This window comes from Pseudomonas sp. Tri1 (genome assembly GCF_017968885.1).
Lineage (GTDB): Bacteria > Pseudomonadota > Gammaproteobacteria > Pseudomonadales > Pseudomonadaceae > Aquipseudomonas.
In genome coordinates this window covers 1,189,476-1,304,818 of sequence record NZ_CP072913.1, presented here as the reverse complement: position 1 = coordinate 1,304,818, position 115,343 = coordinate 1,189,476, and the positions used below count along the sequence as shown (strand labels likewise).

The window sequence follows — 115,343 nt, the reverse complement described above, 5'->3', positions numbered from 1 at the left end:
CGGTTGGAACAGCTGGCCACGGTAGTCGAGCTTGAAGAACGACAGGTCGCTGCCAGGGGTGGTGGTTTCGAGCACCAGGCTCTGGGAATGACCACGTGTCGCCAGTACGCCCTTGTTCAGGGTCGACTCGGACCAACCGGCAGACGCCTTGAAGTTCAGGTAGCTGTCGCCTTCCTTGTTAACGAAGTCAAAGATCTCGTCAACGGTATACCTACCCGTGTTGATCTTGTCCTGCTGGGCGGTAAGACCGAATGTCAGGCGCGAGGTCTCGCTGATTGGATAACCAACGTTGGCGCCGACACCGAAACTGTCCACCGCATAGCTGGAGATATCAGAATCGAGCTCGTCATAGTCGGTGGTGCGATAGAAGGCGTTGTAGCCCAGGCTCACACCGTCAGCGGTCCAGTAGGGGTCCACGTAACCGAAGTTGTAGCGAGTCTGGTATTCGCTGCGAGTCAAGCCGATGCTGACCTTGTTACCGGTACCCAGGAAGTTGTTCTGGGTGATCGAGCCACCGAGGATCAAGCCGGCACTCTGGGCGAAACCGACGCTGGCGGTGATCGAGCCGGAAGCCTGCTCTTCGACGCTGTAGTTCACATCCACCTGGTCATCGACGCCCGGTACGGCCGGGGTCTCGACGTTGACTTCCTTGAAGAAGCCCAGGCGTTCCAGGCGGGTCTTGGACTGGTCGATCAGGTAGGTCGACGCCCAGCCACCTTCCATCTGGCGCATTTCACGGCGCAGCACTTCGTCCTCGGACTTGGTGTTGCCACGGAAGTTGATGCGGTTGACGTAGGCGCGCTTGCCCGGGTCCACAGCGAAAGTGATGTCGACCGTATGGTCTTCATCGTGCGGCTGCGGCACACCGTTGACGTTGGCGAAGGTGTAGCCCTCGTTACCCAGGCGACGGGTGATCAGTTCGGACGTGGTGGTCATCAGCTTGCGCGAGAACACCTGGCCCTTCTGCACCAGCAACAGCGACTTGACCTGGTCTTCAGGCACTTTCAGGTCACCGCTGAGCTTGACGTCACGAACGGTGTATTTCTCGCCTTCGTTGACGTTGACGGTGATGTAGACGTGCTTCTTGTCCGGGGTGATGGACACCTGGGTCGAAGCGATGTCCATGTTGATGTAGCCACGGTCCAGGTAGTAGGAACGCAGGCGCTCCAGGTCACCGGAGAGTTTTTCACGGGCGTACTTGTCGTCGTTCTTGAAGAACGACAGCCAGTTGGTGGTCTTGAGCTCGAAGAGGTCGATCAGGTCTTCATCAGGGAAAACCGTGTTGCCCACCACGTTGATGTGCTGGATGGCCGCAACAGTACCTTCGTTGATGTTGACCTTGAGGCCTACGCGGTTGCGTGGCTGCGGCACCACTTCGGTGTCGACGGTGGCTGAGTAGCGGCCCTGGGCAACGTACTGGCGTTGCAGTTCGTTGCGCACGCCTTCGAGGGTGGCGCGCTGGAAGATCTCGCCTTCGGCCAGGCCGGATTGCTTGAGGCCTTTCATCAGGTCTTCAGTGGAGATCGCCTTGTTGCCTTCGATCTCGATACTGGCAACCGACGGGCGCTCGACTACCGTGATGACCAGGACATTGCCGTCACGGCCCAGTTGGATATCTTGAAAGAAGCCGGTTTTGAACAGCGCACGAGTGGATTCCACCAGGCGCCGATCATCCGCCTGCTCGCCGACGTTCAACGGCAAGGCACCAAAGACGCTACCCGCGGAGACCCGCTGGAGGCCATTGACGCGAATATCAGAGATAGTGAAGGACTCGGCGTGAACTTCGGCGATCATCAATACGGTGAGAACCGCAGTTAGCAGCAGACGTTTCATGAAGTCCTTTCTTATTCCAACTGGCAATAAACAAACTGCCGCAAAATGCGGCAGATTCGCAATTCAGCGAAGCGTTACAGACGACCCAAATCGTTGACCAGGGCAAGCAACATGACCCCGACCACCAAGCTGATACCGATCTGTATCCCCCAACCTTGCACCCGATCCGACAAGGGACGACCACGCGCCCACTCGATCAGATAGAACAGCAAATGCCCCCCATCCAGTACTGGAATGGGTAGCAAATTCAGAACCCCCAGGCTAATGCTCAGATAAGCAAGGAAATTCAGGAAATCAGCAATGCCCGACTGGGCAGAAGCGCCCGCCACTTTAGCAATGGTTATCGGTCCACTCAAGTTTTTTACCGAGAGCTCGCCGAACAACATTTTCTTGAGCGAGTCGAGGGTCAGGACACTCATGGTCCAGGTACGACGCGCACCCTCGCCAATCGCCGCCACAGGGCCGAAGCTGACCTCGCGAATCATCTCTGGTGGCCAGTCGACAGCCTTGACCCCCGCCCCCAGGTATCCGGTAGGTGCCTTGCTCTCACCACGGGCCGCCAAGACCACCGGGACGTCGATTGGCGCACCGTCGCGCTCGATGCGCAGGACGATTTTGGCCTCAGGCCGCACACGGACCGAATCGACCACCTGCTGCCAGTCGCTGACCGGCTGGCCGTCGAGCGCCAGCAACCGGTCGCCGGTTTTCAGGCCCGCAGCCTGGGCTGGGCCTTTCGGATCGAGTTCGGCGAGTATCGGTGGCAACGCCGGACGCCATGGACGGATGCCCAGGGAGCGGATCGGGTCGGGCTCATCGGCGCCCTTGAGCCAGTTGTCGAGCATCAGTTCCCGGGGCGAATCCGTTGTCGAACCCTGCTCGCGCACCATCAATTGCAACGAGCCGCTCTCGCCCAGGCGCCGTACCAGTTGCAGATTGACCGCCGCCCAACCCGAAGTTGGCTCACCATCGATCGCAACGATCTCCTGCCCCGCGCCCAGCCCGGCCCGAGCGGCAACACTGCCAGCTTCCACCGCACCGATGACAGGTCGCACCTGCTCGCTGCCCAGCATGGCCAGCGCCCAGAAAAACACCATGGCCAGCAGGAAGTTGGCGATCGGCCCCGCCGCGACGATGGCGATACGCTGACGGACGGTCTTGCGATTGAAGGATTGATCGAGCTGATCGGCAGGCACTTCGCCCTCACGCTCGTCGAGCATCTTCACGTAGCCGCCCAGCGGGATGGCTGCCACGACAAACTCAGTGCCTTTCTTGTCATGCCAGCGCAGCAACGGCATGCCAAAGCCCACGGAAAAACGCAGCACCTTGACGCCACAGCGCCGCGCGACCCAGAAATGACCGAATTCGTGAAATGTGACCAGCACCCCTAACGCAACCAGGGTGCCGACAATCATATAGAGCGCGCTCATCTGTTTTCTCCGCAATCCTGTCCAGGGCAACCCTGGCTAACGTCTCGCAGCCTCAACGCTCGTGGCGCCTCAGCCATTGGCTCGCCAACTCGCGAGCCCTGGCGTCCGCCGTGAATACCGCATCGAGGTCATCGACCGAAACCACGGCCTCGAGGTTCAAGACCTCCTCGATGATACTCGCGATCTCGGGGTAACGGACACGCCCCTCGAGAAACGCTGCAACCGCCACCTCATTGGCGGCGTTAAGCATGGCCGGCGCACTGTTACCTGCCTCGGCCGCCTGTCGCGCCAACCGCAGGCAGGGGAAGCGCTGTTCATCGGGCGCCTGGAAATCCAGACGAGCGATGGCAAACAGGTCCAGCGGCGCCACACCCGAATCGATCCGCTCCGGCCAGGCCAGGGCATTGGCGATTGGCGTGCGCATATCCGGATTGCCCAACTGGGCCAACACCGAGCCATCTATATAGTCCACCAGGGAGTGAATCACGCTCTGCGGGTGAATCACCACTTCGACCTGGGACGGCTTGGCGTCGAACAGCCAGCAGGCCTCGATCAGCTCCAGCCCTTTGTTCATCATGCTGGCCGAATCCACGGAAATCTTGCGCCCCATGGACCAGTTCGGATGAGCGCAGGCCTGCTCAGGGGAAACATGCACTAATTCTTCAAGCGGTGTCTGCCGGAACGGACCACCGGATGCTGTCAGCAGAATCCGTCGGACGCCCACCGCGCCCAAGCCACGGGAAAAATCCTGCGGCATGCACTGAAAAATCGCATTGTGCTCACTGTCGATGGGCAGCAACACAGAGCCACTTTTGCGCACAGCCTGCATGAACAGCGCGCCAGACATCACCAACGCTTCTTTGTTGGCCAACAGGATCTTCTTGCCTGCCTCCACCGCCGCCAGCGTCGGACGCAAGCCCGCCGCACCGACGATCGCCGCCATCACCGCGTCGACTTCCGGGGCGGAGGCCACCTGGCACAGGCCCTCCTCCCCCACCAGTACACGCGTAGGCAGGCCAGCCGCGCGCAGATCATCCTGCAGCGCTCGCGCCACGCCAGCCTCGGGTACCACCGCAAAGCGCGGCGTATGGCGTATGCACAGCGCCAGCAGCTCACTCAGGCGCGTAAACCCACTAAGGGCAAACACCTGGTAGCGCTCTGGATGCCGAGCGATGACGTCAAGCGTACTGAGGCCGATCGAACCGGTCGCCCCCAGGACAGTGATCTGTTGAGGACGACTCACGACGCCGCCATCCACAGCAGCACGGCGAAGATCGGGATTGCCGCGGTCAGGCTATCGATGCGATCCAGCACGCCACCGTGACCCGGCAGCAGGTTACTGCTGTCCTTGATCCCGGACTGACGCTTGAACATGCTCTCGGTCAAATCGCCAACCACCGACACAAATACAATGAGGGCCGCGCCAAACAGGCCCATCAGCAGCTGCCCGGCAGTCCAGTCCCGCACCACGCCAACCACGGTGGTAATCACCAGGCTCAGGGCCAGGCCGCCGTAGACGCCTTCCCAGCTTTTGCCAGGACTGACCTTCGGCGCCAACTTGCGCTTGCCGAAGGCCTTGCCAGAGAAATAAGCCCCGACATCTGCGCCCCAGACCAGCACCATCACGGCCATGATCTGCCAGTTACCCAGCGCACCTTGCTTGATCCAGATCAGCCCTTGCCAGGCTGGCAGCAGGATCAACAGACCGATCACCAGTTTGGTCGCCGCGTTGGCCCAATGATGGGTGGTACGCGGGTAGGTCAGCACCAGGAAGGTCGCCGTCGCCCACCATAACACCGCTGCACCCAGCACCCAGGGCGCGATGCCCGGCAGCAAGTACATGACGAACAGCATGGCCGCCACAGCCGCCGCATAGGTCACGCGGGCCGACTGCGCAGGAAAACCTGCCAGCCGCGCCCATTCCCACGCCCCCAGGGTCACGACCAGCCCGATGAACAAGGCAAAACTCGCCCCCTCGAGCAAGAAGAACCCGCCCAGGGCAATGGGCAACAGGATCAGAGCAGTGATGATTCGTTGTTTGAGCATTAAACCCGGGCTCCAGCTTCGATCTGCTCGCTGGTTTTACCAAAGCGACGCTGACGGGAAGCGAAATCGGCCAGCGCGGTACGCATGGCTTCGTGTTTGAAGTCCGGCCAGAACAGGTCGGAGAAGTACAGCTCGGCGTAAGCCAGCTGCCAGAGCAGGAAATTGCTGATGCGATGCTCGCCACCGGTGCGGATGCACAAGTCTGGCAATGGCAGGTCGCCGGTCGCCAGACAGGTTTGCAACAACTCAGGCGTGATGTCTTCAGGCCGCAGGTGCCCGGCCTGGACTTCCCGCGCCAGCCGCTGGGCTGCCTGGGCAATGTCCCACTGGCCACCATAGTTGGCGGCGATCTGCAGGACAAACCGATCGGCGCCTGCGGTTGCAGCCTCGGCTTCACGCATCGCCGCCTGCAGCTCCGGGTGAAAACGCGAGCGATCACCAATGATGCGCAGGCTGATGCTGTTCTCGTTGAGACGCTTGGCCTCGCGGCGCAGGGCTTTGAGGAACAGGTCCATCAAGGCGCTGACCTCATCGGCCGGACGTTGCCAGTTTTCACTGGAGAACGCGAACAGGGTCAGCACCTCGACCCCGGCTTCGGCGCACACCTCGATAACCGCGCGAACCGCATCGACCCCCGCCTTGTGCCCGGCAACACCGGGCATGAAGCGTTTCTTGGCCCAGCGATTATTGCCGTCCATGATGATCGCCACGTGGCGCGGCACCGCAAACGGCACGGCCTGCTTGGTCTTATCCATGAAAACGAGACCCTTATACGGCCATCAGGTCTTTTTCTTTCTGCGCCAAATCCGCGTCGATCTTAGCCACGTACTTCTTGGTCAGATCATCGATTTCGCCAGTAGCGCGACGCTCTTCGTCTTCGCTGATTTCCTTTTCCTTGACCAGGTCCTTGAGCTGGCTATTGGCATCGCGACGAATGTTGCGCACGGCAACACGGGCGTCTTCAGCCACGTCACGAGCCTGCTTGGTGAAGCCCTTACGGGTCTCCTCGGTCAGGGCCGGCATGGAGATCAGCAGTAGCTCACCCAGGTTGGTCGGGTTCAGGTTCAGACCGGCACTGCCGATGGCCTTGTCGACCGCGCCCAGCATGTTGCGCTCAAAGGCGACGACTTGCAGGGTACGAGCATCTTTAACAGTGATGTTGGCCACTTGCTTGATCGGCGTGTCAGCGCCGTAGTACGGCACCATCACACCTTCCAGGATGCTCGGATGCGCCTGGCCGGTACGAATGCGACCAAAGTTGTGCGCCAGGGACTCCAGGGACTTCTGCATGCGCTGTTCAGCGTCTTTCTTGATTTCGTTGATCATTGTTGCGCTTCCTCGATCAGTGTTCCTTCGGCGCCGCCATGCACGATGTTCAGCAGGGCGCCAGGCTTGTTCATATTAAAGACACGTAGCGGCATCTTGTGGTCACGACACAGGCAGATAGCCGTCAGATCCATTACACCCAGCTTGCGATCCAGCACTTCATCGTAGGTCAGATGATCGAACTTCTCGGCATGCGGGTCTTTGAACGGGTCAGCGGTATAGACACCATCGACCTTGGTGGCCTTGAGCACGACATCGGCATCGATCTCGATCGCTCGCAGGCAGGCGGCCGAATCCGTGGTGAAAAACGGATTACCGGTACCGGCGGCAAAAATCACCACTTCCTTGGAGTTGAGGTGGCGCATGGCCTTGCGGCGGTCATAGTGATCGGTCACGCCAACCATGGAAATAGCCGACATGACGATGGCCGAGATATTGGCACGCTCCAGCGCATCGCGCATAGCCAGGGCGTTCATCACAGTGGCCAGCATGCCCATGTGGTCGCCCGTGACCCGATCCATGCCGGCCGCGCTCAGTGCCGCCCCGCGGAACAGGTTGCCGCCGCCGATGACCAGGCCGACCTGAACGCCGATCCCGACCAACTGGCCCACTTCCAGGGCCATGCGATCCAGCACCTTTGGATCGATCCCGAACTCTTCCGAGCCCATCAGGGCCTCGCCGCTAAGCTTGAGTAGAATGCGTTTATAGCGAGCCTGATAACCACTGCCCTGCTGAGCCATTGCGAATCTCTCCTGCGGCGTATTTTCGAAAATTCTTTGCAAGCTGTTTACAGCCTGCGTTCACTCTAGCTGACGCTGACACAGCGCCATCGGAACACGGCTTTGTAAGCCAGTTCCGAAAGGAAACCAATAAAAATCGGCATCCCCATCCAAAAAGAGGCTGCGCGCGTTAAGCGGGCAGCCTCTTCAGGGCGACAGTTATAAAAACTGTCTTATTGCTTGCTGGCAGCCAGCTGAGCAGCAACTTCTTCAGCGAAGTTGTCTACTGGCTTCTCGATGCCTTCGCCCACTTTGAAGTAGGTGAAGGAAACGATTTCAGCGCCGCCTTTCTTGGCCAGTTCACCGACCTTGATTTCAGGGTTCTTGACGAACGCCTGCTCAACCAGGCTGGCTTCAGCCAGGAACTTGGTGATACGACCGGCAACCATTTTTTCAACGATTTCGGCTGGCTTGCCTTTGATCTTGTCTTCGTTGAGCTGCATGAACACGGCTTTTTCGCGCTCGATGGCGTCAGCGGAAACTTCCGACGGCAGCAGGAACTCAGGGTTGCTGGCAGCGACGTGCATCGCGATGTCCTTGGCCAGTTCGACGTTGCCGCCTTTGAGGGCTACAACCACGCCGATCTTGTTGCCGTGCAGGTAAGAACCGACAACGTCACCTTCAACGCGAACCAGGCGACGGATGTTGACGTTTTCGCCTACTTTGGCAACCAGGGCTTCACGAGCCGATTCCTGAGCGGCGATCAGCGGAGCTGCGTCGGTCAGTTTGTCGGCGAATGCTTTTTCTACGCTGGCAGCAACGAAGGCCTTGAAGTCGTCTTGCAGAGCCAGGAAGTCAGTCTGCGAGTTGACTTCGATGATAACGGCAGCCTTGCCGTCTTCCTTGATGCCGATCGCGCCTTCAGCGGCAATGTTGCCGGCTTTCTTGGCAGCCTTGATGGCGCCCGAAGCACGCATGTCATCAATGGCTTTCTCGATGTCGCCGCCAGCCTTGGTCAAGGCTTTCTTGCAGTCCATCATGCCTTCGCCGGTACGCTCGCGCAGTTCTTTGACCAACGCTGCAGTAATCTCTGCCATTTCAAAATCCTCTTGGATAGGTTTTCAACCATTCCACCCGACCGAACGGGCGTTCAATTCTTCCCGAACCACCCTTGTTAGCCGCTGCACGTTACAGATGCTGTAGCTGCGCTGCCGACAAATGGTTTTCGAGGTGGCAAAAAGGGGGCCAAGCCCCCTTTTTGCTTACTGAGTCAACGCCAGGGCGTCAATTACTCAGCGGCTGCTGCCGGAGCTTCTTCAGCGAAGACTTCGGTGCCACCGTTAACATTGTTGCGACCACGGATAACAGCGTCAGCCATCGAACCCATGTACAGCTGGATGGCGCGGATGGCGTCATCGTTGCCTGGGATGATGTAGTCAACGCCTTCCGGGCTGCTGTTGGTATCGACAACGCCGATGACCGGGATGCCCAGCTTGTTGGCTTCGGTGATCGCGATGCGCTCGTGATCAACGTCGATCACGAACAGTGCGTCAGGCAGACCGCCCATGTCCTTGATACCGCCCAGGGAGCGGTCCAGCTTCTCAAGATCGCGAGTGCGCATCAGCGCTTCTTTCTTGGTCAGCTTGGCGAAAGTACCGTCTTCGGACTGGACTTCAAGGTCACGCAGACGCTTGATGGAAGCGCGAATGGTCTTGAAGTTGGTCAGCATGCCGCCCAACCAGCGGTGATCGACGTACGGCGAACCGCAACGTGCTGCTTCTTCAGCAACGATCTTGCCAGCGGAACGCTTGGTGCCGACGAACAGAATCTTGTTTTTGCCCTGGGCCAGACGCTCTACGAAGGTCAGTGCCTCGTTGAACATTGGCAGGGTTTTTTCAAGGTTGATGATGTGGATCTTGTTACGCGCGCCGAAAATGTACTTGCCCATTTTCGGGTTCCAGTAACGGGTCTGGTGACCGAAGTGCACACCGGCCTTCAGCATATCGCGCATGTTGACTTGGGACATGATAGTTCCTTGATAAGTCGGGTTTGGCCTCCACGTATCCCAATGACCAACCAGCGGCTTATATAAGCCGAGGCACCCAGGTCATCGTGTCGACACGTGTGTGGATTTAAGCTTGCGGGGTCATCCCCGGAAAGCGGCGCATTTTATACCACAGCAAGGGCGAAAACGGAACACGGATTCTGAAATCCTGGTGATGCCCCCCTCCCACAGCCCTTTGATGAGCTGCGGATGCACACCCTTATAGAGAGAAGCGATGCATGTGGACGCGGATTTGCGCTGATCGTCTGTTAGAATCGTCTCTTTCAGGGCCACGTGAATCACCCTCCGCCGCCCATTTCGCTTTGAACAGCGCCGTCGAGCGCAGAGAGAGCCTGTATGACCGTTACCCTCAAGACCCCCGAGGACATCGCCAAAATGCGTGTCGCCGGCAAACTCGCCGCCGATGTGCTGGAGATGATCGCCGACTACGTCAAACCTGGCGTGACCACCGAAGAGCTGGACCGCATCTGCCACGACTATATCGTCAACGAGCAGAAGGCCATCCCTGCGCCACTCAACTATAAAGGCTTCCCGAAGTCGATCTGCACTTCGATCAACCACGTGGTCTGCCACGGCATCCCCAACGAAAAGCCGTTGAAGGATGGCGACACCCTGAACATCGACGTCACCGTCATCAAGGACGGCTACCACGGCGATACCAGCCGCATGTTCCATGTCGGCAACGTCCCGGAGTGGGCCCAGCGCCTGTCGAAAGTCACCCAGGAATGCATGTACATGGCCATCGAACTGGTCAAACCGGGCTGCCGCCTGGGTGATATCGGCGAAGTGATCCAGAAGCACGCGCAGAAGAACGGCTTTTCGGTGGTGCGCGAGTTCTGCGGCCACGGTATCGGCAAGGTGTTCCATGAAGAGCCACAGATCCTGCACTACGGCCGTGCTGGCACCGGCATGGAGCTGCAAGCGGGCATGACCTTCACCATCGAGCCGATGATCAACCAGGGCCGCGCCGACACCAAGGTGCTGGGCGATGGCTGGACCGCCATCACCAAGGACCGCAAGCTGTCGGCCCAGTGGGAGCACACCTTGCTGGTGACCGAGACTGGTTACGAGATCTTTACCCTGCGCAGCGATGACACCATCCCTCGCGTTTCCGCCTGAGCCGAACACAGCCTATAGCTATAGATAGAAAGGAAAGCCATTCAATGCCGCAGGTGGATCCCGAACTCTTCGACCGTGGCCAGTTCCAGGCGGAACTGGCCCTGAAGGCAAGCCCCATCTCGGCATTCAAGAAGGCAATCCGCCAGGCCCACGAAGTGCTCGACCAGCGCTTTCGCAGCGGCCGGGATATTCGCCGACTGGTGGAGGACCGCGCCTGGTTCGTCGATAACATCCTGCAAAAGGCCTGGGAGCAGTTCGACTGGAGCGAAGATGCCGACATCGCCCTGGTGGCGGTAGGCGGTTATGGACGCGGCGAGTTGCACCCCTACTCCGACATCGATCTGCTGATCCTGCTGGACAGCGCCGACCATGAGGTTTTCCGCGACTCCATCGAGCGGTTCCTGACACTGCTGTGGGACATCGGCCTGGAAGTCGGCCAGAGCGTGCGCTCGGTGCAGGAATGCGCCGACGAGGCCCGCGCCGACCTGACGGTGATCACCAACCTGATGGAAAGCCGCACCATCGCTGGCCCCGAACGCCTGCGCCAGCGCATGCTCGATGTCACCAGCACAGAGCACATGTGGCCGAGCAAGGACTTTTTCCTGGCCAAGCACGCCGAGCAGAAGGCCCGTCACCACAAGTACAACGACACCGAGTACAACCTGGAGCCCAACGTCAAGGGCTCGCCCGGCGGGCTGCGGGATATCCAGACAATCCTGTGGGTTGCCCGCCGCCAGTACGGCACGCTGAACCTGCGGGCCCTGGCTGGCGAAGGTTTCCTGGTGGAAAGCGAAAACGCCTTGCTGGCCTCCTCCCAGGAATTCCTCTGGAAGGTTCGCTACGCCCTGCACATGCTGGCCGGACGCGCCGAAGACCGCCTGCTGTTCGATCACCAGCGCTCCATCGCGAGCCTGCTGGGTTTCGAAGGCCAGGACGCCAAGCAGTCCATCGAAAACTTCATGCAGCAGTACTACCGGGTGGTGATGAGCATCGCCCAGCTCAGCGAACTGATCATCCAGCACTTCGAGGAAGTCATCCTCGCCCCCGAAGACGAAGAACCGCCGCAGCCGATCAATTCACGCTTCCAGCTCCACGACGGCTACATCGAAGCGCGTCACGACTATGTGTTCCGCCGCACGCCGTTCGCCATGCTGGAAATCTTCGTGCTCATGGCCCAGCAGCCGGAAATCAAGGGGGTGCGCGCCGACACCATCCGCCTGCTGCGGGAAAACCGCCATCTGATCGATGAGGATTTCCGCCACGACATCCGCAACACAAGCCTGTTCATCGAGTTGTTCAAATGCCGGATCGGCGTGCACCGCAACCTGCGGCGCATGAATCGCTATGGGATCCTCGGACGCTATCTGCCGGAGTTCGGTTTCATCGTCGGGCAAATGCAACACGACCTGTTCCATATCTATACGGTCGATGCCCACACCCTGAACCTGATTAAGCACCTGCGTAAGTTGCAATACACGCAAGTGTCGGAGAAATTCCCACTGGCCAGCAAGCTCATGGGCAAGCTGCCCAAGCCTGAGCTGATCTACATGGCGGGGCTGTACCACGACATCGGCAAGGGTCGCCAGGGCGATCACTCCGAGATCGGCGCGGTGGATGCCGAGGCGTTCTGCCAGCGCCATCAACTGCCGGTATGGGACAGCCGGCTGATCGTCTGGCTGGTGCAGAACCATCTGGTGATGTCGACCACGGCCCAGCGCAAGGATTTGTCCGACCCGCAGGTGATCCACGACTTCGCCCAGATCGTCGGCGATGAAACGCGCCTGGATTATCTCTACGTGCTGACCGTGGCGGACATCAATGCCACCAACCCGACCCTGTGGAACTCCTGGCGCGCCAGCCTGTTGCGCCAGTTGTACACCGAGACCAAGCGGGCCTTGCGCCGTGGCCTGGAAAACCCGGTGGACCGCGAAGAGCAGATCCGTCGCACCCAAAGCGCGGCCCTGGACATCCTGGTGCGCGGTGGCACCGACCCGGACGACGTCGAGCAGCTCTGGTCACAACTGGGCGATGACTATTTCCTGCGCCATACCGCCGGCGACGTGGCCTGGCACAGCGACGCGATCCTCCAGCAACCGGCCGATGGCGGGCCTTTGGTGTTGATCAAGGAAACCACCCAGCGCGAATTCGAGGGCGGCACGCAGATCTTCATCTATGCCCCGGACCAGCACGACTTCTTCGCCGTGACCGTGGCGGCGATGGACCAGCTCAACCTCAACATTCACGACGCCCGGGTCATCACCTCCAGCAGCCAGTTCACCCTCGACACCTACATCGTGCTCGACACTGACGGCGACTCGATTGGCGACAACCCAGCGCGGGTCAAACAGATTCGCGATGGCCTGACTGAAGCCCTGCGCAACCCGGCGGATTACCCGACCATCATCCAGCGCCGGGTGCCGCGCCAGCTCAAGCACTTTACATTCGCCCCCCAGGTGACGATCCACAACGACGCCCAACGCCAGGTCACCGTGCTGGAACTCAGCGCCCCGGACCGCCCGGGCCTGCTGGCGCGGATCGGTCATATATTCCTGGAGTTCGACTTGTCACTGCAAAACGCCAAGATCGCTACCCTCGGCGAACGGGTGGAAGACGTCTTCTTCATCACCGACGCCCATGGCCAGCCGCTGTCCGATCCACAGCTGTGCAGCCGCCTGCAGGAAGCGATCGTGCGGCATTTGAGCGTCAACCAGGAACCCGATATCAACCTGACGCGTATCAATATCTGAACGAATCCCCCCTGTGGGAGCGAGCCTGCTCGCGATGACGGCGGAATATCCAGCGTCGATGTTTCCTGACGCACCGCTGTCGCGAGCAACCGCGCTCCCACATTGAACGAGGCCCCCGATGAACAACGCTCTGAACCAGTTGCAGCCCTACCCGTTCGAAAAGCTCCGCGCCTTGCTCGGCAGCGTCACGCCTAACCCGGACAAACGCCCGATCGCCCTGTCCATCGGCGAGCCCAAGCATCGTTCGCCGAGCTTCGTGGCTGAAGCCCTGGCCAGCAATCTGGAAAAAATGGCCGTATACCCGACCACCCTCGGTATCCCGGAATTGCGTGAAGCCATCACCGGCTGGTGCGAGCGCCGTTTCAACGTGCCAAACGGCTGGCTGGACCCGGCGCGCCACGTGTTGCCGGTCAACGGCACCCGCGAAGCCCTGTTCGCCTTCACCCAGACCGTGGTCAGCCGTGGCGACGATGCCCTGGTGGTCAGCCCCAACCCGTTCTATCAGATCTATGAAGGCGCGGCGTTCCTGGCCGGCGCCAAGCCGCACTACCTGCCGTGCCTGGACGAAAACGGCTTCAACCCGGATTTCGACGCGGTTTCGCCGGACATCTGGAAACGCTGCCAGATCCTGTTCCTGTGCTCCCCTGGCAACCCGACCGGCGCGCTGATTCCGGTGGATGTACTGAAGAAACTCATCGCCCTGGCCGACGAACACGACTTCGTCATCGCCGCCGACGAGTGCTACAGCGAGCTCTACTTCGACGAACAAACCCCGCCGCCAGGGCTGCTCAGCGCCTGCGTCGAACTCGGTCGCAAGGATTTCAAGCGCTGCGTGGTGTTCCACAGCCTGTCCAAACGCTCCAACCTGCCAGGCCTGCGCTCCGGTTTCGTGGCCGGCGATGCCGACATCCTCAAGGGTTTCCTGCTGTACCGCACCTACCACGGCTGCGCGATGCCGGTGCAGACCCAACTGGCGAGCATTGCCGCATGGAACGACGAAGTGCACGTACGCGCCAACCGCGCGCTGTACCGGGAGAAATTCGACGCAGTACTGGAGATCCTCAGCCCGGTACTGGACGTACAGCGTCCCGATGGCAGCTTCTACCTGTGGCCGAATGTGGCGGGCGATGACGCGGCGTTCTGCCGGGACCTGTTCGAACAGGAACACGTGACTGTCGTGCCGGGTTCGTACCTGTCCCGCGATGTGGATGGCGTCAACCCAGGCGCCGGACGCGTGCGTATGGCCCTGGTCGCGCCGCTGGCTGAATGTGTGGAAGCGGCCGAGCGGATTCGCGCGTTCATTCAGCGTCGGGGTTAATCCCGCATCAGGACTTGAGTCGACCGCTGTTGTGGCGAGGGAGCTTGCTCCCGCTGGGCTGCGTAGCAGCCCCAAAGCAGTCAACTCAATCTACCTGACATACCGCGTTGCCCTATTTCAGGGCCTCTTCGCGCCCCAGCGGGAGCAAGCTCCCTCGTCACAGGGGTTTGGTGTCGACCCATATCTGTGAACACCACAAATCTTCTGTGGGAGCGGGCTTGCTCGCGAAAGCGGTGGTTCAGCTTGCATCCATGTTGGATGGGCCTACGTCTTCGCGAGCAAGCTCGCTCCCACAGGGGCTGGTGTCGATCACAAGTTCTGTGAACAACACGCATCCACTGTGGGAGCGAGCTTGCTCGCGATGAGGCCGGCACTGTTACATCAAGTCCGAAGCTCTACCCGATCCAAAGCCTTGTTCGCCAACAACATCCCCAACTCAATCATCTGGGCCACTCCCAATGCTACATGTCGTCGCGAGCCGTCCTGATCGAAGGCAAGGTCATTGAGCATTGCATTGGCAGACGCCAGGGTTTCGCCAAGATTGGCCAGCAACACTTCGGTGTCGATACCGTCAGCCACAGTGAATAACTGTACTGAGGGTTTGGGTTCTGGCTCGCTGTCGCCAGGTTTGAGGTATTGATCCAGCACACGATCAGCGGCTTCTTGCAATTTTTCGGGTGCGTAATCGCCGTAAGGGAAAGTGGAGGCCGGCTTTGGAGGATTTGGAGTTTCTTTGATCATGTAATGCTCCTAAGGTGTTGGAGCTGCCACAAAGTCTTCTCACGGACCTAGAGAGTGGCAGCCGTACGCGGGGTGAGAATCCGGGCCAACACCACCAAACCCGGCCATGCCGAAACATGCCCGCGCACAGCCGCCATAACATGATGCATGACGAAACGCGCCTGCACTTTATATGGCCGGCGCCTATGCGCATAGTGGGTGTTCGGATTCTCACGTCCGGTCGCTGAATTGGCAGCGACACCCAGAGGCTAGAGCCCTCGCTTCCGACGGACAACCTTAAAAACTTGTCGGAAACTTCGGTGCGTCTGTCAGACAACAATCTGTCTGCTCAGACAAGAAAAGAAATAAAACGTACCGCGAACGCCAAGCCTTTGATTTCGCCCACGTAGTACCACCGACAGACCTCATTTAACGCTGTGACGAGGGTTCAAGCTGGCTTGAATTCGCTATCGCTGGTAGCCATAATCGACCCCGTCACCAGCGAGAGCTGGCAGGAGTCTGGGTCCCTCTCGAGGTTGACCCAGCGGCGCAGAAAGGGCGAAGCAAGCTCAACTGCGTGTCGATTGAAGCCGCCTTCGGGCGGCTTTGCTTTTTATGAGGATAAGGAATGCCTCTCTATTACCATCCCAAGCAAGGCGATGTTCTTCTTTGCGACTTCACGCGGGGCTTTGTTGCGCCTGAAATGCTGAAGATCCGCAAGGTGGTGGTGATCTCTCCTACTGCCACACACAGTCGCAAGCTCTGCACTGTGGTGCCGATTTCCTCCACAACGCCACAAACTCAGCAGGACTGGCACCACCTGCTCCGCACCAACCCTCTCCAGTCCGATGGCTACAAAGAGCTGTGGGTGAAGTGCGACATGATTTATACCGTGAGTTTTGAACGTCTGGACAAGCTGCATAAAAAGACTCGATCCAAGGGCCGAGAGTACTTCGTTCCTCGCCTGGGCTCTGAAGACATGCAAGGCGTGATCGCCGGTGTGAAGGCCTACCTTCCGCTCTAACCCCAACCGTTATTTCCCCAACCCCAAATTCGCCTCCGCCAGATCCAACTCCCCCAGCACCTCTCGCAGCACATCATCCCCAATCTGGTGGTGACGGCTGAGGCGATACAACTCCAGCCGCTGCGCCCGATAGGCCTTCAAGCGCAGCCGGCGTTCCAGCAGGTCCATTTCGAACGCCAGCGCCTGGGCTTCGGCGGAGTCGTTGAACACCTCCAACTGATGGCGATATTCAGACATCAACCGCGCCTTGACCTCGGTCGCCAACGCCGCCTGGGCCGCGTCTGGCGTGCTGGCTGTCTCGCTCGGTTCCTCCACCTCGAGCGCGTGGATCGCCGCTTCAGCGGTTTTGCGCCAGGCATCGCGGACTTCGGCGCGGCGCTGGTCATCGGGGCTTTTCTCGATACCTCGCAGCAGTAATGGCAGGGCGATGCAGGCGGCGATCAATGACAGCAGAATGACTCCGGCGGCAATGAAGATCAGCAAATCTCGCTCGGGAAACGGTTCGCCCGTCGCTAGCAATATCGGCACCGACAGCACGCCCGCCAGCGTCACCGCACCGCGCACCCCGCCGAAGGTCAGCAACCAGCAGGAGCGCGCGGTCGGCACGAAGGTCAGTTCACTCTCGCCACGCCCGCGACGCAACAGCCCGGACAGCCGCCAGGTGCTTTGCACCCAGACAAACCGCAGCACCAGCAACACCAGGGAAATCGCCACCACGTCCAGGCAAAGGTAGAACAACGTCGGCCACAGGGTGGCTTCGTGGCGGGTCACCGCCTTGATGATGTCCGGCAATTGCAAGCCCAGCAGCAGGAAGATCAAGCCGTTGAAGGCGAATTCCAACAGCGACCAGACACTGCGATTGAGCAACCGTGTGCCGGTCTGACGCGGCAGTAGGTCGAGCCAGCTCTGCATCATCCCCGCCGCCACCGCCGAGAGAATCCCCGAGGCGCCCAAGCGTTCAGCCAGCACATAGGCCGCGAACGGCAGCAGCAACATGAACACCACGTGGGTGGCCGGATCGTCCCAGCCGCGCGCCACCATCCAGGCCCGCAAGCGCCCCAACAACCCACTCAGGACCACGCCAACCAGCAGCCCGCCAACCGCCACCAAGACAAAGGTCAGGCTCGCATTGGCCAGGGAAAACACCCCGGTGATGGCCGCCGCCAGGGCGAACTTGAAGGTCACCAGGCCCGACGCATCGTTCATCAACGCCTCGCCCTGAAGCACGTGCATCAGCGGCGCGGGCAAACGGTCGCGGGCAATCGCCGACACCGCCACCGCGTCGGTCGGCGACAGCACGGCAGCCAGGGCGAAGGCCACCGGTAGCGGGATGCTCGGCAGCAGCCAATGAATGAAGTAACCGGCGCCCACTACCGTAAACAACACCAGCCCCACCGCCAGCGTCAGGATCGGCCCACGCAGGCGCCACAACTCGCGCTTGGGCATGCGCCAGCCGTCGGAGAACAGCAGCGGTGGCAAGAAGAGAAACAGGAACAGTTCGGGATCGAGAGCCACATGCAGGCCCAGGGACGGCCAGGCCAGCACAGCACCGGCACCGATCTGCACCAGGGGCAACGGCAGCGGGATCAGCCGTCCGATCAGGCGCGAAACGCCCACCAGCATCAACAGGATCAGGACGGTATAGGCGCTTTGCATAAACGGGTTTCCAATTACAGCGACACACACATCCGGCAACAGCTTGCCGTTGAAGTGCCATATTAACCGCTTAGCATGAGCCTGGCCGTTACACCTATGTCGCAGCCTGCCTCCTGGGAGCGAACCTGCTCCGGGCGGCGATCCGACGATAGCGGTTTAGCAGTTGACATTGATGCTGGCTGATCCGACGCCATCGCGAGCAAGTTCGCTCCCACAGGTTTTGCTGCACATCAACCTGGGCCGTCGCGAAACCGTCCGGTCATGGCATAATCCTTCACCTTTTACTTTCAGCACCTGCAAAGGGGGCAATTCCTTGACCGATTCAAGCAAAACGTTGCACCTTTTCGGCATCAAAGCCTGTGACACCATGAAAAAGGCGCGCACCTGGCTCGATGAACACGCTGTACGCTACGACTTCCACGACTACAAGACCGCCGGCATCGACCGTGAGCACCTCACCCAATGGTGCAACGAACATGGCTGGCAAGTGGTGTTGAACCGGGCCGGTACGACCTTTCGCAAACTCGACGACGAACGCAAAGCCGATCTCGACCAGACGAAAGCCATCGAACTGATGCTCGCACAACCCTCGATGATCAAGCGCCCGGTGCTCGATCTCGGTGACCGAACCCTGATTGGCTTCAAGCCAGATATTTATGCGGCAGAGATCAAGTAAGCCTGCCCAGTCCATTTTGTAGAGGTAATTTCATGTCCACTACCCTGTTCAGCCTGGCCTTCGGTGTCGGCACTCAAAACCGTCAAGGCGCCTGGCTGGAAGTGTTCTACGCACAGCCGCTGCTCAATCCGTCGGCTGACATCGTCGCAGCCATCGCACCGATTCTCGGCTACAGCGACGGCAACCAGGCCATCACCTTCACCACCGCCCAGGCTTCGCAACTGGCTGAAGCCCTCAAGGGCGTCGATGCCGGGCAAGCCGCGCTGCTGACCCGCCTGGCCGAAAGCCACAAGCCGCTGGTCGCCACCCTGCTGGCCGAAGATGCCCAACTGAGCTCCACCCCCGAGGCTTACCTCAAGCTGCACCTGCTGTCCCACCGCCTGGTCAAACCTCATGGCCTGAACCTGGCCGGCATCTTCCCGCTGCTGCCGAACGTGGCCTGGACCAGCCAGGGTGCGATCGACCTGAGCGAACTGGCCGAACACCAGCTCGAAGCCCGCCTGCGCGGCGAGTTGCTGGAAGTGTTCTCGGTGGACAAGTTCCCGAAAATGACTGACTACGTGGTTCCGGCCGGCGTGCGTATCGCCGATGCTGCGCGGATCCGCCTGGGCGCCTACGTGGGCGAAGGCACCACCGTGATGCACGAAGGTTTCGTCAACTTCAACGCCGGCACCGAAGGCCCGGGCATGATCGAAGGCCGTGTCTCGGCGGGCGTGTTCGTTGGCAAAGGCTCGGACCTGGGCGGCGGTTGCTCCACCATGGGCACCCTGTCGGGTGGCGGCAACATCGTGATCAAGGTTGGCGAAGGCTGCCTGATCGGCGCCAACGCCGGCATCGGTATCCCGCTCGGCGACCGCAACACCGTGGAGTCGGGCCTGTACGTGACCGCCGGCACCAAGGTCGCGCTGCTGGACGAGAACAACCAACTGGTCAAGGTGGTCAAGGCTCGCGATCTGGCCGGCCAGCCCGACCTGCTGTTCCGCCGCAACTCCGAGACTGGCGCAGTGGAATGCAAGACCCACAAATCGGCCATCGAGCTGAACGAAGCACTGCACGCCCACAACTAAGCCGCTTCACACCATCACCTGTGGGAGCGAGCTTGCTCCCACAGGGTCCGGCGTAACTCCAGCAGGGCCCGAAAGCATGTTGATTCCCTCCCCCTGGCGCGCCGACTTCCCGGCCATCGCCGCCCTGCAACGGCAAGGCCAGACTTACCTGGACAACGCCGCCACTACGCAAAAACCCCAAGCGCTGCTCGATGCCCTGGCGCATTACTACGCCAATGGCGCGGCCAACGTGCACCGGGCGCAGCACTTGCCGGGAGCCCACGCCACCCAGGCGTTCGAAGACAGTCGCCGCAAGGTCGCGCAATGGCTCAATGCCGAGGATTGCGGGCAGATCATCTTCACCCACGGCGCCACTTCGGCGCTGAACCTGCTCGCCTATGGCCTGGAGCATCTGTTCACCCCTGGCGATGAAATCGTTATCAGCGCCTTGGAACATCACGCCAACCTGCTGCCGTGGCAACAACTGGCCGAGCGCCGTTCGTTGACGCTGGTGGTGTTGCCGCTGGATGCCGATGGGCTGATCGATCTCAGTGCCGCCGCCGAACTGATTGGCCCGCGTACACGCTTGCTGGCGGTGAGCCAGTTATCCAATGTTCTGGGCGCCTGGCAGCCCTTGCCGGCGCTGCTGGCACTGGCCAAGGCCCAAGGCGCGTTGACGATAATCGATGGCGCCCAAGGCGTGGTCCATGGTCGCCATGACGTACAGGCCCTGGAGTGCGATTTCTACGTATTTTCCAGCCACAAGCTCTACGGCCCCGATGGGCTAGGCGTGCTGTTCGGCCGCAACGCAGCGCTTGAGCAACTGCGCCATTGGCAGTTCGGCGGCGAAATGGTGCAACAGGCCGATTACCACAGCGCCACCTTCCGCCCGGCACCGCTGGGTTTCGAAGCGGGCACGCCGCCGATTGCCAGCGTGATCGGTCTGGGGGCGACCCTGGATTACCTGTCCGCTCTCGACTCGCAAGCACTCATCGACCATGAAGCCGGCTTGCATGACTACCTGCTCCACGGCCTGCTGGCGCGCAACGGCGTGCGCCTGGTGGGCAACCCGCGCCTGGCCCTGGTCAGTTTTGTGGTCGAAGGCGTGCACAACGCCGACCTGGCCCACCTGCTGACCGAGCAAGGCATCGCCGTACGCGCCGGGCATCACTGCGCCATGCCACTGTTCAGGCATTTGCATCTGGTGGGAGCGATTCGGGTGTCGCTGGCGCTGTACAACGACTCCGCCGATATCGAACGCTTCTTCGAGGCTTTGGACCAGGCTTTGGAGCTGCTGCGATGAGCCTGTCGACCGAGGCCGCTGCGGCGCTGCAGATTTTCCAGGACGCATCGAGCTGGGAGCAACGCGCCCGGCTGTTGATGCAATGGGGCGAACGCTTGCCACCCTTGAACGATGCGGACAAGTGCGACGCCAACCTGGTCAGTGGCTGTGAAAGTCAGGTGTGGCTGGTGGGTCAGCTGCATGACGGACATTGGCAATTTGCCGCCAGCAGCGATGCGCGGTTGATCCGTGGGCTGGTGGCGTTGCTGCTGGCGCGGGTCAACGGGTTGTCCGCTGAAGAGTTGCAGCAGGTGGATTTGCCGGGGTGGTTCAATGCGTTGGGATTGTCGCGGCAGCTGTCGCCGTCGCGTAGTAATGGCTTGAATGCGGTGTTGAAGCGGATGTTTGAGTTGACTGAATAATCGCCATCGCGAGCAAGCTCGCTCCCACAGGGATTTGTGTCGTACACAAAATTTGTGTTCCATGAGATCCAGTGTGGGAGCGAGCTTGCTCGCGATGAGGCCATCTGCCCCACCCTCAAACCTGAGGCTTGGCCCTGTCCGCCGGCCGCCGCACACCCGCCACGATCTTATCCACAGCCTTGGTCGCCGCGACCATGCCGAACGTCGCCGTGACCATCATCACCGCGCCAAACCCACCGGCGCAGTCGAGCTTGACGCCGTCACCGACAAAACTCTTCTGCAAGCAAATGCTGCCGTCCGGTTTCGGGTAGCGCAGTTGTTCAGTGGAGAACACGCAGGGCACGCTGTAGTGGCGGGTCACGGTGCGGGAAAAGCCGTAGTCGCGGCGCAGGGTGGAGCGCACTTTCGACGCCAGGGGATCGTTGAACGTACGGTTCAAGTCGCAAACCTGGATCAGCGTCGGGTCGATCTGCCCACCCGCCCCGCCAGTGGTGATGATCTGGATCTTGCGGCGCTTGCACCAGGCGATCAACGCGGCCTTGGCGTTGACGCTGTCGATGCAGTCGATCACGCAATCGATGTTCGGCGTGATGTATTCGGCCATGGTCTCGCGGGTGACGAAATCCGCCACGGCGTGCACCGTGCAATCGGGATTGATCCCCCGTAGCCGCTCGGCCATCACCTCGACCTTGGGTTTGCCGACGGTGCTGTCCAGGGCGTGCAACTGGCGGTTGGCGTTGCTGACACAGACATCATCCAGGTCGTACAGCGAAATCTCGCCCACGCCACAACGGGCAATGGCTTCCGCCGCCCAGGAACCGACTCCGCCCACGCCGACAATCGCCACATGGGCCGCCCGCAGGCGCTCCAGGCCTTCGATGCCATACAAACGGGCGATACCGGCAAACCGTGGATCTTCTGTACTCATGACCATTACCCCAAAAACCGGCGCGCATTATAGGGCTTTGCTGCGGCAATTCGAGCCGGTCGCGAAATGAATCCGACCAATTTCCCTTGTGGGAGCGAGCTTGCTCGCGATAGCGGTGTGTCAGTCAATATTGATGCGGCTGATCCGACGCCATCGCGAGCAAGCTCGTTCCCACAGGTTTTGTATCCCACCTGTCCCGCACCAGGGGACCATGATGGTCGTTTTGCTATAAGATAACCGCCATTTTGTGGGTGTCAGCCTGCCCCCACACTAGCCTTGCGTTCATACTAATATTCCCGGAGTTTTCATGACGGCCCACGCCGACCTCTCGCCGACCCTGCAACTCGCCTGCGACCTGATCCGCCGTCCGTCCGTAACACCGGTGGATGCCGATTGCCAGAAACTGATGATGCAGCGCCTGGGTAACGCGGGCTTTGCGCTCGAGCCGATGCGCATCGAGGATGTGGATAACTTCTGGGCCAGCCACGGCAAGCATGACGGTCCGGTGCTGTGCTTCGCCGGGCACACCGACGTGGTGCCGACCGGCCCGGTGCAGGCCTGGCAGCTCGATCCGTTCGACGCGGTCATCGATGAGCACGGCATGCTCTGTGGCCGTGGCGCGGCGGACATGAAGGGCAGCCTGGCGGCGATGGTGGTGGCGGCCGAACGGTTCGTCGCCGACTACCCGGATCACAAGGGCTCGGTGACCTTCCTGATCACCAGCGATGAAGAAGGCCCGGCCCACCACGGCACCAAGGCCGTGGTCGAACGTCTCAAGGCTCGTCAGGAGCGCTTGGACTGGTGCATCGTCGGCGAGCCGTCGAGCACCACGCTGGTGGGCGACGTGGTCAAGAATGGCCGTCGCGGTTCCCTCGGCGCGAAACTGACCGTGCATGGCAAGCAAGGCCACGTGGCTTATCCACACCTGGCGAAGAACCCGATTCACCTGGCCGCGCCAGCACTGGCAGAATTGGCCGCCGAGCATTGGGACCACGGCAACGACTTCTTCCCGCCCACCAGTTTCCAGATCTCCAACCTCAACTCCGGCACCGGCGCGACCAACGTGATCCCCGGTGACCTGGTAGCGGTGTTCAACTTCCGCTTCTCCACCGAATCCACCGTCGAAGGCCTGCAACAGCGCGTCGCCGATATTCTCGACAAGCATCAGCTGGACTGGCACATCGACTGGGCGCTGTCCGGCCTGCCGTTCCTCACCGAACCGGGGGCGTTGCTCGACGCGGTGTCGTCGAGCATCAAGGACGTCACCGGCCGCGAGACGAAGGCGTCCACCAGCGGCGGCACGTCCGATGGTCGCTTCATCGCCACCATGGGCACGCAAGTGGTGGAATTGGGGCCGGTCAACGCGACTATCCACCAGGTCAACGAACGGGTGCTGGCGGCCGATCTCGACGTACTGACCGAGATCTACTACAAGACGCTGATCAAGTTGCTCGCCTGATGCTCGCTTGCCCGATCTGCAGTGAGCCGCTGAACGCGGTGGACAACGGTGTGGTATGCCCGGCCGGCCATCGGTTCGACCGTGCGCGGCAGGGTTACCTGAACCTGCTGCCGGTGCAGCACAAGAACAGCCGCGACCCCGGCGACAACCAGGCCATGGTCGAAGCCCGGCGCGACTTTCTCAACGCCGGACATTACGCGCCCGTCGCCCGACGCCTGGCGGAACTGGCTGCCGAACGCGCGCCCGGGCGCTGGCTGGACATCGGCTGTGGCGAGGGCTACTACACCGCGCAAATCGCAGAAGCGTTGCCCAATGCCGATGGCTATGCCCTGGACATCTCCCGCGAGGCGGTCAAGCGTGCCTGCAAACGCAACCCGCAACTGACCTGGTTGATCGCCAGCATGGCCCGGGTACCATTAGCGGACGGCTGCTGCCAGTTCCTGGCCAGCGTGTTCAGCCCGCTGGACTGGCAAGAGGCCAAGCGCCTGCTCAGCCCCGGCGGTGGTCTGATGAAAGTCGGCCCGACCGCCGGCCATCTGATGGAGTTGCGCGAGCGGCTGTACGACGAAGTGCGTGAGTACACCGATGACAAGCACCTGGCCCTGGTGCCTTCGGGCATGGTGCTGGACCACAGCGAAACCCTCGAATTCAAGCTGTCGCTCGCCAACGGCCAGGACCGCGCCAACCTGCTGGCCATGACGCCCCACGGCTGGCGCGCCAGTGCCGAACGCCGCGCCAGCGTGATCGAGCAGACCGAGGCGTTCGAGGTCACGGTGTCGATGCGCTACGATTATTTCATTGTTCAATAATTAACCTTGGGCCTCGGGCAACCGCTCGGGGCCAGTTAAATCCGCGAATGGATTTTTCAAGACCGCAGCGAGGACATCCATGCGCCAACCCGATATCGAGATTTACCTCAAGGACGCCGACGTCGACCACAAGGCCATCGCCGCCTGGCTCGGCCAGGCGCTGGGCCCGTGCAGCGATTGGGTGCAGAAAGGCCAGACCTACAAGTGCAAGGCCGGCAACGTCCCCGTGACCTGGCTGCCCAAGGCCGTCGGCAAATGGAACAGCCTCTACCTGGAAAGCGACCAGACCCCGTGGGAAGACGACATCGCCTGCGCCCGCGCCGCCTTCGCCGCACTGAATGTCGAAGTGCGCTGTGCACCTGGCTCGTGGGTGGAAGAAGAAGGTGAAGAGTCGGCGGATCGCTGGATTCGCATCAGCGCCGATGGGGAAGAAGAGATTACCTGGAAGACGGCGTAACAGTCTGGAGGCATGTCGCAACTGCCATGCCCATGACAGATCCAAAGTGAAAGAAGATCCCCTGTGGGAGCGAGCTTGCTCGCGATAGCGGTGTGACAGCCAATGAAGATATTGCCTGATACACCGCTATCGCGAGCAAGCTCGCTCCCACAATGGGTTTTGTCTCACCAGTGAATGCGGTTTACAACCCCACCACATCCTCAGCCTGCAAGCCCTTCTGCCCTTCCACCACCGCGTACTCGACCTGCTGGCCTTCGGTCAGTGAACGGTGGCCTTCACCGCGGATGGCGCGGTAATGCACGAACACATCCGCTCCACCTTGACGCTGGATGAAACCGTACCCCTTGGCGTCGTTGAACCACTTCACACTGCCGGTTTCCCGTGCTGCCATGATGCTCACTCCCATTTTTATTTTTTGAGTCGGCTTTTCGATGGAAAGCCGTACGAACGTTAGCTGCCGTCCAGCCATCTACAAGGGAGGCCGTGGCAGTCACTGGCCGAGTATATGACACACGTAAAAACTCTCAACTGACTTTACTTCGCCGCTTTTTTGCCGATTTTCGACGAATCCGGCACACTAGCGACCGCTTGATCTTATCCACTCATGCAGAAGCCGTATGACCCGCTCCCCGTTCCGCCGTCTTGTGTTTGGCACCCTGCGCCGACTGTTGTACCTCTGGGTTCGCTCCGAGACCATCAACCAGTCGTCCTTCACCCTCAACCTCGACCGCAGTCGCCCGGTGTTCTACGTCCTGCAAGATCCGTCGCTCACCGACCTGGCGGTGCTCGACACCGAGTGCACCAAGGCCGGCCTGCCCCGCCCGGTGCTGCCGGTATCGGTGGGCAACCTGTTGGAACCGGCGGCGTTTTTCTACCTGACGCCGGCGCCGGACTGGCTCGGACGCCAGGACAAACGCGGCGCGCCGCCGACCCTGACGCGGCTGGTCAACGTTCTGACCCACAACGCCGCCGAAGATGCACAGATCATCCCGGTCAGCGTGTTCTGGGGCCAGTCGCCCGACAGCGAATCCAGCCCGTGGAAGCTGTTGTTCGCCGACAGTTGGGCCGTCACCGGACGCCTGCGCCGCTTGCTGAGCATCATGATCCTGGGACGCAAGACCCGCGTGCAGTTCTCGGCGCCGATCCATCTGCGCGAGCTGATCGAGCACGATAAGGGGCACGAGCGCACTGTGCGCATGGCCCAGCGGATCCTGCGGGTGCACTTTCGCAACCTGAAAGCGGCAGTCATCGGCCCGGACATTTCCCACCGCCGCAACCTGGTCAAGGGCCTGCTGAACCAGCCGCTGGTCAAGCAGGCGATTGCCGACGAGGCCGAGCGGGAAAAAATCTCCCCGGAAAAAGCCAAGGCCCAGGCCCTGCGCTATGGCAACGAAATCGCCTCGGACTACACCTACACCGCAATCCGTTTTCTGGAAGTGGTGCTGAGCTGGTTCTGGAACAAGATCTACGACGGTATCAAGGTCAATCATATCGAAGGCGTGCAAAACGTCGCCCAGGGCCACGAAGTCATCTACGTACCGTGCCACCGCAGCCATATCGACTACCTGCTGCTGTCCTACCTGCTATTTCGCAACGGCCTGACCCCGCCGCACATTGCCGCCGGCATCAACCTCAATATGCCAGTGATCGGCAGCTTGCTGCGCCGTGGCGGGGCGTTTTTCATGCGCCGTACCTTCAAGGGCAACCCGCTCTACACCGCGGTGTTCAACGAATACCTGCACACGCTGTTCACCAAAGGCTTCCCGGTGGAGTACTTCGTCGAGGGCGGTCGCTCGCGCACCGGGCGCATGCTGCAACCCAAGACCGGCATGCTCGCCATCACTTTGCGCAGCTTCCTGCGCTCATCGCGCATGCCCATCGTCTTCGTGCCGGTCTACATCGGCTATGAGCGGGTACTGGAAGGCCGCACTTACCTAGGCGAGCTGCGCGGCGCCAGCAAGAAGAAGGAATCGATCTTCGACATATTCAAAGTCATCGGTGCCCTCAAGCAACGCTTTGGCCAGGTGGCGGTGAACTTCGGCGAACCGATCAAACTGGCGGAGTTCCTCGACAGCGAGCAACCCGACTGGCGCCAACAGGAGCTGGGGCCGCAATTCAAGCCGGCCTGGCTCAACGCGACCACCAACCGCCTCGGCGAGCGCGTGGCCCGGCACCTGAACGAAGCCGCAGCCATAAACCCGGTCAACCTCGTCGCCCTGGCGCTGCTCTCCACCAGTCGCCTGGCCCTGGACGACCGTGCCATGGCCCGGGTGCTGGACCTGTACCTGGCGCTGCTGCGCAAAGTGCCGTACTCGCCCCACACTACCCTGCCCGAAGGCGATGGCCGGGCGCTGATCGAGCACGTGAAGGGCATGGACCTGCTGTCGGAACAGAGCGATGCCCTGGGCAAGATTCTGTACCTGGATGAACAGAACGCGGTGTTGATGACCTACTACCGCAACAACGTCCTGCACATCTTCGCCTTGCCGGCGCTGCTGGCGAGTTTCTTCCAGAGCAGCTCGCGCATGAGCCGCGAGCAGATCCTGCGCTACACCCGAGCCTTGTACCCGTACCTGCAATCGGAGTTGTTCATTCGCTGGTCGCTGGAAGAACTCGACGCCGTGGTCGACCAGTGGCTCGAAGCGTTCGTCGAACAAGGCCTGCTGCGCTTCGAAAACGACCTGTACCTGCGCCCGGCGCCGAGTTCGCGGCACTTCGTGCTGCTGACCCTGCTGTCCAAAAGCATCGCCCAGACCTTGCAGCGCTTCTACATGACCGTCTCGCTGCTGCTCAACAGCGGCCAGAACAGCATCAGCGCCGAAGAACTGGAAGACCTCTGCACCGTCATGGCCCAGCGCCTGTCGATCCTGCACGGCCTGAATGCGCCGGAGTTCTTCGACAAGAGTCTGTTCCGCCACTTCATCCAGACGATGCTGGACCTCGATGTGTTGCGCCGCGACGAAGCCGGCAAACTCAGCTACCACGAGCTGCTGGGCGAGCTGGCCGAAGGCGCGGCCAAACGGGTGCTGCCGGCGGAAATCCGCCTGTCGATCCGCCAGGTGGCGCTGCATCGCAGTGAAGATGCGGCGGAGGTCGCCGTCAGTCCTGGCATGTGAAACCTTCGGACCACTCACCCAGAACCATGGAGCGGTTCCGGTGAGCCGATGGAGAAATCAGCGAACTTACTCCGACGCTGCGCAGCGGCTAAAGCGACGTCAAACGAAGAAAAGACCTACAGAGAACTTTGGAACAGGCTTCTAGGATGAGCCCACGTCAATGTCGACGTACTGAAAAGGAATTCAGCATGAATATCATCACGTTAACCATACAACTGCCCGAAGGCCAGCAACTCCCCGAAGACGGTCGCACCGAAGTCAGTGTCCAGAATGCGGCCGGTGCGCAGATCAGCGCCAGCGGTGGCCAGGGCTCCAACGTAGCGCCCAAGGAACCAGTGGCGCAGCAGCCTTGGCAATATCGCTTTCTTGTCGACCCCAAGACAACACGCCTAGGAGAAGAGCTCCTGGTCAAGGCACGCGTGTACCGAGCCGACACCGCTCTTTTTCTTGAGGCCGAACAGGCCTTCACCTGGGATGGCAGCAATCAACACGTTGACATCCCCCTGAGCCTGGCGCCAGCATCGCTGGCTGAAACTGTTCAAGCGCCCGCGTTCGGTTCCTGAGCCGCGACGTCAAGAATGGGGGCTTGGACGCCAATCCGCTAAATGCCCATTGACGCCGGTGTGCTGCTGGCGTCAATGGGCAAGGTACTTCCAATGAAAAAATCAGCTCTGTTTGCATCCATGGCGCTACTGGCCGCTTGCCAATCGGCAACGCCCCCCACCACAACCGCTGCATCCCTCGATGGCGAAGTGTTCTACCTGCAACGCATCGCCCTGCCGCCCAACGCTACCTTGAGCGTGAGCCTGCAAGATGTGTCCCTGGCCGACGCCCCCGCCGTGGTGCTCGATGAACAGCGCGGTCCGATCAAAGGCCAGGTCCCGCTGCCGTTCCACCTCAGTTATGATCCCACCCAGGTCAAGCCCGGCCATCGTTATGCCGTGAACGCCCGCATCGAAGTGGACGGCCAGTTGATGTTCATCACCACCGAACAACACACCGTGCACCTCGATGGCAAAGATCCGCAGCCGTTGAAGATCCGCGTCAACGCCGCACGCTGATTCCTTTTTCAAAATCTCTTCAAGGAAGCTGTCATGCTCCGTCCTACCCTCCGTTTCACCGGCCTGTGCGCAGGCCTGCTGATCTGCGCCAACGCCATGGCCCTGTCCCTGAGCGACCTGTCGCAGAATGATGCCACTGGCGGTCTCAAGGACGCATTGACCCAAGGCGCCCAAGTGGCGGTCAAGCAACTGGGCACGCCCGGCGGTTTCAGCAACAACCCGGACGTGAAAATCGAGCTACCAGGCAAGCTCGGCAAAGTCGCCAGCAAGATGAAGGCCTTTGGCATGGGCGACCAGGTCGACCAACTGGAAACCAGCATGAACCAGGCCGCTGAAGCCGCCGTGGTCCAGGCCCAGCCGATCCTGGTCAATGCCGTGAAGAACATGAGCGTGAGCGATGCCAAGGGTATCCTCAGCGGTGGCCAAGACTCCGCCACGCAATACCTGAACAAGAGCAGTCGCGAGCAGATCCGCGCCAAGTTCCTGCCCATCGTCAAGCAAGCCACCGACAAGGTCGGCCTGGCGCAAAAATACAATGCCTTCGCCGGCCAGGCCGCGACCTTCGGCGTGTTGGACGCCAAGAGCGCCAATATCGAAAACTACGTGACCGAGCAAGCGCTGGACGGGTTGTTCGAGATGATCGGCAAGCAGGAAGCCACCATCCGCAAGAACCCGGCGGCTGCGGCGACCAGTTTGGCGAAGAAGGTTTTCGGTACGCTCTAAGCCCCAACCCAAAACACCTGTGGGAGCGAGCTTGCTCGCGATGGCGGTGTAACAGCCAACAGAGATGTTGAAGCTGATATCGCTATCGCGAGCAAGCTCGCTCCCACATTGGTTTACGGGGTCAGAGGATCAAGGTCAGGTTTTCTTGACCCTGAACCACGCCGCATACAACGCCGGCAAGAACAACAACGTCAACGCCGTCGCCACGATCAACCCGCCCATGATCGCCACCGCCATCGGCCCGAAGAACAGGCTGCGCGACAGCGGGATCATCGCCAGCACCGCCGCCAGTGCGGTGAGCACAATCGGACGGAAGCGTCGCACCGTCGCTTCGATGATCGCCTGCCAGGGCGTCAGCCCTGCCTTGATGTCCTGTTCGATCTGGTCCACCAGGATCACCGAGTTGCGCATGATCATGCCCGACAGCGCGATAGTACCGAGCATGGCGACGAAACCGAACGGTTGGCGGAACACCAGCAGAAACAACGTGACACCGATCAACCCCAGGGGCGCGGTGAGAAACACCATGGCCGTGCGTGAGAAGCTGCGCAGCTGCAGCATCAGCAACGTCAGCACCACCACGATGAACAGCGGCACACCGGCATTCACCGATTTCTGGCCACGGGCCGAATCCTCCACCGTACCGCCCACTTCCAACAGATAACCGTCCGGCAACTCTGCGCGAATCGGCTCCAGGGTCGGGAATATCTGCTGCACCAGGGTCGCCGGTTGCTCCTTGCCGTAAATATCGGCCCGCACGGTCACGCTCGGCAGACGGTTGCGGTGCCAGATCACGCCCTCTTCGAAACCGTATTCCAAGGTCGCGATCTGCGACAACGCAACACTTTTACCATTGTCGGTAGGCACCGCTAGGCTTGGCAGCAACGACAGTTCGGTGCGCTCATGCAGCGTGCCGCGCAGCATGATCTCGATCAGCTCATTGTCCTCCCGGTATTGGCTGACGCTGGCCCCGGTGAGGGAACGTTGCAGGAAGCTCGACAGATTGGCCGTGCTCACGCCCAAGGCCCGGGCACGGTCCTGATCAACATTCAGGTACACCACTTTGCTCGGTTCTTCCCAATCCAGATGCACGTTGGCCACGTAGGGATTTTCTCGAACCTTGGTCGCCACTTTCCGCGCCAGGGCCCGGACTTCCTCAATGTGCTCGCCGGTTACCCGGAACTGCACCGGGTACCCCACGGGTGGGCCGTTTTCCAGGCGCGTGACCCGCGAGCGCAGGGTCGGGAATTGTTCGTTCAAGGTGCTGATCAGCCAACTGCGTAACGGCTCGCGATCTTCGATGGTCTTGGCCAGCACCACGAACTGGGCAAAGCTCGACGCCGGCAGCTGTTGATCCAGTGGCAGGTAGAAACGCGGTGAACCGGTGCCAACGTAAGCCACATAGTTATCGATGCCCGGGTGGCCCTTGAGCAATGCTTCAAGGCGCTTGACCTGTTCGGCGGTGCTACTCAGGGAAGCGCCTTCCTCCAGCTTCAGGTCGACCATGAGTTCCAGCCGCCCCGAGGCCGGGAAGAACTGCTGCGGCACAAAACGGAACAGCACCACCGAGCCGACAAACAACAACACGGTCAGGGTGATGACGGTTTTGCGTCGACGCACGCACCACTCCACCAACCGGCGGACCCGCTGATAGAACGGTGTGCCATAAGGATCGGGCTGGCCGTCAGCAGTGCCGTGTTTAGCCGCGTGAATTTTCGCCAGGTCTGGCAGGAGCTTTTCTCCCAGGTACGGCACGAACACCACGGCGGCCACCCAGGACGCCAGCAATGCGAGGGTCACGACCTGGAAAATCGAACGGGTATATTCGCCCGTGCCCGATTGCGCGGTGGCGATCGGCAGGAACCCCGCCGCCGTGATCAGCGTACCGGTGAGCATCGGGAATGCCGTACTGGTCCAGGCGTAGCTGGCGGCCTTGATCCGGTCGAAGCCCTGCTCCATCTTGATCGCCATCATCTCCACCGCGATGATCGCGTCATCCACCAGCAGCCCCAGTGCCAATACCAGCGCACCGAGGGAGATCTTGTGCAGGCCGATTCCCAGGTAATACATGGCGGCGAAGGTCATCGCCAACACCAACGGAATCGCCAGGGCCACCACCATCCCGGTCCTCAGCCCCAGGGAGAAGAAGCTCACCAGCAACACGATGGTCAGCGCCTCCACCAACACCTGGACGAATTCGCCGACGCCAGTCTTCACCGCCGCCGGTTGGTCCGAAACCTTGCGCAGTTGCATGCCGGCCGGGAGGTTGTTCTGCAGACGGGCAAACTCGCTTTCCAGGGCCTTGCCCAAGATCAGGATATCGCCGCCCTGCTTCATCGCCACGGCCAGGCCGATGGCATCTTCGCCCATGAAACGCATGCGCGGTGCCGGCGGATCGTTGAAACCGCGACGCACCTCGGCCACATCGCCGATACGGAAGGTGCGATCGGCGACACGGATCGGAAAGTTGCGGATCTCTTCTACCGTCTGAAAATTCCCCGAAACCCGTAGCTGTAGTCGCTCGCTAGCGGTTTCGAAGAAGCCTGCAGTCGACACCGCGTTCTGTTCTTCAAGGGCTTGCTGAACGGCTGCCAAAGGCAAGCCAAGGGTCGCCAGCTTGACGTTCGACAGCTCGATCCAGATTTTTTCGTCCTGCAAACCGAGCAGCTCGACCTTGCCCACGTCCTTGACTCGTTGCAGTTGGATCTGGATGCGGTCGGCGTAGTCCTTGAGCACCGCATAGTCGAAGCCGTCACCGGTCAACGCGTAGATATTGCCGAAGGTGGTGCCGAATTCATCATTGAAGAACGGCCCCTGGATGCCCGGCGGCAAGGTGTGGCGGATGTCACTGATCTTCTTGCGGATCTGGTACCAGAGCTCGGGAATCTGCGCCGAATGCATCGAATCGCGAGCCATGAAGGTCACCTGGGACTCGCCCGGGCGGGAAAACGAGACGATCCTTTCGTAATCGCCGGTTTCCATCAGCTTCTTTTCGATGCGCTCGGTGACCTGCCGCGAGACCTCCTCGGCCGTGGCGCCCGGCCAGACGGTGCGAATCACCATGGCCTTGAAGGTGAACGGCGGATCTTCGCTCTGGCCGAGCTTGGTGTAGGAAAGTGCACCGACAATGGCCAACAACAGCATCAGGAACAATACGATCTGGCGATTACGCAGCGCCCATTCGGAAAGATTGAAACCCATCGGGGATTACTCCTTGGCCGCCAGGTTGACCACGCGGTTGGAGCGATCCACCGGCCGTACCTGCTGGCCGTCGAGGAGCACATGCACACCGGCCGCCACGACCCAATCATCGGGGCCGAGGCCTTCGAGTACGGGAACGGTTTTTTCGCCGAAGGCGCCGACGCGCACCGGGACTTTTTTCAGGGTGTTATTGGCATTGACCACCCAGACATATGTCGCGCCGTTCTCGGCAGTCAGGGCAGACAAGGGTACCGACAGCGTCACCTTGTCGGCAGCCTGGATAAACACCCGGGCGCTCTGGCCCAGTTCCGCAGGAACGCTGCCGGCGGTGAAGGCGACACGGGCGGCAAACGTACGGGATTTCGGATCGGCAGACGGTGACAGCTCGCGGATATGCCCGCTGAAACGCTGGTCGGGCTGACTCCACAGCTCGACCGAAACCGGCTGGCCGATCTTGAACCGACCGAAACTTTGTTCCGGCAGGCTGATCAGCACCTCACGCTCGCCATCGGTGGCGAGGGTAAACACCGTTTGACCGGCCGATACCACCTGCCCCACTTCCACCGAACGCCGGGCCACTACGCCATCCTGGGGAGCACGCAGTACCGAGTAACTGGCCTGGTTATTGGCGACGTCGAACTCGGCCTTGATCTGCTTGAGCCGCGCGGCGCCGGAGCGATAAAGATTTTCAGCATTGTCGTATTGCGAGCGGCTGACCATCTGCCGCTCCATCAACGTCTTGTAGCGGTCACGCTCGGAGCGCACCAGGTTCAGGTTGGCCTCGGCGGCAGCGACCTGGGCGCGGGTCGCTTCCAGTTGCAGGCGCACATCCTCGGGATCGAGTTCGGCCAGCGGTTGATTGGCCTTGACCCGCTGGCCCTCTTCGACCAGTCGTCGGCTCACCTTGCCGCCAATGCGAAAGGCCAGGTCGGGTTCGAAACGCGCCCGCACTTCGCCGGGGTAACTGTCCATCGCCTGGGCCGAAGGCTGTGGTTTCACCACCATGGCCGGGCGCACGGCGACGGGCACCGGCTCGTCATGACCACACGCGGCCAACAATAAAGCCAGGCTGACTGGCACGACGAGGGGCAGGGCATAGCGGAACATGACAAGTGACCTTTCGCTAATGGTGCTTGGAATAATTATACTGGCGAGTATGTTATTAATAGCAAACTCACCAGTCCAGTATTAAAGCGAAGAAATGTCGAACAATCTTTCACCCCCCAGCGGCCCCGGTCGCCCGAAGGATCTGGCCAAGCGCCAGGCCATTCTCGACGCCGCGAAACGCCTGTTCGTGAGCATGGGTTACGCCAGCACCAGCATGGACGCCGTCGCCACCGAGGCGGGCGTGTCGAAGCTGACCGTCTATAGCCACTTCACCGACAAGGAAACGTTGTTTTCCGCCGCCGTGATGGCCAAGTGTGAAGAACAGCTGCCGACGCTTTTTTTCGAATGGCCGGACGGCGTTCCGATCGAAAAGGTGTTGTTGAACATCGCCCGCGGGTTCAACCAACTGATCAACAGCGACGAATCGCTGAACCTGCATCGGTTGATCATGGCCCTGGGCAGCCAGGACCCCAAGCTCTCGACGATTTTCTACGAAGCGGGCCCGCAGCGGATGCTCTCAGGCATGGAACGGCTGCTGACCAAGGTCCACCAGAGCGGCGCCCTGTGCATCGATAAACCGCGCAATGCCGCCGAGCATTTCTTTTGCCTGATCAAGGGCGCGGCGAATTTCCGCTTGCTGTCCGGCTGCGGCGCACGCCAGGAACCGGAAGCGGCCGAGGCCCATGTGCAGGAAGTGGTGGGGTTGTTTGTGCGGGCTTATCGGCCGTAGGTCAGCCGTCGGGTATTCGCTGGCTGACAGGCCCTCTTCGCGAGCAAGCTCGCTCCCACAGTTTGATCGAGGGTGCCCACAAAACCTGCATTCACTGCTGATCCCTGCGGGAGCGAGCTTGCTCGCGATGCAGGCGACGCGGTCTCAGGGCTTGAGTGCTTTCTTGGGATAGATGTCGTACCGACTGGATTTTCCATCCAGCCCATGGCTCGGCTTCGGCCCTTCGATGCACGGAGCCTTGCGCGGGCGTTTGACCACCACTCGGTGAGTCGCCAGGGCCAGAGCTGCGGCGAGCAGTGCCGGGGCATCCGGGTCATCGCCGACCAAGGGCCGAAACAGGCGCATTTCCTTCTTCACCAGGGCGGTTTTCTCACGATGAGGAAACATCGGGTCCAGGTAGATCACTTGGGGCGGCTCACCTTCCCAGTTGCGCATCACCTCGATGGAATTGCCCTGGAGCAAGCGCATGCGGGCCACGATGGGCGCCACCTCGAAATCTTCCGCCCCGCGAGCCAGGCCATCTTCCAGCAATGCACCGATCAGCGGCTGGCGCTCGATCAGGCTCATTTCGCAACCCAGGCTGGCCAGCACGAACGCGTCCTTGCCCAACCCTGCCGTGGCATCCAGCACCCGCGGGCGTACGCCCTGGGCGATCCCGACCGCCTTGGCGATCATCTGACCACTGCCGCCACCGTACAACCGACGATGGGCCGCCCCGCCCTCGACGAAGTCCACCCGCACCGGGCCCGGCGCATCCGCGCCCAGTTGCTGCAGTTGCAGGCCCTGTTCGCCGACCTGCAAGGCAAACTCGCCAGCGTCCACCTGCAAAGGCAGGCCAAGCCGCAGGGCCCAGTGCTCGGCCTGCGACTGGAAGGCCGGGGCCAGGGCCTCGACGCGGATGCGACAAGGCGCAGGTTGCTCACTCATGGAAAACACGCTCAAAAAATTAATGATCGGCAAAAATGGCCGATAACAAGGGTGAACGGCATTTTGCCAGAGCTGAGCGTCGACCGAGAAAAATGTCAGACATTCAATCCACATCGATAGGCGTTATCTCCCCTTACGGCGATTACAGCCTGCGTAACACCCAAGCCCTGAGCGGCGTCAGTCACCTGTGGCAGGATTTTTTTGCCCGGGCGCTGGCCGATCAACTGGGGGATAACGCACCGGCGCCTGGCAGCTACCAGCCCGTCGCTCTCGATGAGGCGGTTGAACCGACCCTCGGCGCCGAACTGCTGGAGCACATCGTCAGCCAGCGCACCTGCGAAGTGACCGAAACCCCGGTCAAACCGCCTGAGCCGCTGTTCCTGCCCATCGCCGAATTCGAACTGGACCTGCTGGACAAGCCTTTCCCACCCTTCCCACCGGAAGAAATCGCCGCCCAGCAAAAACAGCAGACCTTCGAGAGCAACTGGGTTCGCCCACTCGTGCTCACCGCCGGTCAACCGCTGCCGGAGCCCGGCCCGGCGCCGCAACCGCGTCCACTGCACCTGCCGATTGCCGAGTTCGAGCTCGACCTGCTGGACAAGCCCTTCCCGCCCTTCCCGGAAGAGGAATTGGTGGCGCAACAGAAACAACTGGACTTCGACACCCGCTGGGCACGCCCGATCGTGCTGCAGAACCTGCGTATCGCCGCCTGACCCGTTCAGGACGCTAGCGACAGATCCACCATGGCCCGACATCCAGATGAAAATGGTTGCGGTGCGCCGCGTTGTAATCCGGACTCAACACCACACTGAACATATCGCAAGCGCCGTCGCGGGCCTGGCGTAGAAACCGTGCATCGGCATTGTCCTTCGGCCAGTCCTTGAGCACGTTGATCGTACGGCCATCGGCCAGACGAAACCCGGCGATGTCCAACGCACTGGCCGTAGCGTGCTGGCTGCGCGCGCCACTTTCACGACCGTACATGTTGCGGCAGGCGAAACTGCCAAGGTGATCGACCCGCGTGATTTTCTGCCCATAGACTGCCGTTGCTGCTGGCTGCAACGCATGACGCTCGAACAGCGCGAACGCCACCGCCAACGGGCAACTGGCGAGAAAACTGCTGCTCAGCGCCACCTCACCGCCCTGCACCCTCAGCACATTGGTCAGCGGGCACGTCGAGTTGGCGCCGCTGTCGGCCTGGCGGGCGGTGTGCAGTCCCGAGGTAGCGAGGGCCTGGTCACACAGCTGCGGGTCGTTGCGCAGGGCCATGAGCTTGTAGCGGGTCAACAGGTTGGGGGGAACGTTGACGTCCAGGGGCGCCCAGGGATTCCATTGCGGCGGCAGCGACAGCCAGCCGCGCCATACCGCCAGCGCTGCGCAGGCAACGACCAGCGCCAATACCGCAAAGCCTTTCAAAAACCGCACGACAACGCCTCGGGCATCAACCCTTGAATAATTGGTTTGCCTGCTTGAACGGCATCGAGCGGCGAGTGAAGGTGAACGTGCCCTGCTGCTGGATTTCTTCAGCGGCGCGGAAGAACTCGCCATACGCGGCCAAGGCCAGGGCCGAGCCGACGCTGATGCGCTTGACCCCCAGCTCACTCAACTGCGCCACCGTCAGGTCCAGCGCCCCGGACATCAACACGTTTACCGGTTTTGGCGCCACGGCCTGCACCACCGCGAGCACTTGCTTGGCGGTGCTCAAGCCCGGGGCGTAGAGCACGTCGGCACCGGCGTCGGCGAAGGCCTTGAGGCGACGAATCGTGTCATCCAGGTCTGGATTGCCATGCAGGAAGTTTTCCGCCCGGGCGGTCAGCAGGAACGGGTACGGCAAACTGCGCACGGCGTCGGCGGCGGCCTTGACCCGCGCCACCGCATGTTCGAAGCAATAGATCGGGCTGTCTTCACGCCCCGTGGCATCTTCGATGGAGCCGCCCACCGCGCCGGCCTCTGCGGCACGCAGCAAGTTGCGGGCGCACGCGTCGGGAGCATCGGCAAACCCGTTCTCCAGATCGACCGCTACCGGCAGGTCAGTGGCAGCGACAATCGCCCTGACGTTGGCCAAGGTGTCTTCCAGGCCCAACGCACCATCTGGCCGCCCCAGGGAGAAAGCGTGACCGGCGCTGGTCGTCGCCAAGGCCTCGAAGCCAAGACTGGCCAGCATCTTGGCGGAACCGGCATCCCATGGATTGGGAATGACAAAAGCCTCCTCGCGTTCGTGCAAGGCCTTGAATGCCTGGGCTCGACGGGTTTGCGCATCCATGTAGTTCGCTCCTGGGCAGAGAGAGTTTGGCCTCAGAGCAAACCCAGTTGCTCGGCGGCGGGCTCTCTATATAGCTCAGGCAGGGCCGGCAAGCCAGGCAAACGACTCATCAAGCGAGTGTGGAAGTGTTGCGCAAGTTTCGCCGCCAGCAGGTTGTCGGCGGTGTGCAGGAAGATATAGGGCGTGCGTCCCTCTTCGATCCAGCCAGCGATTTTCTCCACCCAGGGTGTCAGGAACGGCTCGTTGGCCTCCAACACCGGATGACCGATGAAGCGCACCTGCGGGCATTGGGTGAACGCCGTTGGCCGGGGCGGTACGCGAGGCTTTTTCGATTGCGCGTGGAGCACGGCAGGATCGGTCGAGGTACAACTGAACAAGGCCCGGGGATCGAGGCAGATGCGTTCGACGCCACGCTCGAGCAACAGGCGATTGAGGCGCCGTTCGGCATCGCCCTTGGCGAAGAATTCATCGTGCCGGACTTCCACGGCCAAGGGCCGCTCGAAGGCGTCGATGAACCCAGCCAACTCTGGCAATCGATTTGGGGTAAAGGCTTTGGATAACTGCAACCAGAATGGCGACACCCGCTCGCCCAAGGGGCTGAGCAGTTGCAGGAAGGTTTCGCAGGCCGTCAGGCGCTCGCGCAAATCGCCATTGTGGCTGATGTCACCGGGAAACTTGGCGGTGAAGCGAAAGTGCTCGGGCATGGTCTCGGCCCAACGTTGCACGACGGCCGCGGACGGGCTGGCGTAGAACGTCGTATTGCCTTCCACGGCATTGAACACTTGGGAGTAGAGATTCAGGAAGTCGGAGCTTTTCGCGCCCTGGGGATACAGGTAATCACGCCAGGCGTTTTCGCTCCAGGATGGGCAGCCCAGGTAGTAAGGCAACCGCATCAGATGTAGAGGTCGAGTCCCAGCACTTCCATATCCCAATCGACGAAACCGGCGGTGCTCAGGTAGCTGGCCAGGGCCGTGGCCACGCTGCGGCTCATGGAACGGTGATACAGCATGTCTTGCTGACGGGCGGGAAGATTGCTCAGGCGTTGTGCGGAAGCTTTGGCGGCGCGGGCGGCCAGTTGCTCTTCGGACGGGAACTCCAGTTCGCCATCGACATCATCGAAGGACTCAGGCTCAGCGGCTTTGCCTGCACGAGGCTTGCGCTTGAGGGGATAGGACTGGGATGAAACGCCGTCTATACGCATAACAGAATGCTCGGTATCAATGATGGCAATTTAGCGGCACTTTCGCGACCGCGCAAATGCGCAAGTGATAACTAGAACACATAAAGCCAAAAAGGTTTAAAAACCGGCGGAAAAAGTGACGACTGGCGATATTGGGTGTGACTTTTGGCGCAGGAAATGACTTTTGGCTGGGGACGTCGGATAGCGGGGCTGTGAAAGATCGTTCCTCACGCTCTGCGTGGGAACGATCGAATGGGGTGAGGTTATTTACCGTTCGGACTTGGGTGTTGCAACCTTGTCCCGCAGGTACACCGGCTGGGCATCGTCAGCCGGGATGGCTTCGCCGCGGGCCCAGGCAAAGCGGGCCAGGGCCAGCAGGTCTTCGGCGTGCGGCAGCATCGAGGCGTCCTGGCCGCTGAGGTTGACGGTAATTCGCTCGCCGTAGCCCCAACCGGTACCCGCGCCGAACCAGTCACCGTCGGCCCCGCTCGGCAAAGCCGCGGCTTCGGGTGGCAATACCGCCTCAGCACCGACCAGGCGCATCTCACCGTCGGTTTCGCGATAGCAACCCCAGTACACCTCATCCATGCGCGCATCGATGGCCGCCGCGACTTGGCGCGCGCCCTGTTCGCGCAAGGCTCGCTGGGCCAGCACCGCCAGGTTCGACACCGGCAACACCGGTCGCTCCAGGGCGAACGCCAGCCCCTGCACCACGCCGATGGCGATGCGCACGCCGGTAAAAGCCCCCGGCCCACGGCCAAAGGCAATCGCATCCACCGCCTGCAAGGTGGTCCCGGCATCGCTGAGCAATTGCTGGATCATCGGCAACAGCTTTTGCGCATGCAGGCGCGGGATCACCTCGTAATGGCTCGTGACCTTGCCGTCGTGCAGCAAGGCGACGGAGCAAGCTTCAGTCGCGGTGTCCAGGGCCAGCAAGGTGCTCATCGATGTGTCCGTAAATCAGGTGGGAAAAAAGTGCGCCAGTATAAACAACTACGACCCGCAAGCGGGCCGTAGTTAGTGCAACTGATCAGACTTTTCAGCTCAGCGCTTCAAGCACCTTGCCGGTGATCGCATCGACCGAACCAACGCCCGGGATATGGCTGTATTTCGGCTTGCCGTGAGTCTTGGCCGACAGCTCCTGGTAGAACGCTACCAGCGGCTTGGTCTGGGAATGGTAGACCGACAGGCGATGACGCACGGTTTCTTCGGTGTCGTCCTTGCGCTGCACCAGGTCTTCACCGGTGACGTCGTCCTTGCCGGCAATTTTCGGCGGGTTATAGACGGTGTGATAGACACGACCGGACGGTTCGTGGACGCGACGACCGGCAATGCGCTGGACGATCTCTTCGTCATCGACCGCGATCTCGACCACGTGATCGAGCTCCACGCCGGCCGTCACCAGGGCTTCGGCCTGGGGAATGGTGCGCGGGAAACCGTCGAACAGAAAACCGTTGGCGCAATCGGCTTGAGCGATACGATCCTTGACCAGGGCAATGATCAGGTCATCCGACACCAGGCCACCGGCATCCATGATGCTCTTGGCCTTGACGCCCAGCTCGGTGCCAGCCTTGACTGCGGCACGCAGCATGTCGCCAGTGGAAATTTGCGGGATACCGAATTTTTCGGTGATGAACTTTGCCTGAGTACCTTTACCGGCCCCGGGAGCTCCCAGCAGAATGACGCGCATCGATGTGCTCCTCAATTTTTTTATGTAAAACGCTCGGATTCGCCTCGTGGGGCCAATCGCGGAAAAACAGGATCGTGACCGCCCAAACGGCCAAAGGCTGATCAAGATACACAGCAGGCCCGACCCACACAAGCCGCCGAAAGTCGGAGGAACCCGCGCCCGATGCGACCTTCGGAGGAGGTAGCGAGAGGCGCAACCGGGCCTCGAACTGTCGCCTCGCCGCCCCGCTGGCGCCCCTCCCGTACCACGCCCGGGAACACCGGGCGAGCCGTTTCGGCGCGCTGGCTAACCTTAGCCGGTATTGCGCAAACCGGCGGCAATCCCCGCCACAGACACCAGCAACGCCTGTTCCACGGGGCTGCCCTGGGCAACCTCCTGCTGGCGCGAGCGTGCCAGCAGTTCGGCCTGCAACAGGTGCAGCGGATCGAGGTAGGTGTTGCGCAAGCGAATGAATTCCAGCGTGGCAGGGCTATGTGCCAGTAGTTGCGACTGACCGGTCAACCCCAAAACCACCGAGCACGCCTGCGACAATAGGTCGCGTAAATGCGCACCCAAAGGTCGCAGCCCAGGCTCCACCAAACGCTCATCGTAGGAGCGCGCAATGTCGGCGTCAGCCTTGGCCAGCACCATCTCCAGCATATCGATGCGGGTACGGAAGAACGGCCACTGTTCGCGCATCTGCCCCAGCAGCTCGCCTTCGCCGCGCTCCAGGGCCTTGCTCAGGGCGGTTTCCCAGCCGAGCCAGGCTGGCAGCATCAGGCGGGTCTGGGTCCAGCCGAAGATCCACGGGATCGCCCGCAGGCTTTCGATGCCGCCAGCGCGACGCTTGGCCGGGCGACTGCCCAGGGGCAGGCGTCCGAGTTCCTGTTCCGGCGTGGATTGACGGAAGTACTCGACGAATTGCGGATTCTCCCGCACTACGGCGCGGTAGGCGCTGACGCCGTCGGCGGCCAGTTCGTCCATCAGATGCCGCCACTGGGGCGTGGGTGGCGGCGGCGGCAGCAAGGTCGCCTCAAGCACAGCGGCGAGGTACAGGTTGAGGTTCTGTTCGGCGATGTCCGGCAGGCCGAATTTGAAACGAATCATTTCACCCTGTTCAGTGGTACGGAAACGCCCGGCCACCGAGCCCGGCGGCTGGGACAGGATCGCCGCATGGGCCGGGCCGCCGCCACGGCCCACGGTGCCACCGCGACCGTGGAACAACAGCAGTTCGACTTGCTGTTCGCGGCAGATGTCCACCAGCCGTTCCTGGGCACGATATTGCGCCCAGGCCGCCGCCGTGGTCCCAGCGTCCTTGGCCGAGTCGGAATAGCCGATCATCACTTCCTGGGGCCCTTGCAGCCGTGAGCGATAGCCAGGCAACAGCAGCAAGCGCTCGATCACCGGCCCAGCGTTGTCCAGGTCGGCCAGGGTTTCGAACAGCGGCACCACCCGCATCGGCCGCAACACGCCGGATTCTTTCAACAGCAGTTGCACCGCCAGTACATCGGAGGCCGCGCCGGCCATGGAGATTACGTACGAGCCCAGGGACGCCGCCGGTGCCGCCGCCACTTCCCGGCATGTAGCCAGGACTTCCGCCGTATCGGCCGACGGTTTGAAATGGGCGGGCAGCAGCGGGCGTCGGTTGTTCAGCTCGTCCAGCAAGAAGCTGATGCGCTGCTCCTCGCTCCAATCCTCATAGCGACCCAAGCCCAGGTAATCGGTGATTTCGGTCATGGCGGCGGTGTGGCGAGTCGAGTCCTGGCGCACATCGAGGCGCACCAGGAACAGCCCGAAGGTCACCGCCCGACGCAAGCAATCGAGCAGTGGTCCGTCGGCGATCACGCCCATGCCGCATTCGTGCAGGGAGTGGTAGCACAGCTCCAAGGGATCGAGCAGTTCGCGGTTGAACTGCAACACTTCGGCGCTGGCTGGCGTGGGCGCCTTCAAGGAGGCTTGGGCCCAGTTGCGGGTAGCACGCAGGCGCTCGCGCAATTGCTTGAGCACCGCACGATAGGGTTCGGCGCTGTCGCCCGCCTGGGCACGCAAGGCCTCGCTGGCGTGCTGCATGGACAGCTCGGCGGCCAGGTGATCGACGTCGCGCAGGTACAGGTCCGCCGCCATCCAGCGCGCCAGCAACAGCACCTCGCGGGTCACGGCGGCGGTGACATTCGGGTTGCCGTCACGGTCGCCGCCCATCCACGAAGCAAAGCGGATCGGCGCGGCCTCCAATGGCAGGCGCAGCCCGGTGGCGGTGTGCAACGCCTGGTCGGCCTTGCGCAGGTAATTGGGGATGGCTTGCCATAGCGAATGCTCGATCACCGCAAAGCCCCATTTGGCCTCGTCCACTGGGGTCGGGCGGGTACGGCGGATCTCTTCGGTGTGCCAGGCTTCGGCGATCAGTCGTTGCAGGCGTTCATGGATCTGCGCGCGCTCGGCACTGGTCAGGTCGCGATGATCCTGGGCCGCCAGTTGCGCGGCGATGGCGTCGTATTTCTGGATCAGCGTGCGACGGGCCACTTCCGTCGGGTGAGCCGTGAGGACCAGCTCGATCTCCAGCCGGCCCAATTGCCGCGCCAGGGACTCGGCACCATGGCCCTCGGCCCGCAACCGGGCGAGCAGCTCGGGCAACACCCGCGCCTCGAAGGGTTCGGGCTGCGACTCTTCGCGGCGATGGATAAGTTGGTATTGCTCCGCAATGTTGGCCAGGTTGAGGAACTGGTTGAACGCCCGCGCCACCGGCAGCAGTTCGTCTTCGCTCAATTGGTTGAGGCTGGCGCTGAGTTCGGCGTCCACGGAACCACGTCGGTCAGCCTTGGCACCCTTGCGGATCTGCTCGATCTTGTCGAGAAACGTGTCCCCGTACTGTTCGCGGATGGTGTTGCCCAGCAGCTCGCCGAGCAGGTGAACATCCTCGCGCAAGCGGGCATCGATATCGGTCATCAGCAGGTCTCCAGCAAAAAGGTCCGGACAGCGATCGGGTTAGACGCATGAGATAGATGCATTTGAGGCAGATGCACTTGAGACAGATGCACTTGAGACAGAGAGTGCCGATGCCAACCGTGTATGACAAGCGACGAAGGGACTTTAAACCTTGCAGGACAAAGCTAGTCTCATGAATAAGCCACACAACGGCTTGCCACTCACCGCGCCTGCCACGAGCAGGCTTATTGAGGCCATCATGAAAATCCGTGAGCTCGCCCAGCATTGGGAAGAAAACGCCAAGGGTCGCCTGACCCAGACTGGCTATACAATTCACCTGGACGTAGAGGCCGCCGCACGCCTGGCCGCGATCTGCGACATGTACCCCAAGCGCCACCCCGAAGAACTGCTGGGTGAGTTGATCGGCGCGGCGTTGGAGGAGCTGGAAGCGAGCTTTCCCTACATCAAGGGTTCGCAGGTGGTGGCCACCGATGAAGAAGGTGACCCGCTGTACGAAGACGTGGGCCCGACCCCGCGATTCCTCGCCTTGTCTCGCCGGCATCTGCACGAACTGTCCTCGCAGGACGACAAGCCCAAACACTGATTCTTCCACCCCAGAAAGCGACATCCCGGCGCTGCTCCTTGCTCCTGCAGCGCCGGGAATACCGCTGCGCGCCTGGAAAGTTCAGCTTTTCGCGCGCTGACCGTTCAGTCAGCAATTCTTTTGGCGATTGGCCATCTTCTCTGAACTTTTGAAAAACGCCTCGGGTCACACCGAGTAACCATACTGGAACGGGCGTTTAAATAAACGTGCCCTGGCGCCAGCGCCAAAAACAGACGTCACGGCTTCGGTACCAGCATGGATCAGTTGTTTTTCAGGAGTTTTCCAATGGAGTTGAAGCCTATGAATACCTGCACTGCCAAACCCTCATCCACTGGCCTGCGTGGCCTGAAGTTGGCTGCCCTGGCTATCGGTAGCAGCTTCATCCTCGCCGGTTGCGCCGGCAATCCACCTTCGGAGCAGTACGCGGTGACCCAATCGGCGGTCAACAGCGCCGTCAGCGCCGGCGGTACCGAATTCGCCGCGGTGGAAATGAAGTCGGCCCAGGACAAGCTCAAGCAGGCCGAGATCGCCATGCACGACAAGAAGTATGACGAAGCCAAGCGTCTGGCCGAACAGGCCGAGTGGGACGCCCGTGTCGCCGAGCGCAAGGCTCAGGCCGCCAAGGCCGAACAAGCCCTCAAGGACTCTCAGAAAGGGGTTCAGGAACTGCGTCAGGAAGGCATGAACAAGGTTCAGTAAACCGTTCACGCCACGACGTACTTCTCATTGATAAAAGGACGACAGATTATGATGCACAAACACTTGATGATGCCCGCCCTGCTCGCTGCCTGCGTAGCCCTGGCCGCTTGCTCCCACGACCCGAACGCGAACCTGGAACAGGCTCGCACCAACTACAACGGTCTGCAGGCTGACCCGGCGGCGACGAAAGTAGCTGCACTGGAAACCAAGGACGCCGCCGACTTCCTGGCCAAGGCTGACAAGGCCTATATGGACAAGGAAGACGAAGCCAAGGTCGACCAGTTGGCCTACCTGACCAACCAACGCGTCGAAGTGGCCAAGCAGACCATTGCCCTGCGCAACGCCGAAGCCGAGCTGAAAAACGCCGGTGACGAACGTGCCCGCGCCTTGCTCGACGCGCGTAATGCGCAGATCAAGCAATTGCAGGACAGCCTGAACGCCAAGCAGACCGAACGCGGCACCCTGGTGACCTTCGGCGACGTGCTGTTCGCCACCAACAAATCCGACCTGCGCGCCAGCGGTATGACGAACGTGAGCAAACTGGCGCAGTTCCTCCAGGAAAACCCGGACCGCAAGGTGATCATCGAAGGCTACACCGACAGCACCGGTTCGGATTCCTACAACCAGTCGCTGTCCGAGCGTCGTGCCGGCTCCGTGCAACTCGCGCTGATGAAAATGGGCGTCGATCCGGCGCGCATCGTGACCCAGGGTTACGGCAAGGAATTTCCGGTGGCCGACAACACTAGCGTCTCGGGCCGTGCCATGAACCGTCGGGTGGAAGTGACCATCTCCAACGACAACCAGCCAGTGGCCCCGCGTTCGACCATGAGCGCCAACTGACTCGCTGACTGCAACTGAAAAGCCCCGCCTGAGTTAATCGGGCGGGGCTTTTTCATGCCTGCACAAGGTGGGCTGTACACATGCCCTGTGGGAGCGAGCTTGCTCGCGATAGCGGCAGGTCACTCGACATCGGCGCTGACTGATCCACCGCTATCGCGAGCAAGCTCGCTTGTATGTTTAGACTTGAAGGGGTGGGCGGGACTAAAAGCTCGATTCCGACTCTAGCCAGTACGGACCGTGGGAGACTTCTCGTTCCGCCCTTTCTACCTAAAGCGCCGATAAGGAATTCATCGGTAAAACCGACGATAGAGGCAAGCCAGCGCAAAGGTAGACCCCGACAAGCACCTAAACCCTAGCTCCGAGGATTCGTCATGACAATCCTTAACTCACCAACGGTTATTGGTATCGATGTAGCGAAGGCCGAAATCGTCGTTTACCGCGAAGACCTGAAAATCACTCAAGCCATCGCCAACAATCGAGAAGCTCTTGGCCGGTGGCTCAAAACGCTACCAGCCCAAAGCTCGATTGCGCTGGAAGCCACCAGTTTTTATCACCTGGACACAGCTGAGCTGGCCCATGGAATGGGGTTTCATGTTTACGTTGTGGATCCTTATCGGGTGGCCCATTACCGTGAAAGTATTGGGCTGCGGGCTAAAACTGATCCTTGTGATGCGCGTTTGCTGGCTCGTTATCTAACGAACGAGCAAGCAAGGCTGCGTATCTGGAGCCCACCTCCAGAAGCCTACAAAGTGTTAAAAAACCTGCTTAGAAAACGTGCGGCACTCATCAAGGCCCGCGTCAGTATCGTGCTGAGTTTTTCGAACGAACCGTGCCTAAAGGACATCTTGGCCCGGCAGTTGGAGGTCTTCAAAGAGTCCGATCAGGCCATTCAGAAGCTAATGCGTGAGGCCAGCCAAGCGGTAGGGATCACTGAAAACATCAACCGCTGCAAAGCCATTGAAGGGATTGGTGAACTGACGGCCATTGGCTTGGCGACCGCATTCATGCGCGGTCACTTTGTCAGTGGCGATGCATTCATTGCTTTCTTGGGGATGGATTTGCGTCCAAAAGACTCAGGGAAGAAGCACAGTCCTCGTCACTTGAGCAAAAAAGGGGACGGGGAGCTACGACGCCTGGCGCACAACGCCGCGATGGCGGCCTGTCGGTCTCCTGCCTGGAAACCTTACTATGAGGCCTTCTTGGCACGAGGCCTGGCCAGAACTCAGGCCTTGGTTATCCTCGCCCGCAAGTTGTGTCGGGTAGCATTCGCCCTGATGAAAAATCAGAGCGAATACCAACCAAATTCACGGTTGCAGGGTTCCCCTGCAACATAGAATCTCCCACAAGGGAATGGTGGCGTCCTTGGGATTTGGTTACGGCTGGAGCTTCTGTGGCGTTTCCTGGCCCATGCAACGCACCGCGCGCTTCTTCTCGTTGATCAGCACGCCGGTCAGGCCTTTCTGTTCGGTATCGAACAGCACCAGTACACCGTCGATGCACTGGGCCACCTGGGGCGCCGGTTCCAGGGCGACTTTGTAGTCTTCGCCCGGCACGGTCTTGAGCATGGTGAATTGGTTGAGCAGCAAGGCGTCCTCGGGTTTAGCGAAGTGCAGGTAACCGTAGTACCAGAGCACCCCGACGGTGCCGAGGATGCTGCAGATACCGGTGATGATCAGGGGGATGGCGTTACGTTCTTCGCTCATTGCGGGCTCTCTGGAGATTCAACAGGTGATTTCGGATAATTCGGCACTTCACCCAGGCGGCGCAGGCCGTCGAAGTGCTGGGGGTCGTCGAGGTAGCGCAGCATCACCGTGCGCCAGACCGGGTCGGCGAACGTTTGCACATGCCCGCCGCGGGTCAGTTGCAGGACCCGCGGCGGCGGCGCAGCTTGATACAGACGGATGCCATTGGAAAGAGGCACGATGGGGTCATCCAGGCTGTGGTAGATCAGCTTCGGTACGCCGGTCAGTTGCGCCACGGAAGCGATCGCGCTGTCACCGTCGGGCACCAGCCAGGACAGCGGCACCTGGAACGCCCAGGTCAACCACGAAGTGCTCAGGGCGAAACGCCCGACGTCGCGATAGCTGGCCGGCACGCCATCCAGTACCAGGGCCTTGAGTTGCTGTTGGCGTTGCGGATGCTCGACCAGATAGTGCACCGCCAACGCGCCGCCCAGGCTCTGGCCGAGCAGTACCAGCGGCTTGCCTTGGACTTCGGGCGACTGGTCGAGCCATTTGAACGCCGCGTCGATGTCCTGGTAAATCGCCGGCAGGCTCGGTTCGCCTTCGGACAAGCCATAACCGCGGTAGTCAATCATCAAGACCTGATAACCCTGCTCCGGCAACCACCAGCTCCCACCCAGGTGCCAGGCCAGGTTGCCGCCGTTGCCGTGCAAGTGCAGCACCGTGCCCTTGACCGCCACGCCTTGTTTGACCGGCAACCACCAGCCGTGGAGCTTGAGACCGTCGGCGGTGGTCAGGGTCACGTCGCGGTACTCGAGCTTGGCCCGCTGCGGGGTGAACGGCAGGCCGTGCTCGGGGTAGAACAGCAGGGAGCTGCAACCGCTCAGGGCCAGCAGCAGGCATAAGATGCCGAGGGTTCGCATCCGGTGAAACCTCGCAAGTCAGAAGTTAAACGCAGCCCCCCTGTGGGAGCGAGCTTGCTCGCGATAGCAGTAGGTCAGTCACAGCTATATTGACTGAACTGGCGCTATCGCGAGCAAGCTCGCTCCCACAGGGGGTTGGTGTTGTGATTAAAGGATATTGGAATAATCCGCCTCGATCCGGTCCAGGCTCAGATGGTTCAGGAAGTTGGAGAAACACATCCAGGCCGACAGCGCGTTCATGTCGCGGAACTGCTCGGGCAGGTATTTGGGCGGCACGACCAGGCCTTCATCCACCAGTTGCCGCAGGGTACGCATGTCCTCGAGGGTGGTCTTGCCGCAGAACAACAGCGGTACCTGTTCCAGCTTGCCCTTGCGCACGGCCAACTGAATGTAGTTGTAAACCATGATGAAGCCCTTGAGGTAGGACAAGTCTTTGGTGAATGGCAGACCGGTCGGCACCGAGCCACGGAAAACCCGACTGGCATTGCCGTAGCTTTCGGCCATTTCAAAACCCTGCTCGCGGAAGAACTCGAATATCTGCAGGAAATCGGCCCCCTCCTCCACCATATGAATGGCCCGGGTACGGTTGGTGAGTTTGCGCAGGCGACTCGGATAGGAAGCGAAGGTGATGATTTCCATCAGGATCGCCAGGCCTTCCTGGGTCACGGTGGACGACGGTGGCCCCTTGGACAGGAAGGTGCAGATCGGCTGGTTCAGGCCGTTGAGGGTGGTGCCGACGTGCACCAGCCCTTCGTGGACCTCCAGGGCCCGCACGTCACGCTCGTTGAACATCGCATCGGTGCGGATCTTGATGTAGTCGGCGCCCGCCGCGGCATCGGCCACGATCCCGTCGGACTCAAACACCCGGATGGTTTCCTCGGCTTCGCCGAATACCCGGTTGAGGCGATGTTGCAGCAGGCTGACGGCGTCCTTGGCGGTGAGGATCTTCGGTTCGTCCTTCAAATCGCCACGGCCATCGATGTTGTTCAGATAGTCGGACAACATCAGGCCCAAGTCGGCCAAAGTCGGGTCGCCGGCGTGAAAAGCGTCAGAGGCAGCGCCGTACAGCTCCTGGGAGATCAGCCCGAAATCCTCGGTGCCGCGTGCTTCGAGCATGCGCACCACCATGCGGTATTCCTTGCACATGCGGCGCATGATCTGGCCAACCGGGTTGAACTGCCCGAGTTGGCGGGTGATGTCGCGCTCGATGTTCTGGAACTCCAGCTTCACCTTGCTGGAGTCGAAGGACAGCGGCCGGTTGAGATAATAATCGCGGTCCACGGCGGGCATTTCCTTGCCCTTGGCCTTGAGAAATCCCTTGCGGATGCTGTCATCCCATTTCACCGCGTCGAGAATGCGAATCGGCGTTTGCGCCAGCACAATGCGATCGGACAAGGTGCGTATCGTCTGCTGGTAATCGTCCACCCGGAACTCCTGTGAAAAAACGTCCGCTTGTTGCAATTATTGGGATTTGTCCAGCCGCTGGTAGCGCACGGCCTCCGAGAACACATCGGAATTGGCCGGGTCATCGAGGTAACTGAAGACTTTGCTCATGTCGCTGTCCACCAGTACGCCATCACCCTCCTCGCTCTGGTTCGGCTGGCCGCTGAGGATCTTCTGGCCGATGGCCTGGTTGACCTGTTCCAGGTCCAGGTTGTAGACCACCAGCTCTTGCTTGTCGGTCAACTCGAAACCGGCGATCACATAATGCCCGCCAAACCGGGCCGGCACCTTGGCCGACAGGTACCAGCGGCTGCCATGGCGGGAAACGGTCAGCGGGATAGCTTCGCGCTCCTGGGGCCTGGCCCTGAAATAACTGATGGCCTGGTAGCGGTGCTTGCCGATTTCGGTCAGTTCCAGGTTCAACGGCTCGCCCCAGGCGTTGGTACTGGTCCAGTGCCCGAGCAGGCCCTTCGGTGCGGCATCGCTATCGGGCAATGGTGCCTTGAACGATACCAGACAGCCACTGAGCAGCAGCAACGACACGGCCATTACAACGGCACGCCAGGCTTTCATTTGAACTCCCTATGGTAGGCGGCGCCTTGTCCTTGATCGTTCCCACGCTCTGCGTGGGAATGCAGCCATGGACGCTCCGCGTCCACTGTGACGCAGAGCGTCACGGGATTCATTCCCGCGCATAGCGTGGGAACGATCAGTTCGGGGTTACACCGACGCCAGTACCAGGTGCATGTAGCGGGTCAGGATGCCGAGCATTTCTTCTGCCGCTACCGGCTCGGCGCCATTGAGCAAGCCCTGATATTCCATCCGTCCGATAATCGCCGTCAACACTTTGGCATCCTGTTGCGGTTCGCGCGAGCCCAATACCTGGAAAAACTGACAGGTACCGTGCAACAGGATCTGCTGGTGGGAACGCACCAACTCCGCCAGGCGCGGGTTGAGCAGCGCCTCTTGGCGGAACGCCTGTTCGGCCATCAGGTACTCGCGACGACTGTCCAGTTGATGCTGCACGTAATCGGCGGTCAGCCGGGCAATGTCGTCGGCCAGTTGCGAACGGGATTCGGCGCTGCCGTCCCCGTAGGCAACCATTTCCCGCAGCAGGCCTTCATTGTTGGTCCACAGTTTGGCCATGAACGCCGCGCTGCGTTCCACGTACTGGGCGAAGGTATCGGTGAGCAGGTCATCGATGTCCTTGAAGTAGTAGGTGGTAGCCGACAGCGGCACACCCGCCTCGGCGGCCACGGCGCGGTGGCGCACTGCCCGCACGCCATCGCGCACGACAATGCGCATGGCCGCATCGAGAATCTCCTGGCGGCGCTGTTCACTGCCCTGTCGGCTGGCCTTGCGACCCTGGTACTGAACACTTTCAGCGACAGCAGTGGCGACGCCCGCTGCACCTTCTGGAGCCATTGCACGATTCACGACAGGTCTTTCCTCGCTATTTCGAAAGTAACCAATTGATACGTTTGTACCAGACAGGCAATAAAAAGCCGCCCTTCCAGGCGGCTTTTTATTTGAAACACTTACGCTTGAGGCCGCATGTGCGGGAAGAGGATCACATCCCGGATCGACGGTGAGTTGGTCAGCAACATCACCAGGCGATCGATGCCGATACCTTCGCCAGCGGTCGGCGGCATGCCGTATTCAAGGGCACGCACGAAGTCGGCATCGTAGTGCATGGCTTCATCATCACCAGCGTCCTTGTCGGCTACCTGGGCCATGAAACGCTCGGCCTGATCTTCGGCATCGTTGAGCTCGGAGTAGGCGTTGGCGATCTCGCGGCCACCGATGAACAGCTCAAAACGGTCGGTAACGCTTGGGTTCTCGTCATTACGACGGGCCAGCGGCGAGACTTCGAACGGGTACTGGGTGATGAAGTGCGGTTGTTCCAGCTTGTGCTCCACCAGCTCTTCGAAAATCATCACTTGCAGCTTGCCCAGGCCTTCGAAGCCGAGCACCTTGGCACCGGCTTTCTTGGCGATGGCACGGGCCTTGTCGATGTCGTTCAGATCATCGGCGGTCAGTTCAGGGTTGTACTTGAGGATCGAATCGAACACCGACAGGCGCACGAACGGCTCGCCAAAGTGGAACACCTTGTCGCCGTACGGCACGTCGGTGCTGCCCAGGATCAACTGCGCCAGCTCGCGGAACAGTTCCTCGGTCAGGTCCATGTTGTCTTCGTAGTCGGCGTAGGCCTGGTAGAACTCGAGCATGGTGAACTCGGGGTTGTGCCGGGTCGAAACACCTTCGTTACGGAAGTTGCGGTTGATCTCGAAGACCTTCTCGAACCCACCGACAACAAGCCGCTTGAGGTACAGCTCCGGGGCGATACGCAGGAACATTTCCATGTCCAGGGCGTTGTGGTGGGTCTCGAACGGCTTGGCCGCCGCACCGCCGGGAATGGTCTGCAGCATCGGCGTCTCGACTTCCAGGAAGTCACGCTTCATCAGGAAGCTGCGGATGTGGGCGATGACTTGCGAGCGCACGCGGAACGTCTGGCGCACGTCTTCGTTGACGATCAGGTCGACGTAGCGCTGGCGATAGCGCTGCTCGGTGTCGGTCAGGCCGTGGTGCTTGTCCGGCAGCGGGCGCAGGGACTTGGTCAGCAGGCGCACGCTGGTCATTTCGACGTACAGGTCGCCCTTGCCGGAACGGGCCAGGGTGCCTTCGGCGGCGATGATGTCACCCAGGTCCCAGGTCTTGACGGCGGCCAGGGTTTCTTCCGGCAGGGTCTTGCGGTTGACGTAGACCTGGATGCGCCCGGTCATGTCCTGGATCACCATGAACGAACCACGGTCGAGCATGATGCGACCAGCTACCTTGACGGGAATCGCCGCCTCGGCCAGCTCTTCCTTGGTCTTGTCCGCGTACTTCTTCTGCAAGACGTCGCAGTACGCGTCGCGGCGGAAGTCGTTGGGGAAGGCCTGGCCCTTGGCGCGCTCGGCAGCAAGCTTTTCCTTGCGCAGGGCGATCAGGGAGTTTTCTTCCTGTTGCAGGGCTTGCGGGTCGAGTTCTAGGTCGCTCATGTCTTTAATGATTCCATCACAGGTTCGTTGCCCCCGGCCCCGGGGCCGGAGTTTGCGCACAAACCGCGCGCCTTAGAGCAAGCGTGCTTGTGCGCCGCATGGGTGTCGCGTTACAGCCCTTGTTTGAGGCTCGCCACCAGGTATTCGTCGATGTCACCGTCGAGCACCTTGTCGCAGTCGCTGCGTTCGATGCTGGTGCGCAGGTCTTTGATCCGCGAGGCGTCGAGTACGTACGAACGAATCTGGTGACCCCAACCGATATCGGATTTGGTGTCTTCCAACGCCTGGGACGCTGCGTTGCGCTTCTGCACTTCCTGCTCATACAAGCGGGCCCGCAACATTTTCATCGCGGTGTCTTTGTTGGCGTGCTGGGAGCGCTCGTTCTGGCAGCTGACCACGGTGTTGGTCGGTACGTGGGTAATCCGTACGGCCGAGTCGGTGGTGTTAACGTGCTGACCACCGGCCCCGGAGGAACGGTAGGTGTCGATGCGCAAGTCCGCCGGATTGATGTCGATTTCGATGTTGTCATCGATTTCCGGCGAAACGAACACCGCCGAGAACGACGTGTGGCGACGGTTGCCGGAATCGAACGGGCTCTTGCGCACCAGACGGTGCACGCCAATCTCGGTACGCAGCCAGCCAAAGGCGTATTCGCCCTTGATGTGCACGGTGGCGCCCTTGATCCCGGCGACCTCACCGGCCGACAGTTCCATGATGGTCGCGTCGAAACCGCGTTTGTCGGCCCAGCGCAGGTACATGCGCAGCAGGATGTTGGCCCAGTCCTGGGCCTCGGTGCCACCGGAACCGGCCTGGATGTCCAGGTAGGCGTTGTTCATGTCCATCTCGCCGCTGAACATGCGGCGGAATTCGAGTTTGGCCAAAGCCTCCTCGAGACGTGTCAGCTCGGCGACCACATCGCCGACCGCGCCTTCATCGTTTTCTTCGACGGCCATGTCCAACAGGTCGCGGCAGTCGGCCAGACCGCTGGACATTTCGTCCAGGGTCTCGACGATCTGCGCCAGCGCAGCGCGCTCGCGGCCCAGTTCCTGGGCATAGGACGGGTTGTTCCAGACATTCGGATCTTCAAGCTCGCGATTGACTTCGGTCAGACGCTCATGCTTTTGATCGTAGTCAAAGATACCCCCGAATAGTTTCGGAGCGCTCGGACAGGTCCTTGATGGTGTTAAGGATCGGGTTGATTTCCATGGCGGGCAGCACTCGTTGGCGAACTTTTGAAAGCCGGCGAGTATAACGTAATCAAACGCCAGCGGCAGCCCGCCTGGCGGCTTTAGGGGCAATGAGGTTCAAGACCGAGCCAAATACACAACCCTGTGGCGAGGGGACTTATCCCGCGGGGCTGCGAAGCAGCCCTCAAACCCGACAACCCGGTGTATCAGGCCAATTGAGTTGACTGCATTGGGGCTGCTGCACAGCCCCGCGGGGATAAATCCCCTCGCCACAGATACATTCCTTTGCCACAAATAGCTCTTCGCCCGGCAGGAGGTCTATTCGAAGCCCACCCGATTACGCCCATTGTGCTTGGCCATGTACAACCCCTTGTCCGCCGCCGAAATCAGCTGCCGGCAATCGCTACCCTGCTGGGGGGTGAGGGTCGAGACGCCGACGCTGACGGTCAGGTTTGCATCGTCATCGGGAGTGGTATGCGGGATTTTCAGGGCGACGACGCTCTGGCGCAGCTTTTCGGCCATCAGCCGGGCGCCGCCAGGCGAGGTGCTGGGCAAGACCAGAGCGAACTCCTCACCACCGTAGCGGGCCGGCAGGTCGGACGGACGACTGCAGGCATCACGAATCGCGGTGGCAACCTTGCGCAGGGCCTCGTCGCCCTCCAGGTGACCGAAATTGTCGTTGTAGGCCTTGAAGTAATCCACGTCGATCATCAACAGCGACAGTTGGGTCTGGTCGCGCATCGCCCTGCGCCACTCCAGCTCCAGGTACTCATCGAAATGCCGGCGATTCGACAGCCCGGTCAGCCCGTCGGAATTCATCAGCCGTTGCAGCACCAGGTTGGTATCGAGCAACTGCTGCTGGCTGACTCGCAGCGCGCGGTAGGCCGCGTCGCGCTGCAACAGCATCATGTAGGAGCGCGAGTGATAACGGATGCGCGCCACCAATTCGATGTTGTCCGGCAATTTGACCAGGTAGTCATTGGCGCCAGCGGCAAACGCGGCGCTCTTGATCAGCGGGTCTTCCTTGGTGGACAGGACAATGATCGGAATGTCGCGGGTGGCCGGATTGTTGCGATATTCGCGCACCAGGTTCAGGCCGTCGAGGCCGGGCATCACCAGATCCTGGAGAATCACCGTTGGCTTGATGCGAACGGCGTGAGCGATGGCCTGGTGAGGATCGGAGCAGAAGTGGAAGTCGATGTTGTCTTCATTCGACAGCCCGCGCCGCACCGCCTCGCCAATCATCGCCTGGTCGTCGACGAGCAGGACCATGGCGGCATTCTCATCACTCTTGAAATCGTCGAGCTGTAAATCATTCATGACGGCTTACCTGAGTAAGGCTTGGGGCAAAAGCGCGAGGGTTCATCATTGGCTAAAAATCTCCACCAGCCGTGGTGCAATTTTGTCCAGCGCAAGAATCTGCGCGGCCGCATCGATGGCCGCCGCCGCTTTGGGCATGCCATACACGGCGCTACTGCGCTGGTCCTGGGCGATCGTCACATAGCCCTGCTGACGCATGAGTTTAAGCCCTTGTGCACCGTCGCGGCCCATTCCGGTGAGCAAAACGCCCACCGCATCACCGCTCCAGAACTGGGCGACACTCTCGAAAAACACATCGATGGAGGGCCGATATATCTCGTTGACCGGCTCCGCGGTGTAGGCCAGGGTGCCGTCCTTCAATAAACGTAGATGGTGGTTGGTCCCGGCCAACAACACCGTGCCGCTTTGCGGCGTCTCGCCGTGCAGCGCCAGGCGGACCTTGTGCCCCGATGCACTGCTCAGCCACTCGGCCATGCCGGCGGCAAAGACTTCGTCTACATGCTGGACCAGCACGATGGCCGGGGCAAAGTCCCGGGGCAGCGCCTTGAGCAACAACTCCAGCGCCGCTGGCCCGCCAGCCGACGAGCCGATGGCCACCAGGCTTTTGCGCGATACCGAGGAACGCTGGGCCGCCGGGGCGGAGCGCTCACGATTGCCGCGTTCGCCGATCAGCCAACCGATATTGGTGATCTTGCGCAACAACGGCGCCGCCGCGTCCGCGGGATTACCCACGCCCAGGGCCGGCGTATCGACCACATCCAGCGCACCATGCCCCATCGCTTCGAACACCCGGTGGACGTTCTGCTGGCTGTCACCGGTGACGATCACAATGGCGCATGGGGTTTGGGCCATGATGCGGCGGGTGGCCTCCACGCCATCCATGATCGGCATGAACAAGTCCATCAGGATCAGGTCCGGGGTGTATTCGGCGCAGCGCTGCACCGCCTCGGCCCCGTTGGCGGCCACCCAGACCAGTTGATGCGCCGGCTCGAACGCCAGTGCGCGGCGCAAGGCTTCGACCGCCAGGGGCATGTCATTGACGATGGCGATCTTCAAGCGCGGGCTCCTCCGATCAATTCGACCACGGCATCGAGCAAGGCGTCATCGTGGAAACTCGCCTTGGCCAAATAATAGTCGGCTCCTGCGTCCAAACCACGGCGGCGGTCTTCTTCGCGGTCCTTGTAGGACACCACCATCACCGGCAGCGATTGCAACCGATTGTCCCGCCGCAACAGCGACACCAGTTCGATGCCGTCCATGCGCGGCATGTCGATGTCAGTAATCAGCAGGTCGAAGTCTTCCGAACGCAAGGCGTTCCAGCCGTCCATCCCGTCCACCGCTACCGCCACATCGTAGCCGCGATTGAGCAACAGCTTGCGTTGCAACTCGCGCACGGTCAGGGAGTCGTCCACCACCAGGACCCGCTTGCGCGCGACCTGGGCCTGGTTCTGCCGGGCAATGCGCTCCAGGCGTCCGGTGTCGAGCAGCTTGTCCACCGAGCGCAGCAAGTCTTCGACATCGACGATCAACACCACCGAGCCGTCGTCCAGCAAAGCCCCGGCGGAAATGTCCTGGACCTTGCCCAGGCGTTCGTCCAGGGGCAGCACTACCAGGGTCCGCTCGCCAATGAAGCGCTCCACCGCCACGCCATAGAACGCCTCGCGTTCGCGAATCACCACCACCTTGAGGGTCTGGCCGCTGTTCTGCGCGGCCGGGCGATTGAGCAACTGGCTGGCGGCAACCAGCCCCACATGCCGGCCTTCATGCCAGAAATGCTGACGGCCTTCGACCTGCACGATGTCCTCCGGCGCCAGGTCGCACATGCGTTCAATGTGGGCCAGGGGAAAGGCATAGGCTTCATCGCCAACTTCCACCACCAGGCTGCGCACCACCGAGAGCGTCAACGGCACCTCGAGGTGAAAACGACTGCCCTCGCCCGCCGTCTGCTCCAGCACCACCGCGCCACGCAACTGCCGGACCATGTGCTGGACGGCGTCCAGGCCAACCCCGCGCCCGGACACTTCAGTGACTGTGTCGCGCAGGCTGAAACCGGGCAGGAACAGGAACGTCAGCAACTCTTCTTCGCTCAAACTGGCGGCGGTCTGCTCCAGGGAAAGCCCGCGCGCGACGATGCTGCGGCGCACCCGCTCCAGGTCCACGCCGGCGCCGTCGTCCGCCAGCTCCAGCACCAGCAGGCCAGCCTGATGGGACGCCCGCAAGCGGATCAGGCCTTCGGCGGGCTTACCGGCCAGCACCCGTTGCTCCGGGGTTTCGATACCATGGTCCACGGCGTTACGCAGCAGATGGGTCAGCGGCGCTTCGAGCTTTTCCAGTACGTCGCGGTCGACCTGGGTTTTCTCGCCTTCAATCTCCAGGCGCACCTGTTTGCCCAGGCTGCGGCCCAAGTCCCGCACCATCCGCGCCTGGCCCGAGAGCACATCGGCAAACGGGCGCATACGACAGGCCAGCGCCGTGTCGTACAACACCTGCGCCCGTTGGCTGGCCTGCCAGGCGAACTCGTCCAGTTCGGCGTGCTTTTGCGCCAGCAATTGCTGGGTTTCAGCCAGCAGGCGCCGGGCATCGCCCAAGGCCTCCTGGGCCTGCAAGCTCAGGGCGTGGTCCTTGAGGTGCAGATTTAACGCTTCCAGGGCGCGCAGGCCGTTGCTCTGCTGGCGCTTGAGCCGCTGCATCGTCGCCAGCCAGGGCTTGAGGCGCTGGGTTTCCACCAGGGATTTGCTCGACAGGTCCAACAGGCTGTTGAGGCGTTCGGCCGTGACCCGCAGGACCCGCTCGCCGCCTTCGGTGACCCGCTTGGTTTTGGGGGCCGGCTCCGTTGCTGCGGTCGGTTCGGGTTCGGGCAACTCGACACGGGCGGGCTCGACAGGTCGTTCGATTGCTGGCGCCACTGCCGCCGGGGCCTGCGCGGCATTGGGGTCGAGCAAACGTCCCATCAGCGCCACGTAGACGTCAACGTCCGAGGCGCCGACGTCGTTGCCTGGCGTAGCGATACGCGTCAGCAGGTCAGTGCCTTGCAGCAAGGCGTCGATGTGTTCGGCGCTCAGAACCAAGCGGCGCTCCTGGGCGCTGACCAGGCAATCTTCCATCACATGGGCCACGCTGACCCCAGCGTCGACCCCGACAATCCGCGCCGCGCCCTTGAGGGAATGGGCCGCACGCATGCACGACTCCAGATGATCGGCCTGGGTCGGATCGCGCTCCAGGGCCAGCAGGCCTGCGCTCAGTACTTGGGTCTGGGCTTCGGCTTCCAGGCTGAACAGCTCCAGCAACGAGGCGTCGCGCATCTGATCGGGGGTCATGACAGGCTCCGGGTCACGGCGGACAGTAGCTGTTCTTCGTCCAGCCAGCGCAGGCTGCGGCCCTTGTACTGCAATACGCCACGGGTGAACTTGCCGGCCGATTGCGACGCACTCGCCAGAATGCGTTCGTCAATGGCATGAATGCCGTCCACCTCATCCACCGGCACCACCACTGGCCCGCCTGGGGCCGCGACTATCAACATGCGCGGCATGATTCGTCCGCCGGCAACCGCTGTCCCGCCGGGCTCCAGGTCCAACAGTTCCACCAGCGACAGACACGCCACCAGCGCGCCGCGCACGTTCGCCACGCCCAACAAGGCCCGCGAACGCTGGTGCGGCAACGAGTGGATCGCTTGCAACGGCGCCACTTCCACCAGGCTGCGAGTGGTCAGGGCCAGCCATTCTTCGCCCAGGCGGAACAGCAACAGCGAGCGCGTGACGACATCGCTGTCTACCGGCACAAGGACCAGGTCCCGGTCGTCGCGGGGCAAGGCATAGCGGTCGAGCAAGCGGGTGGCGGCCGCCGAATACACCGGGCAATTGCGGCAGTGAATATGCTCGGGCAACAGCGCACAGGATTTGTCGCCATGTACCCCGATGCGATTCCAGCAGTCGTCGATGGCCTGGGCATCGTCATGGGTGACGCTGTAGAAAACCGAACCGCTCATTGTTTACGCTCACTGTCCGCCGCGCGCCCGCTGCGGGCGGCGCGTTCCTGCAATCGACGGGCTCCGGCCTCGTCTCCCTGGGAAGCCAGCAGCGCCGCCAGATGCACCAGGGCCTCGGCGTGTTGCGGTTCAAGATAAAGCGCCTTGCGATAATAACCCAGGGCCTCAAGGGCGCTGCCAGCCATGTCGCTGAGCAAACCCAGCCAATAGAACACCTGGGCCGCAGGGGCGTGGCTGCGCAGGTACTGCTCACAGGCTACGCGGGCTTCGGCGCTTTTGCCGCTGTTGGCCAGGGCAGCAATATGGGCCAGCAATGTCGCGGCGTCGCTGCTCTTCGGTTCGGCAATCGGCGTCACGCTGGTGGCAAACGGCCGAGGTCGGGGGGCCGGAGGGACAACCCGATGCGGCTGACGCACCGGCAATGGGGTCGGCAGCAAGACCGGCAACGGTTGTGGCTCGGGCGCGCCTTGGCGGCTGAAAGCGAACGACTGGGCAATACCGATCGAGCGCATGCCCAGGCGCCCGAGCAAACTGCCCTCGGCGGGGCCGATAAACAGCACGCCGTCCTGATGGGTCAGGCGCTTGAGCACCTCGAATACCTGCTGCTGGGTCGGTTGGTCGAAATAGATCAGCAAGTTGCGGCAGAACACAAAATCATAAGGTGCTTCGTTCACCAGCAAGGCCGGATCCAGCAGGTTGCCCACTTGCAAGCGCACCTGTTCGCGCACCCGTTCAGTGAGGCGATAGCCTTCACTGTCGGCGATAAAATGCCGCTCGCGAAAAGCCAGGTCGGCGCCACGAAAGGAGTTTTTGCCGTAGCAAGCGGCCCTGGCCCGCTCCACCGACAGCGGGCTGACGTCCAGCCCATCGACCTTGAATTGATGCGGACCAAGCCCGGCGTCCAGCAGGGCCATGGCAATGGAATAGGGCTCTTCGCCGGTGGAGCACGGCAAGCTGAGGATACGCAGCGCCCGCAGGTGGCGGATCTCGGCCAGACGCTTGACGGCCAGCTTGGCCAGGGTCGCAAAGGATTCGGGATAGCGAAAGAACCACGTCTCGGGGACGATCACCGCCTCGATCAGCGCTTGTTGCTCCTGGGCCGATTGCTGCAGGCATTGCCAATACTCATCGGCGGTTCGCCCCGGTTGGGCGCTGGTACGCTGGCGCAGGGCGCGCTCGATGATGGCGGTGCCGACGGAGGTGACATCCAGGCCGATGCGTTCCTTGAGGAAATCGAAAAAGCGCTGGTCGTTGTTCATGACAGGGCCTCGAGATCATCGAGGTTCAGCGGCGGCGTCGGGAACAAAACGCCGCGGACCGACTCATCAAGCAGGTCATTGACGCGTACCCATTGCAGCAGCCCCTGGGCATCTTCGCGCACCGGGCCGAGGTACGGCGCCTGTCGATTATCCAAGCCATAGGGTCGAAAATCCGCCGGATCGCAGCGCAAGGTGTCCGTAGCCTGCTCCAGGATCAATCCCAGCACCTGCATCGACGACGATATTTCGTGCCGGTAGTGCACCAGTACCAGTCGTGTGCTGGTACGGGCCTCGGCGCTGTGGCCGAAGGTCAGGCTGCATAGGTCGATCACCGGCACCACCGCGCCGCGCCAGGCGAACACCCCCGCCACCCAGGCCGGCGCCCGGGCAATCGGCTTGAGCGGCAGGCGCGGCAGCACTTCCACCACATCGATGGCCTGCAGGGCGTAGCGCTCGTCACCGATGCGAAACACCAGGAACAGCATTTTCCGGGCCGCCGACGCGGCGCCATGTCTGGCCTCGAATTCGCTCATCAGACTTTGAAACGCGAGACGCCACTGCGCAGCCCGACGGCCACCTGGCTCAGTTCGTCGATGGCGGAACTGGCCTGGCGCAGGGACTCCACGGTCTGGCTGCTGGCATCGCCCAGTTGCACCAGGGCGTGGTTGATCTGCTCGGCACCGGTGGCCTGGGCCTGCATACCCTCGTTGACCATCAATACCCGCGGTGCCAGCGCCTGGACCTGATGAATGATCTGCGACAGCTGCTCGCCGATCTGTTGCACCTCGGCCATGCCACGGCGCACTTCTTCGGAGAACTTGTCCATGCCCATCACCCCTGCCGACACCGCAGACTGGATCTCACGCACCATCTGTTCGATGTCATACGTGGCCACGGCCGTCTGGTCGGCCAGGCGCCGCACTTCGGTGGCGACCACGGCGAAACCACGACCGTACTCGCCGGCTTTCTCGGCCTCGATGGCGGCGTTGAGGGACAGCAGGTTGGTCTGGTCGGCCACTTTGACGATGGTGACCACCACTTGGTTGATGTTGCCGGCCTTCTCGTTGAGGATCGCCAACTTGGCGTTCACAAGGTCTGCAGCGCCCATCACCGAATGCATGGTTTCTTCCATGCGCGCCAGGCCTTGCTGCCCAGATCCGGCGGCCACCGAAGCCTGGTCGGCAGCAGTAGAGACTTCAGTCATGGTGCGCACCAGGTCACGGGACGTGGCGGCAATCTCTCGCGACGTCGCACCGATTTCGGTGGTGGTGGCGGCGGTTTCGGTCGCCGTGGCCTGCTGCTGGCGGGAAGTCGCAGCGATCTCGGTCACCGAGGTGGTGACCTGCACCGAAGAGCGCTGGGCCTGGGCGACCAACGATGTCAGCTCGGCCATCATGTCGTTGAAACCGGTTTCCACCGCGCCGAACTCATCCTTGCGCGCCAGGTTCAAGCGTCCACTCAGGTCGCCGCTGCGCATGATCTCGAGGATTTCCACGATGCGGTTCATCGGCGCCATGATCGCGCGCATCAGCAACAGCCCACAGAGTAAGGCGACAATCAATGCGACGAGAAACGACAGCCCCATGGCCACTTTGGCCGCCGTCACAGCATCGCCAATGGTCCCAGTGGCTTGTTCCGCCAGCTCGCGATTGCGCTCGATGATGTGATTCAAGTGCCCCCGACCGTCGAGCCATGCCGGCGTCAGCTCTTTCTCCAGGGCCAGCCGTGCGCCTTCGTAATCCTTGCGCTGATACAGGTCCAGGACCTTTGCCAATGCCTGGTTGAACGCCTGGTGATTGGCTTCGAACTCGTCGAAAGAGGCTTGGTCGGCAGGATTCTGGATCAGCTTTTGATAGTTCTGGATTTCCTCGCGCAGATGTTGCTCGAAGCCCTGGTAGCGGGCCTTGTCCTCGGCCGTGACTTCTCGATGCCCCGAAAGGCCGACGATCTGCTGGGTCAGGACGTAGCTGTCGACCCAGCCGCCGCGAATCATGGAGCTGTAATACACCCCCGGCACCGCATCGGCACGCACCCGCTCTTCACTGTCCTGGATTTTCAACAACCGTGAATACGAGACGATCACCATCAGCAGCATGATGGCGATGATCACCGCAAAACTCGCCAGGATACGTTGGCGCAACGTCCAGTTCTTCACAGTAAAACCTCGGGCACTTGAAAATGCTGGGGAGTATAGCCGAGGGCAGCGTTGCGTCTGTATGGCGCTGTGGGGTGATTTTGGCGAGGCCGAAGTTCACCGTTTTCTCAAAATGAGCAATGCCCCCTTGTGGGAGCGAGCCTGCTCGCGATAGCGGTGCATCAGCCAACGATGCTGTGACTGACCGGGCGCCATCGCGAGCAAGCTCGCTCCCACAGGAAAATGCGTTGGATACAGGACTGTCAAACGACACAAAACCATTGCGGGAGCGAGCCTGCTCGCGATAGCGGTGCATCAGCCAACGATGCTGTGACTGACCGGGCGCCATCGCGAGCAAGCTCGCTCCCACGGGAAAATGCGTTGGATACAGGACTGTCAAACGACACAAAACCATTGCGGGAGCGAGCTTGCTCGCGATAGCGGTGCATCAGCCAACGATGCTGTGACTGACCGGGCGCCATCGCGAGCAAGCTCGCTCCCACGGGAAAATGCGTTGGATACAGGACTGTCAAACGACACAAAACCATTGCGGGAGCGAGCTTGCTCGCGATAGCGGTGCATCAGCCAACGATGCTGTGACTGACCGGACGCCATCGCGAGCAGGCTCGCTCCCACGGGAAAATGCGTTGGATACAGGACTGTCAAACGACACAAAACCATTGTGGGAGCGAGCTTGCTCGCGATAGCGGTGCATCAGCCAACGACGCTGTGACTGATCGGGCGCCATCGCGAGCAAGCTCGCTCCCACGGGAAAATGCGTTGGATACAGGACTGTCAAACGACACAAAACCATTGCGGGAGCGAGCTTGCTCGCGATAGCGGTGCATCAGCCAACGATGCTGTGACTGACCGGGCGCCATCGCGAGCAGGCTCGCTCCCACGGGAAAATGCGTTGGATACAGGACTGTCAAACGACACAAAACCATTGTGGGAGCGAGCCTGCTCGCGATAGCGGTGTATCAGCCAACGATGCTGTGACTGACCGGGCGCCATCGCGAGCAGGCTCGCTCCCACAAGGACTGATGTTGGGATTGTTTTATAGAGCTGCCTGCCGAACCTGCTTCTCCAGCTCCACCTTCAACCCCGGTTCCAGCTTGAGTTGGCGTGCCAGTTCATCGAGGTAGGATTTCTCCATGAAGTTTTCCTCGTCCACCAACATGACGCTGGCGATGTACATCTCCGCGGCCATTTCCGGGGTGCTGGCAGCGCGGGCGACGTCGGTGGGGTCCAAGGGTTTGTTGAGTTCAGCGTGCAGCCAGTGTTGCAGTTCCTGGTCATTATCGAGCTTGGTGAATTCGCCTTCGATCAACTGGCGCTCACGCTCGTCCACGTGGCCATCGGCCTTGGCCGCTGCCACCAGCGCCTTGAGGATCGCCTGGCTGTGCTGCTCGACCTGTGCCGGGGGAACGCGATCCAGGGTCTGCGGTTCGGTTTTCGGTGCGTTGCCCTGCTGGGCCTGCCAGTTGCCATAGGCTTTGTAGGCGATCACGCCCAAGGCGGCCAGGCCACCATAGGCCAGGGCCTTGCCGCCGAAGTTGCGGGCTTTCTTGTTGCCCAGTAGCAGGCCCATGGCCCCGGCGGCCAACGCCCCGCCACCCGCGCCGGAAAGCATCCCGCCCAGCCCTCCGGAGCCGCCGAGCAAGCCGCCCAAACCGCCTGACGACTTGCCCTGGGCACCGCCAGCCTTGTTCTGCAACATTTCCTGACCGGACTTGAGTAGCTGATCGAGCAATCCACGGGTGTTCATTTAAGACCTCCACACATTCGGGTTAACCGGATCATTAAGGCCCCCAGCCTAGAACGAAAGTGCCCGGTCTCCTCAGCGAGATTGCTTCGAGATGTTGCCTGAAGCGCTCACTGAGCCTCAAAAAAAACGATATACACTCAGATCATTCGATAAAACCGCCTACCGGATATTCGTCCATGATGACCCTGCGCCAGATCCGTCATTTCATCGCCGTAGCCGAAACCGGTTCGATCTCCGCCGCCGCGCAAACCGCATTCATTTCCCAGTCCACCTTGACCCTGGCCATCCAGCAACTGGAACAGGAAATCGGTGTCAGCCTGTTCAATCGCCACGCCAAGGGCATGACCCTGACTCACCAGGGGCATCAATTCCTGCGCCAGGCCCACTTGATCCTGGCCACCGTCGACAACGCCAAACGCAGCCTGCAACAAAGCACCGACCAGGTGGCCGGCCAAGTCACCATCGGCGTCACCAGCCTGGTGGCCGGTTATTACCTGGCGGATCTGCTGACCCGCTTCCAGCGCGCCTACCCCAATGTGGCGATCCGCGTGATGGAAGACGAACGGCCGTACATCGAGCATCTGCTGGTCAGTGGCGAAATTGACGTCGGGGTACTGATCCTCTCCAACCTCGAAGACCGTCACGCCTTGCAAACCGAAGTATTGACCCATTCGCCCCACCGCTTGTGGCTGCCGGCCCAGCATCCGCTGCTGGAACATGACAGCATCAACCTGGCCGATGTCGCCCGCGAGCCGCTGATCCAACTCAATGTCGATGAGATGGACCGCAACGCCCAGCGCCTGTGGCGCGGTGCCGGCCTGCAACCGAAGATCACCCTGCGCACCGCCTCGACCGAAGCGGTGCGCAGCCTGGTGGCGGCCGGATTGGGGGTGTCGATACAGCCAGACATGACCTACCGCCCGTGGTCGCTGGAGGGCGACATCATCGAGGCGCGCCCGATTGCCGACCTCAGCCAGACCCTCGATGTGGGCCTGGCCTGGCGCCGGGGCACCGCGCGACCGGCGTTGGTCGATCCGTTTTTGACTGTCGCCCGGGAACAACCCCATGGTGGACGCAAGCCATCTATTTAATCGAATGCAGCCTTGAGTATTTAGAATTTGTCGGGTTTAAGGCTGAGCACTAGTCTTGCTGCATCACTGACAGCAGTAGCCCCCCCTTTTATAGAGAACGCGAACATGGCTGGCACGCAAACTCCGTTGTGTACCGCGTTGCTGATCGACGGGGAATTGGTCCCCGGTGACGGGTTTGTCGAGCCGATCCTCAACCCGGCCACAGGCGAAGTCCTGACACACATCGCCGAGGCCGGCACCGAGCAGGTTGAGGCCGCCATCCTGGCCGCCCACCGTGCCTTCGCCGGATGGTCGCGTACCACGCCGCAACAGCGCTCGAACCTGCTGCTGGAGATTGCCAGTGCCATCGAGAAAAACGCCGACTACCTGGCCCGCCTCGAATCCCTGAACTGCGGCAAGCCGCTGCACCTGGCACGCCAGGATGACCTGAACGCCACAGTGGACGTGTTCCGTTTCTTTGCTGGCGCCGTACGCTGCCAGACCGGCCAGCTCAGTGGCGAATACCTGCCCGGCTACACCAGCATGGTGCGCCGCGACCCGATTGGCGTGGTGGCGTCCATCGCGCCGTGGAATTACCCGATCATGATGGCCGCGTGGAAGATCGCCCCGGCCCTGGCCGCCGGCAATACGCTGGTGTTCAAACCGTCGGAACACACGCCGCTGTCAGTCCTGGCCTTGGCGCCAACACTGGCCGAGATCCTGCCACGAGGTGTGATCAACATCATCTGCGGGGGTGGCGAAGGGGTCGGCAGCCATCTGGTCAGCCATCCCAAAGTGCGCATGGTTTCGCTGACCGGCGATATCGTCACCGGGCAGAAGATCCTCCAGGCGGCGGCGAAAACCCTCAAGCGCACGCACCTGGAGCTGGGCGGCAAGGCGCCGGTGATCGTGTGCAACGACGCCGACCTCCAGGCGGTGGTCGAAGGCGTGCGCACCTACGGTTATTACAACGCCGGGCAGGATTGCACCGCAGCGTGCCGGATCTACGCCCAAGGCGCGATTCATGACCGCCTGGTGGCCGAGCTCGGCGCGGCGGTCAGCAGCCTGCGCTTTGCCGGCAAGCGCGATGCCGACAATGAAATCGGCCCGCTCATCAGCACCCGCCAGCGCGACCGGGTCGCCAGTTTCGTTGAGCGCGCCCTCGGCCAACCGCACATCGAGCGAATCACTGGGGCGGCCGTGCATTCTGGCGCCGGTTTCTATTACCAACCCACGCTGCTGGCCGGCTGCAAGCAAAACGATGAAATCGTCCAGCGCGAAGTGTTCGGCCCAGTGGTCACCGTGACCCGCTTCGACGAACTCAGCCAGGCAGTGGACTGGGCCAACGACTCCGAGTACGGCCTGGCGTCCTCGGTGTGGACCCAGAACCTGGACAAGGCGATGCAGGTGGCGGCGCGACTGCAATACGGCTGCACTTGGATCAACAGCCACTTCATGCTGGTCAGCGAAATGCCCCACGGCGGCCTGAAACGTTCGGGTTATGGGAAAGATCTGTCCAGCGATTCGCTCCAGGACTACAGCGTGGTGCGCCACATCATGGCCCGCCACGGCCAGCATCTGTAGATAACAGCACTACTCTAATAACAGGCCTTCAATGGCGCTTCACCCCGTTGAAACACTGCCCCGACCATAATTAAAGCAAGAGGGATTTCCATGTACGCGCACAAGACCGTATTGCTCAGCGCAATTACCACCGCGCTGTTGACCAGTGTCAGCCTCCAGGCCGCCGAACCGCTCAAGGCCGTTGGCGCCGGCGAAGGCCAACTGGATATCGTCGCCTGGCCGGGTTACATCGAACGCGGTGAAAGCGACAAAGCCTACGACTGGGTGACCGGTTTCGAGAAGGAAACCGGCTGCAAGGTCAATGTGAAAACCGCCGCGACGTCCGACGAAATGGTCAGCCTGATGTCCAAGGGCGGCTACGACCTGGTCACTGCCTCGGGTGACGCCTCGCTGCGACTGATTGCCGGCAAGCGGGTGCAGCCGATCAACACGGCATTGATCGCCAACTGGAAGAACCTCGACCCACGCCTCAAGGATGCACCGTGGTATGTGGTCAACCAGCAGACCTACGGCACCCCGTATCAGTGGGGCCCGAACGTACTGATGTACAACACCGAGGTATTCAAGCAGGCACCGACCAGTTGGGGCGTGCTATTCAACGCCCAGAACCTGCCCGACGGCAAGCCGAACAAAGGTCGTGTGCAAGCCTACGATGGCCCGATCTACATCGCCGACGCGGCGCTGTACCTCAAGACCGCCAAGCCAGAACTGGGGATCAAGGACCCGTACCAACTCGACGAAGCGCAGTACAAGGCCGTGCTGGAATTACTGCGGGCCCAGCAACCGTTGATCCACCGCTACTGGCACGACACCACCGTGCAGATGAGCGACTTCAAGAACGAAGGTGTGGTGGCGTCCGGCGCCTGGCCGTATCAGGTCAACGGCCTGATGAACGAAAAACAACCGATCGCCTCGACCATTCCGAAAGAAGGCGCCACCGGTTGGGCCGACACCACGATGCTGCACGCCGAGGCCAAGCACCCTAATTGCGCCTACAAGTGGATGGACTGGTCGCTGCAACCCAAAGTCCAGGGTGACGTGGCCGCCTGGTTTGGCTCGTTGCCAGCGGTGCCGGCGGCGTGCAAGGGCAGCGAGCTGCTCGGTGCCGAAGGCTGCAAGACCAACGGCTTCGACCAGTTCGACAAGATCGCCTTCTGGAAAACCCCGCAGGCCGAGGGCGGCAAGTTCGTGCCGTACAGCCGCTGGACCCAGGACTACATTGCGATCATGGGTGGGCGGTAAGCCTCTGTCGGCTTAGGAAACCCAGCTGAACACCGCTCTTGTGTGGGAACAAGGCTTGCCCGCGATGAAGATGACGCGGTCTCTCGGGGAACCGAGGCGCCTGTATCGCGAGCAAGCATTGCTCCCACAGATCCGATGTCCGGCCCCCACCAACAATCCAATAGAAGTCGCGCTTTCTGGAGCCCCGCACCATGACGCTTGCAGTCCAATTCACCCAGGTATCCCGTCAGTTTGGCGAAGTGAAGGCCGTTGACCGGGTTTCCATCGACATTCAGGACGGCGAGTTCTTTTCCATGCTGGGCCCTTCCGGCTCAGGCAAGACCACCTGCCTGCGCTTGATCGCCGGGTTCGAACAACCCAGTGCCGGCTCGATCTGCATCCATGGCGAAGAAGCCGCCGGGCTGCCGCCCTATCAGCGGGACGTCAACACGGTGTTCCAGGATTACGCGCTCTTCCCGCATATGAATGTGCGCGACAACGTGGCCTACGGTTTGAAAGTCAAAGGCGTCGCCAAGGCCGAGCGCATCAAGCGCGCCGACGAAGCACTGGAGATGGTGGCCCTGGGTGGCTATGGCGAGCGCAAGCCGGTGCAACTCTCAGGCGGCCAGCGTCAACGCGTGGCCCTGGCCCGTGCCCTGGTCAACCGCCCGCGGGTGTTGCTGCTGGACGAACCGCTGGGCGCCCTCGACCTGAAGCTGCGCGAACAGATGCAGGGCGAGTTGAAGAAACTGCAGCGCCAGTTGGGCATCACCTTCATTTTCGTCACCCACGACCAGACCGAAGCCTTGTCGATGTCCGACCGCGTGGCGGTGTTCAACAAGGGCCGCATCGAACAGGTCGATACACCGCGCAACCTGTACATGAAACCGGCAACCACTTTCGTCGCTGAATTCGTCGGTACTTCCAATGTGATTCGCGGTGAACTGGCCCGAGAACTGAGCGGTTCCCCACAGCCGTTCTCGATCCGTCCGGAACACGTGCGCTTCGCCGAGGGCCCATTGGCCGCTCATGAAATAGAAGTCCACGGTCTGCTTCACGACATCCAATACCAGGGCAGCGCCACGCGCTACGAGTTGAAGCTTGCCAACGGCCAGACCCTGAACCTCAGCCAGGCCAATACCCAGTGGCTCGACAACACCGCCCAGCACCAGACCGGCCAGCACCTGAGCGTACGCTGGGCGCGGGAGGCGATGGTCGCACTGCATGATACTGTCGGCAGTGAGGTGTGAGATGAACACCCTGGCCATCAACCAAACGCCTGCATCCGGTTCGCCGTTGCGGCGTTTTTCCAACCTGCTGTACCGCCGCCCCAACCTCTACCTGTCGATGTTGCTGGTGCCGCCGTTGATCTGGTTCGGTGCGATCTACCTGGGCTCGCTGCTGACCTTGCTCTGGCAGGGCTTCTACACTTTCGATGACTTCACCATGGCGGTCACCCCCGACCTGACCCTGGCGAACTTCACGGCACTGTTCCAACCGTCGAACTTCGACATCATCCTGCGCACCTTGAGCATGGCCATCGTCGTGTCCATCGCCAGCGCCATCGTCGCGTTCCCGATTGCCTACTACATGGCGCGCTACACCAGCGGCAAGACCAAGGCGTTTTTCTACATCGCGGTGATGCTGCCGATGTGGGCCAGCTACATCGTCAAGGCCTATGCCTGGACGCTGCTGCTGGCCAAGGGCGGCGTGGCGCAATGGTTCGTCCAGCACCTGGGGCTGGAACCACTGTTGCAGTTCGTTCTGGGGATTCCCGGCGTGGGCGGCAGCACCTTGTCCACCTCACACCTGGGACGTTTCCTGGTGTTCGTCTACATCTGGCTGCCGTTCATGATCCTGCCGATCCAGGCGTCCCTGGAACGCTTGCCACCGTCGCTGCTGCAAGCCTCGGCAGACTTGGGCGCCAGACCGCGCCAGACGTTCATGCAGGTGATCTTGCCGCTGTCGATCCCGGGCATTGCCGCCGGCTCGATCTTCACCTTCTCGCTGACGTTGGGGGATTTCATCGTGCCGCAATTGGTGGGCCCGCCGGGTTATTTCGTCGGCAGCATGGTCTACGCCCAGCAAGGCGCCATCGGCAACATGCCCATGGCCGCGGCGTTCACGCTGGTGCCCATTGTGCTGATTGCCATCTACCTGTCTATCGTCAAGCGCCTGGGGGCTTTCGATGCACTCTGAAAAATCATCCTGGGGCCTGAAGATCGCTGCGTGGGGCGGGCTGGTGTTCCTGCATTTCCCGATCCTGATCATCTTCCTCTACGCCTTCAACACCGAAGACGCCGCGTTCAGCTTTCCGCCCAAGGGCCTGACCCTGAAGTGGTTCAGCGTCGCCTTCGCGCGCCCGGATGTACTGGAGGCGATCAAGCTGTCGCTACAGATCGCGGCCATCGCCACGCTGATCGCCATGGTGCTCGGTACGCTGGCCTCGGCCGCACTGTACCGTCGCGACTTCTTCGGCAAGCAGGGCATTTCGCTGATGCTGATCCTGCCAATTGCCCTGCCAGGCATCATCACCGGCATTGCCCTGCTGGCGACCTTCAAGACCCTGGGGATCGAGCCTGGCATGTTCACCATCATCGTCGGTCACGCGACCTTCTGTGTGGTGATCGTCTACAACAACGTCATCGCCCGCCTGCGCCGCACGTCCCACAGCCTGATCGAGGCCTCGATGGACCTGGGTGCCGACGGCTGGCAGACCTTTCGCTACATCATCCTGCCCAATCTCGGCTCGGCGCTACTGGCTGGCGGGATGCTGGCGTTTGCGCTGTCGTTCGACGAAATCATCGTCACCACCTTCACCGCCGGCCACGAACGCACCCTGCCGCTGTGGTTGCTCAACCAGCTCAGCCGCCCCCGCGACGTGCCGGTGACCAATGTGGTGGCGATGCTGGTGATGATAGTAACGATGCTGCCGATACTGGGCGCTTATTACCTGACCCGGGGCGGTGAGAGCGTGGCGGGGAGTGGCGGGAAATGATCAACGGTGATCGCTCACTGTGGGACCGCAATCCTGTGGGAGCGAGCTTGCTCGCGAAGGCGTCGTGTCAATCGCTGTAAAGGGTGAATGATCCACCGCTATCGCGAGCAAGCTCGCTCCCCACAGGGGACTTGGAAACCTTCAAGAGGACATGAACATGCAAACCAAACTGCTGATCAACGGTCACCTGGTAAACGGCGAAGGCCCCGGCCAGGCTGTGTTCAACCCCGCGCTGGGTCGGGTGCTGGTGGAAATCAATGAGGCCAGCGAAGCCCAGGTCGATGCCGCTGTGCGTGCGGCCGACAGTGCCTTTGAAAGCTGGTCCCAGGTCCCGCCCAAGGACCGTTCCCTGCTGTTACTCAAACTGGCCGATGCCATCGAAGCCCACGGCGAAGAACTGGCAAAACTGGAATCGGACAATTGCGGCAAACCCCTGAGCGCCGCGCTGAACGACGAGATCCCGGCGATCGCCGATGTGTTCCGCTTCTTTGCCGGCGCCAGCCGCTGCATGAGCGGCTCGGCGGGCGGCGAATACCTGCCGGGGCACACCTCGATGATCCGCCGCGACCCGGTGGGCGTGGTCGCCTCCATCGCACCGTGGAACTACCCGCTGATGATGGTCGCCTGGAAAATCGCCCCGGCCCTGGCCGCCGGTAATACCGTGGTGCTCAAGCCGTCGGAACAGACCCCGCTGACCGCGTTACGCCTGGCGGAACTGGCATCGGAAATTTTCCCGGCAGGTGTGCTCAACGTGGTGTTCGGTCGTGGGCAGACCGTCGGCCAGCCGCTGGTGACCCATCCAAAAGTGCGCATGGTGTCACTGACCGGCTCCATCGCCACCGGCGCAAACATCATTTCCAGCACTGCCGACAGCGTCAAGCGCACGCACATGGAGCTGGGCGGCAAGGCCCCGGTGATCATTTTCGACGACGCCGACATCGACGCGGCGGTGGAAGGCATCCGCACCTTCGGTTTCTACAATGCTGGCCAGGACTGCACCGCCGCGTGCCGCATCTATGCCCAGCAAGGCATCTACGAGCAGTTTGTCGAAAAGCTCGGCGCCGCAGTGAGCAGCATCATGTATGGCCTGCAAACGGCGCCGGACACCGAAATGGGGCCGCTGATCACCGCCCAGCACCGTGACCGCGTGGCAGGGTTCGTCGAACGGGCCATCGCCCAGCCGCATATCCGCCTGATCACCGGTGGCAAGGCGGTGGAGGGCAACGGGTTCTTCTTCGAACCAACGGTATTGGCCGACGCCCAGCAGGACGACGAAATCGTCCGTCGGGAAGTTTTCGGCCCGGTGGTATCCGTCACCCCCTTCGTCGACGAAGCGCAGGTACTGGCCTGGGCCAACGATTCGGACTATGGCCTGGCCTCATCGGTGTGGACCGCCGACATCGGCCGCGCCCATCGCCTGTCGGCACGCCTGCAATACGGCTGCACCTGGGTCAACACTCACTTCATGCTCGTCAGCGAAATGCCCCATGGCGGTCAGAAACGTTCCGGCTATGGCAAGGACATGTCCATGTATGGGCTGGAGGACTACACGGTGGTGCGGCATGTGATGTTCAAGCATTGAAGCCAAGACAACGTTAGCAACACACGCTCGCGCTCGCCCTGCCTGCGCGCTGCCAAGGTTTTCGTCGACTGGTGCACGCTCGCCGGTTGACGGAAATCCTGGCAGGACCTAGCGCGTCGACAACGTATACACCTTGGAGATTAGCCATGGCCTCGCCCGTTTTGTCCTTTCGTGTGGAAGAAGGCCTGGCCATCATCACCGTGCTTGATCAGAATCTGGAAACACTGCGCATCGCATCCACCAGGTAGCGCATAGCGATCCGGTCGTTTTCCGACAGTTCCCGATAGCGCTCCACCAGCCTTAACTCTTCCAGGCTGAGCCGGCGCGTCCTGCGCGGGTTGATCAGGCCTGGAAAGATCCCCAGCATTTCGGTAATGCCCTGTATTTTTGTCATGAACGTTGTCCTTCTGTACGTCGAATGGCCTGATAGCGCCGTCTGCATCGCGGATCGAACCGTCTATCAAGCTAAAGAATAGGGAGGATTCATAGCGTGAAAAGGGAGTTTTAGAGTAATTAGTCAAAAAAAGCCGAAATCCTGATAAAAAAAGAAATATCTGTAAGAAAATTTAACTAAGCCGCGCTTTCCTTTCTCTATATGCCCGCATATCCCCTATGATTTTGCCCCTTGGTGAACCGATCCAGCTCTCAGGTATCTGTTCTAACGTCTGTTGCGTTTGGCCAAAGGCATGTTCGAACTCCTTCATCAATCTTCGCGGCCAGGAACGGCTCGGGATTTTTTCGAGAAAGGTTGTATCTATGCACCGCAGGAACCTGCTCAAGGCCTCCATGGCCTTCGCCGCCTACACCGGACTTTCGGCCTCCGGCCTCATGGCCGCACGCGCCTGGGCTGCCGATCAGACCGCCGATGGCGAAGCCCGTCCTTTCGATTTCAATGCCCTGAAAGACCAGGCCCGGCAACTGGCCGCGAGCCGCTACGTCGACACTAAGCAAGTCCTGCCGCAAACCCTGGCCCTGATGTCGCCCCTGCAGTTCAACGCGATCCAGTACGACGCCAACCACTCCTTGTGGAACCAGCTGGACGGTCAGTTGGACGTGCAATTTTTCCATGTCGGCATGGGCTTCAAGCAGCCAGTGCGCATGTACAGCGTCGATCCCAAGACCCGCCAGGCCCGTGAAGTGCACTTCCGCCCGGAGCTGTTCAACTATGAGAAGACCACGGTCAACACCTCGCAGCTGACCGGTGACCTGGGCTTTTCCGGGTTTCGGGTGTTCAAGGCACCGGAGCTGGATCGTCACGACATCCTTTCGTTTCTGGGGGCCAGTTATTTCCGCGCCGTGGACGCCAGTGGCCAATACGGGCTGTCCGCCCGCGGATTGGCCATCGACACCTACGCCAAGAAACGTGAGGAGTTCCCGGACTTCACCAAGTTCTGGTTCGAAACCCCGGACAAGAACAGCACCCGTTTCGTGGTCTACGCCCTGCTCGACTCCCCCAGCGCCACCGGGGCCTATCGGTTTGACATCGATTGCCAGCCGACCCGCGTGGTGATGGAGGTCGATGCGCACATCAACGCCCGTACCGCCATCGAACAACTGGGTATCGCCCCCATGACCAGCATGTTCAGTTGCGGCACCGTCGAGCGGCGCATGTGCGACACCATTCACCCGCAAATCCACGACTCCGACCGCCTGGCCATGTGGCGCGGCAACGGCGAATGGGTGTGCCGCCCGTTGAACAACCCCGCCAACCTGCAATTCAATGCCTATGCCGACAAGGACCCGAAAGGCTTCGGCCTGGTGCAGACCGACCACGACTTTGCCAGCTACCAGGACACCGTGGACTGGTACAGCAAGCGCCCGAGCCTGTGGGTCGAGCCTACGACAGCCTGGGGCGAAGGCTCTGTCGATCTGCTGGAAATCCCTACCACCGGCGAAACCCTGGATAACATCGTTGCGTTCTGGACACCGAAAAAACCGGTGGCTGCCGGTGATTCACTGAATTATGGCTACAAGCTCTACTGGAGCGCCTTGCCACCGGTGAGTACGGACCTGGCGCATGTCGACGCGACCCGTTCAGGCATGGGCGGCTTCATCGAAGGCTGGGCACCGGGCGAGCATTACCCGACCGTCTGGGCACGGCGCTTTGCCGTGGACTTCAGCGGTGGCGGCCTCGACCAATTGCCCCCGGGCACTGGCATCGAACCGGTGGTGACCTGCTCCCATGGCGAGGTGAAGGACTTCAACGTACTGCTGCTGGATTCGGTCAAGGGCTACCGGATCACCTTCGACTGGTACCCGACCGACGATCGCGTGGACCCGGTGCAGATGCGCCTGTTCATTCGCACCAAAGACCGGACCTTGAGTGAGACTTGGCTGTACCAGTACTTCCCACCGGCGCCGGATAAGCGCAAGTATCCCTGAGATTGATTCGGCGTCTGGACTGGCTCGCGATGAGGCCGGTACAGCCACCGAATACTCCTGTCCGATAAACAAAAGCCCCGGCCAAATCGACCGGGGCTTTTTGCGTTACCAAACACTCAATCGCGCAAATCCGACTCATGAATCGGCTGGTCCCGATGCGTGGCCCGCTGGTACTGCGCCGGCCACGTGGCCTTGCGTCCGCCCAGGTCATCATCGGCGTGCAGGGCCCAGTACGGATCACGTAACAATTCCCGGGCGAGGAAAATGATGTCGGCCTGGCAGGTACGCAGGATGTGCTCGGCCTGAGCCGGTTCGGTAATCATGCCGACGGTGCCGGTGGCAATTTCCGACTCCTTGCGCACCCGCTCCGCGAACCGCGTCTGGTAACCCGGGCCGGTGGGGATCTCCGCATTCGCGGCAGTGCCGCCCGATGACACATCGATCAAGTCCACTCCCACGGCCCTGAGTCGTCGTGCCAGCTCCACGGTTTCATCCGGGTTCCAACCGTCCTCGACCCAGTCGGTGGCAGAGACGCGCACGAACACTGGCAACTCTTCAGGCCAGACGGCCCGCACCGCTTCGGTCACTTGCAACACCAGGCGGATACGGTTCTCGAACGAGCCGCCATATTGATCACGCCGCTGATTGCTCAAGGGCGACAGGAATTGGTGCAACAGATAGCCATGGGCCGCGTGGACCTCGACCACTTTGAAGCCCGCCGTGAGGGCACGTTTGGCCGAATCGACGAATGCCTGGACAACACCGGCGATCTGCCCTTCGTCCAGTTGGGCCGGCGGAGTGTGTTGCGGGTCGAAGGCAATCGGGGACGGACCCACCGGCACCCAGCCGCCGTCTTCCGGTTTTACACTGCCGTGCTTGCCCAGCCACGGGCGCCAGGTGCTGGCCTTGCGCCCGGCGTGGGCCAGCTGAATACCCGGCACGGCGCCCTGAGCGGTGATGAAACGGGTGATGCGTTGCAGAGGCTCGATCTGTTCGTCGTTCCACAGCCCCAGGTCCTGGGCAGTGATGCGGCCATCTGCGGTGACCGCGGTGGCCTCGGTGAACACCAGGCCAGCACCGCCCACAGCACGGCTACCGAGATGCACCAGGTGCCAGTCGTTGGCCAAGCCATCGGCGCTTGAATACTGGCACATCGGCGACACCGCGATGCGATTGGGCAGGGTCAATTGGCGAACGGTATAGGGTTCCAGCAGCAGACTCATGGGGCACCTCTCGAATCAGTGGGCAGGCTCCAGGGTTCTGTTTGAAAAGTCGACGAGTGACAAAAGGTGCAACACCCGCCCCCGCGGGCAACGAAAAATCGACAAGACGTCACAACGGCTATCAAGCAGTGCTTAGAGCCTAGTCGACAACCCGGGATCAGGGTGGGTTCAGAATTAAAAACCGACAGTGTGGCGCAATGCTGTTCACGCAAGGCTTGCCTGAATTCCTGTGGCAAGAGAGCAAGCTCCCTCGCTACAGGGCCCGGGGACGATAGACGGGGGTATGCCTACCGCGGCTCGATGTGGGCAATCATCAACTGCACCGTTTCCTGGCCGCGGAACTCGTTGAGGTCGAGTTTGTAGGCCAGTTCGACCCAGCGCACGGTGGGGTTTGGCCAAACCTCACGGTCGATACCAAAGGCGATGCCATCGAGTTTCACCGAACCACACTCGCTCTTGAGCACCACCTTCAGATGCCGTTCGCCCACCACCCGCTGCTCCACCAATTGAAACAGGCCGTGGAACATCGGCTCCGGGAAATGCTGGCCCCAGGGGCCGGCGTGACGCAGCGCCCGGGCCAGTTCCAAGTGGAATTCCTCCACCGCCAGGGTGCCATCCGACAGCAGGCGTCCGGTCAGGTCTTCTTCGCGCAATTGCCGACGCACTTCAGCGTCGAATGCCTCGGCGAACAAAGGGAAATTCGCTTCCGGCAAGGTCAGGCCCGCCGCCATCGCGTGACCGCCGTACTTGCTGATCAGGGTCGGATGCTGCGCCGCCACGACACTCAGCGCATCGCGAATATGAAACCCTGGCACTGAGCGACCCGAGCCCTTGAGCAAACCGTCGCCGGCATCGGCAAAGGCGATGGTCGGACGGAAATAGCGCTCTTTCATACGCGAGGCGAGGATGCCGATAACCCCTTGGTGCCACTGCGGATCGAACAGGCACAAACCAAACGGCATCGACTCCACCGGCAGGTCCTTGAGCTGGGCCAGGGCTTCGCGCTGCATGCCTTGCTCGATGGATTTGCGATCCTGGTTCATGCCGTCCAGCTGCGCCGCCATCTCCCGCGCCAAGGCCGCATCGTCGGTGAGCAGGCACTCGATACCCAGGCTCATGTCGTCCAGGCGCCCCGCCGCATTCAGACGCGGACCGAGGATAAACCCGAGGTCCGTGGAGGTGATGCGCGAATGATCACGCTTGGCCACTTCGAGGAGGGCCTTGATACCGGGACGAGCACGCCCAGCGCGAATCCGCTCCAGCCCCTGGTGCACCAGAATGCGATTATTGGCGTCCAGGGGCACCACGTCGGCCACGCTGCCCAAGGCCACCAGGTCCAACAGTTCGCCAATGTTCGGCTGGGGTTTGCTGGCATACCAACCCAGGCCGCGCAGACGAGCCCGCAGCGCCATCAGCACATAAAAGATTACCCCGACACCCGCCAGCGCCTTGCTCGGGAACTCACAGCCCGGCTGGTTCGGGTTGACGATAGCATCGGCCATCGGCAGTTCGAGGCCCGGCAAGTGGTGGTCGGTGACCAGCACATTGAGCCCCGCCGCTTTCGCCGCCGCCACGCCTTCCACACTGGAAATGCCATTGTCCACGGTGATCAGCAACTGCGGCTCACGAGCCAGGGCGACTTCGACGATTTCCGGAGTCAGCCCGTAGCCATACTCGAAGCGATTGGGCACCAGATAGTCGACATGGGCCGCGCCGAGCAAGCGTAGCCCGAGCATGCCCACGGTGCTGGCGGTCGCACCGTCGGCATCGAAATCGCCGACGATCAGGATCCGCTGGCGTTGCTCCAGCGCCACCACCAACAGATCCACCGCCGCGTCGATGCCCTTGAGTTGCTGATAAGGAATCAAACGCGCCAGGCTCTTGTCCAGTTCAGCCTCGGACTGCACGCCACGGGCCGCATACAGGCGGGTCAACAGCGGCGGCAGGTCACCGAGAAATGGCAGGGTGTCGGGTAGCTGGCGGGGTTCTATGCGCATGGGGTGACGGATATTTCTCTATGGATCGTAGGGATTGTGTCTATTGCACTGTCCAGCATTGCGGGATCAGCCGCGCTCACCCAGCAACCATTGCAACTGCACTTCATGCTGGCCACGGTCGTCGGTCACGAAAATCGTTCCTTCGCTGATCATTACATCCCACTTGATTACGCGAGGCATGTCCTGGGCCAGGGTTTCGAGCACTTCTTGAGGCACAGCGGCGATGTTGACGTTCTTCAGATTCTTGACGGCCGGGATCACCTTGCCCTCCCAGACCCGTAGGCTGCCGTAGGCCAGCAGGCTGGTGCGCTCGGTGCGACGCGAGCACCAGGTCAGGCGGTCGGCGTCGGGCTGGCCGACTTCGATCCAGTGCAACACACGGTCATCCAGGCTTTTTTCCCACAAGGCGGGTTCATCGACGTCTGACAGACCACGTCCGAATGCCAGCAATTCGTTGTACCAGAAAGCGTAAGCCAGCAGACGCACGGTCATGCGCTCCTCGGTTTCCGAGGGATGGCGGGCAATGGTCTGCTTCACGTTCTCGTACACATTGCGGTCGAGGTCAGTGAGGTTCAGTTCAAACTTATAGGTCGTGGACGGCTGGGCCATGAACGGGCTTCTTGATACGAGGAAAGGCGGCAAGTCTAACCGATGACACGGGCAATCCACGAATTGCCGACCATCAACCTGCGGCGACTGACACTGGCCTATGATAAAACGCTCTATTCGTTCTGCTTTTGTCCTACAGGATTTCTCATGTCGCTAACTGCCAAACCCCTTGCCGGCGTCAAAGTCATCGAACTGGGTACCTTGATCGCCGGGCCTTTTGCCTCGCGCATCTGCGGTGAGTTCGGTGCCGAGGTGATCAAGGTCGAATCGCCTGACGGCGGCGACCCGCTGCGCAAGTGGCGCAAGCTGTATGAAGGGACATCGTTGTGGTGGTTCGTCCAGGCGCGCAACAAAAAATCCCTGACCCTGAACCTCAAGCACCCTGAAGGCCTGACGATTCTGAAAAAATTGATCGGCGAAGCCGACATCCTGATCGAGAATTTTCGCCCCGGCGTGCTGGAAAAGCTCGGACTGGGCTGGGATGTGTTGCACGCACTGAATCCGAAACTGGTAATGGTCCGGCTTTCAGGCTTCGGCCAGACCGGACCGATGAAAGACCAGCCCGGGTTCGGCGCGGTGGGTGAGTCCATGGGTGGACTGCGCTACATCACTGGGTTCGAGGACCGCCCGCCGGTGCGCACCGGAATCTCCATCGGCGACTCGATCGCGGCGCTCTGGGGCGTGATTGGCGCACTGATGGCCCTGCGTCACCGCGAGATCAATGGCGGGGCCGGACAAGTGGTCGATGTGGCGTTGTATGAAGCGATCTTCGCCATGATGGAAAGCATGGTGCCGGAATTCGACGTGTTCGGTTTCATCCGCGAGCGCACCGGCAATATCATGCCCGGCATCACCCCCTCATCCATCCACACCAGCGCCGACGGCAAGCATGTGCAGATTGGCGCCAATGGCGACGCGATCTTCAAGCGCTTCATGCAGATCATCGGCCGTGACGACCTGGCCAATGACCCGCAACTGGCCAGCAATGATGGCCGTGACAGCCGCCGCGACGAGTTGTACGGGGTCATCGATCGTTGGGTCAACTCACTGCCGCTCGATGCCGTTATCGAGCAACTGAACCAGGCCGGGGTCCCGGCCAGCCGGATCTTCAGCGCCGAGGATATGTTCAGCGACCCGCAGTTCCTCGCCCGGGAAATGTTCCTACAGGCCAAGCTGCCAGACGGCAAGGCGTTCAAGATGCCGGGCATCGTACCGAAACTCTCTGACACACCGGGCACCTGCGAATGGGTCGGACCGGCATTGGGGGAGCACAATGCGCAGGTACTCGGGGAGCTTGGCTATGATGCACAGCAGATCGCCAAATTGCGCGCCGACGGAGCCATTTAACGCACCATATGGGATCTGCCGTGAACGAAAAGCTGTGTTCACTGAAGATCAACTGTGGAAGCGAGTCTGCTCGCGATAGCATCGGTTCAGTCGACTTGATGTTGACTGGCACACCGCTATCGCGAGCAAGCCCGCTCCCACACGGGTTCAGCGCTGCTCAGTTGGCTGAGCGAGCTGTAATCTTAAATGCCGGACAAAAAGAAACCCCGAGAAGTGGGGAGACGACTCGGGGTTAAACGTGACCATTCGAGGTCAGTACAACAAGCGACAAGCACCGGAGCACAATGCTCGCTCTTGTTGGTAAAAGATCTGACTCTCCAGAACGTAAGAAGGTTCCCACAAAATCTCGGTCAATTCGGGACAGTCATGACCTTGTCGCGCGCCAGATTGCGCAGCGCCGCGATCACGCAGGGCTCCAGGCGACCCTCGGCAATCAGTACATCGCGGTGCAGACCATCGACCACGTCCGTCAGTTGGCGCTTGTCGGTCAATTGAGCCTGGTTGAACACCCGCTCAACCATGATGCTCCCAGCGGTATTCGTCAGCGTCACCCGGCATTCGCCCTTGGCGCCGGAGGGAGTCAGCGTAACCTGATACGGGCTTAAAGCCTCACCTAGCAATAGGTTGATACTTTCCATTCGCTCACCCTTCAATAGTCCGAAAACAACTGCATGTACCCAGTAAGTGACCGTGGGCTGCAGCAGAAAGTTCGTCAGCGTACCGAGCCGGCACCCCAAACCTGTTCAACCGAGCATGCGCGTCCAATATGACAGGCAAACAACAACCTTCTAGGTAAGCCATTTATGTGGCGACCGGCCTCGCTCAAGCGAGGAATTTGTCGGAGCGGCTCCACCGCCGCCCGACATCCACCCAGCCGCCTAAAATGCCGCGCAGCTGCCCATCGGCCCCGTAGAAGGGCACCGACCAATGGTAAATCTCCCGCAGCCCGCTGTTGAACAGCAACTGCCGATCGACAAATCGAGACTGGCCGGTGCGCAGTTGCTCCATCACTTCCCCATGCAGCAACTGCGCCGTGGCCGGGGGAAACGCTGCTGAGTCGGTCCAGCGCGTACCCCGCAGTTTTTCGAAGCGAGTCGCAAACTGCTCTTCGTAGCTTTTGTTGCACATGACTAGGCGCCCTTCCAGATCACGGATGAATATCGGATCGGGAATGGCATCCATCAAGGCTCTCTGGAGCATCAACTGGTCCTTGAGGACGGCCTCGGCCTTGAGGCGTTGATCGATCTGTGTCTGCAGGCGACGGTTCCACAACAGGGACAGGAAGCCGAACAAGACGACCACGGTCACGCACCAGTAGCCCCAACGAGACATACGCAACCAGATCGATGGTGCCTGGGCTGGGGTAATGCCCGCCATCCATTTGGCGCGCAGGGCGCGCATGTCCTCGGCCGGGAAGATTTCCAGCGCTTTATTCAAGATACTCAGTAACGGAGCCAGGTCTTGGCGCACCGCCAGATAGTCCGGTTCCCACTTGCCCTCAAGGCCACTTCCTACCTGCAGCTGTCCGGCCGGATACAAATGCACCCCGGTTTCATTTTCGATGGTGGCATAGGCCTCCCGGCTCTCCACCAGCGCCCGTGCCTCCCCATACGTCTTGGTCGTGCGCAATTCGATGGCCGGGTAGTCGCGCCTGATTTCCGCCTCCAAGGCATGCCGTGCCGGCAACGCCAGGACCTTGCCCTCAAGCTGCTTCAGCGAATGGAGTACCGACTCCCCGTCGCGGCCGACGAACACCCAGCCGGAACCGCCAAATGCATGGCTGAAACTGAGGAAATCCCGACGCTCATCGTTCATTGCCAGGAGAGTCGTCATGTCAGCCTCGCCATTCTCCAGCATCGTCAGCAACTGACCGGGGGAAAACGATTCCCGATGTACGAACTCCAGCCCTGTCATTTGTGCAATACGCTGGAGAATTTCATGGTTCAGCCCGTCCCACTGCCCCAGTTCATTCTTGAACAGGTACAGCGGAAACTGCATAGAGGCCACGATGACGCGGGGGTTCTCCTTGATCCACTTCAACTCCTGCACGTCCAGAACCACCCGCTCGCCGGGCTCGAACGGTGGCGTTTCGAAGGCCGCCAACTGTGCCGCACCACCCTTCGCCCCCCAGCACATCAAGGCCAGGCCCATCACCCAGCCCAGTGCTGGTTTGCCTTTGATAAAAAACAACATCTGCATTTCCTTCGAGATTACCCGCCCATCCCTCCAAGGGCGAAAACCCGGCCAGTTTGGCATGCAGAAACAAGAAAGCCCGTCAGGAGACGGGCTTCAAAATGTGACAGGTTTCAGCGGTTAGAGCGGCTTGCCGCGGTTGCCATGCTGACTGACAAAGGCCTGCACGGCTTTCAGATCGTTAGGCAACACGGTGCAACGCTCATCTCGCTCAAACAAATCAGAAAGATGAGCAGGCAGCTCAAGTGCTTTTCCTACGCCTGCTTTCTCCACAGCTTCCGGAAACTTGACCGGGTGCGCAGTACCCAGGATCACCATCGGGATATCCAGGCTACGACGGCACTCACGGGCGGCTCTCACGCCGATAGCAGTGTGCGGATCGAGCAATTCACCGCTCTGCTCGAACACCTCGGCAATGGTTTCGCAAGTTTGCGCATCGTCCACCGCCAGGGAATCGAACAGCTTGCGCGCTTCGGTCCAGCGTTCAGGCTCGACACTGAAACCACCGCCCTGGCGGAAACTGTCCATCAGGCCGGCAATCGCCGCGCCATTGCGCCCGTGCAGGTCGAACAGCAAGCGCTCGAAGTTCGACGAGACCATGATGTCCATCGAAGGCGACAACGTGGCGTGCAGGGTTTCCTTGACGTACTGGTTACCGCTCATGAAGCGATGCAGGATGTCGTTGCGATTGGTGGCGACGATCAATTGATTGATCGGCAGCCCCATGTTGCGCGCCAGGTAACCGGCGAAGATATCGCCGAAGTTGCCGGTAGGCACCGAGAACGACACCGAACGGGCCGGGCCACCCAGTTGCAGGGCCGCATGGAAGTAATAAACGATCTGGGCCATGATCCGCGCCCAGTTGATCGAGTTCACTGCCACCAGCCGCGTACCCTTGAGGAAGCTCTGGTCGGCGAAACTGGCCTTGACCATTTCCTGGCAGTCATCGAAGTTACCCTCGATGGCGATGTTGTGGATGTTATCGCCGAAAATCGTCGTCATCTGCCGACGCTGCACTTCCGAGACGCGGTTGTGCGGATGCAGGATGAAAATATCGACGTTTTCGCAATGCTTGCAGCCTTCGATGGCCGCCGAACCGGTATCGCCGGAGGTTGCACCGACAATGACTACCCGCTCGCCACGCTTTTGCAGCACGTAGTCAAGCAAGCGACCGAGCAGTTGCAGGGCGAAGTCCTTGAAGGCCAGGGTCGGGCCGTGGAACAGCTCCAGCACCCATTCGTTACCATTGAGCTGACGCAACGGTGCGATGGCGTTGTGGGAAAAGACACCATAGGTCTCTTCCAGAATCTTCTTGAAATCGGCGTCCGGAATGCTGCCGGCGACGAACGGACGCATCACCCGGAAGGCCAGCTCGTGATACGGCAGGCCGGCCCAGGAGGCAATTTCTTCCTGGGTGAAACGCGGCAGGTTTTCCGGCACATAGAGGCCGCCGTCGGTAGCCAGGCCAGCCAACAGGACATCTTCGAAATTCAGGGCCGGTGCCTGGCCGCGGGTGCTGATATAGCGCATGGGGCAAACCTTCGGTTTGGGCTTCAAGCTTCAGGCGACAAGCGGCAAGTGAGAAGCGGCTCGGCTTCTACTTGCAGCTTGCGGCTTGGCGCTTGCCGCTAAATTAATTCAAATGTTCAACGCGGATACGGACCACCGGGCCATCGACGCCCTGGAGCGCCTCCAGCGCCTTGATGGCATCGTTGATGCGCTGCTCGACCACACGGTGGGTCAGCAGGATCATCGGCACCAGGCCGTCGTGCTCCTCGACTTCCTTCTGCATGATCGACTCGATGTTGATGCCGCGCTCCGAAAGGATACTCGCCACTTGGGCCAGGACACCCGGATGGTCCTTGGCCTGGATACGCAGGTAGTAGGCACTTTCGCATGCTTCGATCGGAAGAATCGGATGATCCGACAACGAATCCGGCTGGAACGCCAGGTGCGGCACCCGGTTCTCCGGATCGGAGGTCATTGCGCGAACCACATCCACCAAGTCGGCCACCACCGAGGACGCCGTCGGTTCCATACCGGCACCGGCACCGTAGAACAGGGTCGAGCCGGCGGCATCACCATTGACCATCACCGCGTTCATCACGCCATTGACGTTGGCGATCAGGCGGTCAGCCGGGATCAGCGTCGGATGCACGCGCAGCTCGATGCCACTGGCGGTGCTGCGGGCCACGCCCAGGTGCTTGATGCGGTAGCCCAAGGCTTCGGCGTAGTTCACGTCAGCGGTGGTCAGCTGGGTGATGCCTTCGGTGTAGGCCTTGTCGAACTGCAATGGGATACCGAAGGCGATGGACGCCAGGATCGTCAGCTTGTGCGCTGCGTCGATACCTTCCACGTCGAAGGTCGGATCGGCCTCGGCATAACCCAGGGCCTGAGCTTCGGCGAGCACGTCCTCGAAGGTGCGACCTTTCTCACGCATCTCGGTGAGGATGAAGTTGCCAGTACCGTTGATGATCCCGGCCACCCAGTTGATGCGGTTGGCCGACAGGCCCTCGCGGATCGCCTTGATCACTGGAATACCACCGGCCACGGCGGCTTCGAACGCAACGATCACGCCCTTCTCGCGAGCCTTGGCGAAAATCTCATTACCGTGAACGGCGATAAGCGCCTTGTTCGCGGTGACCACATGCTTGCCATTCTCGATGGCCTTGAGTACCAGCTCGCGGGCAACGGTATAGCCGCCCATCAGCTCTATGACGATGTCGATCTCAGGGTTCGTGGCCACTTCGAAAACATCGTTGGTAATCGCAATACCGGTCGTTTGGAACTGAGGCTTTGGCGTGCGCATGGCAATTTGTGCCACTTCGATTCCACGCCCGGCACGCCGAGAAATTTCCTCGGCGTTACGCTGAAGTACGTTGAAGGTGCCGCCACCGACGGTACCTAACCCACAGATGCCTACTTTGACCGGATTCACTCTTGACTCCCCATGAAACGGCCGACGCAAGGTCGGCCGTGAAATACAGCCGCGCAGTAACGCGACTCAGTGTTTAACGGCCCGACGAAGGTTTCGCCGAGCCGATATCTTCAGAAACGGACCACTCATGATCATTTCGCGCCAAGGGCCAGTTTGGCGACTTGTGGCGCCGGCTGGTAGCCCGGAATTACCTGACCATCGGCCAAAACAATCGCTGGCGTACCGTTCACACCTATTGACTGGCCAAGGGCAAACTGCTTGGAAACCGGGTTCTCGCACTTGGCGGCCTTGATTTCCTTGCCGTCGACCATCTTGTCCATCGCCGCTTTCTTGTCCTTGGAACACCACACCGCCTGCAACTGTTCGTCACCCGGCGAGCCCAGGCCCTGGCGCGGGAACGCAACGTAGCGCACTTCGATGCCGCGCTTGTTCAGCTCCGGCACTTCGGCGTGCAGCTTGTGGCAATACGGGCAGGTGGTATCAGTGAACACCGTGATGTGGGACTTGGTTTCACCGACCGCAGGGTAAACCACAGTTTCGGCAACCGGAATGCCGTTGATCAGTTTGGAAATGCCCTGGCGCTCGGTGATCTCGGTGAGATTGACCGGCTTGCCGTCCTTGAGCTCGAACAGGTTGCCCTGGACGATGTACTGCCCGTCGGCGCTGGCGTACAACACCCGGCTGCCCTTGAGCTTGACTTCATACAGGCCGGCCATGGGGCTGGCAGAGATGGCTTCGATCGGCACTTCGAGCTGAAGGTTTTCCAGGCTCTTGCGGATAGCCTTGTCGGCTGCGTCGTCGGCAATGGCAAAGGTACTGGCCAACGCAATGGCGGCGGCGGTGAATAGCTGGATCAAACGCATGGGAACTCCTGAGGCGAACAAATGGGACGGGGAAACGCCGACCCGCAGATTCGGGTTCCAGCCGCCCACTGTGCAAACCGGCAAAGCCTACCACATAAGGCCCGCATGGCCGAATGCCGGTGATACAAGGCATAGGTAGATGCTTTTTCTGTGGGAGCGGCCTGCTCGCGAAAAGGCCAGTACCTGCAGCATCAATGTCGGCTGACCCACCGCTATCGCGAGCAAGCTCGCTCCCACAAGGGATCTGTGGTGAATACTGGATCGGCGAACATTGCTCAACCCCGTGGGAGCGAGCTTGCCCGCGATGGCGGCGGCCCCGACAACAAGCTCGCGCTCATAATAAGTCGCCCTGGGGTTTACCCGCGCGGGTGATGCTTGGCGTGCAGGTCCTGCAACCGCGCCCGGGCCACGTGCGTATAGATCTGGGTAGTGGACAGGTCGCTGTGCCCCAGCAGCATCTGCACCACGCGCAAGTCGGCACCGTGGTTGAGCAGGTGCGTGGCGAAGGCATGGCGCAAGGTGTGGGGCGAGAGGGACTTGCTGATCCCGGCCACCTTGGCCTGGTGCTTGATGCGGTGCCAGAAGGTCTGGCGGGTCATCTGCTCGCCGCGCTGGCTTGGGAACAATACGTCACTGGGGCGCCCACCCAGCAGCTCATGGCGCGCATCGCGCATGTAGCGCTCGACCCAGACGATGGCCTCTTCACCCATCGGCACCAGGCGCTCCTTGCTGCCCTTGCCCATCACCCGCAGCACGCCCTGACGCAAGTTGACCTGCTCCAGCGTCAGGCTGATCAACTCGGTGACCCGCAGGCCACAGGCGTACAAGACCTCCAGCATCGCCCGGTCGCGCTGACCGATGGCCTCGCTGAGGTCCGGCGCCGCCAGCAATGCCTCGACATCGGCTTCCGACAAGGACTTGGGCAGGGGCCGCCCCAACTGCGGCATTTCCACTCGCAGGGTCGGATCTACCGCGATCAGTTTTTCTCGCAGCAAATAGCGATAAAACCCACGCAGGCCAGAGAGAAACCGTGCCGTTGAGCGCGGTTTGTAGTTCTGCTCAAGACGCCAGGCCAGGTGATCGAGGATCAACTCCCGCCCGGCATTGGCCAGTTCCAGGCCTTTTTCCTGCAACCAACCATTGAACAGTGCCAGATCGCTGCGATAGGCATCACGGGTGTTATCCGACAGGCCCTTCTCCAACCACAGGGTGTCGAGAAACTGATCTATCAGCGGGTGATCGATGGCTGGCATAAAAACTCATGAAGGATGCGAGCACAGGCTGCATCGAAATGGAAAATGAAGACAGGCAGAGTGCGCAAAGAGCAAATCGCAGGCAACAAAAAAGCAGCCCGCAGGCTGCTTTTTTTGCATCGGAAGCTGGACTTAAGCCAGTTTTTCCTTGATGCGAGCTGCTTTACCGGACAGGTCACGCAGGTAGTACAGCTTGGCTTTACGCACGTCACCGCGACGTTTCACAGCCATGCTGTCGATTTGCGGGCTGTAGGTCTGGAAAGTACGCTCTACGCCAACACCGTTGGAGATTTTACGAACAGTGAAAGCACTGTTCACACCACGGTTACGCTTGGCGATAACGACACCTTCGAACGCTTGCAGACGCGAACGGTCGCCTTCCTTCACTTTCACCTGAACGACAATGGTGTCGCCCGGGGCAAAGGTAGGGATTTCTTTGGTCATCTGCTCTGCTTCGAGTGCAAGGATGATTTTGTTAGTCATGCTGTGCTCCTAAGGCAAGTCATCGGACTTACCATCGATACGTTGTTAACTATCGTCCCGCTCGCGGATGTATTCCTCGAGCAGCTTCTTCTCTTCTCCAGAAAGCGAGCGGCTTTCCAGAAGATCGGCGCGTCGTTCATAGGTCCGACCAAGGGACTGCTGTAAACGCCAACGCCGGATGTGCGCGTGATTGCCACTTAGCAACACGTCGGGAACACGCTGATCCGCATACACCTCCGGTCGGGTGTAGTGCGGGCAATCCAGCAGACCATCCGTAAAGGAATCTTCCTCAGCGGAATCTGCATGCCCTAAAGCTCCAGGCAGCAGTCGTGTAACCGCATCGATCAGGACCATCGCCGGCAGCTCGCCGCCAGACAGTACATAGTCGCCAATCGACCACTCTTCATCGACATGAGCTTCAATGAAACGCTCGTCAATGCCTTCATAACGGCCGGCAATCAGGATCAATGCATCCGAATTCGCCAGCTCGCGTACCGCCGACTGAGTCAGCTGGCGGCCTTGGGGCGACAGGTAAATCACCTTCGCACCCTCCCCGGCTGCGGTTCTGGCCTGAACCAGAGCGTCTTCCAGGGGCTTGATCTTCATCACCATGCCCGGACCACCGCCAAACGGGCGATCGTCCACAGTGTGATGTCGATCCGTGGTGTAGTCCCGCGGATTCCAACAGGTGAGCTGCAACAGCTCCTGTTTCACCGCGCGGCTGGTTATGCCGTACTCGCTGATGGCGGAAAACATCTCGGGAAACAATGTGATGACTTCAACGCGCAAATTAGCCACGTTTAGAAATCCGCATCCCATTCCACCTTCATCTCGCCTGCCGCAAGGTCGACGGCCAACACGCATTGCTCGGTATAGGGCAACAGGCGTTCGCGATCATCCAGGCTGCCGACGCAAGGCTTGACCACCATGACATCGTTCGAACCGGTCTCGAGCAGGTGATCGATTTTCCCGAGCAATTGCCCAAGGTGGTCGATGACCTTCAGACCCACCAGCTGGTACCAGTAGTACTCGCCGTCGGTCAGTTCAGGGAACAGGTTGCGTGGCACGCAGATCTCGTAACCGGCCAGAAGACGCGCTTCTTCACGATCATCGAGACCCTTGAGCTTCGCGACCAGGAACTTGTCGTTCCCGCGTCCGCTGACCAGCTCAACCTGTTTCACGCTACCTTCGCGCTTGAGCGTCCAGGTTTTGTAGTCCAACAGGTTTTTGATCGGATCAGTAAAGGAATACACCTTCACTTCGCCGCGAACGCCATGAACAGAATAGATCTTGCCGACAACGATCAAATCATCAGCATCTTTTGGCGTCGCGTTCATATTGCTCAGGCCGCAGCCTTAGCCGATTCCTTCAACAACTGAGCAACGCGCTCAGAAGGTTGTGCACCAACGCTCAGCCAGTAGGCTACGCGCTCTTGGTTCACGGACAGACGAACTTCCTGACCACGGGCAACAGGGTTGAAGAAACCAACCTGTTCCTTGTGGGAACCGTCACGCGGGTTGCGGCTGTCGGTTACGGTCAGGTGGTAAAACGGGCGCTTTTTGGAGCCGCCAAGGGCAAGACGGATTGTTAGCATGTGAACATCGTTCCTGTAGTCGGTGCTGCAAATCTAAATGCACAGCGGGCATAGGTGCCCGAAAGGCCGCATATTCTAAGGAATATCCGGACTTTTGCAAATGTCTTTTTCCGGCGCCTATCGGCATGCCTTTCAGATCTGCCATGAAGCCGTCGTTGAAAACGGCCGGTCAGCGCCCGCCGATGGCGGGTTGGCTGGAGATCCCACGTCCCCGTGGGCAGCACCGGCATGACTGCCGGCGCCTGGATTCTTTACATCTTGGGCATGCCGCCGCCGGGCAACATACCGCCCATGCCGCGCATCATCTTGGCCATCCCGCCTTTGGCGGAGAATTTCTTCATCATCTTCTGCATCTGCTTGTGTTGCTTGATCAAGCGACCGATGTCCTGCACCTGGGTGCCGGAACCCATGGCGATACGGCGCTTGCGCGAGCCGCTGATCAGTTCAGGGTCGCGGCGCTCGGCCGGGGTCATGGAGTTGATGATGGCTTCCATCTGCTTGAACTGCTTTTCAGCCGCGCCCTGGGCGTTGCCCATCTGCGCCAGGTTCACGCCACCGATGTTCGGCAGTTTGTCCATGAGCCCGCCGAGGCCGCCCATGTTCTTCATTTGTTGCAGCTGGTCGCGGAAGTCTTCGAGGTCGAAGCCCTTGCCCTTCTTCAGCTTCTTGGCCAGTTTGTCGGCCTTGTCCTTGTCGAGGGTCTGTTCGGCCTGCTCGATCAGGCTGAGCACGTCGCCCATGCCGAGGATGCGCGAAGCGATACGCTCAGGGTGGAACGGCTCGAGCGCTTCGCTCTTCTCGCCCATACCGATGAACTTGATCGGCTTGCCGGTGATGGCACGCACCGACAGCGCGGCACCGCCACGGGCATCACCGTCGACCTTGGTCAGGATCACACCAGTCAGCGGCAGGGCATCACCAAATGCCTTGGCGGTGTTGGCCGCATCCTGGCCGGTCATGGCGTCGACCACGAACAGGGTTTCCACCGGGTTGATCGCGGCATGCAGCGCCTTGATCTCGCCCATCATCTCTTCGTCGATGTGCAGGCGACCGGCGGTATCGACGATGACCACGTCGATGAATTTCAGCTTTGCTTCTTTAATAGCCGCCTGGGCGATGTCCACCGGCTTCTGGCTAAGGTCGGACGGGAAGAACGTCACGCCAATGTCGTTGGCCAGGGTTTCCAGCTGCTTGATGGCTGCCGGACGATAGATGTCCGCGGACACCACCATCACCGACTTTTTCTTGCGTTCTTTAAGGAAGCGCGCCAGCTTGCCGGCCGTCGTGGTCTTGCCCGCGCCTTGCAGGCCGGCCATCAGCACCACGGCAGGCGGCACAGCGCTCAGGTTGAGGTCTTCGTTGGCCGCACCCATCAGGCTTTCGAGTTCGGCCTGGACGATCTTCACGAACGCCTGGCCCGGCGTCAGGCTGCGCGACACCTCGGTGCCAACGGCACGTTCCTTGACCGAATTGACGAAGTCCTTGACCACCGGCAGGGCGACGTCGGCTTCGAGCAACGCCATGCGCACTTCGCGCAGGGTGTCTTTGATGTTGTCCTCGGTCAGTTTCGCCTTGCCGGTGACATGGCGCAGCGTCTGCGAGAGACGGTCGGTTAGGTTTTCAAACATGCGCGATCCTTTCAGGCCCAGATAAGACCGGGATAATGGCGGCCCAGACCGTGAAAAATGTGCTCGGCGAGCCTGCGGCGTGGGCAGGTCGCGGATTATAGCGAAGAAGCGTGCGACGTACACCTCGCTGTCGGTTGTGGTGGTCTTTCGTGCGGTGGGGGTTTATGCCAAACTCAGCGCCTTTCGGGCCTGCCTAACAGGATTTATGCTCCCCTTGTCACCCAGCTTGCTTGCCACTCTCGCCGCCGCTTGCCTTTATGCCGCTGCGACTTTCTATCAAGGCACCCGCCTGGCCACTGGAGCCAAGGCGAACAAACGCCTGCTGGTCACGCTTGGCGTGCTGGCGGTGCTCGGCCACGCGGCCAGCCTTTATACCCATTTGATGACGCCAATCGGCCTGGGCCTGGATTTTTTCAACGCCGCCAGCCTGATCGCCGTGGCCGTGATCGCCCTGACGCTGGTGGCCTGCTCGCGCATCCCGGTGGAAAACCTGCTGGTGCTGCTTTTCCCGCTGGGGCTGACCACGGTGCTGTTGGCGCAGTTCGCGCCTTCGGGCACGGTGCAGATCATCGACGAAGAGCCCGGCATCCTGGCCCACATCCTGCTGTCGATCCTTGCCTACGGCCTGTTCACCATCGCGGTATTCCAGGCCTTGCTGCTGCTGGTGCAGGACCACCAGCTCAAGCACAAGCACCCGTCCGGGCTGATCCGCAATTTCCCGCCGCTGCAAACCATGGAAAGCCTGCTGTTCGGCTTCCTCTGGGCTGGCTGGACCCTGCTGTCGCTGTCGCTGATCTCCGGCTGGCTGTTCGTCGAGAACCTGTTCGCCCAACACCTGGTGCACAAGACCCTGTTGGCCTGCCTGGCGTGGGTGGTGTTCAGCGTGTTGCTATGGGGCCGCAACCGGCTCGGCTGGCGTGGCCATAAAGCGATTCGCTGGACCCTGGCCGGTTTCTGCCTGCTGATGCTGGCTTACTTCGGCAGCAAGCTGGTCCGTGAATATATCCTGCATATCTGACGGACGGCCCTGATGGAAACGTTACCCGCGGGGCCGCTGCTTGCTGTGTTGGTCGTGCTGATCCTCTGGTCGGCCCTGTTCACCGCAATCGAAACCGCCCAACTGCACCTGCTGGCCCAACGAAAGGCCTCGCGCGCCAGCGACAAACCGCTGGTGACGTTGAGTTTCCCCCGGGACAGCCTGATTCTGTGCAATACCCTCTGCCGCACCCTGGCCGTGGTGATCGGCACATTGCTGGGGATTTTTACCTGGCTGGAAAACGGCCCCTGGGCGGCTTGGCTCGGCACCAGCGCGGCCCTGCTGATCTTCGCCGATTATTTGCCACGGACTCTGGCCATCCGCCAGCCCGATGCGGTGCTGGCACTGGGCAATGCCCTGCTCGGCGTCCCCTTGAAGATTCTTTATCCGTTTGCCTGGCTATTGAACGGCATCAGTCAGTTGCTGCTGCGCCCATTTGCCCGCAGGCGCAGCGAAGTACAGCAAAGCGACGACGAAATGCCCGCGCCACCGCGCAACGAGCATGAACCGGAGCACCACGGCAGCCGGTTGCACACGATGTCCGGCATCCATGCCCTGGACAACATTACCGTCAACGACATCCTCCTGCCCCGCAGCGAGGTCGATGGCATCAACCTCGACGACCCCATTGGCGACATCATTGAACAGTTGCGCCTGAACCGTCGCACGCGCCTGCCGGTGTTCCACAGCGACATCAACCAGGTCGAAGCGGTGCTCAACACCCGCCAGATCCGCCATCTGCTGGCGGACGCGAGCCTGACCAAGGAAGCGCTGCTCGCTGCCTGCCACGAGCCTTACTTCGTGCCCGAAAGCACGCCATTGCAGCTGCAATTGTTGAATTTCCACAAGCAGCAACGGCGCCTGGGCATGGTGGTGGACGAATATGGCGAAGTACTGGGTATCGTTACCCTGGAAGACATCCTCGAAGAAATCGTCGGCGAATTCGAAAGCGAGCACAGCCTCGCCAACCCCCACGTCCATCCCCAGCCCGATGGGCGCTTGATCATCGATGGCGCGGCATCGATCCGCGAACTGAACAGAACGCTGGGCTGGCATCTGCCTTGCGACGGCCCCAAGACCCTCAACGGGCTGGTGACCGAAGCCCTGGAAACCATCCCGGAAAGCCCGGTATGCCTGAAGATCGGTCGTTATCGACTGGAAATCATCGAAACTGTAGACAACCGCGTCAGCCAGGTGCTGGTGTGGCATAACAGTTCGGTGCCTGCCGCTTCCTGATTCCCAACAGGCTCAAGGTGAAACACCGTTGTGGCGAGCGGATTTATCCCCGCAGGGCTGCGAAACAGTCCCACAAAGACAATGCGCTGAGCCTGATGCAGCTGGGCTAGCAGGTTGGGGCCCGCTGCGCGCCCCAACGGGAATAAATCCCCTCGCCATAAAAGCTCGTTTCGCCATCAATACATATTGTCGATTCGTTAGCCCCCTTCCTATACTCAAGCCGCTTACCCAGCCCCGTCCGAACCCTGTGCTTACCCAGCACTCAGCCGGTTCCGGCCAACGCATCGGCAAAATCCGCGTCAGCCTTGCGACTGTTCCTACCTGAAACAGCGACAGGACACCCGCCCACATCCTTGGGTGTTCGACCATAATAATTCGCTCCAACGGAGCACATGACTGTCAGGGATAACTGCATGACGACCACCACCTGCAACGAGGCTGTGTCGGCCCAGCCGACGAACTCTGCCACCCGCGTGGCGACCGCGAGTTTTATCGGCACCGCCATCGAGTTCTACGATTTCTATGTCTACGCCACCGCCGCCGCCCTGGTGATCGGACCGGTGTTCTTCCCACAAACCTCAGGTACGGCACAAATGCTGTCGTCCTTCCTGACCTTTGGCATCGCCTTCCTCGCCCGCCCACTGGGCTCGGCGCTGTTCGGCCACTTCGGCGACCGGATCGGGCGCAAGTCCACGCTGGTGGCGTCCCTGTTGCTGATGGGCGTGTGCACCACCCTCATCGGCGTGCTGCCCGGTTACGCCAGCATTGGCGCCTGGGCACCGATCCTGCTGTGCCTGCTGCGTTTCGGCCAGGGCCTGGGGCTGGGCGGTGAATGGGGCGGCGCGGCGTTGCTCGCCACCGAGAACGCGCCCAAAGGCAAACGCGCCTGGTTCGGCATGTTTCCCCAACTGGGGCCATCCATTGGCTTCCTGGCAGCCAACGGGCTGTTCCTAACCCTGGCCATGACCCTGGACGACGAGCAGTTCCGCTCCTGGGGCTGGCGGATTCCGTTCCTGCTCAGTGCCGTGCTGGTGATGGTTGGCCTCTATGTACGGCTCAAGCTCCATGAAACCCCGGTATTTGCCAACGCCATGGCCCGCCAGGAGCGAGTGAAGATCCCGTTGCTCGAGCTGTTCAGCCAGTACTGGGCGCCGACATTGCTGGGCGCGGCGGCAATGGTGGTGTGCTACGCACTGTTCTACATCTCGACGGTGTTTTCCCTGAGCTACGGTGTGTCGACCCTCGGCTACAGCCGCGAAACCTTCCTGGGCCTGCTATGTTTTGCCGTGCTGTTCATGGCCGCCGCTACGCCACTGTCCGCCTGGGCCAGCGACCGCTACGGCCGCAAACCGATATTGATCATCGGTGGCGTGCTGGCGATTGCCTCGGGTTTCCTCATGGAACCCTTGCTGACCCACGGCTCGACCGGCGGCGTCGCACTGTTCCTGTGCATCGAGCTGTTTCTGATGGGCGTGACCTTCGCCCCCATGGGCGCCTTGTTGCCGGAGTTGTTTCCGACCCACGTGCGCTATACCGGCGCGTCGGCGGCCTACAACCTGGGCGGCATCGTCGGCGCCTCGGCGGCGCCATTCTTCGCCCAGAAACTAGTGGCGATGGGCGGCTTGAGCTATGTGGGTGGCTATGTGTCGGGAGCTGCGGTGCTCAGCGTGATCGCGGTGCTGTGCCTGAAAGAAACACGCCATAACGATTTGAACAGGGTCGCCTGAACGAAAGACTGACGCGAACCCGCAGGAGTTACCGCTGGCTGCGATCTTTTGACCCTTCGCTGAGACTCAAGCGTCAGGGGAAAGACCGCAGCCTCGCTTCGCTCGGCAGCTCCTACAGGGCAGAATCGGCCAATGAAATAACAGCTAACAAACGCCCACCATTGAAACCACCCCCCACCTGCCCCATCTAAGACCCATACTCCATTGCGCAGGTGCCCCATGAGCGACCAGCACTCTACTGAAGCCGCGAACGAATACGCTGACTCCGAACACATCGAACACACCGCTTCCGGCACCGGCCTGGCGCTGCCCGGCCAGAACCTGCCGGACAAGGTCTACATCATTCCGATCCACAATCGTCCGTTCTTCCCGGCCCAAGTGTTGCCGGTCATCGTCAATGAAGAACCGTGGGCCGAAACCCTGGAACTGGTGGCCAAGTCCGACCATCACTCCCTGGCGCTGTTTTTCATGGATTCGCCCCAGGAAGACCCACGCCATTTCGACACCTCGGCGTTGCCGCTGTATGGCACGCTGGTCAAGGTGCATCACGCCAGTCGCGAGGCGGGCAAGCTGCAGTTCGTTGCCCAGGGCCTGACCCGCGTGCGCATCCGTACCTGGCTCAAGCACCATCGGCCACCCTACCTGGTGGAAGTCGAATACCCGCACCAGCCGAGCGAACCGACCGACGAGGTCAAGGCCTACGGCATGGCGCTGATCAATGCGATCAAGGAACTGCTGCCGCTCAATCCGCTGTACAGCGAAGAGCTGAAGAACTACCTCAACCGCTTCAGCCCCAACGACCCTTCACCGCTGACCGACTTCGCCGCGGCACTCACCTCCGCTACCGGCAGTGAATTGCAGGAAGTGCTCGACTGCGTGCCCATGCTCAAGCGCATGGAAAAAGTGCTGCCGATGCTGCGCAAGGAAGTCGAGGTGGCGCGGCTGCAGAAAGAGATTTCCGCCGAGGTCAACAACAAGATCGGCGAACATCAGCGCGAGTTCTTCCTCAAGGAGCAGCTCAAGGTCATCCAGCAGGAGCTGGGGCTGACCAAGGACGACCGCAGCGCCGATATCGAACAGTTCGAGCAACGGCTGGAAGGCAAGGTGCTGTCGGCCCAGGCGCAGAAGCGTATCGAAGAGGAGATGAACAAACTCTCCATCCTGGAAACCGGCTCGCCGGAATACGCCGTTACCCGCAATTACCTGGATTGGGCGACCTCGCTGCCGTGGGGCGTGTATGGCCAGGACAAACTTGATCTCAAGCATGCGCGCAAGGTGCTCGACCAGCACCACGCCGGCCTGGACGACATCAAGGACCGTATCCTGGAATTCCTCGCCGTCGGCGCCTATAAAGGCGAGATCAGCGGCTCCATCGTGCTGCTGGTGGGCCCGCCGGGTGTGGGCAAGACCAGCGTCGGCAAGTCCATCGCCGAATCCCTGGGACGGCCGTTCTACCGTTTCAGCGTTGGCGGGATGCGCGACGAAGCCGAAATCAAGGGCCATCGGCGCACCTACATCGGTGCCCAGCCGGGCAAGCTGGTGCAGGCGCTAAAAGATGTCGAAGTGATGAACCCGGTGATCATGCTCGATGAGATCGACAAGATGGGCCAGAGCTACCAGGGCGACCCGGCGTCGGCCTTGCTGGAGACACTCGACCCGGAACAGAACGTCGAGTTTCTCGATCACTACCTGGACCTGCGCCTGGATCTGTCGAAAGTGCTCTTCATCTGCACCGCCAACACCCTGGACTCGATCCCCGGCCCATTGCTGGACCGGATGGAAGTGATCCGCCTGTCGGGCTATATCACCGAAGAAAAAGTCGCCATCGCCAAGCGCCACCTGTGGCCCAAGCAACTGGCCAAGGCTGGCGTGTCCAAGGCCAGCCTGAGCATCAACGACAGCGCCCTCAAGGCCCTGATCGACGGCTACGCCCGTGAAGCCGGGGTGCGGCAGTTGGAGAAACAACTGGGCAAACTGGTACGCAAAGCCGTGATGAAGCTGATCGACGACCCGCAAGCGGTGATCAAGCTCGGGCCGAAAGACCTGGAGGCCTCCCTGGGCAAACCGGTGTTCCGTAACGAGCAGGTGCTGTCCGGCGTCGGGGTGATTACCGGCCTGGCCTGGACCAGCATGGGCGGCGCGACCTTACCCATCGAAGCCACGCGCATCCACACCCTCAATCGCGGCTTCAAACTGACCGGGCAATTGGGGGACGTGATGAAAGAGTCGGCGGAAATCGCCCATAGCTACGTCAGTTCGCACCTGAAGCAATTCGGCGGCGATCCGAAATTCTTCGACGAGGCCTTCGTTCACCTGCACGTACCGGAAGGCGCCACACCCAAGGATGGCCCAAGTGCCGGGGTCACCATCGCCAGCGCCCTGCTGTCCCTGGCCCGTAACCAGCCACCGAAAAAAGGCGTGGCCATGACCGGTGAACTGACCCTTACCGGACATGTACTGCCCATTGGCGGTGTGCGCGAGAAAGTGATTGCGGCGCGGCGGCAGAAAATCAACGAGCTGATCCTGCCGGAAGCCAACCGGGGCAACTTCGAAGAGCTGCCGGACTACCTCAAGGAAGGCGTCACGGTGCACTTTGCCAAGCGGTTTGCGGATGTGGCCAAGGTGTTGTTCTGATAGTCCTGTAGCGCCTGTGCGAGCCTCATCGCGAGCAGGCTCGCTCCCACAGTGGATTTGTGTCGTTCACAACATTTGTGATCCACGCCAAACCCTGTGGGAGCGAGCCTGCTCGCGATGAGGCCATGAGACCCAACACCTTCCCACCTGACACACCTAGTAGCATCTTCGGTTATGCTCGCCGTTCGTCGTGAATGCCGGAGCCATCACCCTTATGTCCATCACCCGCCTGCTCATCCCCTTGAGCCTCGCCCTGCTGAGCGCCTGCACCACGCAAAGCGGACGCAACGTGACCGTGGAAAAACTGAGCCAGTGCCCGGTGCGGCTCAATAACGGGCAGAACCTGATTTTGAGCTTGCCGAGCAACCCCACCACCGGTTATCGCTGGGCGATCCAGGATTCGGCCGGCGGCGTGCTCAAAGGCCTGGGCCCCGAGGTTTATCGCAACCCGGAAGACGCCGGCATCGTCGGCGCCGCCGGGGTCTCGACCTGGCGCTTCCAGGCGTTCAACGCCGGCACTGGGCGTCTGCGCCTGACTTATCAACAGCCCTGGGCTCCGGAAGTACCACCCGTGGAAACCTTCGACTGCGCCATTGCGGTGAATTGACCGTGGGTTGGCTGATCCTTGCACTGATGGGCGCAGCCACTTACCTGTACGGCCTGGCCATGCACGCCACGCTGCTGTGTCTGCTGGTCAAGCCTATGCCGGTGCTGGCCCTGCTCGGTTGGCTGCACGATGCGCCGCCAGGCGAGTATCGGCGCTGGATCAGCCTCGGGCTGATTTTTTCGCTGGTGGGCGATGTGCTGCTGGCCTGGCCGGGGGATCTGTTCGTGTTCGGCCTTGGCGCGTTTCTGCTGGCGCACCTGGCTTACCTGAAAGCTTACCTGAGCGACTGTCACCGCCCGGCGCTGTTGCCATTGGCCCTGGCGTTGGGCATCGGCGCGGTGCTGCTGGGGATCCTGGCCTCGAACGGTCTTGGGCCGTTGCTGGTGCCGGTGATTGTCTACGGCCTGGCCATCAGCGCCATGCTCTGGCGAGCGTTGGCGCGGCTGGGCACCGATGTGCCCAAGCGTTCGGCCTGGCTGGCCGCCATCGGGGCGCTGGCGTTCGTTTTCTCCGACAGTCTGATCGGCATCAACCGCTTCGTGGCGCCCTTCCACGCCGCGCCTTACCTGATCATCGTCAGCTATTGGCTGGGGCAATGGGGGATTACAGCGTCGGCGTTCACCCGAAAGCCGCACTGAGCCAAATAATGTGGGAGCGAGCTTGCTCGCGATAATGGTCTGTCAGTCAACATTATGGCTGGCTGAACCATCGCTATCGCGAGCAAGCTCGCTCCCACCGGTTTTTTGGTTAAAATGCCGGCCTTTTCACCACCCATGCCGCTGGAACCGCCGTGAGCAAAGAACCCGATCGCCTATTCGCCCAACCGCTGGCCCAAGTGCCGGACTTCGCCTTCAACGAGGACGTGGTGCGGGTGTTTCCGGACATGATCAAGCGCTCGGTGCCGGGTTACCCGACCATTGTCGAAAACCTCGGTGTGCTCGCCGCCCAATTCGCCCAGCCGGGCAGCGTGCTCTACGACCTGGGTTCGTCCCTGGGTGCGGTGACCCAGGCACTACGCCGCCATGTGCGCACCGACGGTTGCCGTGTCATCGCTGTGGATAACTCGGCGGCCATGGTCGAGCGCTGCCGCGAATACCTCAACGGCCAGGACTCGATGTTCCAGGAGCTGCTGCCCGTTGAAGTGATCGAAGGCGACATCCTCGCCCTGACGTTCCAGCCGGCCTCGGTGGTGGCACTGAATTTCACCCTGCAATTCATCGCGCCGGACCAGCGCACCGCATTGTTGAGCCGCATCCGCCAGTCGCTGCTGCCCGGCGGCGCCCTGATCCTGTCGGAAAAACTGCGCTTCAACGATGCCCAGGAGCATGCGCTGCTCACCGACCTGCATGTGGCATTCAAACGCGCCAACGGCTACAGCGAGCTGGAAATTGCCCAGAAACGCAGCGCCATCGAAAACGTCATGAAGCCCGACAGCCTTGAGGAACACCGCGAACGCCTGTTGGCGGCCGGGTTCTCGAAAGTCGTGCCGTGGTTCCAGTGTCTTAACTTCGCCTCGTTGATTGCCCTGCCATGATTGATCTATCCCCCTCGCCCGCCATCTGGCCGGCACGCCCCTGGCCGATTGGGCCACGACGCTGCAGACGCAACTCGACAGCAAAATGGAAAAGGGCCACGGCGACCTGGAGCGCTGGCAGAGCGCCCTCGATGCCTTGCCGGTGCTGCAACCCAGCGAAATCGACCTGCTGAACGGCCTGACCCTCGACACCGATTGCTCAGACGAAACCCGTGCCCAGATGCGTACCGCACTGATGGGCCTGTCGCCATGGCGCAAAGGGCCGTTCGACCTGTTTGGCGTGCACGTGGACACCGAATGGCGCTCGGACTGGAAGTGGTCGCGGGTGGCGCCGCACCTGGATCTCAAGGGCAAGCGCATCCTCGACGTGGGCTGCGGCAATGGTTACTACATGTGGCGCATGCTGGGTGCCGGGGCCGACACGGTGATCGGCGTCGACCCCAACTGGCTGTTCTTCTGCCAGTTCCAGGCCGTGCAGCGTTACCTCGCGCGGCCCAACGCCTGGCACCTGCCGTTTCCGTTCGAGGCCTTGCCGCCGGAGCTGGAAGGCTTCGACACGGTGTTTTCCATGGGCGTGTTCTACCATCGCCGCTCGCCGATCGAGCATCTGCTGGCCCTCAAGGACTGCCTGGTCAAAGGCGGCGAACTGGTGCTGGAAACCCTGGTGATCGAGGGCGATGAACATCAGGTGCTGGTTCCCGAGGACCGCTACGCGCAGATGCGCAACGTGTGGTTCCTGCCCTCGGTACCGGCCCTGGAACGCTGGCTGCGCCGCGCCGGATTCAGCGACGTGCGTTGTGTGGACGTAAGCCTGACCACCGTGCAGGAGCAGCGCAGCACCGAGTGGATGAAGTATCAGTCGCTGAGTGACTTCCTCGACCCCGCCGACCATAGCAAAACCATCGAAGGGCTGCCGGCGCCGATGCGGGCGGTGATAGTGGCGCGGAAATAGCCCCAGCCTTCCAGGCACTGAAAATCATTGTGGGAGCGAGCTTGCTCGCGATAGCGGTCTGTCAGGCAACATCTTTCTTGGATGTCAGGCCGTCATCGCGAGCAAGCTCGTTCCCACAACAGGTTCAGTCTGTAGGCTTGGCTCTGCGGGCCTTGAAGAACTCACTCAACACCGCACTGCACTCGTCAGCCAACACCCCGCCCTCGAACATCACCCGATGGTTCAGGAAACCCTGGCTGAAAAACTGCCCCTGGCTCTGGACGATACCGGCCTTGGGTTCCAAAGCCCCGTAGACGACCCGGGCGATGCGTGAGTGGACGATGAGGCCGGCGCACATGCTGCACGGCTCCAGCGTCACGTAGAGGGTACTGCCGGGCAGGCGATAGTTGCTCACGGCCTGGGCAGCGGCGCGAATGGCGACCATTTCCGCATGGGCGCTGGGGTCGTGGCCGCTGATCGGGCAGTTGAAGCCGCGCCCAATGATCTCGCCGTCCTGCACCAGCACCGCGCCCACCGGTACTTCGCCCAGGGCCGCGCCCTGGGCGGCGAGGGCCAGGGCTTCGCGCATGAAGTCCTGGTCACGGCTGCGGTCGATGATTCTGGCGGGACGAATCTGGCGCATCACGCCACCTCGATGGCGGCCATCAGGCCGGTTTCCATGTGGTCGATCACATGGCAATGGAACATCCACACCCCTGGGTTATCCGCTACCAGCGCCACCTGCGCCCGCTCGTTCTTGCCCAGCAGGTAGGTGTCGGTGAAATACGGGATGACCTTGTGCCGGTTGGACGCAATCACCTTGAAGCTCATGCCATGCAGGTGGATCGGATGCTGGTACTGAGTCATGTTCTTCAATTCGAAAATGTAGCTCTGGCCTTTTTTCAGCGTGGCGATCGGCCGGTCGGCGCAGGTCTTGTCGGTAATGTCCCAGGCCTTGCCGTTGATCTGCCACAGGCTCGGCGGCTTGCCGTTGTCGACATTGACCGATACTGAACCGACCCATTCGAAATTGAAGTTGAGTTTCTCGGCATTGGCCAGGTCCGGCTCGGACACCGGGTTGGCGGGCAGCGCCGGCGGCCACTGGCCCGGCGCATCGGTGTTGGTCACCGAACGCAGCGTTCCCAGGCGCACCGGGCCATTGCGCAACGACAGCTCTTCCCCGGCTGGCGGCGCCTTGATCGCCAGGCAAATGCGCATGCCCGGGCCAAGCCAGTATTCCTTGCCCAACGGGCGCGGTTCGATGGGGTTGCCGTCCAGCGCATAGATCTGCGCTTCGACGCCCGGAATATTGATCCGGTAGGTCAGGGTGTTGTCCAGATTGAGCAAACGCACCCGGGTGATCTGCCCGGCCGGCAGGTCAATCACCGCTTCTGGTACGCCGTTGATGGTCGCCAAGCGCCCGGCCGTCCCGCCACGGGCCGCTTCACGAGGAATGCTGAAGGCCACGAACTGGCCCTGCTCATCCACGTGCCAACTCTTGAGGCTCAGAGTCTGCTCGTATTTGAAGCCGGTGGGCTCACGCTCCTCGATGATCAGCGGCCCCACCAACCCACGCCCGAGCTCTTCGCTGCTGTTGACGTGGGGGTGATACCAATAGCTGCCGGCGTCCGGCACGCGGAATTTGTAATCGAAGTACTCACCCGGCAGCACCGGCAGTTGCGAGACATACGGCACGCCGTCCATCTCCAGCGGCAAACGGATCCCGTGCCAGTGAATGGTGGTGGCGACCGGCAGGTGATTGATGAAGCGCACCCGCAACCATTCGCCCTGGCGCACCCGCAATTCGGTACCCGGTGCCGACGGACCGAAGGCCCAGGCCTGGGTCTTGTGCCCGGCCACCAGTTCGACGTCCAGGGGTGCCGCGATCAATTCATAGTCGTGACCGGCCTCGGCATCGGCACGCTTGCCCAACCAGTAGCGCGACGCGCCTCCCGCACCCACGCCAACGACAACAAGACCGGTCAGGCCACCGAGTATTTGGCGACGGGTAAAGGACATGAACGCAAGCACCTCTTGAATCCGCGACGGACCGGTGGGCCCGCAAAAGGCGAATACGATACACCCGCAGATGAGAAACAGTAAGGGCTGCAAAAATGAAAAAAACCTTAGGGAACATATCCACAGGGCTATCTCCCTCCGCATCCATCGGCAACGACAAGTAGGCGCTCAATTGATTGATAAAGATCAACGCCATGCCCCTCAGTTAATGGGCAACATCCAAAGGAACAGGCTGACTTGGTTATTCACAGGACGCCTTTGATGGAAGCGCGCGGTCCGATTTCCTTCTCGCCGTTCGACAGGTACATGTTCACAGCCCAATAAACGCTTGACGTGCTCACTCCGCGCCCAAGGATCTGATCGTGACGACCACCCCGAGTAACGATGCAAAACCTTCTTGGCGGCGTGTTGCCGCAAAGGTCCTTCTCGTTCTTGTCATAGTCCTGGCAGGCGGTGCTGGCGGCGCTTGGTATTGGTGGAAGGGCCAGCAGGGCAAGCTGCCAGAGGGGCTGGTATCAGGGAATGGGCGCATCGAATCCGACCAAGTCGACATTGCCGCGAAGTCGGTCGGGCGCATTCAGGAGGTGCTCGTCCGGGAAGGTGACCTGGTCATGGCGGGACAAGTGCTGGCGCGCATCGATACCACGGAACTGCAGGCCCAACGCGCCAAATACGCTGCCGATGTGGCATCAGAGCAGGCCTCGATGCTCGAGGCGAAGGCGACTGTCACTCAACGGCAGGCAGAACTGGCGCTCAAGAAAGCCAAGCTTGGCCGGGCGCTCAAGCTCGTCGAAACCGGCGCGATCAGTCAGGACGACCGCGATCAGGCACAAAGTGAAAACGACTCCGCGCGCGCAGTCCTTGATGCCGCGCAGAGGGCCGTGACAGCCCGCGAACGGTCGGTCGCTGCCGCGCAAGCGCTGGTCGATCAGGTCGACGCCCAGATCGCCGATACCCTCCTGCGCGCACCGGTGCGGGGCCGCGTTCTTTATCGCCTGGCCAACCCCGGAGAAGTCCTTTCAGCGGGAGGCAAGGTCCTGACGCTGATCGATCTGTCGCAGATCTACATGGAAATATATCTTCCCTCCGAGCAGGCCATGCGCGTGCCAATCGGGTCGCAAGGGCGAATTCAGTTCGACGGTGCCGATTTCGCCGTCCCGGCCAAAGTGAGCTTCGTATCGCCAGAGGCTCAGTTCACGCCCAAACAAGTCGAAACCCGCAGTGAACGCGACAAGCTGATGTTCCGGGTCAAATTGCGCATACCGACAAGCCTCATCGAGCGTCACATCGAACAGGTGAAAACGGGGGCTCGTGGCGTCGGCTATGTACGCCTCGATCCGAACCCACCCGATTGGCCGGCCTACCTGCAAAAGCGCATTCAGGATGATCCGGTCGATGCGGGGCCTTGACGATGCCAGCCCGCATACCCTTGATCGCCGATATCCGCGACGTAACCCATAGCTACGGCAAGGTTCGCGCGCTCGATAATGTGTCGCTTCAAGTGCCAGGCGGTCGGATGGCGGGGGGCATCGGCCCTGATGGCGCCGGTAAATCCACACTTCTGGGGCTGATCGCCGGGGCGCGAAAGCTGCAGGCCGGAACGGTCACCGTGCTCGACGGCAGCATGGGAAATGCACGACATCGGCGTTCCGTCTGCACGCGTATTGCCTATATGCCGCAAGGTCTGGGCAGGAATCTCTATCAGGAAATCAGCGTCCGCGAGAACCTGGCCTTCTTTGGTGCGCTTTTCGGTCTGGGCGCGGCGGAATGTGAGGCGCGTACTCGGCGCTTGGCGACCGCGACCGGCCTGCTGCCCTTTCTTGATCGACCGGCGGCAAAACTGTCGGGCGGCATGAAGCAGAAGCTCGGCCTGTGCTGCGCGCTTATTCACGATCCCGATCTTCTTATTCTCGACGAGCCGACGACCGGGGTCGACCCGCTGTCGCGCCGGCAGTTCTGGAATCTCATCGCAGACCTGCGGCGCGAGCGGCCGACAATGAGTGTCATCGTCTCCACCGCCTATATGGATGAAGCGAGCTACTGCGATTGGCTCATCGCGATGGACCACGCAAAAGTGCTCGCCTGCGGCACGGCCGATGAGTTGCGTGAGAAGACCGGTGAACAAGACCTCGAGTCCGTCTTTATCGCCCTGCAACCGGGGCGAAAGTCCACCTCTGGGCGCCTCGTCATTTCGCCGCGCAAACCGAGCACCGAGCCCCCGGTCATTGTCGCGACCAACCTGACTTGCCGTTTTGGCAGTTTCACGGCTGTCGATCACGTCAGCTTCTCCATCGAGCGCGGAGAAATCTTCGGGTTCCTCGGTTCGAACGGCTGCGGCAAGACCACGACCATGAAAATGCTGACCGGATTGCTGGCGCCGAGCGAAGGGCAGGCCCAGGTCTGTGGAAAGCCGGTCGACGCCAACGACCTGTCGATCCGCCAGCGCGTCGGCTTCATGTCGCAAGCGTTCTCACTCTATGGCGAACTCACCGTACAGCAGAACCTCCTTCTTCATGCCCGCCTTTTTCATCTGCCGGCCGAGCGCGCCAAGGAGCGTATCGCCAAACTCCTGATCGACGTCGGTCTTGTCGACTATGCCGACGCTGGAGCCCATTCGCTGCCGCTGGGGATGCGGCAACGTCTTTCCCTGGCCGTGGCGATCGTGCACGATCCCGAGTTGCTGATCCTCGATGAACCCACTTCGGGTGTCGACCCGCAGGCACGTGACGAGTTCTGGAGGCTGCTGGGCGATCTGTCGCGAAACCGCAATGTCACCATCTTCGTCTCCACGCATTTCATGAGCGAGGCGACGCGTTGCGACCGCATCTCATTGATGCACGCGGGGCGGGTCCTGGTCTGCGACACGCCGCAGAACGTCATCGCCCAAAAAAGCGGCGCCGATCTGGAGGAGGCGTTCATCGCCTATATCGAGGACGCCGAGAGCGCCTCCCACGCGCCCGAAACAGCGCCGGCCCAAGGGCAGATCCTCAAGACCGTCGCGACTTCGTCCCCCAGACGCTCGAACTTCATGCCACTGCGACGCCTCCTCGCCTATGCCAAATGCGAGACACTGTCGCTGATGCGCGACCCGGTGCGGCTCGTCTTCGCGTTCCTGGGCTCCTTCATCATGCTGTTGATCTTCGGCTTCGGCGTCTCCAGCGACGTGACCAACCTCACCTACGCGGCGTTTGACCACGACAACACGCCGCAAAGCCGGGCCTATCTGGCGAACTTCTCAAGCTCGCCGTACTTCACCGAAAAGACGCCCATCCACAGCGCCGATGAGATGCAACAGCGCCTGAAATCAAACGACATAACCCTGGCCATCGAGATCGCACCGGACTTCGGGCGCCTGGTAAAACGCGGCTCGGACTGGCAGGTCGCAGCCTGGATCGATGGCGCCAACACCTCCCGCGCCGGCACCATCGAGGGTTATGTCGAGCAGGCACACAACCTGTTCACCCAACAGCGAGACCGAGAGTCCAACGCCCCACAGAGCGCAAGCCCGACCACCAGCATCGAGGTCCGCTACCGTTACAACCCGACCGCCGAGAGCATCTATTCAATCGGGCCGGCAGTGCCGGCTATGCTGCTCATGATGTTTCTCGCCATCCTGATGGCTGTCAGCGTCGCCCGCGAAAAGGAGATCGGCACGATTACGAACTTTTACGCCACGCCTACGACGCGACTGGAATTTCTCATCGGCAAGCAGTTGCCCTACATCGGCGTCGGCATGATCAACTTTTTCATCATGACGGCGACCGTGTTATTGCTCTTCAAAGTTCCGATCAAGGGTGACGCGCTCACCCTGGCCCTGGGCGCGTTTCTCTATGTAGCGGCGGCCACCGGCTACGGGCTGTTCATCTCGACCTTCACCTCGAGCCAGGTCGCCGCAGTATTCGCCGGCGCAATACTGTCGTTGCTGCCGACCATGCAGTTCTCCGGGATGATGCAGCCTGTCTCGACGCTGGAAGGCGGTGCACGCCTGATGGGGTCGCTGTGGCCCACCAGCTACTACATGCATATGAGCGTCGGCGCATTCACCAAGGGGCTTGGTTTCAGCGACATGACAACCGACCTGCTGACACTGACCCTGTTTTGTCCGGTCTTCCTGTTGCTATCCGCGCTGTTCTTGCGCAAACAGGAGAACTAACGTGCGTAGCCTCTCCAACCTATTCTGGCTCGGCACCAAGGAGCTGCGCATTCTCTCGAAGGACATGATGATGATCCTGTTCATCATCTGGTCCTTCGGCTTCAGCATCTATATGCAGTCGACCGGTGGCGGCGAGACCGTCAACAACGCCGCCGTCGCGGTCGTTGACGAAGACCATTCCAGCCTCTCGCGATCGATCGCCGGGCTGTTCTATCCGCCTTATTTCCAGGCGCCCAAGACGATAGGCACCGCCGATATCGACCGCGCAATGGACAAAGGTCTCTACACTTTTGTCGTGGTCATTGCTCCACGTTTTGAAGCGGACGTACGCAAGGGACGCGATGTCGAAGTTCAAGTTAACGTGGACGCCACCGCGGTCCAGCAGGCATCCCTGGGTGCCGGCTACATTCAGAGCATGGTGACCAACGAGGTCAACCGCTATCGGCAGGAAATCAAACATACCGGGGGGCTCTCCTCCGATCTGGTCATCCGCCGCGCCTTCAATCCAAACGGCACGCAATCCTGGTTCCGCGCGGTCGTCAGCCTTGCCGATCAACTGTCGATGCTGATCATTATCCTGACCGGCGCTGCACTCTTGCGCGAGCGCGAGCACGGCACGATCGAACACTTGCTGGTGATGCCGCTCACGGCCTTCGAAATTGCGCTCGCCAAGGTCTGGGCGAACGGATTGGTGATCGTCATCGCCTTCATTTGCTCGCTTTTATTCGTGATCGAGGATCTGCTCGATGTGCCGATAGCTGGCTCACGCAGCCTGCTGGTGCTTGGAACGGTCATCTACGTCTTCGCCACGGCGGCGATCGGCATCTTCCTGGGCACGCTGGCCCGCACCATGGCGCAGTTCGCCCTTTTGATGATCATGACGGTGATGCCGATGATGATGCTGTCGGGGGGGATGTCGCCGATCGAGAGCCAGCCGCAGTGGGTCCAGTACGTGACGTGGTTTTTCCCTTCGCGGCACTATGTAGGTTTCACCCAGGCGATCGTTTTTCGAGGGGCGAATCTGGATATCGTCTGGAAAGAGTTCCTGACGGTCATGGTGATGGGGGTGACCTTTCTCACGATGAGCCTGATGCTGTTCCGTCGATCCGTCGCCACCTTGCACTAGGCGGGTCGGATCCGGAATGGAACACCATCACCCCGCTCGATGAGGCTAGCGTGCCTTGTCAGCGCGTGGCGTAAAAAACGCCAGCACCGCCGCGACGATGAACAGCGCCGGCACGTCGCCGAGTAAGTGCCCCATATGGCGGGTCCCATCCATCTCGACGTCGAAGGACTGCACGGCCATGATCGCGCCATGCACGATACTCGACCATACCGTGAACCAGATCAGGCTCAGGTGTTTCATCGGATCGCGCGACGCCATCAGCAGGAACACGCCGAGGGTCGCGTAGATTCCGACAATCATCAGCGGATAGTGGGAATGGCCGCTGTGCCACGCCCAGCCAGACGGCCACAGGTTCATCAGCGGCCAGATCGCGAATACGGCGATCAGGCCGACAACGATCAAAACCATGCGCAAGGCGGCGAGTCGTTGGGTGTCATTCATGGCAGGCTCCTTATTGCGGCGGGTCTGTTGCCGTAACTGGATGCCCGTGAGTATAGGACGCCCCTCGGGCTTGCCCCCCGTCAACCGGTACCGCCAGTCGCCTTGACGGTGACCGTGAAATCCACCCAGTGCAGAGCGTTCTATGACTCGCTGACTCGATCCAGCCAGGCCTTATGCTCGGGACTTGTATCAGCGGGTAATTCCCGAATATAGGCGTGTAACTCTGCTTGCATACCGAACACCTTCCATACCAGCGGCGCCAAGCGCAATGCCGGGCTGCGCGCCTGCTCCAACTCGCGCAGCATTTGCAGGCTGCGCTCTTTGTATTCGGCGAGTACGTCCGATTGGTAGTCGAGGGCTTTGCCCAATCCGCAGATGTACATCAACTTTGCCACTTCGAGCGTGGGCCAATGGAGCGCCATGTTAAGCGGCCAGTCGAGCATGGCACGCTCCCCCCACATCGAGGATTTGGGCACATGCCCGTTCGCCAGCAGCGTCAACATGAAGGATTGACCCAGCTCAGTCAGGTACACCGGCAGGACTTCGGCCGTGGGACGCAGGTAGAACGAATCCAGCGGCGCCTCGCGCCCCAGTCCAACGCCGGCCAGCAAGCGCGTCTCAAGATCGAGTACCAGCGCGCCGAGGTCTGCCTTCACCGCGCTGCCGCTTTCGGTGGCCGATTTCGTGCGGGTCGCGCAGTCCCAGAGACTCAGGGCAATCTGCCACTGGACTTGGTCATCCTCCCCCGAACAGCCGATTTCGCCGGTGACGAAGTACTTCATCATCGGCGGCACGATATCGAAGAGCGCCTGGCCGTCGGCTTCGGCCCCAGACAACACTGGTCCGCCACCTTCCACGATTTGGATATAGCAAGTGCCTACATGGTCGCTCCAGTAGTGCACGGCTTCGGCCAGGTAAAGAGGAATGGCGCGCGAGAGGCGCCCCAGTTCATCCTCGCGTTGCGATTCGGCGTGTTCTGCCCCGTCTGTGCTTTTGGAAAACGCGAAGAAACCGACCTGCGATGCGCCTTCCGGTTTCTGCGCGAAGAACCAATCGGCGTTGCGCAGACCGTAGTGCCAGATCGGCTGGTTTAACGCCAACGTCGTGAACTTCAGGCTTTCTGGATCGATCGGTACGCCCTGTACATCTTGCTTGCGCATTTGCTCGAAGACTTGCGCAAACTGATCGAGCTGGCTTTTGATCGGCATGAAGCCGAGCGCATACAGGCGGGCGAGCAGCGCCTGGCCTTCATCCGCGTTGCCGAGTTCCTGATAGGCGCGCAACAGGTTGATACCCGCCATCGCGTCGTGCTTGTGCTCGTCGTAGACAGGCCCGATCAGTTCAATGATCAGTGGAATCTGGCCGTTATTGCCCAAGTCGCCCGATATCATCATCAGCGCGCCGCCATCGAACCGCCCCCCGGCCAGAACCTCGGCATAGAGGGCTCGCGCCGGTTCGACGTCGTTGTGCTCCAGATAATGCCGCGCCCGCCACAACTGCGCCCGCCAGCTGCCCGGTAACGCAGCCACAGTACGCAGTGCTTGCAGATAGCCCTCCTCACCTGCTCGCTCCCGCTGAATGGCCGCCCACCAGAGCATGCCATTCTCTAGATTCGGTTCGGTTTGTACCGCGCGCCAAAGCGTCTCATCGGCAAGCGCCTGCTCACCTCGTTCGGTGAATACTTTGGCCAGGTTGGTCAGCAGGGTGCCCGTTGCCCCGACTTTCGCCATCCCCGCACGCAGCGTGGTTTCGGCGGCATCGAGCTGGCCGTTCTCCAGCAGCACGATGCCCTGGATCACGTGGCTGCGCTCGGGATTGCTGTCGATTGCGACAAGTTGCGCAGCGGCCGGAATCAAATCGGCCACGAAACCGTCGTTCAATCCCGAGATAATCAGGCTGTAGAGCTCATCGGCATCGCTCCACTTCTGTTGCAGATTGGGCAGCAAGACGTTGTCGCGCCACTCGTTGCGGGTGATCTTCATCTCACGACCGTAGCTGTCGTAGACCGTGATCAGCTCACTCTCGTCCGACGGGGGCGACGCGTCAGCGTGCACAGAAGAAACAGGTGTCGACGTACGGGATTTCTTGCCGCTCAGCGCGGACAGGATGCGTTTGAACATAATGGCAGTGACACCGTTTCTGAGTATGTCGGCACGGTGTTCTTGGAATGGGAGTTTGCAGTCTTCTAGCGAGCGGCCGACAGCATTGCGCATTCACTTGCAGAGAGCGACGGACAAACGTGGACAAGCCAAGAGCAACGATGGGGAAGCCGGCATTTAAGCACAATTTCAAACACGACTTTACGCAGCTGCTGAGCACAGACACCTTGGCCAGGGCGGCCGGAAGGAGTGAATACGCAGGATGTCACGCGCTTGCCCGGCGCATTTGCCATGGGCGCGGGCGGCCTCGACCGTACGGGCGATCAGGTCCCAAGACGCTCACCCAACTAAAGCTCCCAACTCTTTGAAAGCCACTCCAGGTAAACGTCGGCCTTCTTTCGCAACGTTGACCTGCATCCATGGCCCAGCCATCGTCAGCAAGCTGATATTTCAAGGTAAAGGTAAATTCCATTGTTCTATTCCCCAGCATCGCCATCAGCCCTCCAACGCTGTCACGGCATGTCATTGCAGTTGGAGGCTTGATGAAACTTGGAATGGGCCTGCAGAAATGAAAAAAGCCCTGTGGAAGTTATCCACAGGGCTTTTGATCAAGGCAGGTGCCGAAACCAATACAGGTACCTTCAGCGGTACCGGTATTTACGCCTGACTCATTCCCACTCAATCGTCGCCGGCGGCTTGCTCGACACGTCATACGTCACGCGAGAGATGCCTTCAATCTCATTGATGATCCGCCCGGAAACGGTCTCCAGCAGCTCGTACGGCAGGTGCGCCCAGCGCGCAGTCATGAAGTCGATGGTTTCCACGGCACGCAGGGCCACGACCCAGGCGTAACGACGGCCATCGCCAACCACACCAACGGATTTCACTGGTTGGAACACCACGAAGGCCTGGCTGACCTTGTGGTACCAGTCGGCCTTGCGCAGTTCTTCGATGAAGATGTGGTCGGCACGACGCAGCAGGTCGGCGTATTCCTTCTTCACTTCACCGAGGATCCGCACGCCCAGGCCTGGGCCTGGGAATGGGTGGCGGTAGACCATGTCGTAAGGCAGGCCCAGCTCCAGGCCGAGGCGACGCACCTCGTCCTTGAACAGTTCGCGCAGCGGTTCGACCAGCTTGAGGTTCATCTCTTCCGGCAGGCCACCAACGTTGTGGTGGGACTTGATCACGTGGGCCTTGCCGCTCTTGGCGCCGGCGGACTCGATCACGTCGGGGTAGATGGTGCCCTGGGCCAGGTACTTGATGTTGTCCAGCTTGCAGGATTCGGCATCGAACACGTCGATGAAGGTGCGGCCGATGATCTTGCGCTTCTTCTCCGGGTCGGACTCGCCGGCCAGGTTGTTCAGGAACTGCTCTTCGGCGTTGGCGCGGATCACCTTGACGCCCATGTTCTCGGCGAACATGGCCATCACTTGCTCGCCTTCGTGCAGGCGCAGCAGACCGTTGTCGACGAAGACGCAGGTCAGTTGGTCGCCAATGGCCTTGTGCAGCAATGCGGCAACCACCGAGGAGTCCACACCGCCGGACAGGCCCAGCAGCACGTTGTCGGTGCCGACTTGAGCACGGACCTGGGCGATGGCGTCTTCCGCGATTTTCGACGGGGTCCACAGGGCTTCGCACTCGCAGATGTCGAGGATGAAGCGCGACAGGATACGGCCACCTTGCTTGGTGTGGGTCACTTCCGGGTGGAACTGCACACCGTAGTAACGGCGGTCATCGTTGAACATGCCGGCAATCGGGCAGCTCGGGGTGCTGGCCAGGATGTGGAAGTCTTCCGGCATCTTGGTGACCTTGTCACCGTGGCTCATCCACACGTCGAGGCCGAACAGGCCGTCGGCGTCGATATGGTCCTCGATGCCGTCCAGCAGGCGGCTCTTGCCGACCACGTCAACGCGGGCGTAACCGAACTCACGCAGGTCGGAGCCTTCTACCTTGCCGCCCAGTTGTTCAGCCATGGTCTGCATGCCGTAGCAGATACCGAAGACCGGCACGCCCAGGTCGAACACCGCTTGCGGGCAGCGCGGGCTGTTGGCTTCGTGCACGGACTCGGGGCCGCCGGCGAGGATGACGCCTTTAGGCGCGAATTCGCGAATCGCTTCATCATCCATGTCGAACGGATGCAATTCGCAGTACACGCCGATTTCACGCACGCGGCGGGCGATCAGTTGGGTGTACTGGGAACCGAAGTCGAGGATCAGGATGCGGTGAGCGTGAATGTCGAGGGCCATGACTCATTCTCATGTAGTGAATCAGAAACAACTCGGGGCTGAATGAACAGCCCCGGTGATTAACGTTTTACTGGAGGCCTTAACCTACTCGGTAGTTCGGCGCTTCCTTGGTGATCTGTACGTCGTGGACATGGGACTCGGCCATGCCGGCACCGGTGATACGCACGAATTCCGGCTTGGTGCGCATCTCTTCGATGTTGGCGCTGCCGGTGTAGCCCATGGAAGAACGCAGGCCACCCATCAGTTGATGGATGATGGCGCTCAGGGTGCCTTTGTACGGCACGCGCCCTTCGATACCTTCCGGCACCAGCTTCTCGGCACCCGCGGAGGAGTCCTGGAAGTAACGGTCGGAAGAGCCCTGGGCCTGGGACATGGCGCCCAGCGAACCCATGCCGCGGTAGGCCTTGTAGCTACGGCCCTGGAACAGTTCGATCTCGCCCGGTGCTTCTTCGGTACCGGCGAACATCGAACCCATCATCACACAGGAGGCACCGGCGACGATGGCCTTGGACAGGTCACCGGAGAACCGGATGCCGCCGTCGGCGATCAACGGTACGCCAGTGCCTTCAAGGGCAGCGGCGACGTTGGCGATGGCGCTGATCTGCGGCACGCCGACACCGGCAACGATACGGGTGGTGCAGATCGAGCCAGGGCCGATACCGACCTTGACTGCGTCGGCACCAGCTTCGGCCAGGGCCTTGGCGGCAGCGCCGGTGGCGATGTTGCCGCCGATCACCTGCACTTCCGGGAAGTTCTGCTTGACCCAACGAACGCGGTCGATCACGCCTTTGGAATGGCCGTGAGCGGTGTCGACCACCACCACATCGACGCCAGCCGTCACCAGGGCCGCGACACGATCACCGGTGTCCTTGCCGGTGCCGACCGCTGCGCCTACACGCAGACGCCCCTGGTCGTCCTTGCTGGCCAGCGGGTAAGCCTTGGCTTTTTCGATGTCGTTGACGGTCATCATGCCCTTGAGGGCGAATTTGTCGTCGACGATCAGCACGCGCTCGATGCGGTGCTTGTGCAGCAATTCGCGGACTTCGTCCTTGCTGGTGCCTTCCTTGACCGTGACCAGGCGCTCTTTAGGCGTCATCACTTGACGGACGGTGGCATCCAGGCGGTTCTCGAAGCGCACGTCGCGGGAGGTGACGATGCCGACCAGGTCGCCATCGTGCAGCACCGGAACGCCGGAGATGTTGTGCATGCGGGTCAGTTCGAACAGATCGCGAACCGTGGCGTCAGCCTCGATGGTGATCGGGTCCTTGACCACGCCAGCCTCGAACCGCTTGACCTTGCGCACTTCGGCGGCCTGCTGTTCGATGGTCATGTTCTTGTGGATGATACCGATACCGCCTTCCTGGGCCATGGCAATGGCCAGACGGGCTTCAGTCACGGTGTCCATGGCGGCGGAAACCAACGGTATATTCAGTTCGATGCCACGGGTGAGACGGGTTTTGAGACTGACTTCGTTAGGCAGTACTTCGGAATAACCGGGCACTAGGAGAATGTCGTCGAAGGTCAGAGCTTCTTGGCTGATACGCAGCATCGCGGGGGCTCCCGAGCGGGAAAATGGAAGCGCGCCATTATACTCATGGACCCTGTCTGGCTCAATGTAAAACTCTGTCTATTATTGCCGGGGTGATCGATGGGCTAAATCAATGCCTGACTGCCAACACATTTCCCTGTGGGAGCGAGCTTGCTCGCGATGGCGGGGGTGTCATTC

At 61.0% G+C, this 115,343-nt stretch carries 101 protein-coding genes (1 of these 101 only partly in view); 42 read left to right on the top strand and 59 right to left on the bottom strand.

Features of this window, described 5'->3' with window-relative positions; genetic code table 11:
• The 9 genes from bamA to rpsB form a co-directional block, all read right to left on the bottom strand.
• A protein-coding gene (gene bamA / locus J9870_RS05690) for an outer membrane protein assembly factor BamA (protein WP_210643054.1) crosses the window boundary here: on the bottom strand, positions 1–1,833 show its 5' portion. Its footprint begins 543 nt before the window's first position; only the first 1,833 of its 2,376 coding nucleotides appear in the window; its start codon is at positions 1,831–1,833; the stop codon falls past the left edge of the window.
• Positions 1,834–1,907: 74 nt separating this feature from the next.
• The gene (rseP, locus tag J9870_RS05685) at positions 1,908–3,260 is read right to left on the bottom strand and encodes a sigma E protease regulator RseP (protein WP_210643053.1); all 1,353 of its coding nucleotides are present in this window, start codon (positions 3,258–3,260) and stop codon (positions 1,908–1,910) included.
• A gap of 52 nt (positions 3,261–3,312) precedes the next feature.
• On the bottom strand, positions 3,313–4,503 hold the full coding sequence (gene ispC / locus J9870_RS05680; protein WP_210643052.1) for a 1-deoxy-D-xylulose-5-phosphate reductoisomerase: 1,191 nt from the start codon (positions 4,501–4,503) through the stop codon (positions 3,313–3,315).
• Complete coding sequence (locus J9870_RS05675) at positions 4,500–5,306, bottom strand: phosphatidate cytidylyltransferase (protein ID WP_210643051.1); 807 nt, start codon at positions 5,304–5,306, stop codon at positions 4,500–4,502. Before J9870_RS05675 ends, ispC begins: the two co-directional genes overlap by 4 nt.
• On the bottom strand, positions 5,306–6,061 hold the full coding sequence (uppS, locus tag J9870_RS05670; RefSeq protein WP_025212115.1) for a polyprenyl diphosphate synthase: 756 nt from the start codon (positions 6,059–6,061) through the stop codon (positions 5,306–5,308). The genes J9870_RS05675 and uppS overlap by 1 nt, the downstream gene beginning before the upstream one ends.
• A 13-nt stretch (positions 6,062–6,074) precedes the next feature.
• Positions 6,075–6,632, bottom strand: coding sequence for a ribosome recycling factor (frr, locus tag J9870_RS05665; protein ID WP_123342546.1), 558 nt, complete (start codon positions 6,630–6,632; stop codon positions 6,075–6,077).
• Complete coding sequence (gene pyrH / locus J9870_RS05660; protein WP_186705496.1) at positions 6,629–7,372, bottom strand: UMP kinase; 744 nt, start codon at positions 7,370–7,372, stop codon at positions 6,629–6,631. The genes frr and pyrH overlap by 4 nt, the downstream gene beginning before the upstream one ends.
• 212 nt (positions 7,373–7,584) lie before the next feature.
• Positions 7,585–8,448 (bottom strand): translation elongation factor Ts, encoded by an 864-nt coding sequence (gene tsf / locus J9870_RS05655; protein ID WP_123342547.1) that lies wholly within the window; start codon positions 8,446–8,448, stop codon positions 7,585–7,587.
• A 191-nt stretch (positions 8,449–8,639) separates the two neighbouring features.
• A complete protein-coding gene (gene rpsB, locus J9870_RS05650) occupies positions 8,640–9,377 on the bottom strand; it encodes a 30S ribosomal protein S2 (RefSeq protein WP_003198231.1) in 738 nt (245 codons plus the stop codon).
• A 375-nt stretch (positions 9,378–9,752) separates the two neighbouring features.
• Between rpsB and map the strand changes: the two genes are divergently transcribed.
• From map to dapC, 3 genes are all read left to right on the top strand, one after another.
• A complete protein-coding gene (gene map / locus J9870_RS05645; RefSeq protein WP_210643050.1) occupies positions 9,753–10,535 on the top strand; it encodes a type I methionyl aminopeptidase in 783 nt (260 codons plus the stop codon).
• Between the two features lie 44 nt (positions 10,536–10,579).
• On the top strand, positions 10,580–13,282 hold the full coding sequence (locus J9870_RS05640) for a [protein-PII] uridylyltransferase (RefSeq protein WP_210643049.1): 2,703 nt from the start codon (positions 10,580–10,582) through the stop codon (positions 13,280–13,282).
• A 118-nt stretch (positions 13,283–13,400) separates the two neighbouring features.
• Positions 13,401–14,600, top strand: a complete 1,200-nt coding sequence (gene dapC, locus J9870_RS05635) for a succinyldiaminopimelate transaminase (protein WP_210643048.1) — start codon at positions 13,401–13,403, stop codon at positions 14,598–14,600.
• Between the two features lie 381 nt (positions 14,601–14,981).
• Here dapC and J9870_RS05630 read toward each other — a convergent pair whose 3' ends face one another.
• The gene (locus tag J9870_RS05630; RefSeq protein ID WP_210643047.1) at positions 14,982–15,341 is read right to left on the bottom strand and encodes a DUF6124 family protein; all 360 of its coding nucleotides are present in this window, start codon (positions 15,339–15,341) and stop codon (positions 14,982–14,984) included.
• Between the two features lie 607 nt (positions 15,342–15,948).
• On the opposite strand from J9870_RS05630, the gene J9870_RS05625 reads away from it, so the two are divergent.
• The gene (locus tag J9870_RS05625) at positions 15,949–16,344 is read left to right on the top strand and encodes a type II toxin-antitoxin system PemK/MazF family toxin (protein WP_210643046.1); all 396 of its coding nucleotides are present in this window, start codon (positions 15,949–15,951) and stop codon (positions 16,342–16,344) included.
• A 9-nt stretch (positions 16,345–16,353) separates the two neighbouring features.
• Here the strand turns inward: J9870_RS05625 and J9870_RS05620 are convergent, their stop codons facing one another.
• Positions 16,354–18,000, bottom strand: a complete 1,647-nt coding sequence (locus tag J9870_RS05620) for a Na+/H+ antiporter (RefSeq protein ID WP_210643045.1) — start codon at positions 17,998–18,000, stop codon at positions 16,354–16,356.
• A 367-nt stretch (positions 18,001–18,367) separates the two neighbouring features.
• Between J9870_RS05620 and J9870_RS05615 the strand changes: the two genes are divergently transcribed.
• The 4 genes from J9870_RS05615 (at position 18,368) to J9870_RS05600 (ending at position 21,426) form a co-directional block, all read left to right on the top strand.
• The gene (locus tag J9870_RS05615) at positions 18,368–18,676 is read left to right on the top strand and encodes an arsenate reductase (protein WP_246883136.1); all 309 of its coding nucleotides are present in this window, start codon (positions 18,368–18,370) and stop codon (positions 18,674–18,676) included.
• Positions 18,677–18,708: 32 nt separating this feature from the next.
• On the top strand, positions 18,709–19,743 hold the full coding sequence (gene dapD / locus J9870_RS05610) for a 2,3,4,5-tetrahydropyridine-2,6-dicarboxylate N-succinyltransferase (RefSeq protein ID WP_135843911.1): 1,035 nt from the start codon (positions 18,709–18,711) through the stop codon (positions 19,741–19,743).
• Between the two features lie 76 nt (positions 19,744–19,819).
• On the top strand, positions 19,820–21,025 hold the full coding sequence (locus J9870_RS05605; RefSeq protein ID WP_210643044.1) for a cysteine desulfurase: 1,206 nt from the start codon (positions 19,820–19,822) through the stop codon (positions 21,023–21,025).
• Positions 21,022–21,426, top strand: coding sequence for a SufE family protein (locus tag J9870_RS05600; protein WP_210643043.1), 405 nt, complete (start codon positions 21,022–21,024; stop codon positions 21,424–21,426). Before J9870_RS05605 ends, J9870_RS05600 begins: the two co-directional genes overlap by 4 nt.
• A gap of 115 nt (positions 21,427–21,541) precedes the next feature.
• Here J9870_RS05600 and tcdA read toward each other — a convergent pair whose 3' ends face one another.
• Entirely contained in the window at positions 21,542–22,360 is an 819-nt protein-coding gene (gene tcdA / locus J9870_RS05595) for a tRNA cyclic N6-threonylcarbamoyladenosine(37) synthase TcdA (protein WP_210643042.1), read from the bottom strand.
• 301 nt (positions 22,361–22,661) lie between these two features.
• Between tcdA and dapE the strand changes: the two genes are divergently transcribed.
• The 3 genes from dapE (at position 22,662) to J9870_RS05580 (ending at position 25,079) form a co-directional block, all read left to right on the top strand.
• Positions 22,662–23,813: a succinyl-diaminopimelate desuccinylase gene (gene dapE / locus J9870_RS05590; RefSeq protein ID WP_210643041.1), complete on the top strand. Its 1,152-nt coding sequence runs from the start codon at positions 22,662–22,664 to the stop codon at positions 23,811–23,813.
• On the top strand, positions 23,813–24,622 hold the full coding sequence (locus J9870_RS05585; protein WP_210643040.1) for a putative RNA methyltransferase: 810 nt from the start codon (positions 23,813–23,815) through the stop codon (positions 24,620–24,622). The genes dapE and J9870_RS05585 overlap by 1 nt, the downstream gene beginning before the upstream one ends.
• Before the next feature lie 79 nt (positions 24,623–24,701).
• Positions 24,702–25,079 carry a hypothetical protein gene (locus tag J9870_RS05580; protein WP_135843905.1) on the top strand — a complete coding sequence of 126 codons (378 nt, stop codon included), beginning with the start codon at positions 24,702–24,704 and terminating at the stop codon, positions 25,077–25,079.
• A 181-nt stretch (positions 25,080–25,260) separates the two neighbouring features.
• Here J9870_RS05580 and J9870_RS05575 read toward each other — a convergent pair whose 3' ends face one another.
• Positions 25,261–25,470: a cold shock domain-containing protein gene (locus J9870_RS05575; protein ID WP_210643039.1), complete on the bottom strand. Its 210-nt coding sequence runs from the start codon at positions 25,468–25,470 to the stop codon at positions 25,261–25,263.
• Between the two features lie 226 nt (positions 25,471–25,696).
• On the opposite strand from J9870_RS05575, the gene plsB reads away from it, so the two are divergent.
• The 4 genes from plsB to J9870_RS05555 all read left to right on the top strand — a co-directional run bounded on the left by plsB (position 25,697) and on the right by J9870_RS05555 (position 29,979).
• Positions 25,697–28,195 (top strand): glycerol-3-phosphate 1-O-acyltransferase PlsB, encoded by a 2,499-nt coding sequence (plsB, locus tag J9870_RS05570; protein WP_210643038.1) that lies wholly within the window; start codon positions 25,697–25,699, stop codon positions 28,193–28,195.
• Positions 28,196–28,383: 188 nt separating this feature from the next.
• Positions 28,384–28,758 carry a hypothetical protein gene (locus tag J9870_RS05565; RefSeq protein ID WP_210643037.1) on the top strand — a complete coding sequence of 125 codons (375 nt, stop codon included), beginning with the start codon at positions 28,384–28,386 and terminating at the stop codon, positions 28,756–28,758.
• A gap of 93 nt (positions 28,759–28,851) precedes the next feature.
• Positions 28,852–29,256: a YbaY family lipoprotein gene (locus J9870_RS05560; RefSeq protein ID WP_210643036.1), complete on the top strand. Its 405-nt coding sequence runs from the start codon at positions 28,852–28,854 to the stop codon at positions 29,254–29,256.
• 33 nt (positions 29,257–29,289) lie between these two features.
• The gene (locus J9870_RS05555) at positions 29,290–29,979 is read left to right on the top strand and encodes a DUF4197 domain-containing protein (RefSeq protein WP_210643035.1); all 690 of its coding nucleotides are present in this window, start codon (positions 29,290–29,292) and stop codon (positions 29,977–29,979) included.
• A gap of 135 nt (positions 29,980–30,114) precedes the next feature.
• Here J9870_RS05555 and J9870_RS05550 read toward each other — a convergent pair whose 3' ends face one another.
• Positions 30,115–33,180: an efflux RND transporter permease subunit gene (locus tag J9870_RS05550; RefSeq protein ID WP_210643034.1), complete on the bottom strand. Its 3,066-nt coding sequence runs from the start codon at positions 33,178–33,180 to the stop codon at positions 30,115–30,117.
• Between the two features lie 6 nt (positions 33,181–33,186).
• Positions 33,187–34,287, bottom strand: coding sequence for an efflux RND transporter periplasmic adaptor subunit (locus J9870_RS05545; RefSeq protein WP_210643033.1), 1,101 nt, complete (start codon positions 34,285–34,287; stop codon positions 33,187–33,189).
• A 94-nt stretch (positions 34,288–34,381) separates the two neighbouring features.
• Between J9870_RS05545 and J9870_RS05540 the strand changes: the two genes are divergently transcribed.
• Positions 34,382–35,017 carry a TetR/AcrR family transcriptional regulator gene (locus tag J9870_RS05540; RefSeq protein ID WP_210643032.1) on the top strand — a complete coding sequence of 212 codons (636 nt, stop codon included), beginning with the start codon at positions 34,382–34,384 and terminating at the stop codon, positions 35,015–35,017.
• 144 nt (positions 35,018–35,161) lie between these two features.
• On the opposite strand, the gene J9870_RS05535 is transcribed toward J9870_RS05540, so the two are convergent.
• Entirely contained in the window at positions 35,162–35,944 is a 783-nt protein-coding gene (locus J9870_RS05535) for a class I SAM-dependent methyltransferase (RefSeq protein ID WP_210643031.1), read from the bottom strand.
• A 92-nt stretch (positions 35,945–36,036) separates the two neighbouring features.
• Between J9870_RS05535 and J9870_RS05530 the strand changes: the two genes are divergently transcribed.
• A complete protein-coding gene (locus tag J9870_RS05530; protein ID WP_210643030.1) occupies positions 36,037–36,657 on the top strand; it encodes an energy transducer TonB in 621 nt (206 codons plus the stop codon).
• 13 nt (positions 36,658–36,670) lie between these two features.
• On the opposite strand, the gene J9870_RS05525 is transcribed toward J9870_RS05530, so the two are convergent.
• The 7 genes from J9870_RS05525 to ppc form a co-directional block, all read right to left on the bottom strand.
• Complete coding sequence (locus tag J9870_RS05525) at positions 36,671–37,369, bottom strand: extensin family protein (RefSeq protein WP_210643029.1); 699 nt, start codon at positions 37,367–37,369, stop codon at positions 36,671–36,673.
• Between the two features lie 16 nt (positions 37,370–37,385).
• A complete protein-coding gene (locus tag J9870_RS05520; RefSeq protein WP_210643028.1) occupies positions 37,386–38,207 on the bottom strand; it encodes an isocitrate lyase/phosphoenolpyruvate mutase family protein in 822 nt (273 codons plus the stop codon).
• A gap of 32 nt (positions 38,208–38,239) precedes the next feature.
• Entirely contained in the window at positions 38,240–39,100 is an 861-nt protein-coding gene (locus J9870_RS05515) for a DUF72 domain-containing protein (protein WP_210643027.1), read from the bottom strand.
• A complete protein-coding gene (locus J9870_RS05510) occupies positions 39,100–39,408 on the bottom strand; it encodes a hypothetical protein (protein WP_210643026.1) in 309 nt (102 codons plus the stop codon). Before J9870_RS05510 ends, J9870_RS05515 begins: the two co-directional genes overlap by 1 nt.
• 246 nt (positions 39,409–39,654) lie before the next feature.
• Positions 39,655–40,332, bottom strand: coding sequence for a tRNA (adenosine(37)-N6)-threonylcarbamoyltransferase complex dimerization subunit type 1 TsaB (tsaB, locus tag J9870_RS05505; RefSeq protein WP_210643025.1), 678 nt, complete (start codon positions 40,330–40,332; stop codon positions 39,655–39,657).
• Between the two features lie 94 nt (positions 40,333–40,426).
• The gene (gene adk, locus J9870_RS05500) at positions 40,427–41,077 is read right to left on the bottom strand and encodes an adenylate kinase (protein ID WP_210643024.1); all 651 of its coding nucleotides are present in this window, start codon (positions 41,075–41,077) and stop codon (positions 40,427–40,429) included.
• Positions 41,078–41,368: 291 nt separating this feature from the next.
• The gene (ppc, locus tag J9870_RS05495; protein ID WP_210643023.1) at positions 41,369–43,999 is read right to left on the bottom strand and encodes a phosphoenolpyruvate carboxylase; all 2,631 of its coding nucleotides are present in this window, start codon (positions 43,997–43,999) and stop codon (positions 41,369–41,371) included.
• A gap of 238 nt (positions 44,000–44,237) precedes the next feature.
• Here ppc and J9870_RS05490 point away from each other — a divergent pair, with 238 nt between their 5' ends.
• The 4 genes from J9870_RS05490 to J9870_RS05475 all read left to right on the top strand — a co-directional run bounded on the left by J9870_RS05490 (position 44,238) and on the right by J9870_RS05475 (position 47,455).
• Entirely contained in the window at positions 44,238–44,582 is a 345-nt protein-coding gene (locus J9870_RS05490; RefSeq protein WP_210643022.1) for a pilin assembly protein, read from the top strand.
• 285 nt (positions 44,583–44,867) lie between these two features.
• Positions 44,868–45,281, top strand: a complete 414-nt coding sequence (locus tag J9870_RS05485; RefSeq protein ID WP_003198164.1) for a DUF4398 domain-containing protein — start codon at positions 44,868–44,870, stop codon at positions 45,279–45,281.
• Positions 45,282–45,332: 51 nt separating this feature from the next.
• Positions 45,333–46,121, top strand: a complete 789-nt coding sequence (locus tag J9870_RS05480; protein WP_210645113.1) for an OmpA family protein — start codon at positions 45,333–45,335, stop codon at positions 46,119–46,121.
• A gap of 371 nt (positions 46,122–46,492) precedes the next feature.
• Positions 46,493–47,455: a transposase gene (locus J9870_RS05475; RefSeq protein ID WP_210639263.1), complete on the top strand. Its 963-nt coding sequence runs from the start codon at positions 46,493–46,495 to the stop codon at positions 47,453–47,455.
• A gap of 39 nt (positions 47,456–47,494) precedes the next feature.
• Here the strand turns inward: J9870_RS05475 and J9870_RS05470 are convergent, their stop codons facing one another.
• The 15 genes from J9870_RS05470 to J9870_RS05400 all read right to left on the bottom strand — a co-directional run bounded on the left by J9870_RS05470 (position 47,495) and on the right by J9870_RS05400 (position 64,863).
• Positions 47,495–47,824: a hypothetical protein gene (locus tag J9870_RS05470; protein ID WP_135843889.1), complete on the bottom strand. Its 330-nt coding sequence runs from the start codon at positions 47,822–47,824 to the stop codon at positions 47,495–47,497.
• Positions 47,821–48,726, bottom strand: coding sequence for an alpha/beta hydrolase (locus J9870_RS05465; protein ID WP_210643021.1), 906 nt, complete (start codon positions 48,724–48,726; stop codon positions 47,821–47,823). Before J9870_RS05465 ends, J9870_RS05470 begins: the two co-directional genes overlap by 4 nt.
• A 147-nt stretch (positions 48,727–48,873) precedes the next feature.
• On the bottom strand, positions 48,874–50,151 hold the full coding sequence (locus tag J9870_RS05460; protein WP_109753678.1) for a flavohemoglobin expression-modulating QEGLA motif protein: 1,278 nt from the start codon (positions 50,149–50,151) through the stop codon (positions 48,874–48,876).
• Positions 50,152–50,187: 36 nt separating this feature from the next.
• Positions 50,188–50,742: a hypothetical protein gene (locus J9870_RS05455; RefSeq protein ID WP_210643020.1), complete on the bottom strand. Its 555-nt coding sequence runs from the start codon at positions 50,740–50,742 to the stop codon at positions 50,188–50,190.
• A 147-nt stretch (positions 50,743–50,889) separates the two neighbouring features.
• Positions 50,890–51,606: a TetR family transcriptional regulator gene (locus tag J9870_RS05450; RefSeq protein WP_210643019.1), complete on the bottom strand. Its 717-nt coding sequence runs from the start codon at positions 51,604–51,606 to the stop codon at positions 50,890–50,892.
• Positions 51,607–51,707: 101 nt separating this feature from the next.
• Positions 51,708–53,210 carry a lysine--tRNA ligase gene (gene lysS / locus J9870_RS05445; RefSeq protein WP_210643018.1) on the bottom strand — a complete coding sequence of 501 codons (1,503 nt, stop codon included), beginning with the start codon at positions 53,208–53,210 and terminating at the stop codon, positions 51,708–51,710.
• Positions 53,211–53,320: 110 nt separating this feature from the next.
• Positions 53,321–54,416 (bottom strand): peptide chain release factor 2 gene (prfB, locus tag J9870_RS05440; RefSeq protein ID WP_210643017.1). Its coding sequence is split into 2 segments (ribosomal slippage): positions 53,321–54,343 and positions 54,345–54,416, totalling 1,095 coding nucleotides; the frame shifts between segments, so codons are not numbered across the junction.
• Between the two features lie 299 nt (positions 54,417–54,715).
• On the bottom strand, positions 54,716–55,717 hold the full coding sequence (locus tag J9870_RS05435; protein WP_210643016.1) for a diguanylate cyclase: 1,002 nt from the start codon (positions 55,715–55,717) through the stop codon (positions 54,716–54,718).
• A gap of 45 nt (positions 55,718–55,762) precedes the next feature.
• A complete protein-coding gene (locus tag J9870_RS05430; RefSeq protein ID WP_210643015.1) occupies positions 55,763–56,773 on the bottom strand; it encodes a chemotaxis response regulator protein-glutamate methylesterase in 1,011 nt (336 codons plus the stop codon).
• A complete protein-coding gene (locus J9870_RS05425; RefSeq protein WP_210643014.1) occupies positions 56,770–59,034 on the bottom strand; it encodes a hybrid sensor histidine kinase/response regulator in 2,265 nt (754 codons plus the stop codon). Before J9870_RS05425 ends, J9870_RS05430 begins: the two co-directional genes overlap by 4 nt.
• Entirely contained in the window at positions 59,031–59,702 is a 672-nt protein-coding gene (locus tag J9870_RS05420) for a chemotaxis protein CheW (RefSeq protein ID WP_210643013.1), read from the bottom strand. Before J9870_RS05420 ends, J9870_RS05425 begins: the two co-directional genes overlap by 4 nt.
• Positions 59,699–60,961: a protein-glutamate O-methyltransferase CheR gene (locus J9870_RS05415; protein ID WP_210643012.1), complete on the bottom strand. Its 1,263-nt coding sequence runs from the start codon at positions 60,959–60,961 to the stop codon at positions 59,699–59,701. Before J9870_RS05415 ends, J9870_RS05420 begins: the two co-directional genes overlap by 4 nt.
• Positions 60,958–61,494, bottom strand: a complete 537-nt coding sequence (locus J9870_RS05410; RefSeq protein ID WP_210643011.1) for a chemotaxis protein CheW — start codon at positions 61,492–61,494, stop codon at positions 60,958–60,960. The genes J9870_RS05415 and J9870_RS05410 overlap by 4 nt, the downstream gene beginning before the upstream one ends.
• Positions 61,494–63,116, bottom strand: coding sequence for a methyl-accepting chemotaxis protein (locus J9870_RS05405; protein WP_210643010.1), 1,623 nt, complete (start codon positions 63,114–63,116; stop codon positions 61,494–61,496). Before J9870_RS05405 ends, J9870_RS05410 begins: the two co-directional genes overlap by 1 nt.
• A gap of 1,036 nt (positions 63,117–64,152) precedes the next feature.
• Positions 64,153–64,863: a tellurite resistance TerB family protein gene (locus tag J9870_RS05400; protein ID WP_210643009.1), complete on the bottom strand. Its 711-nt coding sequence runs from the start codon at positions 64,861–64,863 to the stop codon at positions 64,153–64,155.
• Between the two features lie 176 nt (positions 64,864–65,039).
• Here J9870_RS05400 and J9870_RS05395 point away from each other — a divergent pair, with 176 nt between their 5' ends.
• The 7 genes from J9870_RS05395 to J9870_RS05365 all read left to right on the top strand — a co-directional run bounded on the left by J9870_RS05395 (position 65,040) and on the right by J9870_RS05365 (position 73,318).
• Positions 65,040–65,954, top strand: coding sequence for a LysR family transcriptional regulator (locus J9870_RS05395; protein ID WP_210643008.1), 915 nt, complete (start codon positions 65,040–65,042; stop codon positions 65,952–65,954).
• Positions 65,955–66,059: 105 nt separating this feature from the next.
• Entirely contained in the window at positions 66,060–67,517 is a 1,458-nt protein-coding gene (locus J9870_RS05390; RefSeq protein WP_210643007.1) for a gamma-aminobutyraldehyde dehydrogenase, read from the top strand.
• A 90-nt stretch (positions 67,518–67,607) separates the two neighbouring features.
• Positions 67,608–68,759, top strand: coding sequence for a putative ABC transporter substrate-binding protein YdcS (ydcS, locus tag J9870_RS05385; RefSeq protein ID WP_210643006.1), 1,152 nt, complete (start codon positions 67,608–67,610; stop codon positions 68,757–68,759).
• Positions 68,760–68,950: 191 nt separating this feature from the next.
• The gene (locus J9870_RS05380) at positions 68,951–69,988 is read left to right on the top strand and encodes an ABC transporter ATP-binding protein (protein ID WP_210643005.1); all 1,038 of its coding nucleotides are present in this window, start codon (positions 68,951–68,953) and stop codon (positions 69,986–69,988) included.
• Position 69,989: 1 nt separating this feature from the next.
• Entirely contained in the window at positions 69,990–70,937 is a 948-nt protein-coding gene (locus J9870_RS05375; RefSeq protein ID WP_210643004.1) for an ABC transporter permease, read from the top strand.
• Positions 70,927–71,736 carry an ABC transporter permease gene (locus J9870_RS05370; protein ID WP_116831540.1) on the top strand — a complete coding sequence of 270 codons (810 nt, stop codon included), beginning with the start codon at positions 70,927–70,929 and terminating at the stop codon, positions 71,734–71,736. The genes J9870_RS05375 and J9870_RS05370 overlap by 11 nt, the downstream gene beginning before the upstream one ends.
• Positions 71,737–71,893: 157 nt before the next feature.
• On the top strand, positions 71,894–73,318 hold the full coding sequence (locus J9870_RS05365) for a gamma-aminobutyraldehyde dehydrogenase (protein WP_210643003.1): 1,425 nt from the start codon (positions 71,894–71,896) through the stop codon (positions 73,316–73,318).
• A 208-nt stretch (positions 73,319–73,526) separates the two neighbouring features.
• Here J9870_RS05365 and J9870_RS05360 read toward each other — a convergent pair whose 3' ends face one another.
• Positions 73,527–73,712 carry a hypothetical protein gene (locus J9870_RS05360; RefSeq protein ID WP_135843868.1) on the bottom strand — a complete coding sequence of 62 codons (186 nt, stop codon included), beginning with the start codon at positions 73,710–73,712 and terminating at the stop codon, positions 73,527–73,529.
• Between the two features lie 362 nt (positions 73,713–74,074).
• Here J9870_RS05360 and J9870_RS05355 point away from each other — a divergent pair, with 362 nt between their 5' ends.
• Positions 74,075–75,700, top strand: coding sequence for a glucan biosynthesis protein D (locus J9870_RS05355; RefSeq protein ID WP_210643002.1), 1,626 nt, complete (start codon positions 74,075–74,077; stop codon positions 75,698–75,700).
• A gap of 116 nt (positions 75,701–75,816) precedes the next feature.
• Here the strand turns inward: J9870_RS05355 and J9870_RS05350 are convergent, their stop codons facing one another.
• The 3 genes from J9870_RS05350 to J9870_RS05340 form a co-directional block, all read right to left on the bottom strand.
• Positions 75,817–76,923, bottom strand: a complete 1,107-nt coding sequence (locus J9870_RS05350; protein ID WP_210643001.1) for an NADH:flavin oxidoreductase/NADH oxidase — start codon at positions 76,921–76,923, stop codon at positions 75,817–75,819.
• A gap of 287 nt (positions 76,924–77,210) precedes the next feature.
• Positions 77,211–78,920 (bottom strand): single-stranded-DNA-specific exonuclease RecJ, encoded by a 1,710-nt coding sequence (recJ, locus tag J9870_RS05345; protein ID WP_210643000.1) that lies wholly within the window; start codon positions 78,918–78,920, stop codon positions 77,211–77,213.
• Between the two features lie 66 nt (positions 78,921–78,986).
• The gene (locus J9870_RS05340) at positions 78,987–79,529 is read right to left on the bottom strand and encodes a YaeQ family protein (protein WP_003198109.1); all 543 of its coding nucleotides are present in this window, start codon (positions 79,527–79,529) and stop codon (positions 78,987–78,989) included.
• Between the two features lie 147 nt (positions 79,530–79,676).
• Between J9870_RS05340 and J9870_RS05335 the strand changes: the two genes are divergently transcribed.
• Positions 79,677–80,876 carry a CaiB/BaiF CoA-transferase family protein gene (locus J9870_RS05335; RefSeq protein WP_210642999.1) on the top strand — a complete coding sequence of 400 codons (1,200 nt, stop codon included), beginning with the start codon at positions 79,677–79,679 and terminating at the stop codon, positions 80,874–80,876.
• 350 nt (positions 80,877–81,226) lie between these two features.
• On the opposite strand, the gene J9870_RS05330 is transcribed toward J9870_RS05335, so the two are convergent.
• The 11 genes from J9870_RS05330 to ffh form a co-directional block, all read right to left on the bottom strand.
• Positions 81,227–81,514, bottom strand: a complete 288-nt coding sequence (locus J9870_RS05330; RefSeq protein WP_210642998.1) for a DUF3509 domain-containing protein — start codon at positions 81,512–81,514, stop codon at positions 81,227–81,229.
• 184 nt (positions 81,515–81,698) lie between these two features.
• Positions 81,699–83,069, bottom strand: a complete 1,371-nt coding sequence (locus tag J9870_RS05325; RefSeq protein ID WP_210642997.1) for a transporter substrate-binding domain-containing protein — start codon at positions 83,067–83,069, stop codon at positions 81,699–81,701.
• A gap of 120 nt (positions 83,070–83,189) precedes the next feature.
• On the bottom strand, positions 83,190–84,599 hold the full coding sequence (thrC, locus tag J9870_RS05320) for a threonine synthase (protein ID WP_210642996.1): 1,410 nt from the start codon (positions 84,597–84,599) through the stop codon (positions 83,190–83,192).
• A 103-nt stretch (positions 84,600–84,702) separates the two neighbouring features.
• Positions 84,703–86,007 (bottom strand): homoserine dehydrogenase, encoded by a 1,305-nt coding sequence (locus J9870_RS05315; RefSeq protein WP_210642995.1) that lies wholly within the window; start codon positions 86,005–86,007, stop codon positions 84,703–84,705.
• A 131-nt stretch (positions 86,008–86,138) separates the two neighbouring features.
• Positions 86,139–86,870, bottom strand: a complete 732-nt coding sequence (locus J9870_RS05310) for a DsbC family protein (protein ID WP_210642994.1) — start codon at positions 86,868–86,870, stop codon at positions 86,139–86,141.
• A gap of 356 nt (positions 86,871–87,226) precedes the next feature.
• Positions 87,227–88,123 (bottom strand): site-specific tyrosine recombinase XerD, encoded by an 897-nt coding sequence (xerD, locus tag J9870_RS05305; RefSeq protein WP_210642993.1) that lies wholly within the window; start codon positions 88,121–88,123, stop codon positions 87,227–87,229.
• A gap of 132 nt (positions 88,124–88,255) precedes the next feature.
• Positions 88,256–88,606, bottom strand: a complete 351-nt coding sequence (rplS, locus tag J9870_RS05300; protein WP_003175895.1) for a 50S ribosomal protein L19 — start codon at positions 88,604–88,606, stop codon at positions 88,256–88,258.
• Between the two features lie 45 nt (positions 88,607–88,651).
• Positions 88,652–89,425, bottom strand: a complete 774-nt coding sequence (trmD, locus tag J9870_RS05295) for a tRNA (guanosine(37)-N1)-methyltransferase TrmD (protein WP_170845966.1) — start codon at positions 89,423–89,425, stop codon at positions 88,652–88,654.
• Positions 89,407–89,943 carry a ribosome maturation factor RimM gene (gene rimM / locus J9870_RS05290; RefSeq protein WP_058544503.1) on the bottom strand — a complete coding sequence of 179 codons (537 nt, stop codon included), beginning with the start codon at positions 89,941–89,943 and terminating at the stop codon, positions 89,407–89,409. The genes trmD and rimM overlap by 19 nt, the downstream gene beginning before the upstream one ends.
• Before the next feature lie 5 nt (positions 89,944–89,948).
• On the bottom strand, positions 89,949–90,200 hold the full coding sequence (gene rpsP, locus J9870_RS05285; protein ID WP_003198088.1) for a 30S ribosomal protein S16: 252 nt from the start codon (positions 90,198–90,200) through the stop codon (positions 89,949–89,951).
• A 251-nt stretch (positions 90,201–90,451) separates the two neighbouring features.
• Entirely contained in the window at positions 90,452–91,828 is a 1,377-nt protein-coding gene (gene ffh / locus J9870_RS05280; protein WP_003198085.1) for a signal recognition particle protein, read from the bottom strand.
• A 205-nt stretch (positions 91,829–92,033) separates the two neighbouring features.
• Here ffh and ccsA point away from each other — a divergent pair, with 205 nt between their 5' ends.
• The 8 genes from ccsA (at position 92,034) to cmoB (ending at position 101,554) form a co-directional block, all read left to right on the top strand.
• The gene (ccsA, locus tag J9870_RS05275) at positions 92,034–92,846 is read left to right on the top strand and encodes a cytochrome c biogenesis protein CcsA (RefSeq protein ID WP_210642992.1); all 813 of its coding nucleotides are present in this window, start codon (positions 92,034–92,036) and stop codon (positions 92,844–92,846) included.
• Between the two features lie 12 nt (positions 92,847–92,858).
• Positions 92,859–94,100, top strand: a complete 1,242-nt coding sequence (locus tag J9870_RS05270; protein WP_210642991.1) for a transporter associated domain-containing protein — start codon at positions 92,859–92,861, stop codon at positions 94,098–94,100.
• A gap of 413 nt (positions 94,101–94,513) precedes the next feature.
• On the top strand, positions 94,514–95,827 hold the full coding sequence (locus J9870_RS05265) for an MFS transporter (RefSeq protein ID WP_210642990.1): 1,314 nt from the start codon (positions 94,514–94,516) through the stop codon (positions 95,825–95,827).
• A gap of 219 nt (positions 95,828–96,046) precedes the next feature.
• Positions 96,047–98,461, top strand: coding sequence for an endopeptidase La (gene lon / locus J9870_RS05260; RefSeq protein WP_246883079.1), 2,415 nt, complete (start codon positions 96,047–96,049; stop codon positions 98,459–98,461).
• Positions 98,462–98,675: 214 nt separating this feature from the next.
• Positions 98,676–99,068 carry a protease inhibitor I42 family protein gene (locus tag J9870_RS05255; protein WP_210642989.1) on the top strand — a complete coding sequence of 131 codons (393 nt, stop codon included), beginning with the start codon at positions 98,676–98,678 and terminating at the stop codon, positions 99,066–99,068.
• A 2-nt stretch (positions 99,069–99,070) separates the two neighbouring features.
• A complete protein-coding gene (locus tag J9870_RS05250) occupies positions 99,071–99,706 on the top strand; it encodes a lysoplasmalogenase (protein ID WP_210642988.1) in 636 nt (211 codons plus the stop codon).
• 152 nt (positions 99,707–99,858) lie between these two features.
• On the top strand, positions 99,859–100,602 hold the full coding sequence (gene cmoA, locus J9870_RS05245; RefSeq protein ID WP_210642987.1) for a carboxy-S-adenosyl-L-methionine synthase CmoA: 744 nt from the start codon (positions 99,859–99,861) through the stop codon (positions 100,600–100,602).
• A 7-nt stretch (positions 100,603–100,609) separates the two neighbouring features.
• Entirely contained in the window at positions 100,610–101,554 is a 945-nt protein-coding gene (gene cmoB, locus J9870_RS05240) for a tRNA 5-methoxyuridine(34)/uridine 5-oxyacetic acid(34) synthase CmoB (protein ID WP_210645109.1), read from the top strand.
• Positions 101,555–101,678: 124 nt separating this feature from the next.
• On the opposite strand, the gene tadA is transcribed toward cmoB, so the two are convergent.
• Together tadA and J9870_RS05230 are read right to left on the bottom strand one after the other, a co-directional pair.
• Positions 101,679–102,176 carry a tRNA adenosine(34) deaminase TadA gene (gene tadA, locus J9870_RS05235; RefSeq protein ID WP_210642986.1) on the bottom strand — a complete coding sequence of 166 codons (498 nt, stop codon included), beginning with the start codon at positions 102,174–102,176 and terminating at the stop codon, positions 101,679–101,681.
• Positions 102,176–103,552: a multicopper oxidase family protein gene (locus tag J9870_RS05230; protein WP_210642985.1), complete on the bottom strand. Its 1,377-nt coding sequence runs from the start codon at positions 103,550–103,552 to the stop codon at positions 102,176–102,178. The genes tadA and J9870_RS05230 overlap by 1 nt, the downstream gene beginning before the upstream one ends.
• Positions 103,553–103,914: 362 nt before the next feature.
• Here J9870_RS05230 and J9870_RS05225 point away from each other — a divergent pair, with 362 nt between their 5' ends.
• From J9870_RS05225 to J9870_RS05215, 3 genes are read left to right on the top strand one after another with little or no spacing between them, the layout of a single operon-like run.
• The gene (locus J9870_RS05225) at positions 103,915–104,961 is read left to right on the top strand and encodes an HlyD family efflux transporter periplasmic adaptor subunit (protein WP_210642984.1); all 1,047 of its coding nucleotides are present in this window, start codon (positions 103,915–103,917) and stop codon (positions 104,959–104,961) included.
• 2 nt (positions 104,962–104,963) lie between these two features.
• Positions 104,964–107,705, top strand: a complete 2,742-nt coding sequence (gene rbbA, locus J9870_RS05220) for a ribosome-associated ATPase/putative transporter RbbA (RefSeq protein WP_210645108.1) — start codon at positions 104,964–104,966, stop codon at positions 107,703–107,705.
• Position 107,706: 1 nt separating this feature from the next.
• Positions 107,707–108,831, top strand: coding sequence for an ABC transporter permease (locus J9870_RS05215; RefSeq protein ID WP_210642983.1), 1,125 nt, complete (start codon positions 107,707–107,709; stop codon positions 108,829–108,831).
• 45 nt (positions 108,832–108,876) lie between these two features.
• Here J9870_RS05215 and J9870_RS05210 read toward each other — a convergent pair whose 3' ends face one another.
• Together J9870_RS05210 and J9870_RS05205 are read right to left on the bottom strand one after the other, a co-directional pair.
• A complete protein-coding gene (locus J9870_RS05210; protein ID WP_210642982.1) occupies positions 108,877–109,272 on the bottom strand; it encodes a DUF6632 domain-containing protein in 396 nt (131 codons plus the stop codon).
• A gap of 140 nt (positions 109,273–109,412) precedes the next feature.
• Positions 109,413–111,392, bottom strand: a complete 1,980-nt coding sequence (locus J9870_RS05205) for a tetratricopeptide repeat protein (RefSeq protein ID WP_210642981.1) — start codon at positions 111,390–111,392, stop codon at positions 109,413–109,415.
• Positions 111,393–111,735: 343 nt separating this feature from the next.
• Between J9870_RS05205 and J9870_RS05200 the strand changes: the two genes are divergently transcribed.
• Positions 111,736–112,038, top strand: a complete 303-nt coding sequence (locus J9870_RS05200) for a hypothetical protein (RefSeq protein ID WP_210642980.1) — start codon at positions 111,736–111,738, stop codon at positions 112,036–112,038.
• Position 112,039: 1 nt separating this feature from the next.
• On the opposite strand, the gene guaA is transcribed toward J9870_RS05200, so the two are convergent.
• Positions 112,040–113,617: a glutamine-hydrolyzing GMP synthase gene (guaA, locus tag J9870_RS05195; RefSeq protein ID WP_210642979.1), complete on the bottom strand. Its 1,578-nt coding sequence runs from the start codon at positions 113,615–113,617 to the stop codon at positions 112,040–112,042.
• Positions 113,618–113,696: 79 nt separating this feature from the next.
• Positions 113,697–115,166 carry an IMP dehydrogenase gene (gene guaB, locus J9870_RS05190; protein WP_210642978.1) on the bottom strand — a complete coding sequence of 490 codons (1,470 nt, stop codon included), beginning with the start codon at positions 115,164–115,166 and terminating at the stop codon, positions 113,697–113,699.
• Positions 115,167–115,343: the final 177 nt, after the last annotated feature.

Coding starts and splice junctions, on each gene's coding strand:
- rseP (WP_210643053.1), bottom strand. CDS start 3,260: ATGAGCGCGCTCTATATGATTGTCGGCACCCTGGTTGCGTTAGGGGTG.
- J9870_RS05675 (WP_210643051.1), bottom strand. CDS start 5,306: ATGCTCAAACAACGAATCATCACTGCTCTGATCCTGTTGCCCATTGCC.
- uppS (WP_025212115.1), bottom strand. CDS start 6,061: ATGGATAAGACCAAGCAGGCCGTGCCGTTTGCGGTGCCGCGCCACGTG.
- frr (WP_123342546.1), bottom strand. CDS start 6,632: ATGATCAACGAAATCAAGAAAGACGCTGAACAGCGCATGCAGAAGTCC.
- pyrH (WP_186705496.1), bottom strand. CDS start 7,372: ATGGCTCAGCAGGGCAGTGGTTATCAGGCTCGCTATAAACGCATTCTA.
- tsf (WP_123342547.1), bottom strand. CDS start 8,448: ATGGCAGAGATTACTGCAGCGTTGGTCAAAGAACTGCGCGAGCGTACC.
- rpsB (WP_003198231.1), bottom strand. CDS start 9,377: ATGTCCCAAGTCAACATGCGCGATATGCTGAAGGCCGGTGTGCACTTC.
- map (WP_210643050.1), top strand. CDS start 9,753: ATGACCGTTACCCTCAAGACCCCCGAGGACATCGCCAAAATGCGTGTC.
- J9870_RS05640 (WP_210643049.1), top strand. CDS start 10,580: ATGCCGCAGGTGGATCCCGAACTCTTCGACCGTGGCCAGTTCCAGGCG.
- dapC (WP_210643048.1), top strand. CDS start 13,401: ATGAACAACGCTCTGAACCAGTTGCAGCCCTACCCGTTCGAAAAGCTC.
- J9870_RS05630 (WP_210643047.1), bottom strand. CDS start 15,341: ATGATCAAAGAAACTCCAAATCCTCCAAAGCCGGCCTCCACTTTCCCT.
- J9870_RS05625 (WP_210643046.1), top strand. CDS start 15,949: ATGCCTCTCTATTACCATCCCAAGCAAGGCGATGTTCTTCTTTGCGAC.
- J9870_RS05620 (WP_210643045.1), bottom strand. CDS start 18,000: ATGCAAAGCGCCTATACCGTCCTGATCCTGTTGATGCTGGTGGGCGTT.
- J9870_RS05615 (WP_246883136.1), top strand. CDS start 18,368: ATGAAAAAGGCGCGCACCTGGCTCGATGAACACGCTGTACGCTACGAC.
- dapD (WP_135843911.1), top strand. CDS start 18,709: ATGTCCACTACCCTGTTCAGCCTGGCCTTCGGTGTCGGCACTCAAAAC.
- J9870_RS05605 (WP_210643044.1), top strand. CDS start 19,820: ATGTTGATTCCCTCCCCCTGGCGCGCCGACTTCCCGGCCATCGCCGCC.
- J9870_RS05600 (WP_210643043.1), top strand. CDS start 21,022: ATGAGCCTGTCGACCGAGGCCGCTGCGGCGCTGCAGATTTTCCAGGAC.
- tcdA (WP_210643042.1), bottom strand. CDS start 22,360: ATGGTCATGAGTACAGAAGATCCACGGTTTGCCGGTATCGCCCGTTTG.
- dapE (WP_210643041.1), top strand. CDS start 22,662: ATGACGGCCCACGCCGACCTCTCGCCGACCCTGCAACTCGCCTGCGAC.
- J9870_RS05585 (WP_210643040.1), top strand. CDS start 23,813: ATGCTCGCTTGCCCGATCTGCAGTGAGCCGCTGAACGCGGTGGACAAC.
- J9870_RS05580 (WP_135843905.1), top strand. CDS start 24,702: ATGCGCCAACCCGATATCGAGATTTACCTCAAGGACGCCGACGTCGAC.
- J9870_RS05575 (WP_210643039.1), bottom strand. CDS start 25,470: ATGGCAGCACGGGAAACCGGCAGTGTGAAGTGGTTCAACGACGCCAAG.
- plsB (WP_210643038.1), top strand. CDS start 25,697: ATGACCCGCTCCCCGTTCCGCCGTCTTGTGTTTGGCACCCTGCGCCGA.
- J9870_RS05565 (WP_210643037.1), top strand. CDS start 28,384: ATGAATATCATCACGTTAACCATACAACTGCCCGAAGGCCAGCAACTC.
- J9870_RS05560 (WP_210643036.1), top strand. CDS start 28,852: ATGAAAAAATCAGCTCTGTTTGCATCCATGGCGCTACTGGCCGCTTGC.
- J9870_RS05555 (WP_210643035.1), top strand. CDS start 29,290: ATGCTCCGTCCTACCCTCCGTTTCACCGGCCTGTGCGCAGGCCTGCTG.
- J9870_RS05550 (WP_210643034.1), bottom strand. CDS start 33,180: ATGGGTTTCAATCTTTCCGAATGGGCGCTGCGTAATCGCCAGATCGTA.
- J9870_RS05545 (WP_210643033.1), bottom strand. CDS start 34,287: ATGTTCCGCTATGCCCTGCCCCTCGTCGTGCCAGTCAGCCTGGCTTTA.
- J9870_RS05540 (WP_210643032.1), top strand. CDS start 34,382: ATGTCGAACAATCTTTCACCCCCCAGCGGCCCCGGTCGCCCGAAGGAT.
- J9870_RS05535 (WP_210643031.1), bottom strand. CDS start 35,944: ATGAGTGAGCAACCTGCGCCTTGTCGCATCCGCGTCGAGGCCCTGGCC.
- J9870_RS05530 (WP_210643030.1), top strand. CDS start 36,037: ATGTCAGACATTCAATCCACATCGATAGGCGTTATCTCCCCTTACGGC.
- J9870_RS05520 (WP_210643028.1), bottom strand. CDS start 38,207: ATGGATGCGCAAACCCGTCGAGCCCAGGCATTCAAGGCCTTGCACGAA.
- J9870_RS05515 (WP_210643027.1), bottom strand. CDS start 39,100: ATGCGGTTGCCTTACTACCTGGGCTGCCCATCCTGGAGCGAAAACGCC.
- J9870_RS05510 (WP_210643026.1), bottom strand. CDS start 39,408: ATGCGTATAGACGGCGTTTCATCCCAGTCCTATCCCCTCAAGCGCAAG.
- tsaB (WP_210643025.1), bottom strand. CDS start 40,332: ATGAGCACCTTGCTGGCCCTGGACACCGCGACTGAAGCTTGCTCCGTC.
- adk (WP_210643024.1), bottom strand. CDS start 41,077: ATGCGCGTCATTCTGCTGGGAGCTCCCGGGGCCGGTAAAGGTACTCAG.
- ppc (WP_210643023.1), bottom strand. CDS start 43,999: ATGACCGATATCGATGCCCGCTTGCGCGAGGATGTTCACCTGCTCGGC.
- J9870_RS05490 (WP_210643022.1), top strand. CDS start 44,238: ATGAAAATCCGTGAGCTCGCCCAGCATTGGGAAGAAAACGCCAAGGGT.
- J9870_RS05485 (WP_003198164.1), top strand. CDS start 44,868: ATGGAGTTGAAGCCTATGAATACCTGCACTGCCAAACCCTCATCCACT.
- J9870_RS05480 (WP_210645113.1), top strand. CDS start 45,333: ATGCACAAACACTTGATGATGCCCGCCCTGCTCGCTGCCTGCGTAGCC.
- J9870_RS05475 (WP_210639263.1), top strand. CDS start 46,493: ATGACAATCCTTAACTCACCAACGGTTATTGGTATCGATGTAGCGAAG.
- J9870_RS05470 (WP_135843889.1), bottom strand. CDS start 47,824: ATGAGCGAAGAACGTAACGCCATCCCCCTGATCATCACCGGTATCTGC.
- J9870_RS05465 (WP_210643021.1), bottom strand. CDS start 48,726: ATGCGAACCCTCGGCATCTTATGCCTGCTGCTGGCCCTGAGCGGTTGC.
- J9870_RS05455 (WP_210643020.1), bottom strand. CDS start 50,742: ATGAAAGCCTGGCGTGCCGTTGTAATGGCCGTGTCGTTGCTGCTGCTC.
- lysS (WP_210643018.1), bottom strand. CDS start 53,210: ATGAGCGACCTAGAACTCGACCCGCAAGCCCTGCAACAGGAAGAAAAC.
- J9870_RS05435 (WP_210643016.1), bottom strand. CDS start 55,717: ATGAATGATTTACAGCTCGACGATTTCAAGAGTGATGAGAATGCCGCC.
- J9870_RS05425 (WP_210643014.1), bottom strand. CDS start 59,034: ATGACCCCCGATCAGATGCGCGACGCCTCGTTGCTGGAGCTGTTCAGC.
- J9870_RS05420 (WP_210643013.1), bottom strand. CDS start 59,702: ATGAGCGGTTCGGTTTTCTACAGCGTCACCCATGACGATGCCCAGGCC.
- J9870_RS05415 (WP_210643012.1), bottom strand. CDS start 60,961: ATGAACAACGACCAGCGCTTTTTCGATTTCCTCAAGGAACGCATCGGC.
- J9870_RS05410 (WP_210643011.1), bottom strand. CDS start 61,494: ATGAGCGAATTCGAGGCCAGACATGGCGCCGCGTCGGCGGCCCGGAAA.
- J9870_RS05400 (WP_210643009.1), bottom strand. CDS start 64,863: ATGAACACCCGTGGATTGCTCGATCAGCTACTCAAGTCCGGTCAGGAA.
- J9870_RS05395 (WP_210643008.1), top strand. CDS start 65,040: ATGATGACCCTGCGCCAGATCCGTCATTTCATCGCCGTAGCCGAAACC.
- J9870_RS05390 (WP_210643007.1), top strand. CDS start 66,060: ATGGCTGGCACGCAAACTCCGTTGTGTACCGCGTTGCTGATCGACGGG.
- ydcS (WP_210643006.1), top strand. CDS start 67,608: ATGTACGCGCACAAGACCGTATTGCTCAGCGCAATTACCACCGCGCTG.
- J9870_RS05380 (WP_210643005.1), top strand. CDS start 68,951: ATGACGCTTGCAGTCCAATTCACCCAGGTATCCCGTCAGTTTGGCGAA.
- J9870_RS05375 (WP_210643004.1), top strand. CDS start 69,990: ATGAACACCCTGGCCATCAACCAAACGCCTGCATCCGGTTCGCCGTTG.
- J9870_RS05370 (WP_116831540.1), top strand. CDS start 70,927: ATGCACTCTGAAAAATCATCCTGGGGCCTGAAGATCGCTGCGTGGGGC.
- J9870_RS05365 (WP_210643003.1), top strand. CDS start 71,894: ATGCAAACCAAACTGCTGATCAACGGTCACCTGGTAAACGGCGAAGGC.
- J9870_RS05360 (WP_135843868.1), bottom strand. CDS start 73,712: ATGACAAAAATACAGGGCATTACCGAAATGCTGGGGATCTTTCCAGGC.
- J9870_RS05355 (WP_210643002.1), top strand. CDS start 74,075: ATGCACCGCAGGAACCTGCTCAAGGCCTCCATGGCCTTCGCCGCCTAC.
- J9870_RS05350 (WP_210643001.1), bottom strand. CDS start 76,923: ATGAGTCTGCTGCTGGAACCCTATACCGTTCGCCAATTGACCCTGCCC.
- recJ (WP_210643000.1), bottom strand. CDS start 78,920: ATGCGCATAGAACCCCGCCAGCTACCCGACACCCTGCCATTTCTCGGT.
- J9870_RS05340 (WP_003198109.1), bottom strand. CDS start 79,529: ATGGCCCAGCCGTCCACGACCTATAAGTTTGAACTGAACCTCACTGAC.
- J9870_RS05335 (WP_210642999.1), top strand. CDS start 79,677: ATGTCGCTAACTGCCAAACCCCTTGCCGGCGTCAAAGTCATCGAACTG.
- J9870_RS05330 (WP_210642998.1), bottom strand. CDS start 81,514: ATGGAAAGTATCAACCTATTGCTAGGTGAGGCTTTAAGCCCGTATCAG.
- J9870_RS05325 (WP_210642997.1), bottom strand. CDS start 83,069: ATGTTGTTTTTTATCAAAGGCAAACCAGCACTGGGCTGGGTGATGGGC.
- thrC (WP_210642996.1), bottom strand. CDS start 84,599: ATGCGCTATATCAGCACCCGCGGCCAGGCACCGGCCCTGAATTTCGAA.
- J9870_RS05310 (WP_210642994.1), bottom strand. CDS start 86,870: ATGCGTTTGATCCAGCTATTCACCGCCGCCGCCATTGCGTTGGCCAGT.
- xerD (WP_210642993.1), bottom strand. CDS start 88,123: ATGCCAGCCATCGATCACCCGCTGATAGATCAGTTTCTCGACACCCTG.
- rplS (WP_003175895.1), bottom strand. CDS start 88,606: ATGACTAACAAAATCATCCTTGCACTCGAAGCAGAGCAGATGACCAAA.
- trmD (WP_170845966.1), bottom strand. CDS start 89,425: ATGGGATGCGGATTTCTAAACGTGGCTAATTTGCGCGTTGAAGTCATC.
- rimM (WP_058544503.1), bottom strand. CDS start 89,943: ATGAACGCGACGCCAAAAGATGCTGATGATTTGATCGTTGTCGGCAAG.
- rpsP (WP_003198088.1), bottom strand. CDS start 90,200: ATGCTAACAATCCGTCTTGCCCTTGGCGGCTCCAAAAAGCGCCCGTTT.
- ffh (WP_003198085.1), bottom strand. CDS start 91,828: ATGTTTGAAAACCTAACCGACCGTCTCTCGCAGACGCTGCGCCATGTC.
- ccsA (WP_210642992.1), top strand. CDS start 92,034: ATGCTCCCCTTGTCACCCAGCTTGCTTGCCACTCTCGCCGCCGCTTGC.
- J9870_RS05270 (WP_210642991.1), top strand. CDS start 92,859: ATGGAAACGTTACCCGCGGGGCCGCTGCTTGCTGTGTTGGTCGTGCTG.
- J9870_RS05265 (WP_210642990.1), top strand. CDS start 94,514: ATGACGACCACCACCTGCAACGAGGCTGTGTCGGCCCAGCCGACGAAC.
- lon (WP_246883079.1), top strand. CDS start 96,047: ATGAGCGACCAGCACTCTACTGAAGCCGCGAACGAATACGCTGACTCC.
- J9870_RS05255 (WP_210642989.1), top strand. CDS start 98,676: ATGTCCATCACCCGCCTGCTCATCCCCTTGAGCCTCGCCCTGCTGAGC.
- tadA (WP_210642986.1), bottom strand. CDS start 102,176: ATGCGCCAGATTCGTCCCGCCAGAATCATCGACCGCAGCCGTGACCAG.
- J9870_RS05230 (WP_210642985.1), bottom strand. CDS start 103,552: ATGTCCTTTACCCGTCGCCAAATACTCGGTGGCCTGACCGGTCTTGTT.
- rbbA (WP_210645108.1), top strand. CDS start 104,964: ATGCCAGCCCGCATACCCTTGATCGCCGATATCCGCGACGTAACCCAT.
- J9870_RS05210 (WP_210642982.1), bottom strand. CDS start 109,272: ATGAATGACACCCAACGACTCGCCGCCTTGCGCATGGTTTTGATCGTT.
- J9870_RS05205 (WP_210642981.1), bottom strand. CDS start 111,392: ATGTTCAAACGCATCCTGTCCGCGCTGAGCGGCAAGAAATCCCGTACG.
- guaA (WP_210642979.1), bottom strand. CDS start 113,617: ATGGCCCTCGACATTCACGCTCACCGCATCCTGATCCTCGACTTCGGT.
- guaB (WP_210642978.1), bottom strand. CDS start 115,166: ATGCTGCGTATCAGCCAAGAAGCTCTGACCTTCGACGACATTCTCCTA.